Origin of the sequence: Mesorhizobium sp. Root102 (assembly GCF_001425625.1) — a bacterium.
In the GTDB taxonomy this organism is placed as follows: domain Bacteria; phylum Pseudomonadota; class Alphaproteobacteria; order Rhizobiales; family Rhizobiaceae; genus Mesorhizobium.
The window spans coordinates 1-109,819 of record NZ_LMCP01000047.1; the positions used below are offsets into that span (position 1 = coordinate 1).

Here is a 109,819-nt window from a genome sequence, read left to right on the forward strand (position 1 = left end):
AAGCCAGAACCTTGACCCTCAACACCGAACCGAAACATACATGAAAGGCGGGTCACTTCTCGGTGGAAATGCCGGGTCAGTTCTCAGTGAAAATCAACAGCTTGCAGCAGGCAGCCTGCAGGACGCGATACATAGCTACGTTCGCCACAGCTATCGCTTCGCCATCGATGATCCAGGACTGGGCTTTGTGCGGCCTGCCTCTTTGCAAGGGGACGACAAGCTTGCCAAGGCGCGCAAGCTGGCAGCCTTACGCGATTGGAGCGCGGCTGCAAGAATTTGGCGGACAATGAAGGCCTCTCTCCAGCTGACGTCGATCTCTGGGCGCAGGTCGTCGAATGTGGCGGGCGGCCCCTGAACTGGCCCGCGCGGTGGCAGCTCATGTCGAGGCTGGCGACTTCGCCCGCGCCGCCAGGTCCGCTATCACACTCGCAAAAATCCACGCCGAGCGTGGATCAGGTGCCGTCGCAGAGGGATGGCTGGAACGTGCCGCGTCGCTTCTTTCCCAGTCAAAAGACGATAGCACGCAGGCCTATCTGCTGTGGATGAGGTCACGCCTGGCATCTTCCGGCGGCCGGCCTGAGGAAGCGCTGCGACTGGCGTCAGCCGCTCACGCGATAGCCGAGAATTGCGACGATCCCGGCCTGCGGGCTCTGACTTTGACGTATAAGAGATTTTTCAATCTCGCCCTCGGCAAGATCGAGGAGGGCAGCGAGCAGCAAAATCATGCGGCGGCGATCGCCTTGTCGAGCCAGGTTGACCCGATCACCGGCAGCCTTGTTTATTGCAATATCCTCGGAGCTGCAGGACATATGCCGATTGGCCTCGTGCCCGCCAGTGGAGCGCTTTGAAAGTTGGTGCACCGTAGTTTTGCGCAGACCTCGGGTGCGTGTGACCTTCATCGCGCTGAAGTGATCGCGGCGCAGCAGGTATTGCCGGAAGCCCTGACTTGCATAAACGAAGCGCTACCCAAGCTCTCCGCGGAGGAATCCTGGTCGCTCGGCGAAGGCTTCCGTGTCCGCGGCGATATCTTCGCCATGATCGGCGACCTTACATCGGCGCGGGCCGACTACGATCAGGCTTATGCGCTCGGCTGGGATGCGGAGCCCGGCAATGCTGTGCTTCTATTCGAAACCGGCGATCTGGACGGGGCGCTTGCCGCACTCGACCGGGCTCTGCAGGGGACGTCGTGGTTCCATCGGCAGCGACGTGGAAACCTGTTGGTGAACGCGGCTTGCATTGCAGCACGTGGCGGGCGCTCTGACCAGGCGTCAATCTATCTCAAAGAAATCGATGCCCAGCTAGAACGCTGGCGGCAACCCGCAACGCAGGCATTGATAGCCGAAACCAAGGCGGCACTTTGCAGGCCAGGCGATCCAAACGGAAATCGGCTTCTGTTATTGGCGCGACAGCTATGGACCAGTGCAGGCGTCGATTATCACGCGGCAAGGGTTCGGCTGCAGATCGCCAGTGCCCTGTTGCGTTCGGGTGACGTCAGCGGTGCGAAAGTGGAGATCACCGCGGCCGAGAGATCGGCCCGCCATCTCGGATCACGGCGCCTGGAAGAGGAAGCCGCAACGCTTCGCAATGGCTTTTCGCGCGAATGCCAGTCGATTGTCGATGGCTCCGGGCAAGAACTCAATCTCTGAGCATGCCTGCCTTCTTTAACTGGACTGGCTGCCGATCAAGCATATCGGCGGCGGTGGCCAACGATCAGCCAGAGATCAGGTCCCGATAAGGACGATCAGCCCTCCCTGAAGGTAATTTTCCCAAGCCAAGCAGACACGCCTGGCAATAAGCAGCGCCGCGAAGGGCTGGTGCTAAATCGAAAGGGAAAGATCATGAACCTGTTTGTTATCCGCCGCCCCAGCGCTTGGGCATCACTGCAGGAACTCGAAGCCGCCGGCGCCAAATCGGCAAAGGTCGCCAAGGAACAGATGTCGGGTACGGTCAGCTGGATCCGCAGCTATGTCGTGCACGAACCCGATGGCCGCATCGGCACCTTCTGCATCTACGAGGCCAAAGACGGCGAGGCCATCCGCGATCACGCCAAGCGCGTTGGCATGCCCGGCGAGGAATTCTACCCGGTCGCCGACACGGTCATCATTCGCAATGATCCGATGACAGCGGCCGCCTGAGACCGCCAGTCGCTGCCTCGCGTGATCAAAGCGGGGCAGCGTCATCCAATCAGCAACCAATGAACAGACGGCGCTTGGAACGGCATGTCGCATTCCGGTGCCGCGATTCCTCACGAATGGAGAAAACCAATGTTTCACCACCTGAAGCGCGTGTCGATCGGGCTGAGAGCACGCAGGGCCGAGAAAGCTTTGCACCAACTGCCTGACCACATCCTGAAGGACATCGGCATTCGCCGCGGTGCGATCGCATATGCTGTTCGGGAACACTTCAAGGACCGTCTCGTCTGAGTGCCCAGACCAATTGGAAACCAGGGAAATGGAACTTCTGATAAACGTGGCGAACGTCATGTATGTGATCGCCTACTTCACGCTGGACATCTTGCGGCTGAGGATTCTCACCACAGCGGCTGCAATCTGCCTTGCCGTGTATTTCTATAGCCAGCCCGCGCCACTCATGAACGTCGTCGGCTGGAACGTTTTCTTTGTGATTCTGAATCTGATCCAGATCGGCCGCATTGTGAAGTCCCGCCGTAGCTGAATGTCGGTTCGCATGCAGCTTCAGCCTGCGCTAAGCGCTACAGGCGGGCTGCCACCAGACCATAAAAAAGCAACGTGATCATCTCTACCGGTACCGCGCTACTCTATGCCGGCATCGGCTTGAGTTGCGGATGCTGTCAAGTAGATGTCAGCCTTAGAGAAGGGCAAGATAATACACGGGGCCGACATCAGGCGCATTGCGGTCCGGCACCTTTTTGGGTCAAAAGGGGGCCGACTACCGACCGTCCGCTGCTGGGCTGCCCAAGATGAAAGCGGACACACGACATCGGATGCCATGGTTTGGATTAGACCCGACTCCTGCATAGGCACAGTTACGCCTCGCCTCGAAGACGTACTACATCCTTGGATGGGGGCAGCCCGAACTGCCGCGCGTATTCCCGGCTGAACTGGTTGGGGCTTTCGTAGCCGACACAGAAGGCCACAGATGTCGCGCTTCCCTCTCCTGCCATCAGAAGCGTGCGGGCATGAAGCAGGCGGACCTGCTTTTGGTATTGGATGGGGCTGAGCGCCGTGACCGCCTTGAAATGGCGGTGGAATGCCGAGACGCTCAGGGCCGCCATCTCGGCGAGCGCCTCGACCCTCAGGGGCTTTGCGAAATTCTGCCGGATCCATTGGATCGCGACGCCGATCCGTGAGAGCGCCGCGTCGGGCGCCGCGATGTCCCGTAGCATCCAGCCCAAGGGTCCCTGCAGCACACGACAGGATCTCCCGTTCGTAGGCAGGCGCGAGCACGGCGACCTCGTCCGGCCGGTTCATAAGCCGGAGCATCCGCACCCAGGCGTCGAGAAATTCCTCGCTAACGGGCGCAACCGAGAAGCCCGACCCGAAGAGCTTGCTGCACACTTGCACGGGCAGGTCGCTGATCAGCGCCGCGACAGTCGCAGGGTGGAGCGTTAGACTGACCGCGAGATACGGCTCCCCCGTGGCCGCCGGATGCACCGACCCCACGGCCGGTAGATCGACCGACATGACGAAATAAGTGGCGGGGTCGTAGGCGAAGGTCCGTTCGCCGACCGTCATTGTCTTCGAGCCGGTCAGGATCAGGTTGATCATCGGCTCATAGACGGCCGAAAGCCGGTGCTCGGGTATTTCACCCTGGACCATGGCGACGCGGGGAATTCCTGTTTCCGTCCGGCGATTTTCGGCCGACGAGGCCAGGCTGCGCAGTTCCTGAAGTTGCTCTTCCATGGGGTCGACCGTGACAGACCGGGAATGGCTTCGCAAGCGCGAAGCAGAAATAGGCAAGCTTCAGGGAGAAATGGGTGAGCGCGGGAGACGGAGCAGGCTTAGCTTCAGGTTACCGAATATAGAAGGAAAGACCCATGAAGATCGTCATCGTCACCGGAAGCAGCCGGGGCCTAGGAGCGAGCACCGCCGTCGAATGCGCCCGCAACGGCATGGGCGTGGTCGTAACCTACAACAGCAATCCCGAAAAAGCAGAGGAGGTCGTGAAGACGATCGTGCAGAGCAGCGGCAGGGCCGTGGCCCTGAAGCTCGACGTCGGAAACGTCAGTTCCTTCCCGGCATTTCGTGACGCCGTCGCCGCCCAACTGCAATCCGTCTGGGGCCGTGGCGATTTCGACTATCTCGTCAACAACGCCGGATACGGCCTCTTCAGTCCGATCGCCAAAGTGACGGAAGAACAGTTCGACGGGCTGTTCAACGTCCATCTCAAGGGACCTTTCTTCCTGACCCAGATCCTCCTGCCGATGATGGCGGACGGCGGCCAGGTCATCAACATCACCAGCGCCACCTCGCGCGTGGCGACGGCCGGCGTCGCACCCTATGCCTCGTTCAAGGGTGGGCTCGAAGTCCTGACCCGCTACATGGCCAAGGAGTTCGGCGAGCGGGGGATCAGGGCGAACTCGATCGCACCCGGTGCAATCCGCACCGAACTGGGTGGCGGCCTGAACGACGAGTTCGAGGCGATGCTCGCGGGCCAGACCGCGCTCGGCCGCGTCGGCGAACCCGAAGAGATCGGTGGCGTCGTCGCCAGCCTTTTGTCCGGTCAGAACCGCTGGATCAATGCCCAGAACATCGAGGTCGCGGGCGGCTACGTCATCTGACCAAAGGAGAGCAGCATGCTCGACCACGTTTTTATCTCCGTCAGCGACGTCGCCCGTTCGATCGCCTTCTACGAGGCAGCGCTTGCACCGCGCGGCATTACTCACGTGATTAATTACGACGGAAAGGATGGTCCACGCGGCCATCCGGACCTGAAGGGTTTTGGCGCGAACGGAAGGGTCTTCTTCTGGCTCCGCGATGGCGTCGTCGAAGGCCGTGCGGCTCATGTCGGCTTCGTCGCCAACGGCACAACTCAGGTCGATGCCGCCTTCGCTGCCGCCATGGCCGCAGGCGCTTCCGAGGTCCATCCGCCCGGAGCGCAGCTCCACTACGACCCACGCTACTACGCCGCGCAGGTTCTCGACCGACGGCTATAGCCTCGAATTCGTCTACAAGGAATGGCAGCACTGACATGACAAAACTGATGATCTATGGCGCGACCGGCTACACCGGCCGGATGGCGGCAGAGCATGCAACGGCGGCAGGTACGCCACTCGTGCTCGCCGGCCGCAGCGAAGCGGCCCTGTCGAAGTTCTCCGCTGATCTCGGCGTGGAATACCGCGTCTTCGGTCTCGAAGACGCGGCGACGATCGGCAGCGGCTTCGCCGGCATTTCGGTCCTCCTGAACTGCGCCGGGCCGTTCATGAGCACCGCCGACGCCCTGATGAAGACGTCGATCCGCAACGGCATCCACTATCTCGACACCGCGGCCGAACTCGACAGCTACCGGTTGGCGGAAGGACTCGACGACGAGGCGAAAGCCGCGGGCGTCATGCTCATGCCGGGCGGCGGTGGCAGCGTTGCTATGCTCGGCAGTCTCGCCGGACATGGCGCTGCGCGCGTCGCGAATCCTCGCAAGATCAGGATCGCGCTGTATGTCGCAGGCGGACTTTCCCGAGGATCGGCGATCAGCGCCATGGAGAACGTCACCGTCGAGACCCTGGCGCGCGTGGATGGCGAGCTGGTCACCGTAGCTGCCGACGGTATCCGGAAGTTCGACTTCGGCAAGGGGGCGGTCGACTGCTTCCCGGTGACGCTGCCCGATCTCATCACGATCTGGCGGTCGACGGGCGTTCCCGACGTCGAGACCTTCGTGCATTTGACCGGCGACGGACTCCCGCAGGGCGATCTCTCGCTGCTCCCGGACGGCCCGAGCGAAGACGAGCGTCTGGCGAACCGCTACCAGGCGGCCGTCGAAGTCACCGACGCGGATGGACACGTCGCCCATTCGCGTCTCGACACGGTCAACGGCTATACCTTCACCGCGATGGCTGCGGCCGAAGCTGGCCGCCGTGTGCTTGCAGGCGAAGTCCGCTTCGGCTTCCAAGCGCCCGCCGATCTGTTCGGAAGCGGCTTCGCCCAGACCATCGCCGACACCACGATCGTCGACATCTGAGGAATGCACGATGCAGAAGCTAGTCGAATCCTTCATCGCGACCGCAAACGCCTTCGACGTCGAGGGCGCGCTGTCCCTGTTCGCCGCCGACGCCGTCATCGATGACGTTTCGGTCGGCGACACCTTCGTCGGGCGCGATGGCGTCCGCAAATACCTCGAGCGCTTCTTCGTCGGCTACAGCACCAAAAGCAGGCTGTTGTCATTAGAGGAGCTGGACGACCTCCATTCGAACGTCCGGCTCGATTTCACAGGCGATTTCGGGCACGAGGTCGGCATCCTGAAGATTGCAATCAATTCGGACGGTCTGATCGAGCGCATTGACGCCGACTTGGAATAGCGGCTCCACCAGCAGTCCTATCGAACCAATATCACCGGCGCCGTGGGCGCCGATGCCGGGGACGGTTTGCATTCCGCGAGCCTCCGGCACGACAAGGAGCACGTTTTATGACCACCTCGCCATCTCTCACACAGGACGCCGCAGACAGGCTCGCGGTCGTCGAGGCCCTCTATCGCTTCGCCGCGGGCATCGACCTTCGCGACATGGAGCTTCTGGCTTCTTCGCTTGCGGAGAACGCGGTCTCCGACTTTCGGCCGGCTGCTGCCAAAGCCAGGTTCGAGTATCCGGTGATTGAAGGCCGGGATGTCATCGTCTCTGCCCTGACGACGTCGCTCAGCACGCTGGACACCACCCATTCCGTCAGCAATCCGCGCGTCGCCATCGATGGCGACACGGCACGCATGGACGTGCTCGTGGAAGCCCAGCACGTTCCCCGCAGCGATCCCTCGCGTCACTACCTCATGAAGAACCGCTACGACGTCGAGCTGGCGAGAACCGGCGACGTCTGGGTCATCACCCGCAACACGGTCGACAATGTCTGGCGGACGGGCGATCTGACTGTTCTCTCCGAGATCTAAACCTCCAATGAGGGCGACGGGAATGGAATGGCGGCAGGTTCTGTTTCCGCCGCCATTCTCCCGCGGATGACCGCTGTTGACGCGAACATGCCGCCTCCTCAGTCCGCTTCCATGTCCGCTTTAGGGACGCCGCTAGCGTAGACCCTATGACCGAGATTAGGCGCATTGCTGATAGGCGTATTGCTGACCGGCAGATTTGGGCCGGAGAACGAGCCCGCTGCGCGGGAGGGGCGCCTGCGGTTGAGGTAGAGATCAAGAACCGGTCGTCGCGCTCGCGTTGAGCGTCGTTCGGCTCGAGCAGAGCATGGCGGTGCGGCGTTTCTCACGGGAGACACAGCGCAACTATCTCCGCGATATCGAACGCCTGGCGACATTCCTCGGGCGTTCACCCGTCACTTCGACGGGTTCGATATCGTCCAGGCCAAGAACAAGGGACGAACCGGCGGCAAACGGCTTTTCGTGCCGATCACGCCGATGCTGTCCGAGATCCTGGATGCGGCCGACAGGCGCGGCGAGACCGTCTTGGTCAACGCCTATGGGGAGCCCTTCTCCGCAAAGTCCTTGACTGGAATGATGGCGCATTGGTGCAAGCTTGCCGGTCTTCCGAAGGGCCTGACCCTGCATGGCTTGAGGAAGTCGCCCGGTGTTTATCTGGCGGAGGCCGAGGCCTCCACCAGGCAGATGATGGACGTCCTCGGTCACGACGACATCGATCATGCGGAGCTCTATTCGCGGGAGGCATCGCAGGTACGGCTGGCGGTCCAGGGGATGGATCGAGTCGTGCGGCTGGTCACGCGCAAGCCGATGCTTGGCGAACCTGTTGGCGAACCTTGTGGCGAACCGCCTTCTAAAGCATTGATAAATAACGATAATGGTGGGCCCGGAGGGACTCGAACCCCCAACCAAGCGGTTATGAGCCGCCGGCTCTAACCATTGAGCTACAGGCCCCACGCGGGCTGGATTAATGTTTTTCCCGTCGCGGCACAAGGCTTTCCCGCCGGGCTTCCGCAGATCGCCCAAATCAACCCATAATCGCGCTCTACGCGACCTCTGCGACTTGATCGCAGACCAAGGAGATTTTCATGACGAGAAACCTTTTGCCCATCGCGCTCGCCGCTGCAATCGCTTTTCCGACGATGGCTGGAGCCACCGATTTGCCGACGCCGCCCCGCATCATCGTGTCAGGCGAAGGCGAAGCAACCGTGGCGCCTGATCTGGCGGTCCTGACGCTGAGCGTCATGCGCGAGGCCAAGACCGCGCGCGCCGCGCTCGACGCCAACAATGACGCCATGGCCGCCGTGATCGCGGCGATGAAGTCGGCTGGCATCAAGGACCGCGACCTGCAGACCGCCGGTATCCAGATCAACCCGCGCTACAACTACACCAACAAGCCGGACGGCAGCCAGGAAGCCGAACTCGTCGCCTATCAGGTGACCAACACGCTTTCGGTGCGGGTGCGCGACGTCGACAAGACCGGCGAGATCCTTGACAAGGCGGTGTCGCTCGGCGTCAACCAGGGCGGCGGCATCGCCTTCACCAATGATAACCCGGCGGCCACGGTCACGGAGGCGCGCAAGAAGGCGGTCGCCAACGCCATGGCCAAGGCCAAGACGCTGGCCGAGGCCGCAGGTGTCAGCCTCGGCCGGGTACTCGAGATCACTGATCAGAACATGGCGCCGACGCCAATGCCGATCAACGCCAAGGCCTTCGACGCCGCGGCGGGTGCCGCGGCTCCGGTGCAGGCCGGCGAGAATTCCTACAATTTGCAGGTCACCGTCACCTTCGAACTGAAGTAACCGGCACTGAACGATCCGTGGCTGAGCCTTGCTCAGCCACGGCAATCACCAGCCAATAGCGTGCATGAAAAACCCCGCGGGATTGCTCCGCGGGGTTTTTTCGAGCCACACCCTTCAAACGGAAAGGGGCTCGGCTAGTCCCGGCTGATCCTCGTAGAGGATCATGCCGCATCGACCTTTGCAGAGGGTCGTGTCTCCAGGCATGACCCTCGCAGAGGGTCATGCCTCTATGATTCCAGCCTCAGCGATAGATAACCGGGCAGCCGCGCTCGTTGGCGAACACCACCACGACACGGTCGCCATCCTGGCGGCCCATCACCTTCACCGTACGACGGCTGACGTCGACGATGCGGACACGGTGGAGACCCATGCGCTCGGCCTTGTCGAGGGCGCGGTCCGGCGAACAGCCACGGCGCCAGTCGCCGCGGCGTTCATCACGGCGATGGCGATAGCCGTCGTCGCCGGCATAGACGCCGAAGCGCGGGTCGTTGTTGTTGCCGAAGCCGAGATAGAGGCTGTCGGCGTGAGCGGGGATGGCCGTCAGCGTGCCGAGACCGACCAGGGCCGAAAGGGCTGCCGTCTTGATCGTATTGAACATCGTCTTCTCTCCTTTTTGCGGGCTTTCGCCCGTCCTCGTGAACCGATGGGGGGAGAATGCGCTTGCCAGTCTGAACTCTTTGCGAACCTGCTGTTCATCTCCGGTTCATGTGGCGAGAAAAGGGAAATTTCCGGCCATTCGCCATCGTCCACAGCCTGTGGTGAACGCCAAAACGCCTGACTGAGCCTGCGGTTCCCAATCCGGCGGGCTGAGGACCTGATGCGAGTCTCAGGGTTCTTCGTCCAGCATGTAGTCAAAATAGTCTTCCGGCTCGGCAAGATCGGTTTCGCTCGCCTTGACCCGGCCGCGCATCGAGATGCCAGCTTCATGCACGGTCTCGGCGCTGCCCGACACCAGCCGGTGCCACCAGTAGAGGTCGCGGCCCTCGGCCACCAGGCGGTAGGCGCAGGTGCTGGGCAGCCAGCTGATGGTGCGCACATTCTGCGGCGTCAGCCCGACGCAGTCGGGAACACGCGCCAGCCGGTTGGCGTAGTCCGAACAGCGGCAGGTCTCGGCGTCGAACATTCGGCAGCCGACGCTAGTCCAGTAGATCTCGCCGGTGTCCTCGTCCTCAAGCTTCGACAGGCAGCATTTGCCGCAGCCGTCGCAAAGCGATTCCCACTCGGCCGGGCTCATCGCCTCCAGCGTCTTGGTTTTCCAGAATGGCGTTTCCATTCCCGGCATGTGGCCCCAGCCGCCGGCAAGGTCAAGCGCGGCAACGGCCGAAATGCGGCTGTCATTAGGCGAATGACACGAAGTTGCCTTCAAAAGGCCGGTCAATCGCCCCGCGCGGCCTGTATTCACGCCAAACCGGAACCAATCGGCGCAAGATCGGTTTCGGCAAGGATGGGACCCCACAAGGAGAATTTTCGATGAAATGCCAACCACGGATTCTGGCCGGCACCGCCCTTGGCCTGCTGATGGCATCCGCGCCGTTGGGCGCGTACCCGCTTCAGGGAGGTGCCGCGTTCGGTCCTGCCCAGCGCACGTCAGCCCCATTCATTTTGGCGCAAGCTGCGTGCGCCGAAGGCGAATCGGCCGAGGCCTGTGCACAGAAGCAGCAGGCGGAACCCGAACAGAAGCCCGGGCGCAAGAAGGCCGATCCGCAACAGCAGGCAGCGCCCGCCCAGAGCGAGCAGCCCGTCGAGGAGCAGCAGCCACGCAGGAAGAAGCGCGATCAGCAGCAGCAGACCGAGCAGGCACCAGCCGAACAGGCGGCTCCAGCCGAGGAACAGCTGCCGCGCAGGAAGAAGCGCGATCAGCAGCAGCAGACCGAGCAGGCGCCGGCCGATCAGGCCGCTCCGGCCGCCCAGGAGCAGCAGCCGCGCAAGAAGAAGCGCGACCAGCAGCTGCAGACCGAGCAGGCGCCGGCCGAACAAGCAGCACCCGCCCAGGAGCAGCAGCCGCGCAAGAAGAAGCGCGACCAGCAGCAGCAGACCGACCAGGCACCGGCAGGCCAGGCAGAACCGGCCAACGACAATCAGCCCGCCGAGCAGGCTAAGCCGCGCAAGAAGAAGCAGGACCAGCAGGCCGAACCTGAGGTCGCCCCGACGCCGAAGGAAGCTCCCGCTGGAGAGGCGACGGCTCCCTCCGGCGAACAGCCTGCGGCCCAGGGCGAGCAGCCTCAGGACACGACGAAGAAGCGTGTCAGGAAACCTGTTGGCGAGCAGCCGGTGACGGGAGAGCAGCCGGCCACTGGAGAACAGCCGCCAACGGCCGAACAACCCGCCAATGGTCAGCAGCCGGCCGAAGGTGAAAATGCGGCCCAGGGCGAAGCTCCGGCCGACAAGAACGCAGCTCCTATCCTTGATAGCCAGAAGGATGTCCTGCGCAAGCGCAAGGGCAAGAACGGCCAGCAGGGAGGCGAGAATGCGAATGGCGAGCAGGCCAACCAACCCGCGCAGCAGAATGGCGAGCAGGCGCAAGCTCCAAAGCCGGCCCCGGTCGACCAGGGACCGCCGCCCACCGACGACAAGTCGGCCCAACAGGCAATCCAGCCTGAAAAGATCGCGCCGGTGACGGAGGAAAAGGGCACGCGCGTGGAGCGTGCGCCCGATGAGAACGTCCGCGACCGCCGGCGTCCGAAAGGCGTCGACGTCGTCAGGGAACTCGGCGATCGCGTCATCCTGCAGTTCAACAACCAGACATTCGTCCAGAGCAATGACGCCCCGCGCATGAAACGCGGCGCCAAGGACGTCTACTACGAGGATCTGCCGCAAGGCCGCACACGCGAGACGGTCGAGCGGGGCAATGGCGTCCAGATCGTCACCATCCGCAACCGTTACGGCGATGTCATCCGGCGTTCGCGCATCACGCCTGATGGCCGCGAATATGTGCTCAGCTATGTCGACGAGCGCACCTATCAGGACGAGGGCGACTGGCGCGATCCCGGCGACGACCTGCCGCCGATGCGGCTGACCATCCCGCGCCGGGAGTACATCCTTAATTCCGAGGATGTCGAAAGCCCCGATGACTACTACGACTTCCTCGAACAGCCGCCGGTGGAGAAGGTCCAACGCCTCTATTCGATCAACGAGGTCAAGCGTTCGGCCCGCGTGCGCGACATTGCACGGCGCGTCGATCTCGACACGCTCAACTTCGAATTCGGTTCGGCCTCGATCTCCGACACCGAGGTGCAGAAGCTCGAGGGCGTCGCCACCGCCATGGAGAGACTGTTGAAGAAGAACCCGGCCGAGACCTTCCTGATCGAAGGTCATACCGACGCCGTCGGCTCGCCGGAAGCCAACCTCGCTCTGTCCGATCGCCGCGCGGAAGCGGTGGCGGAAGCGCTGACCAACGCCTTCGGCATCCCGCCGGAGAACCTGACCACGCAGGGCTATGGCGAGGAGTATCTGAAGGTCAATACGACGGCGCCAAACCGCGAGAACCGGCGCGTTGGCATTCGCCGCATCACCTCCCTGGTGGCACCGGTGGCCAGCAACAATTAGGTCATGATTTCAAAACCATGACCTGGTTTGCGGAATCGCCACGAGAGGCATCCATCCCCGGCCCTGCCGGGGATGGATCGACGTGCCGGGTTTAATAAGAATTGTGCCGGTATGCAGCCGGGCTCATTGAATCGAAGGCGCACCTATCCCAGATTCAATGCCGGGCGTTCCCTGCCCCGTCCCGACTCCAGCGGGACGCATTGAGCCCCGCCGGACCCTCCTCCGGCGGGTTTTTTGCTCGGAGCAATTCCAGGAAACCGTGGCCTTCAGGCTCGGCGACACCGACACCATCCTGAAGATGCTCGGCATGATCGATGCAGCACTTGTCGCCTCGCTGGTGGTGATGGTCATTATCTCGGGATACGAGAACTTCGTCAGCCGCTTCGACGACCAGGACGGCGGCGTGCACTGGCTGGGCACCATCGATGTCGGTTCGCTGAAGGTCAAAGTCGCCTCGACCATCGTCGCCATCTCGTCCATCCACTGCTGCAGGTGTTCTTGAACTCGTCGTCTTACACCACCGACCAGTTGATGTGGCTGACCATCATCCACCTCGCGTTTGTCGTTTCGGCGCTCATGCTGCCTATATCGACCGGTTGATGGGCCTGAGCAAAGGCAAGAAGGACGAGGCGTAAGGCAACTCCCTTCTCCCGTCACTATATGGGGAGGTGAGAAGCGGTCCGCGCAGCGGGCTTTTCGAGCGACGAACGCCGGCAGGGCGTAATGTCCGTCAGTAGATGCTTTTGACCTTCGTGCCCGAATTGGCAAACACCTCGTCCGGGACAAAAAAATCGCCGGCCAAAGGCCCTGTCGCATCAGGCGCATAGACCGAGAAATCGCTGACGCCCTCGGCGCGCAGCACCTCCTCGTCGATGTAGAAATTGCCTGATGCCTCGCGCGCCGGCCGCATGAAAATGGCATGCGCTGCATCGGCCATGATGTCGGGCAAACGGCTCATCGCCGCCACCGTCGCGCCGCCGAGCAGATTGCGCACCGCCGCCGTGTCGATGGTCGAGATCGGCCATAGCGAATTGACCGCGATGCCGTCCTTGGCGAACTCGGCGCTCATGCCCAGCGTGCACATCGACATGCCGAACTTGGCCATCGTGTAGGCGACGTGGTTCTTGAACCATTTGGCCTTCATGTCGAGCGGCGGCGCCAGATTCAGGATGTGAGCATTTTGCGCCAACTTCAGGTGCGGAATGCACATTTTGGACACCAGGAAAGTGCCCCGCGCATTGATCTGATGCATCAGATCGTAGCGCTTCATGTCGGTCTCCAGCGTGCCGGTGAGCTGGATGGCGCTGGCATTGTTGACGCAGATGTCGATGCCACCGAATCTTTCGACCGTCTTTGCGACCGCCTCGGCAACCTGTGCCTCCTCACGGATGTCGCAAAGCACAGGCAGCGCCTTGCCGCCGGCCTGCTCGATCTCTTCAGCCGCCGTATAGATCGTGCCCGGCAACTTTGGATGCGGCTCGGCGGTCTTGGCCGCGATCGTCACATTGGCGCCGTCGCGTGCCGCACGCAGCGCGATCGCCAGCCCGATGCCGCGCGACCCGCCGGAGATGAACAGCGTCTTTCCCTTGAGCGACATTTCCTTGCGCCTCCGTTGCAACACAGCAGGCGCGAACCTTTGCGCGGCAGGCGACCACAGCGCAAGACCCGACACGCTGGACACCGAGTTACAGCGTAGGGTTTATGACTAGACCAGCACCAGCCCCTGCCGCATCGCAATGGCAATCGCGTCGGTCCGGTTGGTGGCACCGAGCTTGATCAGGATCGCTGCGACGTGGAACTTCGCCGTGTGCACGGAGATGTTGAGCCGCCGCGCGATCACCTTGTTGGGCGCACCCTCGGCCAGCAGCGCCAGCACTTCCGCCTCGCGCGGCGACAGCGAAGGCCGGACGGCATGTTCGTCGGAGGCTTCATCCTCGAAAGGCTCGCCATCGCCGGCATGGAAATGCTCATGGCGCCCGCTTCTGCCATCGCCCGATACGCGATAGCCGGCCGCAACCAGCCGCGCCGCCGCGGCGATCAACAAATCGTCCGCGACCGCTTGCATGACGGCCAACACCTCACCGGCGGGCCGCTCGCCATTGGCGCGTCCCGACAACAGCACCCGTGGAATGGCGGCCGGCACGGCATCACCGCTGCTGTCGTCGACGATGGCGACGTCGGCTCTGCCGGCCACGACCGGCAACAGGTCATCGCTGGCTGCAAGCGAGGTCGCCAGGCGCTCGGCGCGCCCCGCATCGCCAAGTGCAATCAGCACCACCAGCGGCCGCGAGGCGGCGCCGTCACGCATGATCCGGTCGCTGGTGAGCGTGTCCATCGACCCCCTCAGCTTAGCGGCTTTTCGCCGATGGTCAGCGCGACATCGCGCTGTTCGCCGCCGCGCACCACGCCGAGCGTCACCAAAGCGCCGGCGCTGTCGGGTCCGAGCCTGCGGATCAGGTCGCGCGGGCCCTGCACGGCCTCGCCGTTCCACGCCACGATGATGTCGCCGAGCGAGAGACCGGCGGCCTTGGCCGGACCATCATCATCGAGGCTCATCACCATCGCGCCGCGCGCGTCGCGGTCGCGCACCGGATGCAGGCCAGCGCCGAGATAGCCGCGCGCGACATGGCCTTTCTCACGCAGGGTCGCCACCGCCCGCTCGATCGTCTCGTAAGGCATGACCAGCGCCCTGTGGCGCGGTCCGAACAACAGCATGCCGATCAGCGCGCCCTTGGCATCGAGCACCGGACCGCCCTCGAAACGGCCGCCGGCGCCGACCGCAAGATTGATGCGCCGGTCGATGGTGCCGCCGCGCATCGAGCGCCAGGCCGGACCGACTTCGCCGACCGAACCTGAGACGGCCAAAGCGGAACCATCACTGTTGCCGATGGCAATGGCGAGATTGCCGGGCCGTACCGCATCGGCCTTGGCCAACGGCGCGGCGCTGACGGCCCCCGCCGGCTTCAGCAGGGCAACGCCTGTCGACGGATCGCGGCCGACCAGTTCGGCCTTCACCGTCTCGCCCGAGGCCAGCACCAGCTCGATCTCCTCGCCGGCCTCGACAGCCTCCTCGGCGGTGACGAAATAACCGTCACGCCAGTGGAAGGCGCTTGCCGTGCGGTGATGATGCGTGGCGAAACTCGCCGTTGCCGGCGCCGCCTCGGCGGCGAGATCGGCGATGGCTTGCGAAAACGCACTCAGATTGAAATCGCTCATATTGGTCTCCTGGGTTCATCCATGCCCCAGATATCGCTCGACAGCGCGCTTGGAGGTACTCGCCTGACGGCTAGTTGCCGGTTTGACTGGCCATCTGGTCAGGTCGCGGCGGTTCTGGCCGCTCCGCACATATAGTCACGATCAAGCCTGAACACACGGAGCCCGCTATGGCCCTCGCCGCCGCCAAATTCCACAGCGATGACACACTGGCCGACGACACGTTGCTCGATGCCTATTCGACGACGGTTGCCGACGCGGTCGACCGCATCGGTCCTGCCGTCTGCCGCATCGAGCGCGTCGGCGGTCAGGGCGGCCATGGCTCCGGCTTCGTCATCGCGCCGGACGGGCTGGTCGTCACCAATTTCCATGTCGTCGGCGACGCCAGGACAGTGCGCGTCTCGATGCCGGACGGGTCGTCCAGCGAAGGCCGCGTGCTGGGCCGCGACCCCGACACCGACATCGCGCTGGTGCGCGCCGATGGCAGCTTTGCCGATGTCGCACCGCTGGGCGATTCCAAGCGGCTGCGGCGCGGCCAGATCGCCATTGCCATCGGCAACCCCCTGGGCTTCGAATGGACCGTCACCTCCGGCGTCGTCTCGGCGCTGGGCCGCTCGATGCGCGCCTCTACCGGCCGGCTGATCGACGACGTCATCCAGACCGATGCGGCATTGAACCCCGGCAATTCCGGTGGACCGCTGGTGTCGTCGGCCGGCGAGGTCATCGGCGTCAACACCGCCATGATCCATGGCGCGCAAGGCATCGCCTTCGCGGTCGCCTCCAACACCGCCAATTTCGTCATTTCGGAGATCATCCGCTTCGGCCGCGTGCGCCGCGCTTTCATCGGCATCTCGGCCGACACCACCAATTTGCCGCGCCGGGCAGCACTCCTGTCGCAAGTGTCGACCAGCACGGCGGTGCGACTGCGCAGCGTCGAGAAGGATGGCCCGGCGGCCAAGGCGGGCCTCAAGGAGGGCGACATCATCGCCGCCATCGACGGGCGCCCGGTCACCGGCGTCGACGACCTCGTGCGCCTGCTCGATGCCGAACGCATCGGCCGCGAGACGCTGTGCACCGTGGTGCGCCGCACCGGCGTCAGCCAGGTGACGGTGACGCCGGTGGCAAGGGCCAGTTGAGGCTGGCGCTCAGGCTCCCGCCGCCCCCTCCGCATACTGCGCCAGAAACGCCTCGCTCGGCGGGATCGGCTTGATCACGTCGATCAGCACGCCGTTGGGGTCTTTGGTGATGAAATGGCGCTGGCCGAAGGGTTCGTCGCGTAGAGAGCGCAGGATCGGCAGGCCGGCGACGACGACCCGCTCATAGACCGCGTCCGGGTCGCGAACCTCAAAATTGATCAGCAGGCCCGCGGTGCGGCCCCGCCCCTCTTCCGGAATGGTCTCATGGTCGCCCTGGACGATGCCGAGATTGACTCTTCTGGTCTCCACCGATTGCAGATGGACGTACCAGTCGCTTTCGAACAGCGGCTGGAAGCGGAAATGCTTCACATAGAACGCCGCCGTGCCGGCGACGTCGCCGGTCATCAACACCGGATAATAGCTCGTGGTCTTCATCTTTCCTTCTCCCATCAACCAACATACAGTCTGCATGTAGATTGAATTAACATACAGGCTGCATGTATGCAAAAGGATTCCGCGCGCCGTTCCAACCGCGACCGCACCGAAGCGACGCGCGCCGACCTGATTGCCGCGGCGCGAAAGCTGTTCACCGAAAAATCCTATGCCGAGACCGGAACGCCGGAGATCGTTGCCGCGGCCGGCGTGACGCGCGGCGCGCTCTACCATCATTTTGCCGACAAGCAGGCGCTGTTCGCCGCCGTGGTCGAGCAGGAGGCGGCAGCGGTCGCCGAGGAGATCGAGCGCGCCTCGCCGCCATCGCTGTTTGCCCGCGACGCACTGATTGCCGGTTCGGACGCCTATCTCGCCGCCATGCGCGCGCCCGGCCGCACGCGGCTGTTGCTGCTCGACGGTCCGGCCGTGCTTGGCCGCGCCGCCATGGACGCGATCGACAACCGCCACGGCAACCGCTCGCTGCGCGAGGGTCTGGTCGCGGCAATGCGGGCGCAGACGATGACGAGGTTGCCGGCGGAGGCGCTGACCGTGCTGCTCGCCTCCGCCTTCGACCGCGCCGCCCTGGCCATCGAGGCCGGCGCCTCAGCGCAGGATTATCGCGCCGTGCTCATGGCGCTGATCGATGGGCTGTCTCCGGCTCATCCTCAGGCACCTCGCCCGGTTCGAACTCGTTGAAGCAGCCGAGCTGGCGCTTGAACTGGTCGATCAGCCAGGCAGCCGCCGGCTTCGGGCTGCGATCGTTGCGGTGCATGGCAAACAAGGGCGAACTCACCTCCCTGAAGGATTCGAGGTCGAGTTCCACCAGCCGGCCGCTCGCCAGATCGTCGGCAATCAGCCAGCGCGGCAGCCCGCCCCAGCCCAACCCCTCGCGCATCAGCGTATGCTTGGTGCGCAGGTCCGTCAGCCGCCAGGTGCGGTAGGCAAAGACGCCAAAGTCGCGCCCCTTGGTACGCTCCGACTGGTCGGTGACGACAAGCTGCGTGTGTTCGCGCGCATCCTCGATCGCCACCGGCTTCGGCAGCCGCGCCAGCGGGTGTGCGGGGGCGGCAGCCAGCACGATCGACATGAAGCCGATACGCACGAGATGCACGTCGACCTCGCCCAGCAGGCCGCCAATGCCGAGGTCTGCCTGCCCGCTGACGACATGATCGGGGATCAGTCCGAGCGAGCCGATGTGCAGGCGCAGCATCACGGTGGGAAACTGCGCCTCGAATGCCTTCAGCACCCGCACCAGCACCGGCGAGGGCAGCGCTGCATCAACCGACAGCGCCACTTCGGCCTCCAACCCCTGATGGTGGCCATCGACGCGCGAGCGGATACGCTGCAGCACGCCGACCATGCGGCGCGCATCCTCCAGCATCGCCCGGCCGATCTCCGTCAGTTGCGGCTCGCGCGTGCCCTCGCGCTCGAACAGTTTCAGCCCGAGCTGCGCCTCGAGATTGGCGATGCCGTAGCTGATGACGGATTGCGCCCGGTTGAGCTTGCGACCGGCTGCCGAGAAACTCCCGGCTTCGGCGACCGTCACAAAGATCTGAAGTTGGTCCAGCGTCGGGTTGGGCTGCATTGCAGTATCTATTTTGTTGATGGATCGTATAGAAAATATACCAGTTTATCGAATGGGTCGATAGCCCCATATGTGGCGGGACAATTCAATTCCACTGGAGAGACCCGCTATGTCCATTCTTCTCGTCACCTCGAGCCCGCGCGGTGCTGCCTCGCACTCGACCCGCATCGCTACCGAATTCGCCGAGAAGCTGCTTGCCGCTGACCCGTCAAACACGCTTGTCGTACGCGACCTCGTTACCAACCCGCTGCCGCATATCGACGCCGACTATTCGACTGGCATCTACACGCCGGCCGAAGCCCGCACCCCGCGCCAGGCTGAAGTCGTCGGCGTTTCCGATGTCGTCCTGGACGAGTTGTTCGTCGCCGACACGGTGATCCTCGCCACCGGCTTCATCAACTTCAACATCTCCTCGACGCTGAAGTCGTGGGTCGATCACATCGCCCGTTCCGGCAAGAGCTTTGCCTATGGCGAGAACGGCCCCAAGGGCCTCGTCACCGGCAAGAAGGTCTATATCGTGCTGGCTTCCGGCGGCATCTATTCGGAAGGCGCTGCCGTGCAGTTCGATCACGCCATTCCCTACCTGCGCGGCGTGCTCGGCTTCCTCGGCATGACCGATGTCGACGTCATCCGCATCGAAGGCGTCGGCATGGGCCCTGACGCGGTGACGGAAGCGCTCGCCAAGGCGACCGCCAAGGTCGATGCCGTGGTCGCGGCCAGCCGGGACGTCGCTGCGGCGGCGTAAAGCGCTGATCGTCATCCGCATCGAAAGGCAGGCGTTCGCGCCTGCCTTTTTCGTTCTAGCCGATGACATGCCTCAGCAGGCCAGCAGCGCCGACGCCGATCAGCACCGTCGGCAGCATGGAAAGCCGTGTCGCGGCGACAAGGGTGATGGCCAGCGCCAAAAGATCCGCCGGATTCCGCGACACGAAGGCCGGCGCGATGACCGAGATCAGCACGCATCCGGGCGCCGCCTCCATCACCGCCGTGGCACGCGCGCTGAGCGTGCGGTTGCGCAGCACGACGTAGCCGCCAATCCGCGTGAGATAGGTAACGCCAGCCATCAGCAAGATGGTGAGAAGGGTCGCTGCGTCTATCATGCATGACCCGCCATCAGCCAGGCCGCGACCAGCCCCGATACAGCACCGGCGGCGACATACCAGGCGCCCGGGACGAAGAGATAGACCATTGCCGCGACGACGAGGCTGACCAGCCAGGGCCGCGCCGCGGCCATGCTCGTCCACATACCGCGCATCAACACCAGGAAGACGGCCGGGAACGCCATGTCGAAACCATAGGTCTCGACATGGCCAAGCATGGGGCCGAGCAGGGCACCCAGCGTGGTGAAGGCCACCCAGGTGAGATACATCGCCAGTGCCGCACCCATATAGTAGCGCGGGCTGAAGGCCAGTGTGATGCCGGCGGCGGCGCGCTGTTTGGCATCGGCCAAGCCCAGCGCCCAGCTTTCGTCACACATAAAGAAAAGCGCCGGAAACACCTTGCGCCTCGGCAGATCGCGCAGGAACGGCGCCAGTGCCGCTCCCATCAGCAGATGACGGCTGTTGACCAGGAAGGTGATGGCGACGATGAGCACGATGTTCGGCGGCGACGTCCACAACTGGATCGCGGCGAATTCCGAGCCGCCGGCGAAGTTCAGCCCTGTCATCATGGACAATTCGACCGTGCTCATGCCCACCTGCGTGGCCTGGGCGCCGAGCACCAGCGCATAGGGGATGGTGCCGAACAGCACCGGCGCGCAGGACGCAACGCCACGGCGGAACTCGGATCCCGAGCCATCGCCCGCCGCCTCGACTGCTTGTGAAATGCTCATGCCTATCCATCGGCTGGCCTCGCGGCCGCCGCTTCCCTGCGTTTGAAATCAACTGATGTCGCCGGCAAAGATACCGATATCGGCTCGCAATTTGGTTGCAAAGATTGTTGTGTTTCACCAAATTTTAGCATTGAATGTCACAAATTGCCGAATAGATGGAATTCCAAGCCATGAAGCTGGATGAGATCGACAAGCGGATCCTGCGGGCGCTGCAACGCGACGGCCGCATGGCCAACAATGATCTGGCCAATGAAGTCGGGCTGTCGCCCTCGCCTTGCCTGCGGCGCGTGAAGCTGCTGGAGGAGGCTGGTGTCATCGACCGCTACGTCGCCGTGCTCAACCCGGCCAGCATCGGCAAGGGCCTGACCTTCTTCACCCGCATCTGGCTGAAGACGCAGGATGAGGACACGATCGAGCATTTCGCCACCGAAGTGGCCAAGCTGCCTCAGGTGATGGAGTGCTACCTGATGCTCGGCGATTGCGACGCCATGGTGCGCGTGGTCGCCGCCGGCATCGACGACTACCGTCGCTTCCAGTCGGAGCATCTCAGCCGCATCAAGGGCGTGCAGAACGTCAAGACCGACGTTCCCAGCCAGACGATCAAATACACCTCGGAACTGCCGATCTAACGGATGTCGCCCAAAAGTGCGAAGCGGTTTTGGGATAACGACATGCGTCCAAAAAAGGACCATGTCACCGAAAACGGCGCCATTTCAGACTGGATAAAAAATGCAACCGGATTGTAGGATCGGCCTCGGTGCCAGCGTCCTCCGGACGCAAGCAGCGCGCAGCGCTGCCCTCTGGCATGGGAGATTTGAATGAGCCTTTCCTATCGTTGGGTCATCGTCGCCGCTGGCGCGCTGATGTCCTGTGTCGCCATCGGAACGATGTTTTCGCTGGCGATCTTCCTCGAACCGATGGCGATCGACACAAACTGGTCGCGCGCCGGCATTTCCAGCGCCATGACGCTGAATTTCCTGGTAATGGGCCTTGGCGGCTTTACCTGGGGCGCCATTTCGGACCGTTTTGGCGCCCGCATCGTCGTCACGATCGGTGCTGTGCTGCTCGGGTTGGCGTTGGTGCTGGCCAGCCGCGCCGGTTCGCTGCTGAACTTCCAGATCACCTATGGCGTGCTGGTCGGCCTCGCCGCCAGCGCCTTCTTCGCGCCGATGATCGCGCTGACCACCGGCTGGTTCGACACCAACCGCAGCCTAGCCGTCTCGCTGGTCTCGGCCGGCATGGGCGTGGCGCCGATGACGATCTCGCCCTTCGCCCGGTGGCTGATCTCGGCCTATGACTGGCGCACCGCCATGTTCGACATCGGCATCACCGCATGGGTGCTGCTGTTGCCGGCTGTGCTGCTGGTGCGCCAGCCGCCAAAGCCCGCTACAGCGGATGCGGCCTCGGCGTCGGCCGCCGAAGGCACCGGCCTGACGGTCGGCCAGGCGCTGCGCTCACCGCAATTCATCGTGCTGGGACTGACGTTCTTTGCCTGCTGCGCGGCGCATTCCGGGCCGATCTTCCATATGGTCAGCTATGCCATGCTTTGCGGCGTCCCGCCCATGGCGGCGGTCTCGATCTACAGCGTCGAGGGCCTGGCTGGCCTCGGCGGCCGGCTTTTCTACGGCGTGCTGGCCGACAGGCTGGGCGTCAAGCCGGTGCTGATCGCGGGCCTGGCGATCCAGGCGATCGTCATTGCCGCCTATCTCTCGATCAGCCGGCTCGATCAGTTCTATATGCTCGCCGTCATCTTCGGCGCCACCTATGGCGGCGTCATGCCGCTCTATGCGGTGCTGGCGCGCGAATATTTCGGGCAACGCATCCTGGGCACCGTGTTCGGCGCCGCCACCATGCTGTCGAGCCTCGGCATGGCGCTGGGACCGCTGGCCGGCGGCATGGTGTTCGATGCCTACGCCAACTACCACTGGCTGTTCATCGGCTCGGCCCTCATCGGCCTCGGCGCGGTTGGCATCGCGATTGCGTTCCCGCCGCTACCGCGCCAGGAGTTGCAGGCGGCGTAGAGGGTAAACAGGGGTGGTGATTGAAGGAACGAAGGTCGGTTGATCCAAAGCCGACCTTCCACGATGCGAACGGCAGCAATGTCGGGGGCCTTTCAGGCCGGCTGCCAGCCCATTGAGGGACTGACGAACCCCTTTACTTCACAGTGATCGCCATACCGCTGAGATCGGCGTTGACTTGCAGGCCTACCTGCTTGCCTGTGAGTTCGAGCTGGGCGCCCTTGTCATTGGTCATGACGATCACCTGGGCCCCTTTGCCGAGCGCGCCGCCACCGCCCGCCGCCCCGTAGACCCCCGTGACATCCCGGGCGCGCCTGATGTGGCGCACGGTCCCGTGGAAATAGGTCTTGGAGACTCCGAAGGCGAGGCCGCCCGAGACGGCGCCGACCGAGATGGGATAGCTGCGACCGTGGAAGGTCAGCGTGCCTTCGCCGCCGGAGCCACCGATGAAGAATGCCGCCTTGTAGACGGCGAAGCGGATCGTGCCGCTGTCGGCATGCGCGGCGCTGGCGACACTGACGGCCCCGGCGGCGATGGCGGCAACCGCGAGTGAACGAAGTCCGGACGAAATCATCATGATGAGAACTCCTCAAGCTGGCCACTTGCCCAACGGCTGGGCTCGTCAGCGTGGTATCAAAGCTACAACTGAACAGTCTCGCCCGTCATTGGTTCCAGGCACTCGCCCCGGTCGTGCACCATACCCGATGTCCAACTAGGAAATGGACAGGATCTCAAGTTCGCGCTGCCCCAGCTGGACAAAGTCGCCAACGGTTTTGCCGGTCAGCGCGATGGCAACCGGCGAACCATGCGATATGGAAGCTTGAGACGGGTTGGCCTCATCCTCACCGACGATGCGGAAGGTCTGCGTGCGGCCATCATCACGCTTGAAGGTAACGCTGTGCCCGAAGGCGATCACTTCATTGGACGTGGGCACCGACATGAGCTGGGCCGTACGGACGCGCTCGGCATAATAGCGCATATCCCGAACCGGAACCGCTGACTGCCGTCTCCTCTCGTTGACATCTTCCAGCACGTTGGCGGCCTCGAGAGCCTGCTGAGCGCGAGCCAATTCCTCCTGCAGCATCTTGAGGCCCGCCTCCGTGACGAGGTTGATCCGATCGGAGATAGGGCGAGCCGGCAGGATGGTTTCCGATGCCGCCTCGGCGCTTTCCTCCTTGGCAAATGCTACGCTCAATTGGTCGAGACCCTCTGCTTGCGGCCCACTGCCCTCATTCGAGAAACTGGCGGCGCAAATGACCGCGGCGCAAGGACGACGGTCGTCGCCTCGGCCAGCACCACCCTACCCGAAAATCCGCTCGCCCTGCTCGTCGACCAGTTGGATGCCCTTCTTGATTGAGATGTCGACGGCGTCGTCAAGTCCGGCGAAGCGGTCAGCGCGGATGAATTTGTGTTCCTTCACCACGCCGTCGATCTCCTTGGAGACGACGCCGCAGGTCTGGTACTGGCCGTCGGTCTTGTAGGGCGTGGCGCTGATCAGGAACCCCTTGTGCTCGATCTGCTTGGCCGGCGCCGTGCTCTTCGGCTCACCCGCCTCGGCTCCGCCGCCACCACCACCGAAAAGGCGCTTCAGAAAAGACATCGGGCTTCCTCCAACAGCATTCATCCCGCACCATGTAACGTGGCGCGGGATGAATTTCACTATCGGTCCTTGGGCGGGCGGGCAAGAGCTACGCCGGCCGTGGCGGAAGAGCTTACTTGTGCGACAGCGCTTCCAGCGCCTCGGCGGCGGCTTCGAGGATGGCGATCGCCTCGGCCTGCTTGTCAGCCGGGGCATCGACGAAGTCGCCGAGAGCCGCTCGCAGCCGATGGCGGGCAGCGCGGAATTCGTCACGCGCTTCCGAACGATCCCCACGGCCGCCGCGACGAGCGCCCTCTTCGCGCTCGTCGTTCCAGCCGAACCAGTCGCGCGCCTTGGCCATCTTGCGGCCGAAGCGCTCGAGATGCTCGAGCACGCCGTCGATCATCTCGCGATTGTCGGCAAGATGCGCCTGGCCCGCCTCGGTGATCGAGAACACCTTCTTGTTGCCGTCCGCGGCGGAGGCGGCATAGCCGGCTTCTTCCAGGAAGGTCAGTGTCGGATAGACCACGCCCGGGCTCGGGCTGTAGATGCCGCTGGTGCGCTCTTCCAGCGCCTTGATGATGTCGTAGCCGTGACGCGGCGCCTCGGCCAGCAGCGACAGCGTGATCAGCTTGAGGTCACCGTCGGCCAGCATGCGCCCGGCGCGGAACATGTCTCCCGGGCCGCCGCGGCCACCACCACGACCACCATGGCCGAACGGGCCGGACCCGCCGCCGCGTCCACCGAATTTGCCGGCCATGTGCATGAACCTGCGCTCGCCGAAATGATTGTGCCCGAATTGATTGTGCATTGATTGCTCCTTGAGTTGTATCTTACGATATATCTTAATTAGCGGCGTCAAGCGGCTGAGTCAAGATATATCTTACGATGTATCTGAATGCGACGCCAGGGGATCGGCTACGATCCGGGCCTTGTCGCTACAGGCGATGGAGCTGGGTAAATTCGGCTACCAGCGACCCTTGCGCCGGTTCCAGGCATAGAGCAGGTCGGCGAAACGATCATAGGCAAAGCGTGTCAGCGGCAAGGCAACCGGATTGCCGAACAAAGTCGCAAGCCAGCCCTCGCCGGGCGTGACCTTCCACACGGCGATGGCAACGTCGGCGCCGACCAGCAGCCCGCCCGCCGCGTCGGTGGCGTGCAGCCGGCGGCGGATGTCGTCAAGCGACGCGCCATGTCCGGCAAGCGCTGCCGGTTCAAAATTGATGTCACGGAACTCGATCCGCCCAACCTTGACCGCTTCGATCAACCGCCGCTTCTGCCTGATAATGCCGGCATCGCAAACCGGGCAGCGCGCGTTGTACCAGACGGTCAGCATCTATCCGTGGCCATGCCGATGGTGCAGGTCGGGATAATGCGGATGCCGGTGGCGCATCGGCGCATGCCGGTGCCAGTGCGAATGCGGTTCGCTCACCGGCCCGTCATGCCGGTGCTGGTGATGCTCGTCATGCACATGGCTGTGCTCGTGCTCCAGTTCCTCGTGCTCGTGCTCGTGCTCATGGCGTTCCGACAGATGCAGCCACAGGCCGGCGCCCATCAGCAGCCCGGCGACCGCCAGCTTGAGCGTGACGGCGTCACCCAATATGGCGATTGCCAGCAACGCGCCGATAAAGGGGGCGAGCGAGTAATAGGCGCCTGTCCGTGCGGTGCCGAGATGACGCAACGCCACGATGAACATCACCAGGCTGACACCTATGCCGAAGAAGCCGACGGCCGCGATGACTGCCACGACCGGCGCCGAAGGGAACCAAGCCCCGCCGGCAAGCGCCAGCCCGACATTGACGACACCCGCGACCAGCCCCTTGAGCATGGCGATCACCACCGGGTCGGTGGCCGAGATCCTGCGCGTGAAATTGTTGTCGATCCCCCAGGCCACACAAGCCCCAGCCACCAGCAGGGCGCCACGGTTGAAGGCGATGCCCTCGCCTTGCCACGACAGAAGAACGGCGCCCGCCAGAATGGCGAAGGCGCCAAAAAGCAGACGCCGGTCGACATTCTCGCGATAGACGAGCCAGGCGATCGCCATCGTCGCCAGCCCTTCCAGATTGAGCAGCAGCGCCGAACTGGACGCCGTGTTGAGGGTCAAGCCGAACATCAGCAGCACCGGCGCGATAACGCCTCCCATGCCGATTGCCAGCGCCAGCCAGGGAAAATCCCCGGCGGTCAGTTGCGCTTCCCCGGCTGCAGCCTGCCTGCCCCGGAGCAGGCGGTACAGAGCGAGGCCGAGACCAGCACCGAGATAGAGCAGCCCGGCCAGCATGAAGGGATTGACGCCCTCGAGCAGCGTCTTGCTGAGCGGCGGCGTCGCCCCGAACAAGACGGCCGAGCCAAGCGCGAGCGGCACGCCGGGCCACAGATGTGAATGGGAATGCGGTTCGGACATGGCTACATCCTAGCGCACGTTACCCAAAAATGGCGACGCGCTTTACGCGCTGTTTCGTCACGGCTCTATCCGAGCGAGGCGATGATCTCGCGGTAGGCGAATTCGGGAAAGGCCTTCAGCGTCCGCGTCCTGATATTCCCGGCCGCCGCCAGCATCAGCGAGAAACGCGCCAGCACCGCGTCGTCGGGCGCTTCGACCACCGCCACCATGTCGTATTCGCCCATGGTCAGGTAGAACGCCTTGAACGATCCGCCCATGTCTCCCAGCTGCTTCCTGGCGGCGTCGAGCCGCTTCGGTGAATCGCGCACATTTCTGGCGCCCTGCTCCGTCCAGTTCATCAGCACGATGTAGCTTGTCATGGCACACCTCCCTCCGGGGCCACGGAGCACGGCGGCTTCGCCGGGGCGGGCATCCGGGTTGTCGCCCAGAAAATGCATCCGACGCGAAATTATCCTCCCACGGCGAATATCGTGCAAGGACTATCGCACCGGCCCCCGATCACCGGATGAAGGCGAGCTTGACCAAGCGCCACGCAGGCCGAGAAAAGCCGGTTCAAAAACCCGCCCGATTGCGGCAATCTCAGGCGCGGTCAATGTCCGTGACCGGATCCAGCCGCGGGAGAGCTTCATGCGCCAGACCAACGAGCTACCGCCAGGAAAGATCGAAAGTCCTGCCGCATGGACCGGCGAGGACATGGCGAAGCATCCCCGAAACTGGCTGGTCGAATTGGACCCGCGGGACGTCGCGGAGTTGGAACTGGCGGCAACCGACTTTCTCGCCCGGTCGCAGGATATCGGCAATTTGACCAAGGCTGATTTCCCCTTGCCCAAGCTTGCCGGCCATCTTGCCGCCCTTCGCGAAAAACTCATCGCAGGCATCGGCTTCGAGGTGCTTCGCGGTCTCCCGGTCGAGCGATACTCCGCGCAAATGGCGGCAACGATCTTCTGCGGGGTCGGCGCGCATCTGGGAAGCGCACGGTCCCAGAATGCCCAGGGTCATATCCTCGGCCATGTCCGCGATATAGGCGCCAACGCCAAGGACGCCACGACACGCATCTACCAGACGTCGGAGCGCCAGACATTTCACACCGACTCCGCCGATGTGGTCGGTCTGCTCTGCCTAAGGGATGCCATGCAAGGCGGCGAGTCCCTGCTTGTCAGCACGGTGACGATCTACAACGAGATGCGCAAAAGACGGCCCGATCTGGTCCGCCTGCTGTTTGATCCGATTGCCACCGACCGGCGCGGCGAGATACCCGAAGGAGAAAAGCCCTACTTCGAAATCCCGGTCCTCAACTGGCATGCGGGATTGCTGACCGGCATCTATCAGCGCCAGTACATCGACAGCGCGCAGCGCTTCCCGGATGCCATGCGGCTGAGCGCGGCGCATGTCGAAGCTCTGGATCTCTTCGACAGCCTTGCCAATGACCCGAAATTAAACCTGTCGATGCGGCTTCGGCCCGGCGACATGCAGTTCGTCTACAATCATTCGCTGCTGCACGACCGCATGGGCTTTCGCGATTGGCCGGATCCGGACAAGCGGCGCCATATGCTGCGCCTATGGCTGTCGGTCCCCGGCGACCGTCCGCTGCCTGAATGCTTCAGGCAACGTTATGGCTCGATCGAGATCGGCGACCGGGGCGGCATCATCGTCAAGGGCGCGAAGCTGAACGTGCCTTTGTAGAGCAATTCTATGAACCACTTGAAACGAAAAAGGGCGCCTCGATGGGCGCCCTTGATCTCTTTGCAATCGGTAAGTGTCAGCTATCCAGGAAGCTGCGCAGCTTGCGCGAGCGGCTCGGGTGCTTGAGCTTGCGCAGCGCCTTGGCTTCAATCTGGCGGATACGCTCGCGGGTGACCGAGAACTGCTGGCCGACCTCTTCCAGCGTATGGTCGGTGTTCATGCCGATGCCGAAGCGCATTCTGAGCACGCGCTCCTCGCGCGGCGTCAGCGAGGCCAGCACGCGCGTGGTGGTTTCGCGCAGATTGGCCTGAATCGCCGCGTCGATCGGCAGGATCGCCATCTTGTCCTCGATGAAATCGCCCAGATGCGAATCCTCCTCGTCGCCGACCGGCGTTTCGAGTGAGATCGGCTCCTTGGCGATCTTCAGCACCTTGCGCACTTTTTCGAGTGGCATGGCGAGCTTTTCGGCCAGTTCTTCCGGCGTCGGCTCGCGGCCGATCTCGTGCAGCATCTGGCGCGAGGTACGCACGATCTTGTTGATCGTCTCGATCATGTGCACCGGAATGCGGATGGTGCGCGCCTGGTCGGCGATCGAACGCGTGATCGCCTGCCGGATCCACCACGTCGCGTAGGTCGAGAACTTGTAGCCGCGGCGGTATTCGAATTTGTCGACCGCCTTCATCAGGCCGATATTGCCTTCCTGGATCAGGTCGAGGAACTGCAGGCCGCGATTGGTGTATTTCTTGGCGATGGAGATGACGAGGCGCAGATTGGCCTCGACCATTTCCTTCTTGGCGATCGCCGCTTCGCGCTCGCCCTTCTGCACCTGGTTGACGATCTTGCGGAATTCCAGGATCGAGATCGCCGTTTCGGTGGCGAGGTTCTGGATCTCGGCGCGCAGGTCGCGGATCGCGTCCTTCTCGTTCTTGGTGAATTCCTTCCAGCCGCGCGAGGTCAGATTGCCGATCGAGCGCGTCCAGTTCGGGTCAAGCTCCGAACCCTGATATTCCTTGAGGAACTCCTCGCGGCGCACGCCGTAGCTTTCGGCGAGCCTGAGCAGCTTGCCCTCGTTCTGCACCAGGCGCTTGTTGATGTCGTAGAGCTGCTCGACCAGCGCCTCGATGCGCGCCGTGTTGAGCGACAGCGACTTCACCGCCTTGATCAGTTGGTCCTTCAGCTCCTTCAGCCGGCGATCCTGGCTGGGCGACAGCGTGCCGGCCGCGGCCAGTCGGTTCTCGACCTGCTGGTCCTGCAGCTTGCGCAGCTTCTTGTAGGTGTCGGCGATGACGTCGAGCGTCTCCATCACCTGCGGACGGAGTTCCGCTTCCATCGCCGCCAGCGACAGGCTGGCTTCGTCCTCGTCTTCCTCATCGTCATCGACCAGCCCGCGCGTATCGGCGCCGACATTGGTGATGTCTTCTTCCTCGTCGCGCGAGCGGCGCGGCTTGTCCTCGACCTTGGCTTCCTCGATGCGCTCGACCACCGGCGCCTGCTTGGCCTCGGGGCCGGCATAAGTGGCTTCGAGATCGATGATCTCGCGCAGCAGGATCTTGGATTCGTTGAGCTCGTCGCGCCAGATGATGATGGCCTGGAAGGTCAGCGGGCTTTCGCACAGGCCGGCGATCATCGTCTCGCGGCCAGCCTCGATGCGCTTGGCGATGGCGATTTCGCCCTCGCGCGACAGAAGCTCGACCGAGCCCATCTCGCGCAGATACATGCGCACCGGATCGTCGGTGCGGTCGGTCGGTTCTTTCTTGGTGGTGGTTGCAGCAACGGCGGTACCGGTCTGCTCGGCCAGCTCGTTGGCATCTTCCTCGGCATCAGCCGCGGTGTCGGCGGCCTCGGGCTCCTCGCCCTGCTCGTCGTCCTCGACCACGTTGATGCCCATGTCGGACAGCATTGCCATCGTGTCTTCGATCTGCTCGGAGGTCACTTCCTCGGAGGGCAGCACCGAATTCAGCTCGTCCATGGTGACATAGCCGCGCTTCTTGGCGGCCTTGATCATCTTCTTGACAGCATCATCGGAAAGGTCGAGCAGAGGGCCATCGGTGGCGCCTTCGCGTTCGGTTTCGACCTCTTCCTTTTCCTTTGTCGCCATAGTCTTTATCTTCTCCTCGCGGCCGAACTTCGAAGCCGCGTAAGCTGTCGGACCAGTCAAATCGGATGCGCTCTTATGAAACGCGCTTCACCGGGCCAGTAACTGCATCAACTCGTCGTTAGGTGTATGTCGTTGCCCCAAAATCGGTTTCCCCTTTTGGGCGACATGCATTAAGTCCAGATTAACCCTGATATCTGTGGCAGGCACGCAGCCTGTCCAGTGACCACTACCTCACATCGGTTATTTCCCGCCGACGCGGGTTCGGGTTAACGTTTCGAATCGTCCTGATTCCGCCAATCTGCCAGAAGGTCAAGCGCCTCTCGCATGATTCGCATGAAAAAAGCGAATCAATTACCTGACTTAGCCCGCCACGCGCCATTTCGATGCGCAACAACGCTTCTCACTTTCACTCTCGTGCCTGAGCCCGTTCAGCCCCGATGGGTCGGAATAAGCCCTGTCTCTCTCTTGGTGGAAGCATGATCCTTTCCCACTTTCCGGGATCACGCGCTCATTTTCGGTAGGAGCATGATCTTGTCCGAGAACCGGTTCCCACTTTCCGGGATCACGCTCTAAGCTCGCCCAGCCCTGCCCGACGACACGCCGAATCCTTCGATCAGCGCTTCCGTCGCCTGTACATCCTGAAATTGCGCCTGAATTTCGATCAGGTGCCGGTAGTTTTCGTCTGTGGGATCGGTGGCGAGCGCCGCTTCCGCCTGTTTCAGTTCCTTATGTAAGGTGCGCGCGCTGCGCTGCAAGTGCAGCGCCTGGCTGAAAGCGTCGCGGGCATCTTCAAGGGCGGCAGTCTCGAGCGCCGGCCATTGCCGCATTCGCCGGATCAGGCCGACGGCCCGCTCCCAGATCTCGGCGCAGCCGGCGCGTTCGACCGTCGCGATAACGGCCTGACGGTCATTGGCCATGTCATGCGCCATCGCGTCGAGGATCGCCGCATGCAGCCGCCTCAGATCGGAGTTGGCGAGATCGAGAAACTCGATATGAGCGAAATTCTCGTCGATCAGCGCGGGATGATTAATCAACGCGACGATGATCGTCGCCTCGCGCACCGACATCCCCTCGCCGCCGCGTTTGACCAAAGCCGACTGGCCCAGGCTTTCAGTGATTGCGATGCGGCCGCCACCACTCTTAGCGAACTGTCCGCCGGGTGCGGCGGCCTTGCCCTGGCCGCGGTCGCCTGGCCGGCCGCCATCTTGACGCCCTTGGCGCGCACTGCGCTGCGAGCCGAAGAAGCTCAACACGCGCTCGCGCATCTCCTGTTGATAATGGTAGCGCAGGCTTTCGTCGCGGATGCGGCTGGTCAGCTCGCGCAGTGTCTTTTCGAGTTCGGCCCGCCGCTCCGGCGTGTCGAAGACCCCGCCCGCCGTCTCGCGCATCCACAAGAGGTCGACCAATGGCCGTGCGTCGGCCAGCACCGCCCGGAACGCGTCCGATCCTTCGGCCTTGACGAGGTCGTCGGGATCCTTGCCTTCCGGCAGCAGCGCAAAGCGCGCCGAGCGCCCGGCCTGCACCGACGGCAGCGCCATGTCGGCGGCGCGCCACGCCGCCTTCAGCCCGGCCTTGTCGCCGTCGAAACACAACATCGGCTCCGGCGCCATGCGCCACAACAGCTCGAGCTGGTTCTCGGTGAGCGCGGTGCCGAGTGGCGCCACGACATTCTCGAAGCCCGCCTGTGCCAGTGCGATCACGTCCATATAACCTTCGACGGCGATGACGGTGCCGCCCTTGGCGAGAGCCTTGCGGGCGCGGGCGAAATTATAGAGCACATTGCCCTTGTGGAAGAGCTCGGTGTCGGGCGAGTTCATGTATTTGGCCAGCGCATCCGGCTGCAGCGCGCGGCCGCCAAAGGCGATGATCTTGCCTCTGGAATCCGGAATCGGAAACATAATGCGGTCGCGGAACCAGTCATAGGAAACCGGGATGTCGTCGCCGTGGCGCACCAGTCCGCAGGCCTCGATATCGGCCTTCGGCACACCCCTGGCGGCGAGATGCTCCTTGAGCGCATTGCGGCTGTCGGGCGCGAAGCCGAGCCGGAACGATTGCTGCGTCGCCGGCGTCAGCCCGCGATCGCGCAGATAGGCGCGGGCTTTGGCGCCTTCCGGTCCTTGCAGCCGTTCCTGGAAGAAGCTGGTCGCCATCTCCATGACATCGGTCAGGCTGGCGCGTTCCTTTTCGCGCCGCTCCTCCTGCGCATCGCGAACCGGCATCGGCACGCCGGCCATGTCGGCGATCTTTTCGACCGCTTCGGGAAAGCTCATCCCGTCGAGTTCGGTGAGGAACTTGAAATGATCGCCCGAGACCGAACAGCCGAAACAATGGTAGCGACCCTTCTTGTCCTCGCAGTGGAAGGACGGGCTCTTCTCGCCATGGAACGGGCAACAGGCCCAATAGTCGCCGCGCGGCGCGTTGGTCTTCTTCCGGTCCCATGCGACGCGCTGGCCGACAACCGATGAAATCGGCACGCGGTCGCGGATCTCGTCGAGGAAGGCGGGTGGAAAGCGCATCGGGGAACTCGTTTCCCCACCATATAATCATGCCTGCGAAGTCCGACGACCCCTAATGCGGGCCATACCCGGTTTCCACAGGGCAAAAAGAAAGGCGGCCGTTGCGGGCCGCCTCCCCTTCAATGTCCGGCAAGGTGTCGGTTACTGCGCGGCAAGCGCGCCGAAGATGACGCCGGAGAGGACACCGACCAGCACATAGTCGTTGCCGACGCGGATCCATTCCTGGCCATGTCCGGGACGATGCAGGCCGTAGCGGCCATAGTCGCGGATCGGCCGGTGCTGCCTCCAGCCGGAATATTTCTGGCCGTTGCGCCAATGGCTGCGCTTCACGACGACCGTCTTCTTCACGACACGCTTCCTGACGTCGACATGCTTGCCGGGCTTCTGCCAGTCGACCTGACTGGTGTTCGACTGCGGAGCGACCGGTGCATTCAGCGGTGCGGACTGGCCGGTGAGCGACGTGGCGGCGAGCATCGAGAAAGCGAGGGCGGAAAGGACAATGCGTTTCATGAGACAGTCTCCTTGGTTGTCGATGCCCAAGCAGTACTGGCCCACCGATGAACCGAAACTGAACATCCGCATTACAATTGTGTAATGAATTCCGTCTTTTAATCGAAGGAGTTGAACATCGTCGCAAAGGTAGGAGCGAGCGGCGCGGCAATGCGATTTGCGCGTCCATCCATTTTCCGACACCGCCTGTCGCGCGGCAACGGCCCATCGAAATCGACAAAATTTTATTATCCGGCTAAAATATTCAAGCTAATATCGACCAACACCATGATCATGATTCGTAACCCCGCTTCTCATCCAGCTCGCCCCGCCAAACAGGGCGCGCGCCCTGTTTTCGTGCAGGCGGCGACATGAGCGGGTCCGTCGTCCTTCTGCATCTGGCCGGCGCCGTGGCGCTGATGCTGTTTGCCACCCGCATGGTGAAAACCGGCGTCGAGCGCGCCTATGGCGACGTGCTGCGCCACCGTTTGCGCGCCACCATGCGCAATCCGATCATGGCGGTGCTGGCCGGCACCGGCCTCGCCATCGCCCTGCAGAGCTCCACCGCCGTCACGCTGCTGGTCGGCTCCTTCGCCGGGTCCGGCATCGTCTCGGGCGCCGCCGGCCAGCTTGCCGTGCGCGGCGCCGAGATCGGCTCGGCGCTGGTGGTCAAGCTGCTGACCTTCGATCTCACCCTGCTGGTGCCGCTCTGCCTGATCACCGGCACGGTCATGTTCATGGCCACCGAGCGGCGCGACTGGCGCCAGTCCGGCCGCATCCTGGTCGGCGTCGGCCTTTTGATCCTGTCGCTGGAAATGATCGGCCAGGCATCGGAGCCGCTGCGCAACAGCCAGCTCATGCCGGTCATCATCAATTACTTTTCCACCGATTCCATCACCGCCTACCTGCTGGCGGCGCTGATCACCTGGCTGTTCCAGTCGAGCATCGCGGCGGTGCTCTTGATGGCGACGCTGGCCGGCCGTGGCCTGATCACGCCCGAACTCGGCGTCGTTCTCATCCTTGGTGTCAATCTCGGCTCATCGATCATCGCGCCGATGCTGACCCGCTCGTCAAGCCCCGAAGTGCGCGTCGTGCCGATCGGCAACCTCCTGATGCGCGGTCTTGGCTCGCTGGTCATGCTGATCCTGGTCATGATTTTCAGGCCCCACTTCGCCTTTCTCGGCTCGACGGCGGCGGATCAGATCGTCAATGCCCACATCCTGTTCAATGTGCTGATCCTGCTCGCCGGCCTGCCGCTGGCCGGCTTAGTCTATCGCGCCTCGGAGAAGATCGTCGCACTGGGCGCCAAGCCGGCGCTGGCCAGCACACTCGACGTCGTCGAACTGTCCGCGCTCAACGAGAGCGCGCTCGACGTGCCGAGCCAGGCGCTGGCCAACGCCACCCGCGAGGTGGTGCGGGTCTGCGAGACCGTCGAGATCATGCTCAAGCGCATCATCGAGCTCTACGAGAGCGCCGACGCCGACAAGATCAAGGCTCTGGCCGCACTCGACGACCGCGTCGACAGGAAGCATGCCGCGATCAAGCTCTATCTGGCCAAGCTTACCAGAAACCCGCTGACCGAGGACGAAGCGCTGCGCTGCCAGGAACTGATCGGCGCCTGTGTCAAGCTGGAGCAGGTCGGCGACATCATCGTGCGCAACATGCTGGTGCATGTGAAGAAGAAGTTCGAGCGCGGACTGGAATTCACCGACGAGGGCTGGAGTGAATTGTTCGCCTTCCACAGCTCGGTACTGGCCAATGCCCGGCTCGCCTTCAACGTGCTGGTGTCGCGCGATCCCGAGACTGCCCGCCAGCTGGTGCTGGAAAAGGACCAGTTGCGCGACCGCGAGAAGGAAACCAGTGCCAGCCATTTCGTGCGGCTGCGCGACGGCACGGCCAAGAGCGTCGAGACCAGCTCGATCCATCTCGACACCATCCGCGACCTGAAACAGATCAACTCGCTGCTGGCCTCGATGGCCTATCCGGTGCTGGAAGAGCGCGGCCTGCTCACCGGGTCGCGGCTGAAGGCGAGCTGATCACGACACCGTCAAGCACCGCCATCGTTTCGGCGGCAAAATACCTTTGCTCTGTTTCCCCCAGTCGGGATAAGGGTCCATTGGCCCAGCCTTTCGGAGGAAATCGATGGACACCCATTCGCGCAGTTTCGCCAAGGCGCTCTCCTGGCGTGTGACCGGCACCATCGACACGATAATCATTTCACTCGTCATAACTGGAAGCATCAAGCTCGCCGCGACCATCGGCCTGACCGAGGTCGTCACCAAATCGCTGCTCTATTATCTCCACGAACGGGCATGGCTCAAGATTCCCTACGGGCGCAAGACCACAGCTTAGCGGCCTCGGCGCAAGACCGAGCCAGCGCGCCTCACCCGACCGTCGCGCGAGCAGATGACGATCGAGAACCCGATCAAGAAAAGCAAAAGCGGCGCCAACAATTTCTGGATTGCCCGCAAAGCCCATCCGTGGTTTGAGGCGCTTTGCTCAGGATCGCTTCCCGCCATGTCGCTTCCGCTCATCGCCCTGTTCATCGCTGCCTTTGCCTTCGGCACCACCGAATTCGTCATCGCTGGCGTACTGCCACAAGTGGCGCAAGGTCTTGACGTTTCGGTTCCCTCCGCCGGTTATCTCGTCTCCGGCTACGCCTGCGGCATCGCCATCGGCGGTCCGCTGCTGGCGCTCGCCACCAAGTCGCTGTCGCGCAAGACCTTGCTGCTCGGTCTCGCCATCGCCTTCACCATTGGCCAGGCGGCCTGCGCGCTGGCGCCCGACTTCACCTCGATGCTTTTGTTGCGCATTGCCGTTGCGGTCGCGCACGGCGCCTATTTCGGCGTCGCCATGGTCGTCGCCGTCGGTCTTGTGCGCGAGGACCAGCGCGGCATGGCGGTTGCCGTCATCCTGTCCGGCCTCACCGTCTCCAACGTCATCGGCGTACCCGCCGGCACCGCGATCGGCAATATCTGGGGCTGGCGCGCGACCTTCTGGGTGATGTGCGCGCTCGGCGTGGCGGCAACGCTTGCCATGGCAGCCCTTTTGCCGCGCACGACCGGATCGTCGGCCAGGCCAGCCGGTTTCGCCCGCGAGGTTCGCGTGCTGGCCCGCCAGCAGGTCTGGACCTCGCTGATCCTGATGCTGATGCTGATGATCGGCCAGTTCGGCCTGTTCACCTATATCACGCCGACACTGCTTGAGGTCACCGGGCTCGACGAGAACCTGGTGCCGTGGGTGTTGCTGCTCAACGGCGTCGGCGCAACGCTCGGCGTCTTCCTCGGCGGTAAGCTCTCCGACTGGAAGCTGATGCCGTCACTGATCACCATGCTGGCGCTGCAGGCGGTGACGCTTGGCGTGATCTATGCCGTTAGCCCCTATCCCTTGCCTATGATTGCCGCGATCGTCATCTGGGGCGGTCTCAACTTCGCTATTGGAACACCGATCCAGACCCGCATCCTTGCCTGGACGGCGGACGCCTCGAACCTCGCTTCGTCGCTCATTCCGTCCGGCTTCAATGTCGGCATCGCGCTGGCCGCGTCGCTGGGCGCCGCCATGCTGAATAGCGGCTATGGCTACCGCAGCCTGCCGCTGCTCGGCGCCATCGCCATGCTTGTCGCCGTGGCGGTGGCGCTCGCCTCCTATGTCTGGGAGGGGCGCAGTAACGCCGCGCCGCCGCAGACGACCCCAGCGGAGTAGCTACGAAGCTGAGGCCCTCACCCGCGCCAGCGCAGCAGGCGCATGGCGTTGGCGGTGACCAGCACGGTGGCGCCGGTGTCTGCCAGGATCGCCGGCCACAGGCCGGTGATGCCGGCAATGGTGGTGACCAGGAACACCGCCTTCAGCCCGAGCGCCACGCTGATGTTCTGACCAATATTGGCCATCACCGCCCGCGACAGTTTTACCATGCGCGCGACATCCATGACGCGGCCGTGCAGGATCGCCGCGTCGGCGGTTTCCAGCGCCACATCGGTGCCGCCACCCATTGCGATGCCGATGTCGGCGGCGGCCAGCGCCGGCGCGTCGTTGATGCCGTCGCCGACCTTGGCGACCTTCAGCCCCTCGCGCTGCAATTCGCCGACGATGCGCTGCTTGTCCTGCGGCAACAGCTCCGCCCGCGCCTCGATGCCGAGCGACGCAGCGATGGCTTCTGCCGTGCGGCGGTTGTCGCCGGTCAGCATCACCGCGCGGATGCCCTCTGCCTTCAGCGCCGCGATCCCGGCAGCCGCATCCGGCCGCGGCTCGTCGCGCATGGCGATCAGCCCGGCCACCACGCCATCGGCAACAAGTACCGACACCGTCTTGCCTTGGCCGTTGAGGCTGTCGACGGCAAGGCGCTGCGCTTCGGTCATCACGGCGCGTTCGCCCGCCTCCTGGCCGGAGCCGAGGAAGACCGCAACGCCGCCGACGCTGCCCTCGACACCCTTGCCGGAAATCGCCTTGGCCGCCAGGGCCGGCGGCACCGGCGCTTTGTCGGCCTTGGCCCGGCCCAGGATCGCCATGGCCAACGGATGGCTGGAGCCCTGCTCCAGCGCTGCCGCCAGCGCCAGCACGCTGCGTTCATCCCTTCCATACGCCACAATGTCGGTGACGACAGGCTTGCCCGCCGTCAGCGTGCCGGTCTTGTCGAAGGCCACCGCCGTGATCCGGCGAAACCCTTCCAGCACGGCACCACCTTTCATCAACAGACCACGCCGCGCGCCGGTCGCCAGCCCTGCGGCGATCGCCGCAGGCGTCGAGATGACCAGGGCGCAGGGGCAGCCGATCAGCAGGATCGCCAGGCCCTTGTAGATCCATCCGTTCCAGTCGCCACCAATGAGCAGCGGCGGCAGCAGCGCCACCAGCGCGCCGACCGCCAGCACGGCCGGCGTGTAATAACGCGAGAAGCGATCGATAAAACGCTCTGTCGGCGCCTTGGCCTCCTGCGCCTCCTCCACCAGCCGCACGACGCGGGCGATGGTGTTGTCGGAAGCGGCCGCCGTCACCCGTATCTTGAGCACGCCGTCGGTGCTGATCGTGCCGGCGAAGACGGCTTCCGCGATCCCCTTGCGCTTCGGTGTGCTCTCGCCGGTCACCGGCGCCTCGTCGATGTCACCAGCCCCTTCAACGATCTCGCCATCGGCGGGGATGCGGTCGCCCGGCCGCACCACGATGACATCGCCGACCGCAAGGTCTTCGGCGGGAACCTCTGATGTGCCGCCTGCCCGCTCGACCAGTGCTGTCTTCGGCACCAGATCGGCAAGTCCCTGGATGCTCGCCCGCGCGCGGCCGGCGGCAACACCTTCCAGAAGTTCGCCGACCAGGAACAGCATCACCACGGCGGCGGCTTCTTCCGTGGCGCCGATCATCACAGCGCCTATCGCCGCGATGGTCATCAGCATCTCGATCGAAAACGGCGTGCCGGCCAATGCCGCCATCAGCGCGCGCCGCGCGATCGGCAGCAGACCGACCAGCAAAGCGGCCAGGAACACCCAGCGCTCGGCCACTGAGACCAGATGGCCGATGCCGTAGGCGGCAACAAGCGCCGCCGCGCAAGCCAATGTCAGCGCTGCCCGGCGGGAGCGCCACCACGCCTGCCCCGGCTCCGCATCGCCGTGGAGATGGGTGGAACCATTGATCTTGGTAGTCTGTTCGCCGGCATCGTGGCCCGCATGATTGTGGCGTTCGTGATTGTGACCTTCGTGGTCATGGTGGTCGTGATCGGCATGCGCCTTGTCCGACACCGGCGCGACGCGTCCCTCTGCCTTGACGATGCCGTAGCCGAGCCGTGCCACCTGCTGCAGCACCTTGCCATCGTTGAGCGAACCGCCATGGCTGACCGTCATGCTGGCGCCGGTCACCGAAACCGAGACATCGGCGACGCCGTCGAGCCGGCGCACCGCCGTATCGATCTTAGCCGCGCAGGAGGCGCAGTCCATGCCGCCGATCTTGAACCGTGTCTGCCTCAGGGGCACCGTCATCACATCACCTGTCCGTCTTGCCCACACTGCGTCGCCGCATGGGTCTTGAATGCTGATGTCAGGCACTGTAATTGCTCTAGTCACTAGAGCTTCAAGAGGAAAATTCATGTTTTCGATCGGTGATCTCTCCCGCCGCACCGGGGTCAAGGTGCCGACCATCCGCTACTACGAGCAGATGGGCCTGGTCGCCGCGCCCGAGCGTTCGGAAGGCAACCAGCGCCGTTACTCCAGGCAGGAGCTGGAGCGGCTGGCCTTCATCCGCCACGCCCGCGACCTCGGTTTCGCAGTCGAGGACATCCGCTCGCTGATCGAATTGAGCGGTCATCCCGAGCAGCTCTGCGGCCACGCCGACCGGATTGCCGAGGAACAACTGATTTCTGTGCGGGAGAAGATTGCCCAGCTGAAGCGGCTGGAAACGGAGCTGGAGCGCATCGCCACCTGCTGCGACGGCAAGACGGTCGGCGACTGCTACGTCATCCGCGCACTGTCGGATCATGCGCTATGTGCTGACGAGCACGGGTGAGAAGCCGCCCCCTACAGCTCTATCCGGAACCGCAAACTCTCCACCCCGCCATAGGCGGCATCCTCGAAGAAGCGTTCGACGAGCTTGCCGCCATTGGCCAGGATCACCCTGTGCGATGCCGGATTGCCCGGCTTGGCGGTGATCTCGACGTGGGCCAGGCCGACCGCCCTCGCCTCGTCCAGCATCAGCCGCAGCGCTTCCGTGGCGTAGCCGCGTCGCCGCTTCCATGGCACCACCGCATAGCCAATATGACCGAGCACATGCGGCGGCAGTTCCGCCGTGCCCTTCTGCCAGCGAAAGCCGATCGAGCCCGATGCCTCGCCGTCCCAGATCCAGCGGCGGAAGCCCGGCAGGCGCGGTACCTGCTTGCCGTCGGGCAAAGTGATCGGGCCGCCCTTGGCCTGGGGATCATCGAGGTCGGCGAGAAAAGCCACCGGATTCCTCTCGATTGCCGCAAGCTGCTCGCGCGTCGTTTCCAGCAGTCGCACATTGTCCGGCGACCAGCCGCGTTCGAGCGCCGCCTTGTAGGACGGCAAATGTTCGAGCGCGGGTTTGACGATTTCGATCATGGATGCACCGTGAAGACGCTACGCCGGTAAAATAGCATCCTTGCCCGGGAAGGCACGGTCCACCAAAGCGCGGCCTCTTACGACAAGGGCCGCGCTCCCATCGCTGGAAACGCGGCCCCGATCTTAGGTCCTTGGGAGGACTGGCACTCCGGCGCGGCCGCGCCGGAGTGCCCTTACGCGATCTCAGGCGATGTCGAAGCGGTCGGCGTTCATCACCTTGGTCCATGCCACAACGAAATCCCGAGCGAATTTCGCCTTGGCGTCCGCCGTTGCATAGGCTTCGGCCAGCGCCCGCAGCTGTGAGTGCGAACCGAAGATCAGATCGGCGCGGGTGCCGGTCCACTTGATTTCGCCTGTCTTGCGGTCGCGGCCTTCGAACACGTCTTTGGCCTCCGATGCCGCCTTCCACTCCGTGCCCATGTCGAGCAGGTTGACGAAGAAGTCGTTGCTCAGCGCTTCCGGCTGCTTGGTGAAGACGCCGTGCTTGGACTGCCCGGCATTGGCACCGAGAACGCGCAGACCGCCGACGAGAACCGTCATCTCCGGCGCGGTCAGCGTCAGCAGCTGCGCACGGTCGACCAGCGCCTCCTCGACGGTCAGCCGCTGCTTGCCGCTGACATAATTGCGGAAGCCGTCAACCGTCGGCTCCAGCGGCGCGAAGGAGTGGATGTCGGTCTGCTCCTGCGAAGCGTCCATACGGCCCGGCCAGAAGGGAACGTCCACGCTGTGGCCCGCGTCCTTGGCGGCCTTCTCGACGGCGGCACCGCCACCGAGAACGATCAGGTCGGCAAGCGAGACTTTCTTGCTGCCGGTCTGCGAGGCATTGAAGTCCTTCTGGATCGCTTCGAGCTTTTCGAGCACCTTGGCGAGTTCAGCCGGCTGGTTGACGGCCCAGTCTTTCTGCGGCGCGAGGCGAATGCGCGCGCCATTGGCGCCGCCGCGCTTGTCGGAACCACGGAAGGTCGAGGCCGACGCCCAGGCCACCGAGACCAGCTGCGACACCGACAGGCCGGACGCCAGTATCTTGGCCTTGAGCGCGGCAGCATCCTCTTCGTCGATCAAGACATGATCGACCGCCGGGATGACGTCCTGCCAGGGCAGTTCCTCCTTGGGAACCAACGGGCCAAGATAACGCACGAGCGGGCCCATGTCGCGATGGGTCAGCTTGTACCAGGCGCGGGCGAAGGCATCGGCGAACTGATCCGGATTCTCATGGAAGCGCTTCGAAATCGTTGCGTAGGAGGGATCGAAACGCAGGGCGAGATCGGTGGTCAGCATGGAGGGTGCGTGACGCTTGGCCGAGTCATGTGCGTCCGGCACAGTGCCGGCGCCCGCGCCACCCTTCGGCGTCCACTGATGCGCGCCGGCCGGGCTCTTGGTCAGCTCCCATTCGAAGCCAAACAGATTGTCGAAGAAGTTGTTGCTCCACTTGGTCGGCGTCGTCGTCCAGATCACCTCCAGGCCGCTGCCGATGGTGTCGCCGCCCTTGCCTGTGCCGAATTTGCTCGCCCAGCCAAGGCCCTGCTGCTCGATATCAGCGCCTTCCGGCTCGACGCCCACCAGGCTCGCATCGCCGGCGCCATGGGTCTTGCCGAAGGTGTGGCCGCCTGCGATGAGGGCTACGGTCTCCTCGTCGTTCATCGCCATGCGCGCGAAGGTGTCTCTGATATCGCGCGCCGAGGCCAGCGGATCCGGATTGCCGTTCGGCCCTTCCGGATTGACGTAGATCAGCCCCATCTGCACGGCGGCGAGCGGATTCTGCAGGTCGCGATCGCCGCTGTAGCGCTCGTCAGCCAGCCACTTGCCTTCGGGACCCCAGTAGATGTCCTGCTCCGGCTCCCAGACGTCGGCGCGCCCGCCGGCGAAACCGAAGGTCTTGAAGCCCATCGATTCCAGCGCGACGTTGCCGGTGAGGATCAAAAGGTCGGCCCACGAGATCTTGCGGCCGTATTTCTGCTTGATCGGCCACAGCAGCCGGCGCGCCTTGTCGAGGTTGACGTTGTCCGGCCAGCTGTTCAGCGGCGCGAAGCGCTGCTGACCGGCCCCGGCGCCGCCACGGCCGTCGGCGATGCGGTAGGTGCCGGCGCTGTGCCAGGCCATGCGGACGAACAGTGGCCCGTAATGGCCGAAGTCGGCAGGCCACCACTCCTGCGAATCCGTCATCAGCGCATGCAGATCCTTGATGACGGCATCGAGATCGAGGCTCTTGAATTCCTCGGCATAGTCGAACGCCTCGCCCATCGGATCGGACAGCGGCGACTGCTGGTGGAGAACCTGGACATTGAGCTGATTCGGCCACCAGTCGCGGTTGCCCCTGCCAACGGCGGTGTGCACGACCGGGCATTTACCCTTGCTGTTATCGTCTGTGTTGGCGTCCATGTTTTCTCCGATCGTGGCTGTGTTGAGCTTTGCCCTCAACGGCTGCGTGAACAAGGGCCTGTAATGCCCTTCGAGACGGCTCCGTGGCCGCCGCGACGGTCATGAGCCCGAATATGCGAAATGTCCTACTGCCCTGAGCCTGCCCTGGACAAGATTGTGTTGAAACAAAAACAACCCAGAACGCACGCCCACACCGATGATGCGGACTGTGGCGTCGGCTGCCTTTCATCTCCCTACCAGACTCTATAGCAAAGCCGCTCGATTAAATTAAGTTGGATTTACTGATCACAAAGATAAGGTGGGGTTATGGCAAATCTGACCCTGAAGCAGTTGCGCTATTTCGAGGCGCTGGCGCGGCACAACCATTTTGGACGCGCGGCGGATGCCTGTGCGATCTCCCAGCCCGCCATTTCGGTGCAGATCAAGGAATTGGAAGAGACGCTCGGCACCGAGCTGTTCGAAAGAGGCCCGCGCCAGGTCCGGCTGACCAATTTCGGCGAGGAATTTGCCCTGCGCGTGCGCGGCATCCTGCGCTCGGTGGACGAACTGACTGATCTCGCCCGCTCTTCGCGTGACAGACTGGTCGGCCGGCTGCGCATCGGCGTCATCCCGACGGTCGCGCCCTACCTTTTGCCAACCATCATCGGCAACCTCTCGCGCATGCATGACGGCCTCGATATCCACGTGCGCGAGACGCTGACGCAAAAGCTGATCCAGGAACTGGCGGACGGTCGGCTTGATGCGGCTATCGTCGCGCTGCCGGTGTCCGAACCGTCGTTGACGGAGGTCGTGCTGTTTGCCGAAAACTTCGTGCTGGTCCGGCCCGGCGAGGACGAGGGAAAGCCGGTGCCCAATCGCGAAATGCTGCGCGAAATGCGGCTGCTTCTCCTGGAAGAGGGCCATTGTTTCCGCGATCAGGCGCTGTCGTTCTGCAGCATGCATTCGGCACGGCCGCGTGAGTTGCTGGACGGCAGCTCGCTGTCGACCCTGGTGCAGATGGTCGGCGCCGGCATCGGTGTCACCTTGATTCCGGAAATGGCCGTGGCGGTGGAAACGCGCTCGGCGCCGGTCTCCGTCGCGCGCTTCAGAAGCCCCCAGCCCTCGCGCACGATCGGCATGGTCTGGCGCAACACCAGCCCGATCGCCAAACAGCTGTTGCGGATTTCCGAAGTCGTTCGTCAGTCGGCCGACGCGCTGCGCGCGCAACACAATCCGACATCGGTTGCGCACCTCCTGAATCTGACGGCTGCCGCCCAATGAAGGCTGCTTGACAGATCCGTCAGCTCGCTTCCTGGAACCGGATTTCGCCCTCGTTCAGGAAGCATGTCTTGTTGAACAGCGACAGATCCAGCGGGTTCGGCAACCGGACATCGCTGATGTCGGGAACCGGCTTCTTCGCCGGATCGTATGACCGATCGATCTGCGAGAGGAAGACGAGGATCAATCCCCTGTCGCCGGCAAACGCCTTCAGCGTGCGGCCTGCACCATCAGGTCCGGGTTTTCCCGCTTCTGATCGAGCAGTTGCGGATAATCGATCAACACCAGCGTGCCGCGCGACGGGTCGCTCAACGCACTGACGATGTAGTCGGCGCTGATGGCGTCGGAATTATCGAATGTGAACTGATCGTTGAACTGCACCGGATCCGCCCCGATGGCGCGAAACCGGTCCAGCACATCCCTTTGCGTGTACTCCAGCGTGAAAGACACGCCGCGATGGCCAGACTTCATGGCTTCGATTGCGAGTTCGAGGCTCATCAGCGTCTTGCCGTGGCCGGGCCGCGCACCCACCAGGACCAGATCGCCGGGCGCTAGTTGCGCAAACAATGTTCCGGCAGGCGCCACCTCGGCTGCCCTGGCTGCAAGCAGACTCCAGCTGCTGAAACCTTCCTCGGTTGCAACACGATCAAGCGCTTCGTGGGAGCGCAATCTTGCCCTTGCGAGACAACAGCCTGGCTTGACGCTTGAGACGGTGGATGGGCGCGGACAGCTTCATCGCAAAACCTCCTGGTGTGAGCCGTTTTCGCAATCCCTCCTTATGCCCTGACAAACCGCGCGGCGGTTTGGCAGCGGTGCTCGAACAGTCGGTTCGGTAATCGGATAGCCCAGCATGAATGATGCTTTCCCAGCGGAGGGAGGAGGCGTGGGCTGCGCCAGAATCAGATGATAGCTCAATCCGAAGGGATCGAAAATCGCGGACAGTCAAAGATGCGGAGACGTCCGCCGCACGCATGGAGCCAGCAGGTCGGCGTAGGTCCGTTTGCGCAGAAAGGGCGCGCAAACAAAGGGGGCGCTAAACAAGATGTGTTTCGCCTGATAATGCAAGGCCCTTTATGATCGATTCCCAGCGGCAACACCGCAAGCAAACGGCTTTGGCAGGAGAAGTGACCGGTGCGGTTGAGATTCATCCCTGTGGGTATCGTCCCGATCCTCAGCCTCCTCGTCGCCGTCATTGCCTTGACGGTGTCGGCTCGATCCTCTGCCGCACCATCAGGCGTTCCAGCCTGGCTGCAGGCCCATGTCGGCGACAGCGACGGTCAGATCTCACAAGTGGTGCTGGAACGGGCGCGCGCGCTTTACCTGAAGAAGGTGGCGCAAGGTGCCGTCAAGAACCCCTGCTACTTTGCCATGGATGCAACACGCCCCGGCGATCTGGGTAATGGCGTGCTCGGGCGCCGGTATTATGTCATCTGCGAAGCCAGCCAGTCGTTTCGCGCGATCTCGTCGGGTCATGGCGGCGGCCGCAACCTGAAAGGCACTGTCGATTTTTCGAATGGCAGGCGGTGCTCGAAGAACTTCGGCAACGCCATGGATTCGGAACTCACGGCCGGCGGAGCCTATATGACGCACGAGGCGAAAACGTCGTTCAAAGGCTTTTATAGCACCGGCGCCAAGCAGGATGCGGCTTTCCTGCGCACCTTCATACAGTTCGACGGCGAAGGCGAAGCCGCCAACGCCAGGCAGCGGGTGATCGGCGGTCACGCGGCGCAGGTGCTGCGCGCCCAGTGCATGCGCAAAAATCCGAACAGCTCATATGCCGATCATGACGGTCTGGTGCCGTTCGGCAAGCTGGTCGCCTATACTGGCGGCCGCAGCAATGGCTGCACCAGTTGGTCGCCGACGGATGCCCGGCAGATCATCTCGATGGTGAAGGACAATCCGACGACGCTCTACATCTATCCCGAATCAGGCGACATCGCCGCGGTGGCCGCCAACCCTTCGCAGTCGGGCGCCTATTGGAACGCATCCTGCCTGAAGGAAATCGGCAAGCCGAAATTCTGGCCGCGAAAGACCCTCGAGCCGATCATCGCTCAATACAGGAAGGATCACCCGGCACCGCCGCCGCAGCCGGTACCGATCTGCAAGGGGCCGTGAAGTCCGCTTCACTCTGCTGGATTGCGGACCTCAGTCCCCTACTGCAACAGGCTTTTGACGATGCCGCTCGCCTTGCCGAAATCCATCTGGCCGGCATATTTCTGCTTCAGCGCGCCGATCACCTTGCCCATGTCCTTCTGGCTGGCCGCTCCCGTCGCCGCAATCGCCTCGCGCGCCGCAGCCTGGATGGCGGCATCGTCCAACTGCGTCGGCAGGAAGGTGCGGATAATCTCCATCTCGCCGCGCTCCTGCGCGGCCAGTTCCGGCCGTTTGCCGTCGTCGAAGGCCTTGGCCGATTCCTCGCGCTGCTTCACCATCTTGGCCAGGATCTGCAGGATCTCCTCGTCGCTGGCCGGCTCCTTGGCCGAACCGCGATTGGCGATGTCGCGGTCGTGGATGGCGGCCTGGATCAGCCGCAATGTCGGCAGCCGGTGCTTGTCCTGCGCCTTCATCGCGCTCTTCAGGGATTCGGCGATTTTTCCGCGCATGGTGTATTCTCCTTCGATCGGCGCGGACAATAGCGCCGGGGAATGCGCAAGGCAAATCCCGAAGGCAGACGTCAAATAGCTGATATTGTTCGATGAAATAAATCCATGCCGCTCGGTGCCGGCATCATTGACCGCTTTGGCCCCTTCCCCTATGTACTGGGCCTTGCATGAACTGAGTTTTGACTGCGCGCAGGCTTGCGAAATCGCTGCCGTGCGCCGTTTGCTGCGCCAAGGTCCGCCGGGCCAATCGAAGGGCGTAGCCTTTTAGGAGTGCCGCCATGGCCACGATGACCGCCCCTTGGACCACCGAAAAGCCGACCGCGCTGTTGGTGCTGGCCGACGGCACCGTCATCGAAGGTCGCGGCCTCGGCGCCACCGGCTCCGCTGTCGCCGAAGTCTGCTTCAACACGGCGCTCACCGGCTACCAGGAGATCCTCACCGACCCGTCCTATGCCGGCCAGATCGTCACCTTCACCTTCCCGCATATCGGCAATATCGGCACCAATGACGAGGACATCGAGGACCTCAATCCGGCCGCCCGCGCCGGCGCCGTCGGCGCCGTGTTCAAGGCCGATGTCACGAACCCGTCCAACTACCGCGCCGGCACCGGCCTCGACCAATGGCTGAAGAAGCGTGGCATCGTCGCCCTGTCGGGCATCGACACCCGTGCACTGACCGCGCTGATCCGCGAAAAGGGCATGCCCAACGCCGTCATCGCGCATGCGCCCGATGGCGTGTTCGACCTCGACGATCTGAAGCGCCGCGCCGCCGCATGGTCGGGCCTGATCGGGCTCGACCTCGCCAAGGAGGTCACGTCGGGCCAGTCCTCGGTCTGGCGCGAGACGCCCTGGGTGTGGAACGAAGGCTTTGGCGAACAGACCGAGCCGACAATGCATGTCGTTGCCATCGACTACGGCGTCAAGCGCAACATATTGCGCCTGCTCGCCGGCCTTGGCGCCAAGGTCACCGTGGTGCCGGCCAAGACGGGCGCCGAGGAAATCCTCGCCATGCAGCCGGACGGCATCTTCCTCTCCAACGGCCCTGGCGACCCGGAAGCCACCGGCGACTATGCCGTGCCGGTCATCCAGGATCTGTTGAAGACCGACATCCCGGTGTTCGGGATCTGCCTCGGCCACCAGATGCTGGCGCTGGCGCTGGGCGGCAAGACCGCCAAGATGCATCAGGGCCATCACGGCGCCAACCATCCGGTCAAGGACCACACCACTGGCAAGGTCGAGATCGTCTCGATGAACCATGGCTTCGCCGTCGATGCCGACTCGCTGCCATCAGGCGTCGAGGAAACCCATGTCTCGCTGTTCGACGGTTCGAACTGCGGCATCGCGCTCACCGGCCGGCCGGTGTTCTCGGTCCAGCATCACCCCGAGGCTTCGCCCGGCCCACAGGATTCGCACTATCTGTTCCGCCGCTTCGTCAATTTGATCCGCGAAAAGCGCGGCGAGGAATTGCTGGCCGAGCGAGCTTAACTCGATCCGTTAGCGCTGCCCCTCATCTGCCTGCCGGCATCTTCTCCCCGTGCACGGGGAGAAGGGAGCTGTGGCGACCTCGGCCTTGTAGCCTCACGCCGGATGCGGCTGCCATGGCTCATATCCGTGCTCCATCTTCGGCGACGCCGGTGGTGACCTTCGTGCGCGCCACCGGCCTTGCTACTTTCGTGACGAAGACAATAACTGCCAGTGTCAGGAAACACGCACCGACCAGGTAGGGCGCGCCGCCGAAGGTCACCGGCGCGTTCGGCCCGGTGAACCACGAAAAGATCGCCGTATAGAGCAGCGGCGTGATGATCGAGGTGATAGAGAAGATCGAGGTCATCGCGCCCTGCAACTCACCCTGCGCCGAAGGCGGCACCTTGGCTGCGGCGAGGCTCCTCAATGGCGGGTCGGCCAGCGCTTCGAGACAGCCGACGACGATCACCGCATAGATCATCCAGCCCTGCGACGCGAAGGCGTAGCCGAAGGCGCTGAGCGCGGTGAAGGCAAGACCGATCACCGCCGTCTTCCATTCGCCAAGCCTGGGGATCACGCGCGGCAGCACCGTCGCCATGACGATCGCCCCGCACAGCCCGAAGGCCCCGAGCGAGAAGCCGATCTGCTGCTCGCTCCAGCCATAGCGATAGTTGGAGACGAACGACCACACCGCAGGATACATCATGTGCCCGAGCGTCATCAGGAAGAAGGCAAGCCCGATCCAGCCGATGCCATGGTACTGGCGCATCTGGAGAAGCGTGCCGACCGGGTTGGCGCGTTTCCACTCGAAGCGGCGGCGATGCTTGTCATCCAGCGTTTCCGGCAGGAAAAACAGCGCGATCAGGAAGTTCACGAAGGCGAGCCCGGCGGCGAAATAGAACGGCACGCGTGGTCCGAACGTGCCGAGCAGCCCGCCCAGAACCGGCCCGATGACGAAGCCGACGCCAAAGGCGATGCCGAGCAGGCCGAAATTCTTCGCCCTATTCTCATCGTTCGAGATGTCGGCGATGAAGGCGGATGTCGTCGAGTAGCTGGCGCCCGAAATGCCGGCCAGCACGCGCCCGATGAACAGCATCGGATAGGACCAGGCAACGGCACAGATCAGGTTGTCGATGGAAAACGTCAGCACCGAGGCGAGCAGGATCGGCCGCCGCCCGAACCGGTCGCTCAAGCCGCCCATGATGGGCGCGAAGACGAACTGCATCGCCGCGTAGACGAAGAACAGCCAGCCGCCTTCGATCGCCGCGCCGCTGATGCTCACCCCGGTCAATTCCCTGAGATAGGCCGGCAGCACCGGCATGATCATGCCGAAGCCGATGATATCGAGCAGCAGCGTGGTGAAGACGAGCGCGAGGCCCCGTCTGGCGGTTTTGGGGTCGATCATGATGGGTCAAGCTCCTCTGCTCGCCCTGGGGCGCAGGCGGACGCACCTTATAGGCGAGCCCGCAGCAAGGAACAATAAGGGAACAGTCCGGAGTTTTTCATCCTGACAGCCCCTGACGGCATTTGGCCGTCAGGTCAGTGCCCGGAAGCGGCTAATCAAATTGGCCCGCTCAGAGTGTTGCAATCCGAAAGCTTGCCGCTCTTGTAACCGCGCGCCAGCCAGGTCTGCCGCTGCTGCGAGGTGCCGTGATTGAAGCTTTCCGGAACGACATAGCCTTGTGTCTTCTTCTGCAGCGTGTCGTCGCCGATCTGCTTGGCGGCGTTCAGCGCGCTTTCCATGTCGCCCTGCTCCAATATGCCCTTCTGCGCGGTGTAATGCGCCCACACACCGGCGAAGCAGTCGGCCTGGAGCTCGATGCGCACCGACAGCTGGTTGGCATCGGCTTCGCTCATGCCTTGCCGCATCTGGTTGAACTTGGACATGATGCCGGTCAGGTTTTGCACGTGGTGCCCGACCTCATGCGCGACCACATAGGCTCGCGCGAATTCGCCCGAAGCGCCGAATTGCTGGTCGAGCTGCTGGAAGAAGGTCATGTCGAGATAGACCTTGTGGTCGCCAGGACAATAGAACGGTCCCGCCGCCGCGGAGGCAAAGCCGCAGGCCGAGCGGACCTGGCCGGAAAACAGCACCAGCTTGGGATCTTCATAGGTCAGCCCCTGCGATTTGAAGATGCCGGTCCAGGTGTCCTCGGTCTCGGCCAGCACGGTCGCGACGAACTGCTTCATCTCGTCATTGGCGGGCGTACCCGCGCCGCTGTCCTGGCCACCGCCGCTGTTGTCGGTGATCTGACCGCCGCCGCCCGGCAGCAGGCCACCGTCGCCGCCACCCAGGATCGTCGACGGATCGAAGCCGAAATACCATCCGGCCAGCACGACCAGGATGACGAGGAAGATGCTGCCGCCGCCACCGGCACGGCCGCCGATCGGGATGCGGAACTGACCAGGGCTGCCGCCGCCGATTCCGCCGCCGCTGTCGCTGCGGTCGTCCTCGATATTGTCACTCTGACGACGGCCCTTCCAGAGCATGGCAACTCCTCGTGCTGCGAACCTCCCCGTTGTTCCGGGGCTCAACCCAACAAACAATTATCCCAATGGTTGCACCAAGTCACAGCATTTTTCGACGGCCTTTTGGCCACAGGGTCGCCTTGCGGTCAGGATCGTTGCGGCGCGTAGCACGACGTCGTAATCGTCCCCATGGCCGAGACCATGGAAGACCGCTAATATCCAATGCTCTGGGTAGCGGGGGCGCTTTGCGGACGATCGGCCAATTCCTGCTGTTGCTGACGGCATTGACTAGTTTCGATATCGGGACCGCCCGTGCCGTCACGCTCGATTCCAGCGTTGCCGTCACCGACCCCGCCACCTTGCAGGCGCTGGAGCGCGGCGGCCTGTCGATCAGCCGTCTGCTCGGACCGGCGCTCGGCCTCACCCGCGAGGTCGACAATCGCGGCCTGTTTTCGGTGCCGGCACTGGCTACGGTGCGCGACACAGTCAAACAGCAGATCGCCGACGAACCGAAGACCAGCCCCGACCCCTATGTCGCTGCCATGGCGAAGTCGAAGGACACCAGCCAGAAGTTCAATCCGAAATACATCGATGACGACGGTTCGACGCTGGACCTGACCGGCGTCGTCAACCGCATGGATCGCGGCTATCTCGGCCACACCGAATGCGGCGAAATCCGGCTGATCTACCGGTTCCACTATTCCGTCGCGGAAAAGCCAGCCAAGGGAAAGGCCGCCCAGCGCATTTCCTCGCGCCTGCCGCTGACCATGAGCCTGGTGTTCAACGCCAAGCCCAGGCAGGCACAAGCCCGCGCCTCGAAGGATTTGCCTGCCGGCACCGAAGTGTCCTGCGCCGATGTCGCCCAGCGCTGGCTGGCGGCCGGAAAAAAAGACCTGCCACCCGACCAGCTTGCCGCCTGGCTGCGCTCCGAGGAAGGGCCGCTGTCAGGTGCCATGCTGAATTCGTCGCAGGTCATGCGGCTCGAGCTCAACATGCAGGTGCTCAGGCTGTCGGCCTCGACGCGGCGCGATTTCGGCGGCCATGCGGAGTACCTGCTGAAGATCTTCAAATGGGATCCGGCTATATCCAGCTTCTATGAAGCGAAGATGGAAAACCAGATCGACCGCGCTACTGTGCTGGCCGACAAGCAGTCCTTCGCCAAATGGCTGCTCACCGACCGCAACATCTACGACCTCGATCATGGCCGGCTGGTCATCGACGAAAAGTTCCTGGCCAGGAGCGCCGTCTCCGTTGCACCCGGCGGGCTGAGCCGGTCGCAGAACAACATCGCCTACGGACTGGTCGACGACGCCGACATCGACAAGGCGCTGAAGGATTATGTCGCCAAAGGCAACACGCTCGCCACCATCAAGTCGGTGGCCGGCTTCGACCTGCGGCTCAACGAGATGAGCTGCACCGGCTGCCACCAGACGCATGGCATTGCTGGGTTCCACTACACCGGCGCCGACCCGGCCAGCGAGCCCCGCCGCAACGCCGTCTTCGTGCCCGGTTCGGCCGTGTTCTTTGCCGACCTGCCGCGCCGCCGCGCCATCGTCGAGCAGTTCGCCGCCGGCGGCCATCCGGACTTTACGCGCGGCTTCGCCGCCCGTCCCGACGCGAAATATGCCGAGGCGCTGCAAGGCACCGACCTCTACAATGGCTGGGGCTCGATCTGCTATCGCGGCGAGGATCCAAGCTTCAGGGACTGGATCTGCGGCACGGGCCTGCGCTGCGCCGGCGTCCATGAAAGCGCCATCCATCCGGGCTTCGGCACCTGCGTCAGCGAGGCCGGCACGGCGGTCGGTGATCCCGTCGAGTTCGGCGAGATCAAAATGTCGACATGGGGCAACGACCAGTATTGCCGCCTGTCACCCGCCACCGCCAAGGCCTGCGCCATCGACCCGGCGCGGGACAAGAAGCCGCTGGTGAAGCTCGCCGGCTATGGCGCGGCGCGCCAGCGCTACGACAATCCGCAGCAGAAGACCGGCGGCTTTCCCGGCGGCATGCTGCGCAAGGCAAGCTGCGACAAGCTACCCGACGAGGCGACGTGCGGACGTCTGGCCAAGACCGGCTTCAACGACTGCATCGCGTCGGGCAAATACCACAAATTCTGCACCAGGGAGTTCACCAAGACCGGCGGCCTGCGCTCCTGCGACAAGGCGCATCCCTGCCGCGAGGACTACATTTGCACCGCCGGCTACGACGATCTGGCGCAAGCAAGGACCGGCAAGGGCACCTGCATTCCGCCCTATTTCATCTTCCAGTTTCGCGTCGACGGGCATCCCAGAAGCTGGGTGCAGGATGTCAGGGGGTGAGAGACCGGTTTGCCGCAGGAAAATTGAAAGGTCCAGTGGACCTTTCAAAGGGCTCGAACGCCCGGAGCCATAGCGGAGGGCCAAGCGATACTGCCGCAAGAAAGGCGCCGTCACCACGTCCCAACAGGCAGCCTTTGCCTACAGCCGCTGACGTCAGCCTGACAGACGTCTAATCTTTCTGCTTGGCGCCGGCGCTCTTGCCGTCGGAGCTCTTCGAACGCTCCTCGAAACGCGCCGCGCCTTTTTTCAGCGGATGGCCGGTCTCGGCCTCGGTCTTGCGCTCATCTCTCGCCGCCGCCTGTTTCAGTCCCTTGGCCGCCTGCTTGCCCTTTGCGGTCGGTGCCTGTTCAACGCCCATCGCTTCCTCCCTTGCCGCGCGACATCGCGCGGTGTCAGAAGTAACGTGCTTAGCGCGCGAGGGTTCCGGAGGCTGGGGAAATCCGACGGCAGTGCGGTTCAGTGCGCCGCCGTCATCGCCTTGCGGAAGGCTTCCAGCGTCTCGGCGCTGACATGATGCTCGATGCCCTCGGCATCGATGCGCGCCGTTTCGGCACTGACACCGAGCGAGCGCAAAAAAGCTTCCACCGTCTGGTGGCGGATCCGGCTTTCCTCCGCGACCTTGCGCCCAGTATCGGTCAGGAACACGCCGCGATAGGGCTTTCGCGACACCAGACCGTCGGCGCACAGCCGCGTCAGCATCTTAGCCACGGTAGGCTGGGCGACGCCGAGCCTCGCTGCGATGTCGACCTGGCGCGCCTCGTTGCCGTCCTCGATCAGGTCGGCGATCAGCTCGACATAATCCTCGACCAGCGCGCTGCGGCGCGCTTCGCGCGTCTGCCGGAACCCTTCCGAATGGACATCGGCGTCGGGCAGCGGCTCGCGCGGGACCGGTCTGTTCTTCAGCGCCAATGCGCGCTCCTCCCGAGGCTTTTGCTGTCCATGCATTCATAGCACGGGCTCTGATTCTTCAGGCCGTTTATTTGCATTACGCCGCAGGCGCAACCGGCGTCTCCGATTGCCGCCTGATAAAAAGCACGAACAATGAAATATAGCATATTGAATAATGTTGAGCCATGGCATAGCTTAAGGCAGCATCGCCCAGTCTCGCGGAAAGCTCTCCCCATGTCCGAAGCCGAAGCCACAGCCCCCCGTTCCTCTTGGCGGTTCGCCAGGCCGGATGAGGACGAACAGCCCAGCCTGCGCGAAGTCAATTCTTCCATCGCCGTGCCGAGTTCGGGCGTCTGGTTCCGTCGCCTGTTCGCCTTCATGGGACCCGGCTATATGATCTCGGTAGGCTATATGGATCCCGGCAACTGGGCGACCGACCTCGCCGGCGGCGCGCAGTTCGGCTACACGCTGCTGTTCATCATCATGCTCTCCAACCTGATGGCGATCCTGCTGCAGGCGCTGGCGGCACGGCTCGGCATCGCCACCGGCCGCGACCTTGCCCAGGCCTGCCGGGCCTATTACCCCCGCCCGGTCAATTTCGTGCTGTGGATCGCCTGCGAACTGGCCATCATCGCTTGCGACCTTGCCGAGGTCATCGGCACAGCGATCGCTCTGCAGCTTTTGTTCGGCATTCCGCTGATCGGCGGCGCGATGCTGACGGCGCTCGACGCCTTCCTTGTACTGCTCTTGATGAACAAGGGCTTCCGCTATCTCGAAGCCTTCGTCATCGCGCTTTTGATCATCATCTTCAGCTGCTTCGCCATCCAGATCTTCGTCGCCGCCCCGCCGGCGGGCTCGATCCTGCACGCCATGTTCGTGCCGTCGTCGGAAATCGTCACCAATCCGGCGATGCTCTATATCGCCATCGGCATCATCGGCGCCACCGTCATGCCGCACAATCTCTATCTGCACTCCTCGATCGTGCAGACTCGCGCCTATGAACGCACCGACAAGGGCAAGCGCGACGCCATCAAATGGGCAACGACGGACTCGACCATCGCCCTGATGCTGGCGTTGTTCGTCAACGCGTCGATCCTGATCGTGTCGGCGGTCGCCTTCCACAACACCGGCCACCAGGACGTCGCCGAGATCGATCAGGCCTTCGAGTTGCTGTCCCCGCTGCTCGGCCTCAGCATCGCCTCGATCCTGTTCGCCGTCGCGCTGCTGGCTTCCGGCCTGAACTCGACGGTGACGGCAACGCTTGCCGGCCAGATCGTGATGGAAGGTTTCCTGCGCCTGCGCATCCCCAATTGGGCGCGCCGGCTTCTGACCCGCGGCCTCGCCATCATCCCGGTGGTGGTCGTCACCGCGCTCTATGGCGAAAAGGGCACCGGCCAGTTGCTGGTGTTCAGCCAGGTCATCCTGTCGATGCAGTTGCCCTTCGCGGTCGTCCCGCTGGTGCAGTTCGTCTCCGACAAGAAGAAGATGGGCAACCTTGCCATTCCGCGCGGCGTCGCAGCCCTTGCCTGGGTGGTTGCCGCCATCATCCTAGTGCTCAACTTCAAGCTGCTTTACGATACCACGTTCGGGGTCGGCTGAGCTCCGCCTCGCCGGGAAAATCGGCTACCCTCCGTGCACCGGGTAGTGCCGCGACAAATCGGCAATCCGCGCTATGTTCTCCGGCATCATGACCCGGATCGAAGACATCAGGAAATTCTACGCGCGGCTGATGGCCGCCAATGCCGGTTCGCCCGACCCACGCCTGGAGGCGGTTTTCGCCGAGGTGCCGCGCGAAGCGTTTCTCGGCCCCGGACCGTGGATGATCATCGCCGGCAACGGCAAGGTCACGACGACGAGCGCCGATCCGGCCCACATCTATCAGACGGGCGAGAAGACTCAGGCCAGGCGGAAGCATTGCTTCTATGAAAGATCGCCTCCCCGCTCCATCTCGGCTTCGCCGAGCGACCTCCCCCACATTCGTGGATGCGAGGAACCCAGGTTCTGAGGAGCTTCAAGCCGCCTGCGGCCGCCGCGCCAGCCCGTCGCGGATATGCCGCGCGAATTCCTGCGCCGCCGGGCCGACGCCATGCCTTGGCAGATGCAGGTTGATGGCAAAATTCGGCAGCGGCGGCAGGCCGGACTCTGATGGCAATATGTCGAGATCGGCCGGCACCGTGGAGGCCAGCCATGCGGTGACGGCGAGGTCGGAACGCACCGTCGCCGTCGTCGCGTCGATGTTGCCGTTTTCGAAGACGGTGCGCCATTCCAGCCCATGCTCGCCGAGCGCCGCCAGCACTGCCGGCCGGAAAGCGCAGGTGTCGGCGACGATCGAGACCGGCAGCGGCCGCTTGGCGCGGGCAACTCCGCCCTTGGCGCCGACCCAGACCAGCCGGTCGATGGCAAGGCATTCGCCCGCCGACGGGCCGACGCGTTCCTCGATTACCGCAAGGTCGATGGTCCCGGCCGCAAGGGCGGCAGTCAGTTCCGGCGACGAGGCGCAGACCAGCGATATCTCGACCTGCGGATAGGTCTCGGCATAGGTCTTCAGTACCGGCGCCAGCAAGGTGCCGACAAGGTCGTAAGGCACGCCGAGCCTCACCTGGCCGGCCACCGGTGTCTCAGCCATTTCGGCCCAGATCTCGTCATTCAAGGCCAGCAGCCGCTTGCCCTTGCCAAACAGCTGTTCGCCGGCACGCGTCAACCGCAAGCGGCGCCGGTCACGCTCGAACAGGCTGGAACCGAGCGCCTCCTCCAGCCGCTTGACCTGCTGGCTGACCGCGCCCTGTGTCAGGTGCAGCGCATTGGCCGCCGCCGTCATGCTGGCCTTGTCGGCGACGGTGACGAAGGTGCGGATCAGCGCCATGTCGAGATTTCGGATCATGGCTAACATTATAGATGCTAATGCTGAGCATCGCAAACATTGCATTTACTGATGCTATTCCAAGTCTACCATGGAGCCTCGAAAAAGGACGTCCCATGCTAGAGCCCATCATCCCGCTCATCCTCTTCGCCGTCATTGCCACCACAACGCCCGGCATCGCTACGACCCTCTCGACCGCGTCCGGCGCGCAGTTCGGCTTTCGCCGCTCCGTGCCCTTGCTGGTCGGCAGCGCCGCCGGCCTCGCCACGGTGACGGGCGCCGCCGCGGCCGGGCTTGCCGGCCTGCTGCTTGCCATGCCCTCGCTGCAACTGGCGATGAAGGTCATCGGCTCGCTCTATCTCGTTTGGCTGGCGATCAAGATCGGCCGCAGCGGACCGCCCGATCTGGACGTGACCATGGCCAGGCCGAACAGCTTTCTCGGCGGCGCCGGCATTCAATGGATGAACCCGAAGGGCTGGGCGATGGGGTTGGGCGCCGCCGCCTCGTTCGCGGCATTGGCCAGCGGGCCGATGCAGCTCGCGCTGCTGCTCGGTGCCACCTTCGGTCTCGCTGCCGCCGCCTCGCTGTCGCTGTGGTGCGTGGCCGGTATGCTGCTTGCCCGGCTGCTCAAGACCGAGTGGCAATGGCGCGCGCTCAACATCGTGCTGGCACTGGTGCTGGCCGCCTCGATCATTCCGATGTGGCGGTCGGCGTAAAGTACCCAAGCCCTCAAAGTTAGCGCCACTACCCACCCGGACCTTCGGTCCGACCTCCCCACAAGGGGGAGGTAGGGAGTCCAGCTTTTTCGTCCCCCACAAGACCATTGTCGCATGGACGGACGAGGCACTTCCTCACCCTCCCCCTTGTGGGGAGGGTCGCTGCGGAGCAGCGGGGTGGGGGTCCTGGTTCGCAAAGCGAACCAGCCTTGCCAACCCTCAAGCCGCGTAGCGGGCTGCCGGCTTGTCGGCGTGCAGGCTGCCGTAGAAGGTCTGCCGGGCGCCAAGGAAAATGTCCAGCTTGGCGGCGTCGGCAAGTCCAGGCACGGTAACGGCTTCGCCCTTCGCCAGGCCGACAAGTGCTGCATCGACCAGATCGTCGGCCGTCATGACGATCTCTTGCGGAAGGGCGTCGATATCGCTGCCGGCAATTTCCCAGAAATCGGTCCGGGTTGCGCCGGGCAGCACCACCTGGGCCTTCACCTGCGTACCCGCGACCTCACGCTGCAGGGCCTCGGTGAAGTTGACGACATAGGCCTTGGTGCCGCTATAGATGCCGCCGAACGAGGTGTCGAAGGCGAGCACCGAGGCGATGTTGACGACGGCGCCGCGGTTGCGCGCCAAAAACCCCGGCAGCACGGCGCGGGTCAGGCGCGTCAAGGCGATGACATTGACCTTGATCATGCGCTCGGCTGCATCAGCGTCGGCCGTCGCCACCACCTGCGCACCACCAATGCCGGCATTGTTGACCAGCAGCGTCACGCTGTCGTCGGCTGATATCGCCTGCTCGACGCGGCGGACGTCATTGTCGTCGGCGAGATCGGCGCTGATCAAGCTGACCTTGCGGCCGTAGACATAACGCAGCTTCTCGGCCAGCTCTTCCAGCCGGTCGGCGCGCCGCGCCACCAGCACCAAATCGTAGCCCTGCCCCGCCAGCCGGTCCGCATAGACCGCGCCGATGCCCGCCGAAGCACCGGTGACGACCGCGGTGCCCCTGTTGCTCTGTCCACTCATTGTCCTGTTCCTTCTTCGATTGATTTGCTTCATTTCGACCTGGCCGCCGGCCCCGTGAGCAATCACCCTCGCCCTGCCGGCAAAGCCATCTGATTTCATTTAGTGGCATATGCCACTATCTTGAAATAGGCATATGCCACTATCTTGTCAATGACCGCAACGAGGATTATTTGAGAGGCAGCGGCCGGACATCATTCGCCGGCGCCAAGGACCCGTCATGTCAAAGGACACCCTGCCCGGCCTCACACTCTGCAACAACGCCATGCTGCGTCGCGCGGCGCGCAAGCTCGGCCAGTTCTATGATGATGTCATGGCGCCTTCGGGCCTGAAGGCCACGCAACAGGGCCTGCTCTACCAGATCCATATCGGCAACGAGCCGGCGATGGGCGCCATTGCCGCGTCGCTGATCATGGATCTGTCGGCGCTCGGCCATACGCTGAAGCCGCTTATCCGCGACGGCTATGTCGAGACCTTCGCCGACCCGGACGATCGCCGCATCAAGCGCGTGCGGTTGACGCCGCAAGGTCTGGTCAAGCTCGATGAGGCGATGAAGCTGTGGCACATTGCCCAGCAGCGTTTCGAGGACGTGGCCGGCAAGGAACAGGCGGAAAGGCTGCGCGCGGCACTGGATCACATCGCCGCGCTGGATTTCGATCTGCCGCCGGCCGCGCCCTGAGGCGTTGGGCCGGCGTTGCCAACAGTCTCTACTCAGCCGGCATGGCGACCGGCCGGGCGGCCCAGCGGCCGGCCAGCACGATGCCGAGCCCGATGATCGGGAAGGCCGCGGCGATCAGGCCAAGATCGGCCGGCGCGCCGTAACGCAGCACCGCACCGCCGACCACGGCGCCCAGCGCCACGCCGAGATAGAGCGCCGAACCGTTGAGCGACAGCACGATCGGGGCGGCGTCGGGCGCCAGCTTGATGATGCGGCTGGCCTGCGCCGGCGGGAACGCCCAGCCGACGATGCCCCACGGCACCATCATCGCCATCAGCGCCGGCCCGGCAATATGCGGCGGCAGGAAAGTCGGAATGACCGACAGCATCACCAGCATGACGGCGCTGAGTGCCAGCGACCAGCCGACGGTGCGGGTCGCGCCGAACCGGTCGGCCGCCTGGCCGCCTGCGATGTTGCCGATGACCGCGCCGACCCCGAAGGCGAGCAGCATGCCGGGCAGCGCGATCTGGCTGAGCCCGCCGCCCTCGATGGCGAGCGGCGCGACATAGGCAAAGACGGTGAAGGCACCGGTCAGCGCCAGCAATGTCGTTGCAAGGATCGGCATCACGCCGGGACGCATGGCGGCCGCCAGCCTGCGCTTCAGGGGCAGCTTGGTGCCGACGATGCCGCGCGGCAGCCGGTACCACAGGATGGCGCCGGCGAGCGCGCCGAGGCCGGCGATGGCGTAGAAGGTGCCACGCCAGCCGGCAAACGCCGCGACGAGGGCGCCGAGCGGCGCGCCGACGGCAACCGCCACCGTGGTGCCGCCGACGACGACGGCGATGGCACGCCCCCGGTGATGGTCATCGACCAGCGCCACCGCGGTTCCTTGCGCGGTTGCCGCGAACAGGCCCGACGACAGCGCCATGACGATGCGCGCGATCAGAAGAAGCTCGAAGGAGGAACTCAGGGCGGCGGCGATGTTGCCGAGCACGAAGAACACCAGCGTCCACAGGATGACGCGGCGCCGGTCCCATTCGCCGGTCAGCGTCGCCAGGATCGGCGTACCGACCGCGTAGGCGAGCGCGAAGGCGGTGATCAGCGTGCCGGCCAGCGGAATGGAAATGCCGGCGTCGGCGGCGATGTCGGGCAGAAGGCTGGAGATGACGAAGCCTTCGGTCGAGATCGTGAACGATCCGAGTGCAAGCCAGAAGAGGCGCTTGTCCATGGGGCGGTGTCCTTAGTTCAAAAGTTATTGAACAATTGGACATAACGAGGCATGATGTCAATGAAGCCAGGGGAAAATAGCAGAACCCTCCTGACAGCCCTGTGTCAGCACGGTCGGTCGGCACGGTCGAGAAGCGGAGAAACAGTGCGTACGGGCACAAAAGGACGGATGCGTTGAAATCGGCCCCGACTGTGCTTAGTTTCGAGCCATGACCTTGCCACACCCCAATACGGATCAGATCAGCCTACCGATCGTGCTCGGCGTGCTCGGCGACCCGACCCGGCTCGCCATCGTGCGCTATCTCGCGAGCAAGGAAGGCGTGCCGCTGAACTGCAGCCAGTTCCTCGATCTCGGCTCGAAGACCAATCTGAGCTACCACCTCGCCAAACTGCGCGAAGCCGGCGTCACCCGCGCCGAGGTGGTAGGTACCAACCGCATGATCACGCTGCGCCGCGCCGATCTCGACGCCCGCTTCCCCGGCCTGCTCGACAGCGTCATCGCCGCCGCCGGCGACGATCGGGCCCTGCCGGCGGTCGGCGGCCACGACATCGAAATCCGCGCCTGAGGATGTTCCTCGCTCCCACGAAACGGGGGACAGGAAACGCTGTCTCACCACCGGAGCTCCCCTTATGCGGATCGCCGTCCTCGCTGATATCCACGGCAACGTCCTGGCGCTCGACGCCGTGCTTGAGGATCTGCGCCAGCGCGGCGGTGCCGATCTGACCGTCAATCTCGGCGACAGCGTTTCCGGCCCGCTGTGGCCGCGCGAGACGTTTGCGCGGTTGGAGGCGCTCAACCTGCCGACGGTGCGCGGCAACCACGACCGCCGCGTCGCGGCCGATCCGGCCGACGAGACCATGTGGGCCTCCGATGTCTATGCGCAGGAGCGGCTGACCGAGGCACAGCGCCAGGTGCTTTTCGCCCAGCCGCTGACGCTGGAGATCGCGCCCGGAATCATCGCTTTCCACGCCCGCCCCGACCACGACGAGAAATATCTCGCCGATACGATCGTCAATGGCCAGCTGGTGCGCGCGCCGCTGGCGGCGATCCGGCGCCGGCTGAAGGCGCTGGACCTCGCCTGCCGCATCGCGCTGTGCGGCCACAGTCACCGCGCGGAACTGATCCGCATCCCCGACGGTCCCATCATCTTCAACCCCGGCAGCATCGGCTGCCCCGCCTATGACGATTCCACCCCGCCGGCGCATCTCTCCGAGCAGGGCTCGCCACATGCCCGCTATGGCATCGTCACCTTGGGCAGCGCGGGTCAGGCCGACCGCTTCGAGGCTATCGCCGTCGACTACGACCATGAGGCCGCGGCCAGACAGGCCGAGCAGGCGGGCCGGCCGGAATGGGCTCACGCGCTCAGGACCGGATTTATCTCAGGCTGAACGCTTTTGCGTTCATGCCTCAGGCTGAACGCTTTTGCGTTCATGCCTCAGGCTGAGCTTGGTGATGCCTCCCGACTGAACCCCCTTGCGTTCATGTCGAGGCTGAACGCTTTTGCGTTCATCCCGGCTGAACTGGCTCACAGTCTGGCGGGCTGGCACAGGCGAAACGGCGGTCGAATTTTCGGGCTTACATGGCGGCGCGTCGTCCCTTATAAAATCCGCCGGGCATGCGGCGGGCCGCGATCCGTCGCTGCGTGGTGTCTTGAGTATCAGCGCACGGCCAAACGATGAGGCGCACAGTTACGCTCCGAACAACCCTGCATGCGCTGATTGCCGCCCCGCTGCTGATGGCGGCATGGCCGGTCATTGTCACGGCCGAAGAGGCGCCGGATCTCGTCATCTCCATCGTCATCGGCCTGGCGCCGGACGATCTTCTCAAGGTCCGCACCGCCGCATCGCCGATAGCCAAGGTCGAAACGCGTCTGGCTGGAGGCGACAGCGTTACCAATCTCGGCTGCAATGACGTCAATGGCTACAAATGGTGCATGATCGAGACCACCGGCAAGGAAAAGCTGAGCGGATGGGCGCCAGCGCGCTACCTCATCCCTCTCAATCCGGCCCCCTATGTCGAAGGCGAGACAAGACGGGCCCATGCACCCGTGGTTGCCTCCACGGGGAGCGGCAATGAGGCCGACCAGGCATCGGCGAACAGCACGGTAGCCGCCGGCGCGGATGTCCGGGCCCAGGCGCCAGTCGCGCCGCCCGACCTGACGGCGCGGCTTGGCGGCGCCGGTCCGGTAGCCGAAAGCACGCCGAAATCCGGCGCCGAAATCGGCCGCGCCGCCATGCAGGATGCCTACCGCCTGGCACTGGCGGCGACCGACGCCGCGCCGGATCCCGCTTCTGCCCCGGGTGTCAGCGAAATTCCTTGCGCCCGCTATGTCGGCGAGCCGATGACGCGTTGCGAGATCAGCGTCGAGCGCAAGGGCAGTGACAACGTGGACGTCACGGTCACCTGGCCCGATGGCGGCACGCGCGTGATTTCCTTCCGCGGCGGCCAGCCGGCCAGCTCCGACGCGCCCAGCGACTTCCGCTTCACCCGCGAAGGCAGCCTGAACATGATCCGCGTCGGCATCTCCGAACGCTTCGAGATCACAGACGCCGTCGCATTCGGGGATTAGTTGTCGGGACCAAGGCAGTAGGGCTTGGGCAGTAGGGCTTGCCTATTGCCTACAGCCTAATCCCCAATCCCTACTGCCTAATCCCTCATTTTCGGGGTTACATCGGGCAAACTCTTCCCTATAAGGCCCTCCTAGCCTGATACCAGAATCGCGAACACAACCGGCCGGGTCTTCCCGTCCCGGTTTTTTGTGCAAGCCGCCCGCCAAACGGACCTATGACATGCCAAGACGCACTGACATCAAGTCGATCCTGATCATCGGGGCCGGCCCCATCGTCATCGGCCAGGCATGCGAGTTCGACTATTCCGGCACCCAGGCCTGCAAGGCGCTGAAGGAAGAGGGTTTCCGCGTCATCCTGGTCAATTCCAATCCGGCCACCATCATGACCGACCCGGAACTGGCCGACGCCACCTATATCGAGCCGATCACCCCGGAAGTCGTGGCCAAGATCATCGCCAAGGAACGGCCCGACGCACTGCTGCCGACCATGGGCGGCCAGACCGCGCTCAACACCGCTTTGTCGCTGCGCCGCATGGGCGTGCTCGAGCGCTACAATGTCGAGATGATCGGCGCCGACGCCACGGCCATCGACAAGGCCGAGGACCGCGCGCTGTTTCGCGAGGCGATGAAGAAGATCGGGTTGGAAACGCCGAAGTCGATGCTGGCCAACGCCACCGACGTCAAGAACACCGACCGCAAGACGCATGAGGCCGAGCGCGCCGCACTGAAAGCCGAGAAGCCGGCCGATCTCGACGCCGCCCTCGATGCGCTCGAAACCCGCTGGAACCTTGGCGAAGGCGACCGCAAGCAGCGCTACATCAGCCATGGCATGGCGATCGCCGCCCAGGCGCTCGACCATGTCGGCCTGCCGGCCATCATCCGCCCGTCCTTCACCATGGGCGGCACCGGCGGCGGCATCGCCTACAACCGCGCCGAATTCTACGAGATCGTCCAGTCCGGCCTCGACGCCTCGCCGACCACCGAAGTGCTGATCGAGGAGAGCGTGCTCGGCTGGAAAGAGTATGAGATGGAGGTCGTCCGGGACAAGGCGGACAATTGCATCATCGTCTGCTCGATCGAAAACATCGATCCGATGGGCGTGCACACCGGCGACTCGATCACTGTCGCCCCTGCCCTGACGCTCACCGACAAAGAATACCAGATGATGCGCAACGCCTCGATCGCGGTGCTGCGCGAGATCGGCGTCGAAACCGGCGGCTCCAACGTCCAGTTCGCCGTCAACCCGGCCGATGGCCGCCTCGTCGTCATCGAGATGAACCCGCGCGTCTCGCGCTCGTCGGCCCTGGCCTCCAAGGCGACCGGTTTCCCGATCGCCAAGATCGCCGCGAAACTCGCCGTCGGCTACACGCTGGACGAGCTGGAGAACGACATCACCGGCGGCGCCACGCCCGCCTCCTTCGAGCCGTCGATCGATTACGTCGTGACGAAGATCCCGCGCTTTGCCTTCGAGAAATTCCCCGGCGCCGAGCCGGTTCTGACGACCGCCATGAAGTCGGTCGGCGAGGTCATGGCCATCGGTCGCACCTTCCAGGAATCGCTGCAGAAAGCCCTGCGCGGACTGGAGACCGGCCTGACGGGTCTGGACGAGATCGAGATTCCCGGCCTCGGCTATGGTGCGGCGACCGCCAACCATGCAGACGACCGCAACGCGATCCGCGCCGCATTGGGCACCCCGACGCCCGACCGGCTGCGCATGGTGGCGCAGGCGATCCGCATGGGCACCTCGCTGGAAGACGTGCACGCCATGTGCAAGATCGACCCGTGGTTCCTCGAGCAGATCGCCGGTATCGTCGCCATGGAAGCCCGCATCCGCGAGCACGGCATCCCTGAGGATGCTGTCAATCTGCGCATGCTGAAGGCGATGGGCTTCTCCGATGCTCGCCTCGCGTCGCTGACGAAGACCGACGCTGAAGTGATTCAGAAGATTCGCGAAAAGCTCGACGTTCATCCAGTTTATAAGCGCATCGACACCTGTGCGGCCGAGTTCGCCTCGCCCACCGCCTACATGTACTCGACCTATGAAGTGCCGTTCGCAGGCAGCCTCGCCAACGAGGCGCAGGTCTCGTCGCGCAAGAAGGTCGTCATCCTCGGCGGCGGCCCCAACCGCATCGGCCAGGGCATCGAGTTCGACTATTGCTGCTGCCACGCCGCATTCGCGCTGCGCGACGCCGGCTATGAAGCGATCATGATCAACTGCAACCCGGAGACCGTGTCGACCGACTACGACACCTCCGACCGGCTCTATTTCGAGCCGCTGACGGCGGAGGACGTGCTGGAGATCCTGCGCGCCGAGCAAGTGGCGGGCGAACTGGTCGGCGTCATCGTCCAGTTCGGCGGCCAGACGCCGCTGAAGCTGGCCGATGCGCTGGAGAAGGCCGGCATCCCGATCCTCGGCACCTCGCCAGACATGATCGATCTGGCCGAAGACCGCGACCGCTTCCAGAAGCTGCTGCACAAGCTTGGCCTCACCCAACCGAAGAACGGCATCGCCTATTCGGTCGAGCAGGCCCGCCTCGTCGCCGGCGAGCTCGGTTTCCCCCTGGTGGTGCGTCCCTCCTATGTGCTGGGCGGCCGCGCCATGCAGATCATCCATGACGAGGGCATGCTGCAATCCTATCTGCTCGACACCGTGCCCGGCCTGGTGCCGGAGGACATCAAGCAGAAATACCCCAATGACAAGACCGGCCAGATCAACACGCTGCTGGGCAAGAACCCGCTGCTGTTCGACACCTATCTCAGTGGCGCCATCGAGGTCGATGTGGACTGTCTCTGCGACGGCAAGGCGACCTTCGTCTCAGGCATATTGGAGCACATCGAGGAGGCCGGCATCCATTCGGGCGACAGTGCCTGCTCGCTGCCGGTGCACTCGCTGCCCTCGGAGCTGGTCGACGAGCTGGAGCGCCAGACATCGGCGCTCGCCCGCGCGCTCAATGTCGGCGGCCTGATGAACGTGCAGTACGCGATCAAGGACGGCACCGTCTATGTGCTGGAGGTCAACCCGCGCGCGTCACGCACCGTGCCGTTCGTCGCCAAGACCATCGGGCGTCCGATTGCCAAGATCGCCGCCCGCATCATGGCCGGCGAAACGCTGGAAAATGCCTTCGCCCATTATGGCGCCATGCCCGATCCCCGCAATCCCGGCCACATCGCGGTCAAGGAAGCCGTGTTCCCCTTCGCCCGCTTCCCCGGCGTCGACATCTTGCTCGGGCCGGAAATGCGGTCCACCGGCGAGGTCATGGGCCTCGACCGCGACTTCGCGCTCGCCTTCGCCAAGAGCCAGTTGGGCGCCGGCGTCGACTTGCCACGCTCCGGCACGCTGTTCGTCTCGGTGCGCGACGAGGACAAGAAGGGCATCCTGCCGGCGGTCAAGCGCCTTGCCGGCCTCGGCTTCAAGGTGCTGGCAACCTCCGGCACGCAACGCTTCCTCGCCGAAAACGGCGTCGACGCGCAGAAGATCAACAAGGTGCTGGAAGGCCGCCCCCACATCGAGGACGCCATCCGCAACCGCCAGGTGCAGATCGTCTTCAACACCACGGACGGCCAGAAGGCGGTGTCGGACTCGAAGTCGCTGCGCCGCGCCACGCTGATGCAGAAGGTGCCGTATTACACGACGATGTCGGGTGCGGCCGCCGTGGCGGAGGCGATTGCAGCGTTGAAGGCGGGGAGTTTGGAGGTCAGGCCGCTGCAGGAGTATTTTGCGTAAGGAGGTTAGCTCCCTTCTCCCCGTTGAGAAGATGCCGGCAGGCAGATGAGGGGCAGCGCCGGCCTCCCAAATTGGACTGACCAGCTTAGCTCGCGACATCGGCGACAACTGCTTTCGTAGCCTTGGCCTTCGCTCGTTCCAGTTTGTTCATTGCCTTTCGCATTCTGGCGACCGCTTCCTTTGCCTTGTCGCCTTCGATCGTATCCCGCTTGATTACTTCGTTTTCAATCAACTGAGATAGGTTCTCGTTGCCGACTTTGATGTCGGGGAACAGTTTGCGGATTTCGCGACGCACCACCGAAATTACAACTTCGGACCGGATGACCGCAGAAACCGTAAACTTGTTGAACAGTTGAGCCTGCTGGTGAAAGGCGTCCATCGCATCGGTCGTCAGCCCCTCCTTAGCAAACAGGAAGAGGCACTGCAGATGATCCTCGTTCTTGGGATTCATGTCCGCAAAGACGATGCGGCAAACTTCTTCGTGGCTGATCTGGTTTGCCACATAGATACGGACCAGCCGCCATTCGACCGCATTGGTCAGGATCACCCAGTGAATGCCTTGATGAGCTCCGTAGTCGATAACCTGCCTCAGGTGATTATCGGCTAAACTGCTACCGGCTGATTTCACTTCGACAAGCAATCGCAACTTCCCTGCGATCTTGATCGCGAGATCACAGTACGTCGCTTTGATCTGATGCTCGGAGGTCAATTCATCATATTTGTCGTAGCCAAAAACCTCAGCCAAGATGTCCTTGATTAAGGTAACCGTGTCGGCCTCCGCCACATCGGATTTCTGCTGAGCCAGCGTGATCCGTTGATACTTCTTGAGATTCGACGTTACACGTTCGACGAATTTCTTCGGTAATTTACTCAATGACTCGCCCTCCCTATCCCCAATATGAATTGAGGACGAGTTTGCTTGAAAGACAAGTGAAAATTTATGTTAGAGATTGCGGCCCTTCGCAGGCTCAGGGCGTTCGAACTTCGAAAAGCCAAGCAATTGGCCTTCGTCCGCTGCGCGGATCATTTCTCACCCTCACGCCACAGCCACACACTCAATCTCGATATCAAACTCCATCGGCCAAGAAGCCACCGGCACGAAACTCCGCGCCGGCGGGTTCACGCTGAAGTACTTGGCGTAAACCCGGTTGATGGCGTTGTAGAAGCCGGAATTGACGGCGTAGATGCGCACCATCACCACGTTGTCCAGCGAGGTGCCGGCCGCTTCCAGGCAATGTTTCAGCGCCTTCAGCGATGCCTCGGTCTGCGTTTCGATGTCGCCGCGCACCATCTCGCCGGTCACCATGTCCACCGGCGGCGTCGCCGAGATGAACACGAAGCCGTTGGCCTTCACCGCTGTCGAGCAGGGCAGGCCGAGCGCCCGCACCTTGGCCGACATGACCGGCACTTCGATGACTTCCTTCTTCATGGCAAATCTCCCTTTGTTTTCAGGGAGCTTATCCCGGCACTGGCGGAACGCCAGCACCGACGCATGGTCCAGAGCTCACGCCGTCGCCACGCACTCGATCTCGATATCGAATTCCATCGGCCATGACGCCACCGGCACGAAGGTCCGCGCCGGCGGGTTGACGCTGAAGTACTTCCCATAAACCCGGTTGATGGCGTTGTAGAAGCCGGAGTTGACGGCGTAGATGCGCACCATCACTACGTTTTCCAGCGAGGTGCCGGCCGCTTCCAGGCAATGTTTCAGCGCCTTCAGCGACCTATCCAATCGCCCGCAGCACACGCAACTCCGCCGGACGTTTCTGTATCGCGGCCAGAGAGCCGAGCCCCAGCCAATCAGCCGCATTGGACGTGTATTTGCGCGGGCCATCGATCTGGATGTCACCGCTGGCAAGGGCGCCGGAGAGGCCCTGCGAGCCGATCCATATGCGCACCATGGTTTTCAGCGCGGCTTCGACCTGCACGTCGATCTCGAAGCCCGGATCGACATAGCAGAGGTCCACCTCGCCGCGCGCGAACACCAGCCAGTGCAGCCGCTTGCCTTCCGGTGCGTCGGGAAAATGGAAGCGCACGACGAAGCGATCGGGAAGGCTGGGCAGGCGGCGGACGTGGCGCCTGATGTCCCACATCAGGAAATCGGTATCGACATCGGCGAGCGACGGCTCGACATCGATCCATTCCTGCCCCCAGACCGCGATCGCGCGCACCACCTCGCCGAGCGCCTTGCCGGCTTCCGTCAGCCGGTAGGCGGCCGGCTTGCCGGGGCCTTCGCTGCCGCGCGAGACCAGCCCGAAGGCTTCGAACTCCCTCAGCCTCTGCGCCAGCAGCGTGCGCGACACCAGCGGCACGCCGCGCCGGATCTCGTTGAACCCGCTCGCACCTTCGAGCAATTGTCGCAGGATCAGCACGGTCCAGCGGGTGCACAGAATCTCCGCCGCCATCGAGAGCGGACAATACTGACCGTAGCCATTGCGTTCCTGCATTTTGCACCGGTCCGCTGCGTCGGAAAACAGACTGCCTGCCCTGTATAGGCCTGCGCGCGCGCCACGACCAGTCCAGCTTCTGGACTAGTCGGCCCTCCCATCCGGTGCAAGCATTGCCTCCGCGTCGCGACGGCATCCGTTGCGGCAATCCAGGGAGGGTTCGAACCATGGCGCAGGCCGACCCCAACATTCTGACTGATGTGGCCCAGCTTCGCGAGATCGTCGGTCCGGTGGGCGAGAAGGTGGCGAACAAGACGATCGACCATATCGACGCGATCTGCGCGACCTTCATCTCGATGTCGCCCTATCTCGTCCTGGCGACGCGGGGGCGCGACGGTTTGCTCGATCTCTCCCCCAAGGGAGATCCCGCCGGCTTTGTCGATGTGCTGAATCCCAGGACACTTGCCATTCCCGACCGTCTCGGCAATGGCCGTTTCGACAGCTACGAGAACCTGATCGCCGAGCCTTCGCTTGCCCTGATCTTCCTCATTCCGGGCCACACCGACACGCTTCGCGTTGCCGGAGAAGGCCGCATCAGCCGCGCCCCCGAACTGCTCGCCCGCTATCCGGTCAATGGAAAGGAACCGCGTTTCGTCCTCCTGGTCACGGTGCGGCAAGCCTTCCTGCATTGCGCCAAGAGCACGGTGCGGGCCGGCCTCTGGCGCCAGGAGACATGGCCGGACTCGTCATGCGTCCCGTCGCTGGCCCAGGCAATGGTGGCGCATGGCAAGCTGGCGCTTGGCGTTGCCGAGATGCAGGACATCATCGACAGGGATGGAAAGACGAGGCTCTATTGAGGCGCCCTCACGCCACCGCCACACACTCGATCTCGATATCGAACTCCATCGGCCAGGACGCCACTGGCACGAAGGTTCGCGACGGCGGATTGTCGGGGAAATGCCTGGCATAGACGCGGTTGATGGCGTTGTAGAAGCCGGAATTGACGGCGTAGATGCGCACCATGACCACATTGTCCAGCGAGGTGCCGGCCGCTTCCAGGCAGTGTTTCAGCGCCCTCAGCGACGCTTCGGTCTGCACCTCGATGTCGCCCTTGACCAGCCTGCCGGTCGCAATATCGAGCGGCGGCGTACCGGACACGAAGACCAGCCCCGCGGCCCTGGTCACCAGCGACAGCGGCACGCCGAGCGCCCGCACGGCAGCCGACAGCACCGGCACTTCGATAATTTCCTTCTTCATGGCACTCCTCCCTGGGTTCGCAGGGAGCTTATCCCGGCACCGGCGAAACACCAGCGGCGACGCATGGTCCAGGGCTCACCTCTGCCCCGGATAGGGCGTTCCATCCTTGTGCAGGAAGCGCCCGCCGGGGCTCGGGCTCATCATGTCGATGTCGGAGCAATTGATGACATCGTCGCGATTGCGCGAGCCGACCTCGAGGTAGAGCGCCGTCGTGGCGGAGCGGTTGATCAGGTGATGGCCGTTGCCGCTGTTCTTGGCAAACGTCGCGCAGTCGCCGGCCCTGAGCAGCGTCTCGCCACCGTCCTCGACCAGCGTCAGTTCGCCCTCCAGCAGATAGACGAACTCGTCCTCATGGCTGTGCCAGTGGCGCTGGCTGGACCAGCCGCCGGGCGGCAATGTCATCAGATTGACGCCGAAATCCGTGAGGCCGCCGGCATCGCCCAGACGACGGCGCGTACGGGTGGCGCAGGGTGCATCGAAGGGCGCGGGGTAGCCGGAACCCTTGCGGATGGGCACGGTGGCGAGGTCGATCTTGGGCATGGGATGCTCCTCGGATTGATGCCGGCAGTGTAATTCACGGCGGGCGCAGGCACAGAGCCACTAGCGGCACTTGGTTTGCCAGGCCGTTGGCGAAGCGGTGAGGCATCCACCGTGGCGCTCTACGGCGCCCCCCTCTGTCCTGCCGGACATCTCCCCCACAAGGAGGGAGATTGGCCGTCACCGCGGCTTTCGCCAATTTTCAACGTTGCAAGAAAAAGCCGGCGCCAAAGCTGCCAATCTCCCCACCTGTGGGGGAGATGTCCGGCAGGACAGAGGGGGGCGCCGTAGAGCGCTGATTTTCGAATGAGGGTGCTCCGGTTTTGGCGACGCCTAGAGGGCGGCTCCTCAACGACAACACCCCTCCCCATACTGCAGCTGCTCGTTCCAGTTCGGCCGGCCCTCTGGCGTGAAATCCATCAAGTTCCACAGGATCTCGCAGGTGCCGAGGCCGCGCGGATCCTGGCCGGGTTCCGTTGGTGCGAAATCCAGTTCCGACGACCAAAAATGGCGGATGCCGTCGGCGTCGCGATGAAACACGGACAGCAGCGGGATCTGCGCGCCGTCGGCATCCTCGGCATTGTAGTCGCGCTTGAAGCTGTTGCCGGCCGACGACACCAGCCGCATGTTGCGCCAGCCACGGTCGCGGCCGAGCGTGACCAGGTTTTCGAGCGCGGTCTTGGCCACCACCGCGAAGTTGAAGCCGGCTGCCTGGAGATGGCCGACCGCGCCGTCGAACTGGTCGAGCAGCGCCGTGCAGGACGGGCATGGCTGGTCCTGTCGCGCAAGCCTCGCCGTGCCGCCGCTCGCTGCCACCTCGCGCGCCTCCTGCGGATGACGGGGAAACATCATGTTATAGAGGATCAGCGAGTCCTTGCCCGGGGCAAACAACTCCGACAGTTTGACCTTGGCCGGCCTTCCATGGGCATCCAGCGCGTCGAACTCATAGTCCTGGCGGATCGGCCCGCCTGGCGGAAGCGCGCGCCGAGCCTCGGCGACCTCTTCCATGACGCGGCGCAGCTCGATTTCCTTGCGCAGCAGTTTTTCACGCGCGGTGCGGTATCTGGCGGATTCGTTGGGAAAGGTGATCATGGTCGGCTCCTTCAAGTCGCGGCGCCGGCGTCCCGGCGCGGTTGCTCTGCGACCCAAGGACGTTTGGCGACGATCGGTTCCGACATTTTTGTACGCCGCGTGGCGGCGAGGAGCATACCTCCCGAGAGCGCGGACAAACGCTACTCTGCCGCCGGCACCGGACAGTCCAGCACACCTTCCTCGCAATGCAGATAGCCCTGAAAATCCTTCAGCCTGAGGTTGGTGAGCCCCGCCTGACAATTGGCGACCACCATCGGACGGACGCTGCCGGCGGTTTCGGGCGGGCCGCCCTGGAAGGCGCATTCGGCGTCGCGGAAAGCGACCCAGGCGCGTTGCGCATCGACCAGCAGCTTCTTCGACCCCGCATTGTCCTTCAGCCGGCCTTCGATCTGCTTGTAGGCCTGGTTGAGCTTCTTGTCGGCTGCGTCGAAATCCTTGCTGGCGCATTCGTCCATGGTGGCCTGGTCCTGCGCATTGGCGCAGTCGTCGGCGGCTCTCGCGGGGCTCACAATGAGCGGAGCGGCAAGCATCAGGGTGGCAAGGCTGGAGAGCAGAAGCCGCATCGTGTTTTCCTCCGGTTCTGGCAAAGCCCCCACGCAGGCGAAGCTTAGCAACCGGATGAGTGCAGGCAAGATGCGGCCTGCCGCCTTGGTCGACAGTTCCTTTCCGAATACTCGGCGATGGAACCCGTCCGGCTTTTCCGGCATTCTCACCGCGGGTTAAAGCTTGCGCGCCTAGGGGACGAAATGCACGACGAAGAGATCGACCTGCGCTGCCCGCAAGTGGTGGCCGACAATGCCGCCAAGGGCCTCAGGCTGCGCGGAGAATTCGGCCGTGGCGGCACCGAGATCGGCGTGGCCCGCGCCACCGAACTGAAGAACCGCGAAAAGCTCGCCCCCTCCACCATCCGCCGCATGGTCAGCTACTTCGCCCGCCACGAGGTCGACAAGCGCGGCAGGAACTACGGCAATGAGAAAAACCCGTCGGCTGGCTACATCGCCTGGCTGCTGTGGGGCGGCGACGAGGGCCGCGCCTGGGCGCTGGAGCTTAAGAAGAAGATCGGCAACGCACCGGATATCTAGAAGATCGCGCAAGAAGGCGGGTTCCGAAACCCGCCCCGGAACCCGCCATGGAGGAGCTGACGCAAGCCGGTGCAGCCTCCCCCTGTGCCCAGCCAATCGACGATCCCGGATCGGCTGAAATGGTGTAGTGACGCAACGTTAGCATTGGCCGGCGGCCGTCTATGTGAAGCGGTTCACAATGCGCTGGAAAACCCGCCGGAACCAATCGAGATGGAGCGACCGAGCCCGGAGCAAAGAGTTTGATGGATGTCCCTCTGCAGCCGGCGACGGAAAATCCTCCCACGCGCCGGCAGCTTGTCAGACCCCACCCTCCATTGAATGCGAAGCAGCGCTTTGGGTTCCCAAATCACGCGGCTGTATTGCCGGCCCTAGAGACTGTTTCGAAATTCGCTCTGGCGAGTCATATGGTGGTGGTTTCGAGACCCGGAGCGCAGCGTACTTTTGGGTACGTGAGCACCGGAAGCGCAGAAAACGCCATCAGATGGCCGCCAGAGTAGAATTTCCAACAGTCTCTTAGCCTTCCCAGGCGACAGGCATCATGCCCAGCCGCTCGTAGAGCCGGACGGCGGCGGCGTTCTCGACCGTGTTGGTCTTGAGATCGACATGGTCGGCGCCGCGTTCGCGAAAAGTGGCGAAGACATGCCACATCAGCGCTTCGGCAATGCCCTTGCCGCGCACCTCGGGATGAACGGCAAGGTCCTTGACGAAGGCGCGGGTCCAGCACAGCGCCGCCGCCGCCAGCCGGCCCTTGGCGTCGATGACGAGGAAGCACAGTGCCGGGTCGAATTCGGGATCACCCGATATGCGCGGCCACCACTCATCGAACGGGCCATCGGCGCCGTCGTCGAACACTTCGGTCAACAGCGCATGCAAGGCCGACGCGTCGCCGGGCTCGAAGCTGCGCATGACAAAGCCCTCCGGCCAGTGCGGAGGAACCAGCGTCTCGTCGAGGATCTTGCGCAGCCGGACGTCGTTCAGAGCCGGCGGGCGCGGTTCAGGCATCGCGCTCAGGCGTCGGGCTGCAGGCGGCGGCGCTGGCGGTCGCGGCCAAGGCCGGTCGCTTCGAGCAGGCCCTTGCGCTTGGCGTCGTAGTAGTAGCCGGTCTGGTAGAGCCAGTCGGCGCGCTTGGCGTTGCCGCCGGCCACCAGCCAAGCGCCGCGCAGGTACTTCACCGCGTATTTCAGATTGGTCTCGGCGTCGAACAGGCCCTTGGCCGGTCCGTCATAGCCCATGCCGCGCGCCGTCGCGTGCTTGATCTGCATCAGCCCCCAATGGCCGTTGTTGTAGGCTTTCGGGTTGAAGGTGCTCTCGCGGTTGACGACGTGGCGCACCAGGTCCACCGGCACCTGGTAGAGAACGGCGTACTTCTCGATCAGCCGCTCGACATCGCCACGCACGCCCGTGGCGTGCTCTTCTTCCACAGATGCTGTCGGGAACTGCACCAGGGCCGCCGGATTCTGCGGCACGACATAGGCGACCTGCTGGACGCCAGGCATCCGGTCGCCCTTGGCGGTCGCTGGCATGACCAGCCCTGCGGTCGTATAGCTCTCGGCCGCCTTGACCGGCTCAGCCGCATCCGCCGGCGGGGGCGCCTGCCAGGCATTGGCGGTCATCACGGCGGGCACGGCTGGTGCCGCGGATGTCGATCCAGCAAAGGCGGCGGTCACTGCCGCCGGTTGCGCGGCGGGATCGAGCGGAAATTCGGCTGTCTGAACGGGGGCAATACCGGATGATTCCGGCAGCACCGAAACCGTCTCCGGCAGCGGCACGGTGAAGCCGGCGTCAGTGCCGGCGACGGTCGCGGTTTCGGTCAGAGCAGGCGCGGACTTCATCTGCGAGGTCGACGTGCAGCCGCTGATGCCGGCGGCGGCCAGGATCACGCCGATCGCGATAAGGTTGAATTTTGCTGGCAAGCCGCGCTCGGGTCCGATTTGTCGGGTTGTTAAGAAATCCCTTACACCAGCGATTCATGAGCGGCAATCGGGGCCATCAGGTGGTTTTCGGGTGGCAAGACCAGGGGTCTGATGCCATATTGTTCTGGATATGTACTGGGACGAATCCCGGTTTTCGCCACTTTGCGGAAAGGAACGCATCATGGACACGACAGCTTCGATCACGGCCGGCCACGCAGTGTTAGAAACAGTGATCGGCTTCATGGGCATTGCCTGGAGCGAAAAGGGCCTGATCCGGCTCTGCCTGCCCGAACGCAGCCGCGAAGCGGTGGAGCGGCGCCTGCTGCGCCATGGCGGCGTTTCCGCCTCCACGGCCCAGCCGCCATGGGTGGTCGAACTGATCGCAGCAATCAAGGCCTATGCGGCGGGCGAGGACGTCGATTTCTCCGCCGTGCCGGTCGATCTCGACGGCGTCGACGATTTCCGCCTCGCCATTTACGACGCGGCGCGAAAACTCTCCTTCGGCAAAACCACCACCTATGGCGAACTGGCCAAAACCGCCGGCCATGCCGGTCTCGCCCGCGAGACCGGGGCCGCCCTTGGCGCCAATCCGGTGCCGCTGGTCATCCCTTGCCATCGCATCCTTGCCGCCGGCGGCAAGATCGGCGGCTTCTCGGCGCCGGGCGGCTCGGTCACCAAGGAGAAGATGCTGGCCATGGAAGGCGTGCGTGTCGGCCCGCCGCCCCCGGCGCAGGTCTCCTTCGGGTTTTGATGCAGGCAGATGCCTAATTGTTATGGAAGAACCGTCGGCGGAAATGCCGCTCATTGTCCGGCCGCTTGCAGTTATAGACCGGACAGGACCTGGTGTCGGCGCTCGGCACATAGGCGCGCGTCCTCACCTCGCCCATGGTGCAGAACTGCTGGCTCTGCACATAGCGGTCATAGAGCGGCAATCCCGGCACCCGCGTCGACTGGTAGCGCAGGATGACGGCGCCCTGCCGGGCGATCGTTGCCTGAACCTTGCCGCAGCTCATGCGGGTCGGGTCGTAGCGCGAGATCGCCTGCGCTTCGGCGGCCACCAGCGTCAGGCAGGCGGCAAGCAGAATGGTTTTCATTGTGCTCTCCCCTGATCCGCCGCTCAAGAACAGCGTGATCTGTCGCAACGTTTTCAGCAGATTGGGGCAGCCGTTGGGCAGCGCCTCGATCACGGCTTTCTCACGCAGTCTTGTTTTTTATGCGAAACCGGCCTATATGCGTTCCATTGATATTTCGGCCGATCGATCCGGGCCTCGCGATCTTCGCGTTTGCTGACGTCTATCTCCAAAATCTCGATGCACACCGGCTGGACCTCGGTCCGGTCAAACTAAAGCAAATGTTGAAGGACTATCTAAAATGGCAACTGGAACGGTCAAGTGGTTCAACGCCACCAAGGGCTTCGGCTTCATTCAGCCTGACGCCGGCGGCGCGGACGTTTTCGTCCACATCTCCGCTGTCGAGCGTGCTGGACTGTCGACCCTGGTCGAAGGCCAGAAGATCAACTTCGAGATCGAGCAGGACCGCCGCACTGGCAAGTCGTCCGCTGGATCTCTGAGCAAGGCAGCCTGATTTTGCGAAGTGCGCGCCGGGCGAGAGCTCGGGGCGCGCGGCAAGTCACGGATGTACTGACAGTCGCGTGAGAAGCGCGCTGGAGCGGAAAGACCCGACACGCTGGATCAGCAGATAGCTGCCAGCCCGGACCGGACGCTCCGGATCAGGCTACCGAAATGGGAAGGCGGGATTTATCCCGCCTTTTTGTTTGTCTGGGATTGAGCGATTTCGCTTCGCAACGCCAACCATGTTATTTCCATTTCATGACTAAGCTCGAACAGAGCGAAAAATCTGTCGCAGCACTAAGCTCCGAAGAACTGAAGGCGTTTGCCAAATGGTTCAAGGCGTTTCAGGGAGATATCTGGGATGCGCAGATCGAGGCCGACGCCAAGGCCGGTAGATTGGATAAGCTTGCAGAGAAGGCTTTGGTTGAAGTTCGCGCGGGCCGGGCCCGTCCTCTCTGAATTGCGCAGTCAATACGTCAGCCAACCACCCCCGGCCGAAGGCCGCAAGCCCGACCGGGCGTCGCGCCTGTTGGCGCGCCCCGTCCGGAGCAGCCGCGAAGCGGCGACGGCGTGAGGACAAAACTAAGGCAGCCACTCGATCGGCACATGCCCCGGATCGGCCTCCACTCGTCCAAGCCAGGCGGCGACCGCCGGATAGGCGTCGAGCTGGAAGCCGCCCTGCTCTGCCGTATGCGTGTAGGCATAGAGCGCGATGTCAGCGACGCTGAGCGCGCCGCCGGCGAAGAAGGCGTTGTTTTCCAGATACTTGTTCATCACGCCGAGCGCCTTGTTGCCGCGCTCCAGCGTCACCGCCAACCGCTCAGGCGTTGCATCCGCGGCTCTTTCGGGAAAGGTCAGCAGCGCCTTGCGCACGGCGATGTAGGGTTCGTGGCTGTACTGTTCGAAGAACAGCCATTGATAGGCGAGCCCGCGCTCATATCTGTCGACCGGCAGAAAGCTCGTGCCTTCGGCGAGATAGAGCAGGATGGCATTGGATTCGGCCAGCCGCCGGCCATTATCGAGCTCGAGCAGCGGCACCATGGCGTTCGGGTTCTTGGCGACAAAGTCGGCTTTGCGCGTATCGCCGGTGTGCGAACTCACCTCGACATTGGTGAACGCAAGGCCAAGCTTGGCCATCAGCAGGCGCGGCTTGTAGCAATTGCCGCTGTCGATCATGCCGTAAAGTATCATGGCTGTTCCCCGGAGCGCTGCCTTGTACAGGCGATTATCGCAGCGGCGGCGCCCTCAACCAATGATTTGTTTTGGCGCGACCATCAGCGCCGCTGATGTGTGGCGTGTGCAACGTAGGCAGTTGGCGAAACCTGGTGGTACAGCGTCCCCCAATCGCCAAGGTTGCCTAGCCGAAAAGCGGCACAACCTTGTTGTCTCTACCCAACAAGGCATCGATCACGAGCGGCTTTTCCTCAAATACCGTGCCGGCCAAGGCCGGACGGGCGAGAAGAAAACCCTGCAGCAGGTCGACGCCGCCTTCGAGCGCGACGCGCAGATGGGTGGGCTGCTCGATGCCTTCGACCAGCACCTTGGCGCCACGGTCATGCAGGCTGTTAACCAGCGGGCGGAAGAATCGCTCGGCGGCAGCGTGGCGGCAGAACTCGGCGAACCAGGTGCCGTCGATCTTGACGATGTCGGGCCTGAGCAGGCTCACCCGCTCCTCGGTCGAGTGCCCGGTGCCGAAATCGTCGATGGCGATGCGGATGCCGTCGCGCCGCATTTCGCGCACCAGCCGGGCTAGAAGCGCGTCATCGGCCGCCTGTTCCGTGATTTCGCAGACCAGCATGGCCGGCACGAGGCCGAAATCGGCGAGATGCCTGGTCATCAGCCGGATCTCGGCCAGCGCTCGCCCGGGATGGTCGTTGATCAGCGGATTGTAGTTGAAGAACAGATCGAGCCCGTCGACACCGATGTTGCGAAAATTCCTGAGATGCAGCGCCCGGCACATGGTCTCGACAAACAGCCGGTCCGAGGCGGCAATGCTTTCGAAGAAAACCCGCGGTGCGCCGGGCCGGCCGGCACGGTGCGGCTCGATCAGCGCTTCGACCGCGACCGCGTGAAGGAACCGACCACGCGGCGCGAAAATCGGCTGATAGGCGCTGCGCAGCCGGAACTCGCCATAGATGCCGTATTCGATGCCGACTTCGTCGACCTGGATCGCATCGCCGACATTACGCCGCCGTTCAGGCCTCATGGCGCCACCCTGCGCCCGAACGCCTTCACCGGCCGCGCCGAATGCGGTGCCGGGGCGGGATCAGGCGTGTCGCCGACAGCGGCGGCGACAGATGCCTGCCTGGTCTTGTCGAAGACGCGAAAACTGGTCGGCGCCAGTTCAGGCCGCGCCAGCACGAAACCCTGCACCATCGACGCTCCCGATTTCTCGGCAAGCTCCAATTGCCAGCCCTCCTCGATGCCCTCGAACACCGTGCGGATGTCCTGCTCCTCGAAACTTTTCACCATGGTGGTCAAAAGCGCGAAGCCGGCACCGGATTCCATCAGCTGGGTGATCCAGAAGGCATCGAACTTGACGATATCCGGCTTCAGCTCCTTGATGCGGTTGATGTCGGAATCGTCGGCGCCATAATCGTCGACGGCGATGCGAAAGCCATTGGCCCTCAGTGCCGCGACGAAGCTGTGCAGGGTTTCCTGCGACGTCGACCGCTGCTCGGTCACCTCACAGACGACGCGGCGCGGATCGATGCCGGCCTCATGCAGCACCAGCCGCATTTCCCGCAAGGCGACATCGGCAACGGTGCGCTCGGTGAACACCGACGGGTCGAAATTGACGAAGATCGACGCCTCCTGCGGCAGGCAGGCGCCGGCGTTCAGAAGATGCAACGTCCTGGTCAGCGCCTCGATATGCAGGCGGTCGGCGGCCGGACAGGTCGAGAAGAAATTCATCGGCGATTGCGGCTCGCCGTCGCGGAACGGCCGGATCAGCCCTTCGAACGCGGCCACCGAGAGCTTGCCTTCGTTGAAGGCGAAGATCGGCTGGAAGGCGCTTTGCAGCGTGTAGATGCCCCAGACACCGGTGGAGGTGCCGTCGTCCTGACGGATGATGTGGGCAAGCCCGACGCTGCGCGACACGGTTCCTCGCTCCGCGATTGGATTGCAATCCTGCCACTCAAGCCTCTACCGTCTGTTAATGAATTTATTGTTGCCGATCACAGCTCCTTGAGACCTGGATCAGCCGACAATGCTTGCACTGCGCGAAATCATGCGACATGAGAAGCGCCGCGGCCGCTCCCGGCCCGCGCCGACCTAGTTTGGAGATATCTGGTCATGGCCTTTCTTGCCGACGCTCTTTCCCGCGTGAAGCCTTCCGCCACCATCGCGGTGACGCAGAAAGCGCGCGAGCTGAAAAATGCCGGCCGTGACATTATCGGCCTCGGCGCCGGGGAACCGGATTTCGACACGCCCGACAACATCAAGAATGCGGCAATCGAGGCGATCCGCCGTGGCGAAACCAAATATCCTCCGGTTTCGGGCATCGTGCCGCTGCGCGAGGCGATCGCGAAGAAATTCAAGCGCGAGAACAATCTTGACTACAAGCCCGAGCAGACCATCGTCGGCACTGGCGGCAAGCAGATCCTGTTCAACGCTTTCATGGCAACGCTGAACCCCGGCGACGAGGTCGTCATCCCCCGCCCCTATTGGGTCAGCTATCCCGAGATGGTGGCGATCTGCGGCGGCACGTCGGTGTTTGCCGACACCTCGATCGACAACGGCTTCAAGCTGACCGCTTCCGTGCTGGAAAAGGCGATCACGCCGAAGACCAAATGGCTGCTAATGAACTCGCCGTCGAACCCGTCGGGCGCCGCCTACACCGAGGCCGAACTGCGCGCTCTGGCCGACGTGCTGTTGAAGCATCCGCATGTCTGGACGCTGACTGACGACATGTACGAGCACCTGACCTATGGCGATTTCGTCTTCAAGACCATCGCCGAGGTCGAGCCGAAGCTCTACGAGCGCACGCTGACCATGAACGGCGTGTCGAAAGCCTATGCCATGACCGGCTGGCGCATCGGCTATGCCGCCGGTCCCGTCCAGTTGATCAAGGCGATGGACATGATCCAGGGCCAGCAGACATCAGGCGCCTGCACCATCGCGCAATGGGCTTCCGTCGAGGCGCTTAACGGCCCGCAGGACTTCATCGCCAGGAACAAGGCGATCTTTCAAGGGAGGCGCGACCTTGTCGTGTCGATGCTAAACCAGGCGCGCGGCATTACGTGTTCATCGCCGGAAGGCGCCTTCTATGTCTATCCCTCCTGCGCCCAGTTGATCGGCAAGAAGACCAAGGCCGGCAAGCTGATCGACACCGACGAAACCTTCTGCTCGGAGCTGCTCGAGGCCGAGGGTGTCGCGGTGGTGTTCGGCTCGGCTTTCGGCCTTGGCCCCAACTTCCGCATCTCCTACGCCACCTCGGAGACGCTGCTGGAGGAGGCCTGCACGCGCATCCAGCGCTTTACGGCATCGTTGACCTGATCAGGCGCACGGCCATCACAATCAGTGAAAACCCGGCTCGACGCCGGGTTTTTCCTATCGGCCCAGATAACATCAGTCGCCATACTGCTCACCGCTGACCGCTTCCAGCCAATCGGCATGGACGCCATCGATTGCCTCCTGCATGGCGATATGCGTCATCGCCGATTTCGGCGCCGCGCCATGCCAGTGTTTTTCACCGGGCGCGAACGAGATGACGTCGCCGGCCCTGATCTGCTGGACCGGTTGCCCCCATGTCTGAGCAAGCCCGGCGCCCGCGGTAACATAGAGCGTCTGGCCGAGCGGGTGCGTGTGCCAGTGGGTGCGCGCGCCCGGCTCGAAGCTGACCAGTGTGGCTCGCAACCGCGCCGGAGCCTCTTTCTCGATGATGGGCGTCTGCAGCACGCGGCCGGTGAAGTATTTTTCCGGTGCTACGATGGTCGGCACGCTGCCGCAGGCAATGATCTTCATGGTCGATGGTCCCAGAAACGGAAGCGGATAGGGCGACAAACTGCCCGTCCCAGTTTCGGCTGATATCGGCCAACGTGCAACAGCCCCCAAGCCGCTAAGCCAGCATCTGGCTATCGCATGGCGACGAGACGGCGGATTTCTATTTTTCTTGCCCTGCCGGCAAACAAGTGGGACGATGGATTTGGGCAGGTGGCACTTGAAAAGAACCCCGCCCGCGACGGTCGAACAGGCCGGCCGCCGCTCAGGACCGATTGACCACGCCTGAACCATGCATGCAGTCGGTCCTACGGGAAACGCCTGAGTGGAGGTCAGTCATGGGTACTCGCGCCGGAGGACGACGCACGGGACCGAAATGCATTGCCATAGTCGGTCCCTTTGCAAGCGGTAAGACGACACTTCTCGAAGCCATATTGGCCCGTACGGGCTCAATTCCCCGACAAAATCCCGTTTCATCAGGCAACACAGTTTCGGATCATTCGCCCGAGGCGCGCGCCCACGGCATGAGCGTCGAGGCGACAATCGCCACCACCGAATTCATGGGCGAGCAGATCACCTTCGTCGACTGTCCCGGCTCCATCGAATTTTCCTTCGAGGCCGAGCCGGTGCTGGCCGCCTGCGACCTCGCGGTCGTCGTAGCCGAGGCCGACGAAAAGAAGATCCCTGCCCTGCAGTTGATCATGCGCAAGCTCGACGATCTCGCCGTGCCGCGCATCCTGTTCCTCAACAAGGTCGACAAGGCAATCGCTGGTGTGCGCGACACGCTGAAGATGCTGCAGCCGGCCAGCGCCGTGCCGTTGCTGTTGCGCCAGATTCCGCTGCGCAAGGATGGCGTCGTCATCGGCTCGATCGATCTGGCGCTGGAGCGTGCCTACATCTATCGCGAATATGCCGAAAGCGAGGTGGCTCAGATACCCGACGACGACAAGGCGCGCGAGCTGGAGGCGCGCTTCTCCATGCTGGAAACGCTGGCCGACCATGACGACCAGCTGATGGAACAGCTGCTCGAGGAGATCGAGCCACCCAAGGACGCGATCTTCGACGATCTCGCCGCCGATCTGCGCGACGGCGCGGTGACGCCGGTGCTGATCGGCACCGCCGAGAAAGGCAACGGCGTGCTGCGCCTCCTGAAGGCGATCCGCCACGACGCGCCAGACATCGAGGCAACCCGCAAGCGGCTCGGCGCACCCGACGGCGCGGCGACCGTGGTCCAGGTGATGAAGACCATCCACACGCCGCATGGCGGCAAGCTATCGGTGTCGCGCGTCCTCTCCGGTCAGGTCGTCGACGGCTCCGAACTTTGGCTCCCCGGCGGCGACACGGCCAAGGTCTCCGGCATCTACAGGATGCTCGGCAAGGACCAGTCCAAGCTCACCATCGCCAAGGCCGGCGACACGGTGGCGCTGGGCAAGCTGGATGAGGTCAAGACCGGCCAAACGCTGAGCTCGGCCAAGGGCGGGGCCAAACAGCTGTTCCAGTTCGAGCCACCGCAACCGGTCTTCGCCTTCGCGCTGCGCCCCAAGGAGCGCAAGGACGAAGTGAAGATGTCGGCCGCCATCCAGCGGTTGGCCGAGGAAGATCCCTCGCTCAGCCTGCGCCACAACCAGGACTCGGCCGAAACCGTACTGTCGGGCCATGGCGAGATGCATCTGCGTGTCGTGCGCGAGCGGCTGGAAGGCAAGAACCAGATACCGGTCGAAGGCCATGCGCCGGCGGTGCCCTATCGCGAGACGATCCGCAAACCGGCGCAGCAGCGCGGCCGTCACAAGAAACAGTCCGGCGGCCATGGCCAGTTCGGCGACGTGGTGATCGAGATCAAGCCGCTGCCGCGCGGCTCCGGCTTCCAGTTCACCGACACCATCACTGGTGGCGTCGTGCCGAAGACCTATATCCAGTCGGTCGAAACCGGCGTGCGCGATTATCTGAAGTCCGGGCCGCTCGGCTTTCCCGTCGTCGATGTCGCCGTCAACCTGTCCGACGGCTCCTACCATGCGGTCGATTCCTCCGACATGGCCTTCCAGATGGCGGCCAGGCTGGCGATGAAGGAAGGCATGGCCGCTTGCTCGCCGGTGCTTTTGGAGCCGGTGATGAAGGTCGAGATCGTCACGCCGTCCGACGCCACCTCGAAGATCATCGCGCTCATCCCGCAGCGGCGCGGCCAGATCCTCGGCTATGACGCGCGGCCTGACTGGCCGGGCTGGGATGTCGTCGAGGCAACCATGCCGCAAGCCGAGATCGGCGACCTCATCATCGAGTTGCGCTCGGCGACCGCGGGCGTCGCCAGCTACCGTGCCGTCTTCGACCACATGGCCGAACTCACCGGCCGTCTGGCCGACGAGGCGATGAACCGCGACGGCAAGGCTGCCTGACCCATAGCACCGTCACTTGCCCCTCGAACCTCGATTCGAGGGGCAAAAAGAAAACGACGCCCGGCGGGGGCCGGGCGTCGTTTTGTTTGCGGACCGTTTCCTTGGGAGGTAAAACGGCAGGTCCGCCGCATTTGATGCCGCCGAACTTCGGCGGAAGAAGCGGTTCGGACGCGGTAGCCGCCTGAGCCCGGGCCGTACGAGTGATGCCCCCATCTCCCGTTCGAACCACACCGCGTCCTATGGTGTACATAGCAGGTCGCGGGCGTCCGCGATATGTTACCAGAGGTTACATGTCACTGTTACGTGGCAATTGTGATGGAATTTTTGGCCGACCCAGCAGGGTACAGGCAACAAAAAAGCCGGATCAACGAAGATCCGGCTGAGTTTGATTGGAAGTGCCTGTTAAGGCTAACCTCCAGAGGGGAACACTCGAGGGCGCTAATGGGAGGAGAACGCGCCCAGGAGATGAACTATATATGTGCTCATCATGCCCAAGAAACAAGCATCTATTTTGCAACACACGCATGCAAAAAGACGCAGGCTGTGGTCTAACCCATTCCAGGAGCCAGTAGGACCAGCAGAATCGCCAAAATGGAGCGCTGGCCGGGCGATTGTCACTAGAGAATCGCAAATCGCCGCCGGTTTTTGCCCCAAATTGCCAAAACCGCGTCATGACGTGGAAGCGGGCAGCAGGCGTTCATTTCTAAGGCAATCTGGGGGGAAGCAGCCAATGCGGACATTTTCGGCGATCGCGGGCAGTGCGGCCTTCTTCATTGGGGCACCCTGCGTGGTCGCCGGGCTGGTGCCCTGGCTGTTGACCGACCGCTGGGGCTTGCCGTGGTCAAGCCTGCCGGGCTTTGTCCGCGTTGGCGGGCTCCTGATCGTCGCCGCGATCGCTGTGCTGCTGCATGCCTTCGGCCGCTTTGCGCTTGAGGGCCTCGGCACGCCCGCCCCGGTCGCCCCGACCGAGCGGCTGGTGATCGGCGGTATCTACCGCCATGTCCGCAATCCGATGTATGTCGCCGTGCTGTCGATCATCCTCGGCCAGGCGCTGCTGTTCTCGAGCTGGACGCTGGTCGCCTATGCCGTCATCGGCGCGATTGCCATGGGCTCCTTCGTGCAGTTCTACGAAGAGCCGACATTGGCCCACCGCTACGGCGCCGAATACGAGACCTACCGCCGCAACGTGCCCGGCTGGCTGCCTCGCCTGACGCCCTGGCGGGGCTGATTCAGGTCGAAGCAGCGCCACATGGGGCATGCTGAGATTCAGGTCAGGCCGAGCCGAGAGCGGGGGATTCCGAGAACCGGAACGGAGCGGACATTTGGGTCCGTGGGTACCGGAAGCGCAGAAAGCCCTCGTTCGCAGGTCGGCATCACCTGAATATCGATATGCCCCTCAGAAGGACCAGCTTCGGGCCTTGGCAATGATGAAATCGCGGAACACGTGCAGCTTGGCCTGGTTCTTCATCGCGTCGGGATAGGCGAAATAGGTGTCGAAGGACGGCACCTCGGTTTCCGGCAGCAATTGCACCAGATCGGAGTCCTTGCTGATCACATAGTCGGGCAGCATGGCGATGCCGGCGCCGCCCTGCACCGCGCGCTTGATCGACAAGATGTCGTTGATCTGCAGCGTCGGCACCCTTTGTCCGCCCTCGAAATCGCCGACCGTTTCCAGCCAGTTCAGCTCCGACAGATGCGACGGTACCGGCACGCCGAAGGTGACTATGCGATGGCTCTTCAGCTCGGCGACCGAAGCCGGCTTGCCATGCTTGGCGACATAGGATGGAGCCGCGTAGAGGTGGAAATGCACGGTGAACAGGCGGCGCTGGATCAGGTCCGGTTGCTGCGGCTGGCGCAGCCGGATGGCGCAATCGGCCTGGCGCATGGTGAGGTCGAGTTCCTCGTTGGCGAGGATCAGCTGCAGGCTGATTTCGGGATAGAGCTCGATGAATTCCTGCACCCGCTCGGTCAACCAGCCGGCGCCCAGGCCGACCGTCGTCGTCACCCGGAGCACGCCGGAGGGGCGGTCCTTGGTCTCGGTCAAACGTGACTTGATGGTCTCGAGCTTCATCAGCACGTCATGCGCCGTGCGAAACAGCATTTCGCCCTGCTCGGTCAGCACCAGCCCGCGGGCGTGGCGGTTGAACAGCGGCACGCCGACATCATGTTCAAGCGCGCTAACCTGTCGCGAGATCGCCGATTGCGACAGATGCAATGTCTCGGCCGCGTGGGTAAACGACCCCGCCTCCGCCGCAGCGTGAAACACGCGTAGCTTGTCCCAGTCCAACGCCATGATACCCCTCGTTCCGTTTTGGCGTCTGAATGAAAAATCAGGCTTTTACACGGCGTTTCTAAGCCGCTCTCTGAACTCTCTACTCGGCCGCTTCGCGGTGCACTTCGATGCCGGCCAGATACTTCTCCGCCTCGAGTGCGGCCATGCAGCCGAGCCCCGCCGCCGTCACCGCCTGGCGATAGATGTCGTCGGTCACATCGCCGGCTGCGAACACGCCGGGCACGTCGGTGCGGGTCGAATCCGGCGCCGTCCACAGATAGCCGTTCGGCTTCTGCTTCAGCTTGCCGGCGAACAGTTCGACCGCCGGCGCATGGCCGATCGCGACGAACACGCCGTCGATCTTCAGATGCGTTTCCTCGCCGGTTACCGCGTTGCGCAGCTTCAGCCCTTCGACCGAGGGCGGCAGCGGCGTCTTGCCGGGTCGGCCGGTGATCTCGTCGACGATCGTGTCCCAGATGACGCGGACGTTGTCCTTCTTCAGCAGCCGCTCGCGCAGGATGCGCTCGGCGCGGAAATCGTTGCGCCGATGGATGACCGTCACGCTCTTGGCGAGGTTCGACAGATAGAGCGCCTCTTCCACCGCCGAATTGCCGCCGCCGATCACCGCGACATCCTTGCCGCGGTAGAAGAAGCCGTCGCAGGTGGCGCAGGCCGAGACGCCAAAGCCCATGAAGGTCTGTTCGGTCGGAATGCCCAGCCATTTCGCTTGCGCGCCGGTGGCGATGATCAGTGCGTCGGCGGTATAGGTGGTGCCCGAATCGCCCTTGGCGCGGAACGGCCGCACGTTGAGATCGACCTCGGTGATGATGTCGTTGATGATGTCGGTGCCGACATGCTCGGCCTGCTTCAGCATCTGCTCCATCAGCCACGGACCCTGGATCGGGTCGGCGAAGCCGGGATAGTTCTCGACATCGGTGGTGATCATCAGCTGACCGCCCTGCTGCAGGCCGGCGACCAGCATCGGCTTCAGCATGGCGCGAGCGGCGTAGACCGCCGCCGTATAGCCGGCCGGGCCGGAACCGATGATGAGAACGGGCGCGTGCTTGGTGGTCATCTAAAGCCTCTGCGGAGGGCTGCCGGCAATTGCGGCATGGAAAACTCGATCATTGTCGCGCGTAATGTAAGTGTTGCCCACGACGCCAGCAAGGCAAGTTGGCGTTCGTCCCCGGAAAGCTTTGTCGCACCCTGTTGCCGCTTGATCCTGCGAAATATTCCGGGCGAGGGATGGAATGGACAGCGAAGTCGTTTAATTACAAAATCACGCAAGATTCTTGCGCGTGGCCCCTGACTTCTCGAGAGCCCTCATGCCGCTCAAGGCCGACCTCGACGCTATCGACTGGAAGATTCTGCGCGAACTGCAGGGCGACGGCCGCATGACCAATGTCGAACTGTCGAACCGCGTCGGCATTTCGGCGCCGCCATGCCTGCGCCGCGTCAAGCGGCTGGAGGAAGCCGGCATCATCCGCGGCTACCGCGCTTTGCTCAATGCACCGGCGCTCGGCCTCGATGTCGTCGCCTTCTGCCTGATCGGCCTGCATCACCAGGCCGACGCCGAGCTGCGCACCTTTGCCGAACGCACCCGCGGCTGGCCGATCGTGCGCGACGCCTGGATGGTGTCGGGCGAATCCGATTTCCTGCTGCATTGCGTGGCGAGCGACCTCGGCGCCTTCCAGACCTTCGTCATCGAGGAGCTGACCTCGACCCCGAATGTCGACACGGTGCGCACCGCGCTCACCATCCGCCGGGTCAAGGATGAAGGGCTGGTCTCGTTCGCACAGCCTTTAGCCGGTTGAACGTCAGCGCCGCGTCGGACCTGGCGGACGCGGGTTGCGGACTTCGCCATATCAGGGCCGCTTTGGCATTCGATAGGCTGTCGTGTAGAAGCCGGATCGTTGTGCCGTGACCCGTCGTGTTGGTTTCCTAAAGCAATTCCGAAAAAAGTGTGTAACGGTTTTCCTGGGAAAAGCGCATAGCGCTTTCCCTTGGGGATTGCGCAAAAACAGATGGGGCGAAGCAGCGCAATTCCGAGAACAGTGTGCCTTGGGGTGGGACCATGACTCGATTTGCTAGCCCGGTTTCGGCGCTGGTCATCTGCATGAACGAAGCCGACATGATCGGCCAGTGCCTGGAAAGCGTCGACTTCTGCGCCGAGATCATCGTCGTCGATTCAGGCTCGACGGACAGCACCCTGGACGTCGTCCAGGAGTTCATCGCCAAGGGCTACCCGATAAGGCTGTTTCACAACGACTGGCCGGGTTTTCCCCGTCAGCGGCAATTCGCCCTCGATCAGGCCACGCAGCCATGGTGCCTTTCAATTGAAGCCGATGAGGCCATCGACGATCTGCTCAGGCAGTCGATCATGGACGTGACGCAGTCTCGCAATGTCGGCTTCGACGGATGGTACATAAGGCGCCGCGACAAACTGAAAGGCTATGGCTATGCGCACCGCTGGGTGCTGCACAACAGGCTGCTGCGCCTTTTCCGCCGGGACAAGGCCACCATGGACCTCAACTTGCGGGTCCATGAATCGTTCGAGGTGCCGGGCGAAACCGGCACGATTGAAAACGGCGTGCTGCTGCACCGTCGCGAAATGACCATCGCGGAGGACCTGGCCAGGGCCAACACCTACTCCAGCCTCAAGGTTGCCACCCTGGTCGAGAGGGGCAAGAAGCCTGGCCTGGTAAAACTGGTGCTGTCGCCGCTCGGCAACTTCCTGAAATTCTACCTGGCCAAGCGCTACTTCCTGTGTGGCCGGCACGGCTTCGTCTATTCGATGATGGTGATGGTGTATTCGTTCGCCACCGAGGCCAAGCTTTATGAAGCCTCGCGAGACATCGATCCGGTGTGAGCCGTCACTGCTCGCCCGACACGGCGCCAAGTGCCGCTATTGCTGCGAGCAGACCTTCGAAATCCTCGCGCTCGCGCCAGGGCCTGACCGTGAAGCCCGATTGAACAGCCGCTTGCCCGTCGACCAGCCAGCCCAGCGAGAGGCCGGCACGCTGTCCCGCCTCCATGTCGGCCTTCTTGTCACCAACGATCAGCGAACGCTGCAGATCGAGCCCGAGGCGCTTGGCCGCCTCCAGCAGCATACCCGGATTGGGCTTGCGCATCGGATGATCGGCAACCGCAAGCGCGCCGGAGCCCGCTTCGTGATAGGCGCAGGCGACGACCATATCCACGAACGCATTGTCGGCGCGCAACAGGTCGAGCACGCGGCCGTTGACCGCGGCGAAATCGCCCCAGCCGCAATAGCCGCGCGCGATGCCCGACTGGTTGGTGACGATGATGACGGGAAGGCCGGCGCGGTTGGCGGCAGTGATCGCCGCGGCGATATCCGCGCACAGCACCATTTCGGCTGGATCGTCGGGATAACCGGTATCGACGTTGATAGTGCCGTCGCGGTCGAGGAACAGCGCCGGCGCGCCGGGGGGAAACACCGTCGAGCCTATTCGTTCGACCCATAGGCCGGGCTCCGCCAGCGGATAGGGACCGGACGTCGTGGAATCAGCCATTGCTGAGACGCGCTTCGACCACCTCGCACAGATAATGATAGAGGCACAGATGCCCCTGCTGGATGATCGGCGTTGAGGTCGACGGCACATTGAGCAGGACGTCGGACAGCGGCTTCAGCTTGCCGCCGGTGTCGCCGGTCAGGCTGATCACCGTCATGTCCATCATCCGCGCCTGTTCGGCGGCGGCGAGAATGCTCGGCGAATTGCCGCTGGTCGAGATTGCCAGAAGCACGCCGCCGGCCGCGCCATGCGCCTCGACCTGGCGCGAAAACACCGTATCGAAGCCATAATCATTGCCCCAGGCGGTCAGCACGGCGGCGTTAGCCGGCAGCGCGATGACGTTGTAGGCCTTGCGCTCCTTGAGGAAGCGGCCGACCAGTTCGCCGGCAATATGGATGGCGTCGCTGGCCGAGCCGCCATTGCCAGCGATCAGCAAGGCTTTCCCCGACGAAAGCGCCGTCACGACAGCGCTCGCCGCTAGCTCCATCTCGCTGGTGAGGTCGCGCTCGACCATGGCTGATATGGCAGCCGCCGAGCGGACCAGGTAATCGTTCAAGTCGGACATGAAACCCTCAGTTTGTGGTGCCGCCAGCGCGCAATTTGCCAATGGTGTTGGTGGTGCTCTTGCCGGCGACGAGATCGACCAGCACGACGCGCCCGCCGGCCTTCTGCACCACATCGGCGCCGACCACGGTGTCGACCGTGTAGTCGGCCCCCTTGACCAGTATGTCGGGCAGCAGAGCTTCGATCAGCGCCAGCGGCGTGTCCTCTTCGAACACCACGACCGCATCGACCGAGGCGAGCGCCGCGAGCACGCAGGCGCGGTCGTGCTGGTCGTTGACCGGACGGCCAACGCCCTTGAGGCGCCGCACAGAGGCATCGCTGTTGAGGCCGAGCACCAGCCGGTCGCACTGGCTGCGCGCCGCGTGCAAGAGGCTGACATGGCCGGCATGCAGGATGTCGAAACAGCCATTGGTGAAGCCGACGCTCAAGCCTTCTTCCTTCCACGCCGCGACCATGCGTGCGGCCGATGTGGCATCGAGGATGGCATCCTTGTGGGCGGTCGGTCCGTGTGAGCGGAACAGTGCGCCGGTGAGTTCCTCGACTGTCAGCCGCGCGGTGCCGCGCTTGCCCACCACGACGCCGCCGGCGGCATTGGCGATCGAGGCCGCCATGACGGTATCAGCGCCTACGGCCAGTGCCAGCGCGAAGCTGGCGATGACCGTGTCGCCGGCGCCCGAAACGTCGAACACTTCGCGCGCCTGGGTGGCGATGTGGCGTGCCTCGGTCGGGCCGACCACGCTCATGCCCTTTTCGCTGCGCGTCGCGACGACGAAGTCGAAGCCGTGTGCAGAAATCAACTGGCGCGCCGCAGCCACGATCTCGTCATCGGCGAACACCGGGTGGCCTACGGCCTCGCCGAGTTCCTTGCGGTTGGGGGTGATGGCGGTCGCCCTGGCATAGCGCGCATAGTCGCGGCCCTTCGGGTCGACCAGAACCGGTTTTCCCGCCTCGCGGCAGATGGCGATCAGATCAGCAGCGACGCCGTCGAGCAGGATGCCCTTGCCGTAATCGGACAGGATGACGATGTCGGCGCGTGGCAGTGCATCGCGGAAATGCCGGATCAGGCCGGCGCGCTCCGCGGCACCCAGCGGCTTGATTTCCTCCTCGTCGAAGCGCAGCACCTGCTGGTTGAGCGCGCTGAAGCGGCTCTTCGACGAGGTCATGCGGCCGCGATCCTGTGTCAGGCCAGCCGTGTCGACGCCAAGCTCGCCGAGCATCCGCACCAGGCTGTCGCCCGCTACATCGGTGCCGATGACCGAGACGGGAACGGCGGTGGCCCCGAGTGAAACGATGTTGGCCACGACATTGCCGGCGCCGCCCATCGTCGAGGTCTCGCCGCGCCCGTGCAGCACCGGGATCGGCGCTTCCGGCGAGATCCGCTCGATGACGCCGTTGATGAAACGGTCGAGGATGAAGTCGCCGACCACCAGCACGGTGGCCTGGCCGAACCGCGCAATGGCGCGATGCAGGGGTACGGGGGAAGGCGGATTGTGCTTGATCATGTCATTGGCAACGCATGGAAAAGGCCGATTTCAATCTTGCTGGTCATCATCGTCAGACAGGCCGGATCGTTCATGGCCCAGATCGTTCATGGCGAAAGCCGATATACCGCAAATCCATGCAGTGCAACGGCAGGGCATGACCGCGAAGGCCGGCCGGTCAGCTCTTCTGCAAGGCGACATGGACCCCGAGCCCAACCAGCACCGCGCCGCCGGCCCGCTGCATCAGCCGCTGTGCGCGGCTCGAACGCCGCAAGCGGCCGATCACGGCACCCGCCAGGAACACGCAGACGACATCGGCCGAGGAGAACATCAGATTGACTGTTGTGCCCAGCACGACGAACTGCAGCCAGACCGGAAACGCCGCCGAGGCATCGATGAACTGCGGCAGGAACGCCATGAAGAAGATCGCCGTCTTCGGGTTGAGCACCTCGACGGTGATGCTCTCGAAAAAGGCGCGTCGCGCCGATTTCCGCTCGATCGCTGGCAGAGCCGCATCGCCGTCCACGCGCTTGCGGAACAGCGAGACGCCGAGCCAGATCAGATAGAGCGCGCCCACAAGCTTGACCGCCATGTAGAGCGTCGGCACGGCGTGAAACAGCACCGACAGGCCGGCGGCGGCGGCGAAAACATGCACATAGCCGCCCAGATGAATGCCCAGTGCCGCCGTCAGGCCGGACCAGCGGCCGCGCGCCATCGTCTGCGCGGCGGCGTAAAGCATCGCCGGGCCGGGAATGTAGGCGAAGATCGCCGTGGTGGCGAAAAACGCCAGCAGCAGTTCGGTCGACGGCATTTCTTTTCTTTGTCCCTCACGATCATGCCGGGCGGCACGAACCGACTGAAGCGGAAGCTTTGCGGCGCCACTGTGACATCCGCTCCGTTGCCTGCTTTATCGACAGCCCACCCTGCCTCCCTTATAAGGGCCGGAATCGGCAAGTGAAACGCGTATCAGGGCCAACAACATGATCATCGTCACGGGCGGCGCCGGCATGGTCGGCTCCAATATCGTCGCCGCGCTGAATGCCGAAGGCCATGACGATATCCTCGTCGTCGACGACCTCACAGACGGCCACAAGATCGCCAATCTCGCCGACTTGCAGGTCGCCGACTATCTCGACAAGGACGATTTCCTGCCTCGCATGGAGGCCGGCTCGCTCGGCCGCATCGAGGCCGTCTTCCACCAGGGCGCCTGCTCGACCACCACCGAGTGGAACGGCAAGTTCATGATGGAGGTGAATTACGGCTTCTCCAAGCGGCTGCTGCATGCAAGCCAGGCGCTGCGCGTGCCCTTCCTCTACGCCTCCTCGGCTTCCGTCTATGGCGGCGGCTCGGAGTTTCGCGAGGACCCGGCGCTCGAGCGGCCGCTCAACGTCTATGCCTATTCGAAGAAACTGTTCGACGACTATGTCAGGCGCATCGTCTTCGACACCGACCATTCGCAGGTCGCGGGCCTGCGCTACTTCAACGTCTATGGCCCGCGCGAAGCGCACAAGGGCGCCATGGCCTCGGTCGCCTTCCATCTGTTCAACCAGGTCGATCGGGGCGAAAACCCGAAACTGTTCGGCGCCTATGGCGGGTTCGGACCTGGCGAACAGAGCCGCGACTTCATCCATGTCGGCGATGTCGCCGACGTCAATCTGTGGCTGTGGAAACGGGGCTCAAGCGGCATCTTCAATTGCGGCACCGGCCGCGCCCAGCCCTTCCGCGCCATCGCAGAAACGGTGATCGACACGCTAGGCAAGGGCGAGATCGAGTTCATCGAATTCCCCGACCACCTCAAGGGCAGCTACCAGAGCTTTACGCAAGCTGATATGTCCCGTTTGCGCGCGGCCGGTTACAATGGCCAATTCCGGACAGTGGAAACCGGTGTCAGAGACTATGTCGAATGGCTGAAAGCCCAACGATCCTCGTGATCGGCCCACGCTGGGTGGGCGACATGGTGATGGCGCAGTGCCTGTTCTCGGCGCTGAAGGAGTTGCATCCCAACGCAGCCATCGATGTGCTGGCGCCGGCCTGGGCCGCCCCGCTGGTCAAGCGCATGCCCGAAATCCGCCAGCAGATCGACTTTCCGCTCAAACCCGGCGCGCTCGAATTCACCCATCGCCGCCGCTTCGGCCGCCTGCTGCGCGGCCGCTACGACATGGCCTACATCCTGCCGGGCAGTTGGAAGTCGGCATTGATCCCGTTCTTTGCCCGCATTCCGCGCCGTGTCGGCAATCTGCGCGAGATGCGCTATGGCCTGTTGACCTATATCGTGCCGCTGCCCGACAGCGTCAAACGACGCACCGCGCAGGCCTATTTCGGCCTCGCCCAGGGCGGCAGCTTCCGGGCGCCCCGGCTGAGCGTGGACACGAAGAACCAGGTCGCCCTGCTCGACCGCTTCGGGCTGGCGCCCCAGAAATTCGTGGCACTTATGCCTGGCGCCGAATTCGGCCCGGCCAAGCGCTGGCCGAGCGAAAGCTATGCCGGGCTTGCCCGCTATCTCATGGACAAAGGCTTGAAGGTCGCACTGTTCGGCTCAAAGAACGACCGCGACGTGACGGCGGAGATCGCAGCCCTTGCCCCTGGCGTTGTCGACCTCGCCGGGCAGACGCGGCTGGAGGACGCCATCGACCTGATATCAGCCGCGAGGCTGGCGGTGTCCAATGACAGCGGGCTGATGCATGTCGCGGCGGGAGTCGGCACACCAATCGTTGCCGTCTATGGCTCGACCTCGCCCGAGAACACGCCGCCGCTGGCCGAGCATCGGGAACTGGTCTGGCTTGGCCTGTCGTGCTCGCCCTGCCATCAGAAGGTCTGCCCGCTCGGCCACCTCAACTGCCTGAAGACGCTTGAAGTCGGCCAGGTCGCGGCGGCAGCGGGCCGGCTGCTGGAAATTCCGGCCGCGGCATGAAGGTGCTGATCGTCAAGACATCGTCGATGGGCGATGTCATCCACACCTTTCCCGCCGTCGAGGACGCCCGCCGCCAGCGGCCGGACATAACCTTCGACTGGTGCGTCGAAGAGGCATTCGCGGGCATCGTCGCGCTGCACCCGGCGATCTACAGCATCCACACTGTGGCGATCCGGCGCTGGCGCAAGGCGCTGCTCGACGGCGGCACATGGCGCGAGGCGGCCGCCTTGCGCCGCACCTTGCGCGATTGCCGCTACGACCTTGTCATCGACGCGCAAGGCCTGCTGAAATCGGCCCTGGTGGCAAGACAGGCAGGCGCCCCCATTGCCGGCTTCGACCGCTCCAGCGCGCGCGAGCCCTCGGCGACGCTGTTCTACGACGTCACCTATGCCGTGCCCCGCGACCTGCACGCCATCGAGCGGACGCGGCGGCTGTTCGGCCTGGCGCTCGGCTATCAGCCCGACCTTTCGACGCTGGACTCCGGCATCGTGCCGCCTGCCGGCACTCTGGCCGGCATTTCCGGGAAAATCGCCTTCCTGCTGCACGGCACCAGCCGCGAAGACAAGAAATGGCCCGTCCATGACTGGATCGAAACCGCCCGCCTCATTGTGGATCGCGGCATGGCGCCGGTCACCACATGGTCGAACGAGCGGGAGAAGGCCGTGGCTGAAGCGATCGCGAAAGCCGTTCCTTCAACGATCGTGGTGCCGAAATCACCACTGGCCGAAGTTGCCGCATATATCGGCCGCTCGACGCTGGTCATCGGCGCCGACACCGGGCTGACCCACCTCGCCAGCGCCTTCGGTCTGCCGACGGTCGCGGTGTTCCTAGCGACCGAGCCAGGGTTGACCGGCCCGCGCGGCCCCTATGCGTCGACGCTTTTAGCCGTGCCTAGGGAGTATGTGACGCCGGCGAAGGTGGTGGCGGAAGCCGAAAAGCTATTGGCACTTAAGTTACAAGCGCCGGCATAGAACCTCTCCCGCTATCTTGCGAGATCACGCGCATTGGCTCGACTGGCCCGGCCGGTTAGACATCAATACTCAGTCGGCGTTGCTTTCGGGCACAGTCGACCATCAGTGCTTCGGGCTCGTTGGAAAGTCTTGGCTGCGTGGAACATCCCAAAAGTCTTTCGTATGGCGCAAAAAGGCGATATCAAGAAGCTGGACCCGCGGACTATTCGAGAGGCTATACCCAGCTGGAATAACTGGCCGGCCGAGTGGATCGCGCATGCGATTTGAGGGGAACGGAAAGCATATGGGAATTGTGACGCTGGATCATTTCGCCGGATGCGTGGGCAGTGCGTTCGACATTGACCTGGGCGAGAGTTCGATGGCGCTGACGCTGTCGGAGGCTCGCCCGCTGCCGGAAAGCGGCTTTCCCGGAGTACGGCGATCGCCCTTTTCCCTGATGTTTAGAAGCGGCTCGCCGGTCGTGCTGCCGCAAAAACTCTATAAGTTGAAGAATGCGAGCCTCGGCAGCCTGGAAATATTCCTTGTCCCCGTCGCCAGGGACAAGGCAGGGATCGTTTATCAGGCGATCTTCAATTGAGGACTGCGGCCTGTTGGATACGCCACGAGAACGGTCAGGCAGTCGACCACTGCATCCGAAGATGGGTGTCGCTGCTTTCGACTTCATGAAAATGAAGACGGCGATAAAGAGCCTGGGCGCGGATGTTGTGCCGCTCAACATGCAGGACCACGCCTGACACCGCGCAGGCTTGCGCCTGCCATTGAATGGCCTTCAGCATGGCAAGCCCTCTGCCGCGATTGCGCCATTCAGGTAGGAAACCGATATCGATGATATGCCAGCATGCGGCGTCACAGTCGATATAGAGGCGCCCGATCGGCTCGCCACGATGCTCGAGGATCAGGAAGTCGGCCCGCGGAAATCTCACTATGTAGTGACGATGCTGAAGGTTGAACTGCTGGTCGATAAAGGCATGCTTGAGTTCGGGCGGCCACGGCACCGGCGCCATTTCTTCCATGCGCAATGACCAGTAGAGCCGACGCAGAAAAGGAATGTCCTCAAGCGCGGCCTTGCGAGACGCGCCATGCGACAACTTCAATGGAGAGTTCTTGCCGGATGGAAATTCCGGCAATCGCTCTGTTTCGATCGACGCCATTACCCGAAGGACGGAAAGACACCCTGAAGAGAAATGCTGTAGTTCAGCGCCAGATATGGCTGCCGATTCTCGTGAGGCTGGTTGCCGCCGGCAAAGCCTATCATGCCGGGCGCAAATTGCGCGTTCGGTTGACCTGTGCTGGCGAAGGGGGTGCTTTGTCCCGGCGGAACAAGTGAATTGCCAGGGCTAGGCGAGGATGCGAGCTTGCCCGTATCCGTTTGATTGTAGAGTGTGAATTGATGATTGTGCGACGGCATCTCGGCCGTAGTCAGGGTCACGCCGTTTTCGCCGAACACCTCGCCAATAACGCGCGGCGTCAGCCCCGCGCCATTGCCCTGATTGCAGCCGGCCCGGTTGGTAAAATTGGGCAGTTGGAAGCCGGTCGTGCCGTTGCCCCCGTAGTTGACGCCAAGCAGCGCGAAAAGTGCGGTATTCTGCTGGATCGGGAGCGTCGCACCGTTACAGAATGCCCAATTGCGTGGGGGAAAGCTGAAGCCGAAAAGCTGTATCTCACCGATAAAGGGCTCACTCATTGGAATGTCCTTGCAATCTGGATGGCAGACCGGTTTCGTGAAACATGCTGAGTTCGTGGCTCAACTCTGCGACGGGAAAATTCCCGACCAGGCAATGCAAAACTGTACTGTCAGCGTGGGCATTGTGTTGTCATGGGGCGTGTTCCCGCCAACAGGCTGGGTCGAGGGTATGGCGGTGATGAAGCCGTTCGCACCACTGACGTCGGTTGCATACATGGTGTCGCCGACAAGTGCGCCAAGTTCGACTGTCGCACCGACCGATCTGGCATTGGCTGCCACTGTGGTCGCAACCATCGGATGATTGTGTTGCGGCATCTGCGTGGGGAGGAGTGTCACGGTTTCGGTCCCGCTTAGCTCGCCGATGACGTGCGACGACAGGCCGGGTCCAGTGCCCCAGTGCATAGGCACCCGCCCCGAAAGATTTGGCATCGCGAAGGTCGATTGCCCGTCGCCACCGTAAGTGGTGCCAATGAGCGTGTACAATACCTCATATTGGGCGATGGATTGCAGCGACCCGTCGCAAGCAAACCAGCCGTACGGCACACGCGAGAAACCGAACATGCGGATTTCTCCGACATAGGGAGTGCTCATCGATAGACCTCCGTACAGTGATTTTGTTGATGGTTCGCCGATTGAACTCAGTTGCGTGACGGAAATATACCGACAAGGGCTATGTTATAGTTGATGACTTGGTAGGGCTGCATGTTTGCATGCGGCTGATTGCCGCCAACGGTCGTGACGGTCGGGCTGGCCAATGGCACCTGAGCACCGTTCGCCAGCGCGTAGATGGCGTTTGCATTGGTGCCGTACAGCGTATTGGCGGGATTTCGTTGTGCGCCGTTGGCTGTGGTCCCCTGACCGACGTGGCTATGGTTCGGCAATTGCTGAGAGAGCAAGCTGACGTTCTCGATGCCGCCAGTCTCTCCCCAATTGTAAGGCGAGGGCTGCCAGGCGGGATCCGCCGACGGTCCAAAGCCAACCGGGGTGCTGCCTTGCACGTTCGGCAAGGCGAATGTCACTTGGCCGTCACCGCCGTAGGTCGTACCGAGCAGCGAGAACAAGGCCTGATTCTGAACAATTGGCAAGATCTGGCCGTTGCTCAAGGCGAAGCCTTTCGGCGCAAAGCCGAATCCGGTGAGCATGATCTGCCCGAGGAAAAATTCGGCCATATTAATTCCCCCTAATATTAACGACGCGCCATATGATGCAACATCGCTCATAAACCATGTGTTTTGCAAGTCTGTTGCTCGCACAAAAGATAGACACGAACAAATCCGTATGTTTTACTTGGATACGGAATCCCGCCAAAGTAGAGCGGTCTGGGATTATGCGACGGCTCATCATATCGGGTCTTTTTTCAGGCCGTATTGATGCGGCTAGATAATTTTGCCGCATGGGGGCATGCATTGAATCGGAATTTGAAGTATCGGGCTGGGCTTTCCCATGCGCCTTCCGACAGGTTTCTGTTGTGGATATGGGTGCTTGTGCTTATTGGCCTGGGGGTACTGTTGCCATCACGGGCCGAGGCCCAGACGTCAGATACATGCCCCACTCCCATTCCGATAACCGTACCGTCTGGCGGGAGCTACGTCCTTGACGCGAGTTCATGCAGCCATGGCTTCGGACTAAATCCGCAAGACCAGGTGGTGCAGCCGCAGCATGGCAATGTCACGCTCAATCCGTTCACCGCGCAAGTTACCTACGCCAACAATGGCGACTCCAGCACCACGGACACCTTCACTTTCGAAGATGACAACGGCGGCACTGTCACCGTCAATGTGACGATCACCCCATCGGCTTCGCCGATCACCGTAGCCCCCGGAATCTTGCCGGACCCCGTTGCGGGTGCTGCCTATAGTCAGACCATCACTTCCTCCGGCGGTGTTGCGCCCTACACCTATTCAGTGGGCGGTGGTTCCTTGCCGCCAGGGTTGAGCCTTTCGTCAACCGGCACCATCTCCGGCACACCGACAGGCTCGGGCGCCTACAGCTTTACAGTGCATGTATCGGATTCGACCACGCCGACTGCGCTGACCACCGACAAGGGCTATAGCGTTACCGTTGCCGGCCCCAATCTGGTCCTTTCGCCGACCACGCCGGTCGGCGGCGCCGTGGGTATTGCGTACACTCAGCAGTTCAGCACAAGCGGGGGAACCTCGCCCTACACATACAGTCTCGAAACGGGCAGTCTGCCACCTGGATTGACGCTGTCCTCCAGTGGCCTGCTCTCCGGCACGCCGACAACCCAAGGCAGTTATACGTTCGAGATCAAAACCCAGGACAGCACAACAATCGTGACAGGCGGCGACTGGTGGATTGTTCAGAGTGTAACCGTCGTCATCGCTGCGGCCCCGACCGTCGTCGTTGCCCCAGCCAGCCTTCCTGGTGGCGCGACTGTCGGTTCCGCCTACAGCACGACCATCACCGCCAGCGGCGCAGTATCCCCCTATACTTTTACCATCAGCGCGGGTGCGCTTCCCGCCGGGATGACGCTGTCGACGGCGGGTGTGCTTTCCGGCACGCCGACCGCCGGCGGAACGTTCAATTTCACGGTCGAGGCCACCGACAGTAGCGCGACGCCCCAAAGCGGCACCCTCACCTATGCCCTGACGGTTGCCGCGCCGACCATCACTTTACCTGCGACGGCACTTGGAAACGGTACCGTGGGCACGGCTTATTCGGACGCGCTCAATGCCGCGACCGGCGGCACCGCGCCCTACACGTATGCACTCACTGCCGGAGCCCTTCCGCCGGGCGTATCGCTGTCCGCCGCGGGTGCGTTGTCGGGAACGCCGACCGCGGAGGGAACTTACAACTTCTCTGTCACCGCGACCGACAGCAGCACGGGGACCGGCCCCTATTCGAGTGCACCCCGCGCCTACAGCATAACCGTCCTCGACATTCCGCCGGTCGCCAACGCGGTGTCGGCCACGGTCGCCTACAACAGCAGCGCCAATTCGATCACGCTCAACATCACAGCCGGCACGCCGACATCGGTCGCGGTCGCCACTCCGGCTGCCCACGGCACGGCAGTAGCCAGCGGCACATCGATAACCTACACACCCACTGCCGGCTTTGCCGGTCCAGACTCGTTCACCTACACAGCAACGAATACGGCCGGAACGTCCGCACCGGCGACCGTCACCATCACGGTCAGCAATCCGACGATCGTGGTCGCGGCATCCGGGGCTTTGACCGCGCAAGTCGGCGTTGCCTACACACAGACCTTCACCGCATCCGGTGGTGCGGCGCCATACACGCTGTCGGTGAGCGGCTTGCCGGCAGGCCTATCCCAGACAGGGACAACAGCCAACAGCGTGACTGTTTCCGGAACGCCGAGTGCGGCGGGCAGCTTCATCCTCAGTGTCACAGGATCCGACAGCAGCACCGGAAATGGCCCCTTCGCGATTTCACAGCCCTTCACGCTCGCCGTCGCTGCGCCAACGCTTGTCGTAGCGCCGGCGCCGGGATCTATTCCCGCCCCCTATGGTGCGCCGTTCAGCCAGCAGTTCTCTGCGTCGGGCGGCACAGGTCCGTACAGCTTCAGCATCACCGCCGGCGCCCTTCCCCCAGGCATCTCGTTCAATTCGGCTGGGCTGCTCTCCGGAACGGCCACGGCACCCGGCACCTACAACTTCACGCTCCAGGCACAAGACAGCAGCACCGGCACCGGAGCGCCTTTTACAGTCGCGGCGTCCTACGCATTGGTGGTCGGGCCGCCCACCGTCGTTGTCAGCCCTGCGACGCTGGCTAATGCCACGGCTGCTTCGCCCTACTCTGCCGCGGTCACAGCATCCGGAGGTGTCGCGCCCTATACGTTCTCGTTGACCTCCGGTGCGCTGCCGGTGGGTATGTCGTTCAATTCGGCGGGTACTTTCTCGGGCACGCCTACCCAATCCGGAACTTTTTCGCTCACGGTCCAGGCAAGCGATGCTAACGGCCAGACAGGGACCCATGTCTATAGCTTGACGGTCGACGTGCCGGCCCTGACCATATCGCCCACCAGCATCCCAGGCGGCACGGCCGGAATTGCCTACAGCCAGCCGCTCACGGCGAGCGGCGGCAACGGCCCCTATACCTATGCGCTCACCGCGGGCGGACTGCCGGCAGGCGTAACCATCGCGGGCGGCGCAATCGCTGGAACGCCGACTGTTGCCGGCACCTTCAACTTCACTGTGACGGCGACCGACAGCACGGCGGGCACGGCGGCCAGTGGGTCCCAGGCCTATACGCTGGTGGTTGCAGCGCCGACCATAGCGCTGGCACCAGCCAGCCTCCCTGCCGGTCAATATGACGTTGCTTACAGCCAGACACTCACAGCCAGCGGGGGCACCAGCCCTTACAGTTTTGCGGTGACGACAGGCGCGCTGCCGACCGGGATAACACTTTCTTCGACGGGAACGCTTTCGGGCACACCGAAGGTTGTCGGCTCGTTCAACATCACCGTCACGGCGACAGACAATCTTGGTTTCACCGGCACGGCAAACTATACGCTTGTGATCGGCAACAACCCGCCGGTTGCCAACCCGGAGACTGCCGAAACCCTTGAAGGGCAGTCCGTGACCATCCACGTCACGGACAACGATACCGGGACCATCACCTCTGTTGCGGTCGCCACCGCGCCAGCGCACGGCACCGCGACGGTCAGCGGCACCGACATCGTCTACACGCCGGCAGCGTCCTTCAACGGGTCGGATACGCTGCAGTACACGGCGACCGGACCAGGTGGAACCTCGGCGCCCGCCGCCGTCACGATCAACGTCAGGCCTGTGCCCGTCCCTGTCGCGCAGCACGTCACGACAGTGTCGGGCAAGGCAGTGGTGGTCGACCTGACCAAGGACGCTGTTGGCGGGCCGTTTACCACTGCAAGCCTTGTTTTGGTGCCTCCCCCTTCATCGGGAACGACGGTGCTGAACGGGTTCCAACTCACCTTCACCCCGACAGCGACATACCAGGGCACGGCCACGGTGACCTTCACCTTGAGCAATGCTTATGCAACGTCGGCGGTGACGGCGATCACCATCGAGGTCGTGGAGCGCCCCGATCCGACGCTCGACAGCGAGGTCATGGGCATCCTCAACGCCGAGACCGCCGCGACACGTCGTTTTGCCACTTCGCAGATCGGCAATTTCCAGCAGCGTCTGGAAGGTCTTCATGACAGCGGCGATGGTCAGGAACCGGTCGACAGTCTGGCCTTTGTCCAAGGCATAGTGCTCTCGTTCGACAGCACCTGCGGTGACCAGGAGCGGGCGGCAAAGGGAGAATCTTGTGGGCGCAGTCAGGCGTCTGACCCCAACTGGCCCTTCAAATCGTCTCTCGACGACACCGCTACATCGGGCACGCCCGGAAGCTTCGGCTCCGGCAGCTTCGGCCACAGCAAGGTGACCGTATGGACCGGCGGTTCGATCAATATCGGCGAGCGTGACGGCGAAGATGGCTACAAGTTCGAGACCACCGGCCTCAGCGCCGGTATCGACTATCGCCTCAGCCGTGCTTTTGCGATCGGTCTTGGCATGGGTTACGGCCGCGATGTCAGCGACATCGGTGACAACGGCAGCCGCAGCAAGGGTGAGGCCTACACGGCGGGCCTCTATGCCAGCTATCATCCCGGCCAGGACTACTTCATCGACGGTCTGGTCGGATATCAGTGGCTTTCATTCGATTCGCAGCGCTATCTGACATCCGGTGGCGGCTTTGCCACCGGCGAACGGGACGGTGGCCAGTGGTTCGCCTCGGTTTCAGCCGGCAAGAAGTTCGAGATCGAACAGTGGCAGATTTCGCCTTATGCCCGTCTCGACGTGGCACGTGCGACCCTGGACGAATTCACCGAAAATGGCGATCCGTCATCGGCCCTGCACTATGGCGAGCAGGACATCAGCACCACCACGGGCAATCTCGGCATGACGCTCAACTACAAGGTCCCGGTCAGCTTCGGGGTGGTTTCGCCGCAATTGAGGCTGGAGTACCAGCACGACTTCCAGGGCGACAGCGCGATCACGATGAACTATGCGGACATGTTCGGCGGACCTTTCTATCACACCACCATCGATGGGATGGGAAAGGACCGCTTCATGCTCGGCCTCGGTGTCAATGTGCAGACGGTCCAGGACTTTGCCGTGCGGCTGGAATATCGCGGCCTGTTCGGCAGCGATGGCAACACCGACAATGGTTTCCTGGTCAATCTGGGCAAGAAGTTCTGACCCCAGGCTGGTATGGGACAGAGTGGTTCGGCGTTTCTGTGAGACGATGAACCGTGCTGCAACGGCAGCAGAGCAATTCCAGGAAAGTGTGCAACGGTTTTCTCGGGAAAAGCGCTTTGCGCTTTCCCCTGGGAATTATCTCAAACTAAGGAGTTAGAGCGGTTCGCCGTTTCCGTAAAACGGTGACCTTGTCTAAATGAACTGCACCTGGACGATCTCATACCCCCTGGCACCGCCAGGCGCATTGACCTCGATGGCGTCGCCGACTTCCTTGCCGATGAGCGCGCGGGCGATCGGCGAGGAGATCGAGATGCGGCCGGACTTCACGTCCGCTTCCTGGTCGCCGACGATCCGGTAGGTCTTCTTTTCCTCAGTGTCCTCGTCGACCAGCACCACGGTGGCGCCGAACTTGATCTTGTCGCCGCTAAGTTTGCTGACGTCGATCACCTCGGCGCGCGCGATATAATCTTCAAGCTCGTTGACGCGACCCTCATTGAGGCTCTGCGCCTCTTTGGCGGCATGATATTCGGCATTTTCGGACAGGTCGCCATGCGAGCGCGCCTCGGAGATGGCCTCGATGATGCGCGGCCGCTCTTCCTGCTGGCGCCAGCGCAGCTCTTCCTTCAATGACGCGAACCCCTCGCCTGTCATCGGGACCTTGTTCATGATGCCTGACCTTTCCTGCTGCCACCCCCGCGTTTCGGGGAAAGCCTTGTCGATGGGTACAAAAAGAAAACGGTCCGGCAGCCTCGGGCTAACGGAACCGTTTCACCGCAATTTCCCTGAATATAGCAATCTTCGCGGGTTTTTCACGTCCAAAAATCGGTTTTGCAAAAATCATCCCCGCTTTCATCAGTCGGGAGCGGCTAATAAGTCCGAGGCGTAACAAAAAAGCGGCCGCGATCGCTCGCGGCCGCTTCGAACAGCCCTGGGGGCCTTTCAACTTCTCATGAAATGGTCGATCTGCTCGGACAGCATGCCGTATTCACGCGAACCCTTGCCGGTCCGCTTCTCAATCTCCATCAACTGCTGCTGGGCGCCGGCCAGATCGCCAATCTGCAGATGCGCTTCGCCGAGATATTCGCGCACCAGCGTGTAATTGGGGTCGATACGCAGCGCTTCCTCGTAGTAGCCGAGGCCGACGGTGACGCGGCCGGAATGGCGGTGCGAATAGCCGAGATAGTTGAGGATGCGCGGATCCTGCTTGTTGGCGGCCAGGCTGAGCACGGCAATCGCCTCGTCATAACGCCCGGCCATCGCCAGCGCATGGCCTGCATCATAGATGCTGTCGTCGTCGAGCATGCCTTCCTGGGGCGCGACGCACTTTTTCTTCTTCTTGTCCCAGACTTCGCCCTTCTTGCACTGGGTGACGGTCTGATCGCTGCCACCGCTACTGCCGGCGGCGAACGTCGGAACGGCGAAGAACTGGAGAGCGACCAGCGCGGTTGCAGCCTGGATCAGCATTCTTTTATGCATCGAAGCCTCCTTGAGGGGTGAGAATGCAACACTAACGCCAGACGGTTCGCGTTTCATCCCGGAAAAATGCGAGCGGGAGAACATCAGGTGACGGACGCCGCAAATTCGCTATCATCCGGCAAACGACCTGACGGAGACGGCCCGTGCAGCGGTGGCTTGAAAAGGACTGGGACCTTTCGATCGGCCCCGACACCGTGCGTCTGTTCATCCTCAAGGCCAAGGCGCTGAGTGCCGCCGTCAATGAAGACTATGCCGATGGCGCCGAGCACGAGGTCGAGCTCGACGGCGAGTCCCATGTCAACCATCACCATGACGGCCTTGCCGAGGAAAGCTCCGAGAACCTTACCGAAGAAGAGCTGCGCGAGCTGATCAACGACCTCAATGTCGATGAAGCAGCCGAACTGATCGCGCTGGCCTGGGTCGGTCGCGGCGACTACGACGCCACCGAATGGGCGGACGCGCTTGCCGCGGCGCGCGAACGCGCCAACAAACGCACCGCAAAATACCTGCTTGGCATGCCGCTGCTCGCCGACTGGCTGGAGGAAGGGCTGGAAGCGATCGGCGCGTAACGACGCGGTTACCGTTCGTGATGCGACGCAGGCAACCTCCCTGCCTCGGCGCCGTTGAGGGCCATGGGGTCGATTGTCTTTTCCCGAACATGCAGGATCGCATTGCTCATGGCCGTCACGGCTTTGCTGGTGATGCCGGCCGAGGCCAGACATCGCCATCGGCATCACAAGCCGCTGACGCCGCGGGTGGAGCAGCCGCTGACGCCGCGGGTCGACCAGCCCCTGAAACCGCGGGGCGGGCAGCGCCTGAAACCGCGGCGCCACCGGCAGGTCACGCCGAACCGGACACAGCAGAAAACGCAGGCTCCGCTGCCCTCGCCTGCCGATGTTCCGGTGCCCGGGCCCGGTATTCCGGTGCCCGGACCCCCTATTCCGGTGCCCGAGCCACGCCCGGCGGAGGCTCCGAAGGCCGACGCTGCAAAGACCGAGGAAAAGACGGAAGGTCCGAAGACCGCCGGAGCGCCCGACCGGTTCAATGAAGAAAAATCCCATCCAAAAAGTCAGGTGCGCCCTGAACCCTCTGCCCCGGAGCCGCCAACCGTCGCGCCAACGCCGACACAAAAGCCTGACATCGCGGAGCCCGAGGCTCAAGCGCCGGCAGTCGCCCCACAGCCGCTGCAAAAGCCGGCGGACGCAGGCGACAAGAAGATGCTGCCCGACCCGCGCTCGGCCGATCTGCCCGACGGCAAGATGCCCGCTGAGGAAGTCGCTTGCCGCGAGCGGCTGAAGGCGCTCGGCGTCGAATTCGAGGAGCACAAGGCGGAAAGCAATCCCGAAATCGGCTGCTCGATCCCTTACCCGATCGTGATCAAGACAATCGGCAAGTCGATCGCCATCGCGCCGGGCACCGAACTCAATTGCCCGATGGCCGAGGTGGCCGCGCGTTTTGCGGCAGATGTCATCCAGCCGGCCGCGAAAGCCGATTTCGGCGCCGATTTGAAATCGATCAGCCAGGCATCGGCCTTTGTCTGCCGGCCACGCAATGGCACACGAAAACTGTCGGAACATGCCTTCGGCAACGCCCTCGATATCGCCGGCTTCACGCTGTCGGACGGCAAGAAGATCGAGATCGGCCCGGCGCCGCCCGAGCAGGACGCCAAATTCCTCAACGCCGTGCGCAAGGCCGCGTGCGGACCCTTCAAGACCGTGCTCGGCCCTGGGGCCGATGCCGATCATTCCTTGCATTTCCATCTCGATCTCGAACCGCGCCGGCACGGGGGGACGTTCTGCCAGTAAGCATGGCTGGTCAGACCGCGTGCCGCAATTCGGCCGCAGGCATGAACGCGGGCGCTGCGTTTTCCTTTACCCTTGATCGTTAAAATGCCGGAGATCTGGGAACAGGGATTCCGCTCATGGCCGGAACATTTCGCGCCGCGCTTGCCGCAGTGCGGCAATCGAGACGCATGCGCTCGGCAGTCGGCGGGCTGGCCGCCGGCCTTGCCCTCGTGGCGCTTTCCGCCTGCAACACCGGCAGTGTGCTGTCGCTTGAACCGGCCGTCGACGTCGGATCCCAGACTGCCGCCGTGCCGCAATATGCCGGCATGCAGAAGCTTGTCCCCTCCAATCCCTATATGACGCAGGCCGCTTATCCGCGCATGGACGAGCCAATGTCGCCGGTCGAGCAGATGCCGGCCAGCGAAACCGACTGCCGCCAGCAATTGAAGCGCCTCGATGTTGCCTTCACCGACCTGGCGCCGATCCATGAAGGCCAGTGCGGCATCGATTATCCGGTCAAGGTCTCGGCCATCGGCAACATCCAGATGAAACCCGCCGCGACGCTGACCTGCGACATGGCCGCCACCTTTGCCGGTTGGACGAAGAATGAACTCGTACCCTCCGCCCGCTGGCGCTATTTCTCCGGCGTCAAGACCATCCACCAGGGCTCCAGCTATTCCTGCCGCAGGATTGCCGGCGAAGGTGTATTGTCCGAGCATGGCAAGGGCAATGCAGTCGACGTCATGAGCATCGAGCTCAACAATGGCGACGACATCGATGTGCGCAAGCCCGGCCTGTTCGCCTTCCGCACCCGCGGCTTCCTCAACAATGTGCGCGCCGACGGCTGCCAGTATTTCACCACCGTGCTCGGCCCCGGCTACAATTACGACCACCGCAACCATTTCCATTTCGACATCAAGAACCGCAGGAACGGTTATCGCGCCTGCCGCTAGAGCATGATCTCGAAAAGTGGATGCTGGCTTCAGAAACGATCAGGCAGGATCGGCGCCACCGGTGGAAGCGATGATTTGCCGTGCCACCAGATCCTGGATATGCCACAGATTCCGGTCGCGAATGCCGCTTTCCTCCAGTTTGCCGACAGTCCGGAACAGGTATTGCGCCGACGAACCCCAATGCCCAGCAGCCCGTGCCAGCGCGTCCGCAACCTGTTCCAGCGGCACCCTTCCAGCATAAGCCCTACCGTCTGGAGCAGCAACGAAGGCCAGGGCGCACAGTGGACCCTCCTTGGTCTTGACCTTGATCCAGCACGGCACGTTAGTTGGCGGATTCGCATCGACCTCGCGGCGCATCAACTGGCCGAGTTGCCCGAAATGGTCTTCGGCTGGCAGTCGATAAACGATGCCATTGCAGCTGCCGCCACGGTCGAGAGCCATCATCAGGGCCGGCAAATCGCGCGTTCCACGCCAGCGCGTCAGCTTCAGGCAGAATGAGCGGTGCCAACCTGGCGCCGTGGCCGGGCGCTGCTCGACATGGACGAATTCGGGATTCCAGATAAGCGAGCCGTAAGCGAAAACCCACAGCGTTTCGGGTCAGTATTCGGCAAGCACCTTTTCGACCAGATCATCGAACTCCGCGTCGGTATGCTCGCTGGTTCCAGGCTCTGGACCGGGATCCGGCTCGATACGATCGACCCTGGCGACAAGCTCGGCGGTCAACGCCATCGATCTGTGGCCTGCCGGCTTCCGTTTCATTCCTGCCCCCGCGCAAAAACGATGGCTGACGATAGACCGCCAGCGCGTGCTTGGCCATTGATTTCCAAGATACGTCAGGCAACAGATACCGCTGGGATCGAGCCTCCTTCATGAGCCAACGAAGCCTTCGACGACGCGTTGCGATCTGGGTGGCGGCCTTGCTGGCCGCCTATCTGGCGCTCGCCTATTTCGCGGCACCTGAATTCTGGACATTCCGCGATCGCGGCTTTCGCAAGCAGAGCTTCGAGATGGTGACGCACACGCCGCAAGGCATTCCGGGCGACCCCATCAATGTCGGTCTTGTCGGCACGCAGAAGGAGGTGGTCCATGCCTTCGCCGTCGCCGGCTGGGACACCGCCGACGCGGTGACCTTGAAGACCGCGATCGAAATTGGTGAAAGCGTGCTGTTCGACCACCCCTACCCCGATGCGCCGGTCAGCAGGCTGCTGTTCGACGGCCACGCCCAGGATCTCGCCTTCGAAAAGCCGGAGGGCTTCAGCGCCGATCGCCGGCATCATGTCCGCTTCTGGCAGACCGGTGCGACCGGCGATGACGGCCGGCCACTGTGGCTGGGCTCGGCCAGCTTCGACCGCGGCGTTGGCCTAAGCCACGACACCGGCGCCGTCACCCACCATATCGGCCCCGACATCGACGCCGAGCGCGACTTTCTGATGCGCGATCTGGCGACCGCCGGTGTGTTGATCTCGACCAGCAATATTGCCGGCGTCGGCGCCACCAGCACCGGACGCAATGGTGGCGGCGATCCATACTTCACCGATGGCGAGGCGATTGTCGGTATACTGAAACAGTAGGTCGCGCGAACCTTGCGAGCCGAGACAGTCCGGCGGTTTCAAAAGGGAGGTTCTGATGTTCGAAGCGGAAAGTGTGGTGAACAGCGACTGCAGGGCCTGGTTCGACCCGAAGCCTGAAGAGCGTCGCCGCCTGTTGTTCGCCTCATTCGAACCGGACGGCACGTACATCGATCCGACGGTGCAAATCTCCGGAGCCGAGGCTCTGCTCCATCATATCGATCAGGTCGTGAAAGCCCGTCCCGGCCTCTGGCTCGACCGGACGACCTTGTCGATATCCATCATGATTTCCTGCGTTTTGGCTGGGTAGCGAGAGGCGACAACGGATTTCGAGGCGCCGACAGCATGGACATGTGCCGCGTTTCCAAACGGGGGAAGCTGTCACTGGTCGTTGGCTTTTTCGGACCCTTCGCAGCAATGCCAAATCCCTGACGGTTCCCTTACCGCCGCGGATTCCCTGACCGAAGTGCCGGTCATTTCTCAAAAAACACGCCGGACTATTTTCGAAGACCGCGCGGCAATGCTATTGACCGCTCATGCTATATGTCGAAATCGCTATCGTGGTCGTCCTCATCTGCGTGAACGGCCTTTTGTCGATGTCCGAGCTCGCCATCGTCTCGTCGCGCCCGGCCCGGCTGAAAGCGATGATCGACCGCGGTATCAATG

Annotated in this window: 114 protein-coding genes, 1 tRNA gene and 6 pseudogenes (1 of these 121 cut by a window edge); 59 read left to right on the forward strand and 62 right to left on the reverse strand. The window is 63.3% G+C overall.

The window, feature by feature from the left end; all coding sequences use genetic code 11:
• The 6 genes from ASD12_RS29690 to ASD12_RS29710 form a co-directional block, all read left to right on the forward strand.
• The coding region (locus ASD12_RS29690) for a hypothetical protein (protein WP_210173869.1) at positions 1–355 on the forward strand (355 nt) is incomplete at its 5' end.
• A complete protein-coding gene (locus ASD12_RS29695) occupies positions 336–848 on the forward strand; it encodes a hypothetical protein (protein ID WP_056595255.1) in 513 nt (170 codons plus the stop codon). The genes ASD12_RS29690 and ASD12_RS29695, both read left to right, overlap by 20 nt.
• A 3-nt stretch (positions 849–851) precedes the next feature.
• Positions 852–1,646, forward strand: a complete 795-nt coding sequence (locus ASD12_RS29700; RefSeq protein ID WP_156398679.1) for a hypothetical protein — start codon at positions 852–854, stop codon at positions 1,644–1,646.
• 192 nt (positions 1,647–1,838) lie between these two features.
• A complete protein-coding gene (locus ASD12_RS29705) occupies positions 1,839–2,135 on the forward strand; it encodes a nickel-binding protein (RefSeq protein ID WP_056595260.1) in 297 nt (98 codons plus the stop codon).
• A gap of 129 nt (positions 2,136–2,264) precedes the next feature.
• On the forward strand, positions 2,265–2,423 hold the full coding sequence (locus ASD12_RS33780) for a DUF1127 domain-containing protein (protein ID WP_162252304.1): 159 nt from the start codon (positions 2,265–2,267) through the stop codon (positions 2,421–2,423).
• Positions 2,424–2,451: 28 nt separating this feature from the next.
• Entirely contained in the window at positions 2,452–2,673 is a 222-nt protein-coding gene (locus tag ASD12_RS29710) for a hypothetical protein (RefSeq protein WP_056595262.1), read from the forward strand.
• Between the two features lie 331 nt (positions 2,674–3,004).
• On the opposite strand, the pseudogene ASD12_RS29715 reads toward ASD12_RS29710, so the two are convergent.
• A pseudogene (locus ASD12_RS29715) lies at positions 3,005–3,881 on the reverse strand (AraC family transcriptional regulator).
• 134 nt (positions 3,882–4,015) lie between these two features.
• Between ASD12_RS29715 and ASD12_RS29720 the strand changes: the two are divergent.
• From ASD12_RS29720 to ASD12_RS33795, 6 genes and pseudogenes are all read left to right on the forward strand, one after another.
• Positions 4,016–4,759, forward strand: a complete 744-nt coding sequence (locus ASD12_RS29720; RefSeq protein ID WP_056595264.1) for an SDR family oxidoreductase — start codon at positions 4,016–4,018, stop codon at positions 4,757–4,759.
• Between the two features lie 15 nt (positions 4,760–4,774).
• Positions 4,775–5,134, forward strand: a complete 360-nt coding sequence (locus ASD12_RS29725) for a VOC family protein (protein ID WP_244483021.1) — start codon at positions 4,775–4,777, stop codon at positions 5,132–5,134.
• Between the two features lie 47 nt (positions 5,135–5,181).
• Positions 5,182–6,153, forward strand: a complete 972-nt coding sequence (locus tag ASD12_RS29730; RefSeq protein ID WP_244483023.1) for a saccharopine dehydrogenase NADP-binding domain-containing protein — start codon at positions 5,182–5,184, stop codon at positions 6,151–6,153.
• Between the two features lie 10 nt (positions 6,154–6,163).
• Positions 6,164–6,490 carry a nuclear transport factor 2 family protein gene (locus ASD12_RS29735; RefSeq protein ID WP_056595268.1) on the forward strand — a complete coding sequence of 109 codons (327 nt, stop codon included), beginning with the start codon at positions 6,164–6,166 and terminating at the stop codon, positions 6,488–6,490.
• A gap of 107 nt (positions 6,491–6,597) precedes the next feature.
• Positions 6,598–7,068: a nuclear transport factor 2 family protein gene (locus ASD12_RS29740; RefSeq protein ID WP_056595271.1), complete on the forward strand. Its 471-nt coding sequence runs from the start codon at positions 6,598–6,600 to the stop codon at positions 7,066–7,068.
• Positions 7,069–7,512: 444 nt separating this feature from the next.
• Positions 7,513–7,857, forward strand: a pseudogene (locus ASD12_RS33795) (tyrosine-type recombinase/integrase); the annotation flags it as partial.
• Between the two features lie 83 nt (positions 7,858–7,940).
• Here ASD12_RS33795 and ASD12_RS29745 read toward each other — a convergent pair.
• Positions 7,941–8,016: transfer RNA gene (locus tag ASD12_RS29745), tRNA-Ile, on the reverse strand.
• Between the two features lie 134 nt (positions 8,017–8,150).
• Between ASD12_RS29745 and ASD12_RS29750 the strand changes: the two genes are divergently transcribed.
• Entirely contained in the window at positions 8,151–8,864 is a 714-nt protein-coding gene (locus tag ASD12_RS29750) for an SIMPL domain-containing protein (RefSeq protein ID WP_056595273.1), read from the forward strand.
• A 241-nt stretch (positions 8,865–9,105) separates the two neighbouring features.
• On the opposite strand, the gene ASD12_RS29755 is transcribed toward ASD12_RS29750, so the two are convergent.
• Both ASD12_RS29755 and ASD12_RS29760 read right to left on the reverse strand, forming a co-directional pair.
• The gene (locus ASD12_RS29755) at positions 9,106–9,462 is read right to left on the reverse strand and encodes a hypothetical protein (protein ID WP_056595275.1); all 357 of its coding nucleotides are present in this window, start codon (positions 9,460–9,462) and stop codon (positions 9,106–9,108) included.
• 228 nt (positions 9,463–9,690) lie between these two features.
• Positions 9,691–10,137, reverse strand: a complete 447-nt coding sequence (locus ASD12_RS29760) for a YcgN family cysteine cluster protein (RefSeq protein ID WP_056595953.1) — start codon at positions 10,135–10,137, stop codon at positions 9,691–9,693.
• A 197-nt stretch (positions 10,138–10,334) separates the two neighbouring features.
• On the opposite strand from ASD12_RS29760, the gene ASD12_RS29765 reads away from it, so the two are divergent.
• Together ASD12_RS29765 and ASD12_RS33800 are read left to right on the forward strand one after the other, a co-directional pair.
• Positions 10,335–12,410 carry an OmpA family protein gene (locus tag ASD12_RS29765; protein WP_056595277.1) on the forward strand — a complete coding sequence of 692 codons (2,076 nt, stop codon included), beginning with the start codon at positions 10,335–10,337 and terminating at the stop codon, positions 12,408–12,410.
• A 277-nt stretch (positions 12,411–12,687) separates the two neighbouring features.
• Positions 12,688–13,045 (forward strand): annotated as a pseudogene (locus ASD12_RS33800) (YqhA family protein); the annotation flags it as partial.
• 95 nt (positions 13,046–13,140) lie between these two features.
• On the opposite strand, the gene ASD12_RS29775 reads toward ASD12_RS33800, so the two are convergent.
• The 3 genes from ASD12_RS29775 to ASD12_RS29785 form a co-directional block, all read right to left on the reverse strand.
• The gene (locus ASD12_RS29775; protein ID WP_056595283.1) at positions 13,141–14,007 is read right to left on the reverse strand and encodes an NAD(P)-dependent oxidoreductase; all 867 of its coding nucleotides are present in this window, start codon (positions 14,005–14,007) and stop codon (positions 13,141–13,143) included.
• Positions 14,008–14,115: 108 nt separating this feature from the next.
• Complete coding sequence (locus tag ASD12_RS29780; protein ID WP_056595284.1) at positions 14,116–14,745, reverse strand: helix-turn-helix transcriptional regulator; 630 nt, start codon at positions 14,743–14,745, stop codon at positions 14,116–14,118.
• A gap of 8 nt (positions 14,746–14,753) precedes the next feature.
• On the reverse strand, positions 14,754–15,626 hold the full coding sequence (locus tag ASD12_RS29785; protein ID WP_056595286.1) for a S1C family serine protease: 873 nt from the start codon (positions 15,624–15,626) through the stop codon (positions 14,754–14,756).
• Between the two features lie 167 nt (positions 15,627–15,793).
• On the opposite strand from ASD12_RS29785, the gene ASD12_RS29790 reads away from it, so the two are divergent.
• Positions 15,794–16,759 carry a trypsin-like peptidase domain-containing protein gene (locus tag ASD12_RS29790; RefSeq protein WP_056595288.1) on the forward strand — a complete coding sequence of 322 codons (966 nt, stop codon included), beginning with the start codon at positions 15,794–15,796 and terminating at the stop codon, positions 16,757–16,759.
• A gap of 9 nt (positions 16,760–16,768) precedes the next feature.
• Here the strand turns inward: ASD12_RS29790 and ASD12_RS29795 are convergent, their stop codons facing one another.
• Complete coding sequence (locus ASD12_RS29795; protein WP_056595290.1) at positions 16,769–17,194, reverse strand: VOC family protein; 426 nt, start codon at positions 17,192–17,194, stop codon at positions 16,769–16,771.
• Positions 17,195–17,260: 66 nt separating this feature from the next.
• On the opposite strand from ASD12_RS29795, the gene ASD12_RS29800 reads away from it, so the two are divergent.
• Complete coding sequence (locus ASD12_RS29800) at positions 17,261–17,887, forward strand: TetR/AcrR family transcriptional regulator (RefSeq protein ID WP_056595292.1); 627 nt, start codon at positions 17,261–17,263, stop codon at positions 17,885–17,887.
• Here ASD12_RS29800 and ASD12_RS29805 read toward each other — a convergent pair.
• Positions 17,820–18,776 (reverse strand): LysR family transcriptional regulator, encoded by a 957-nt coding sequence (locus ASD12_RS29805; RefSeq protein WP_056595294.1) that lies wholly within the window; start codon positions 18,774–18,776, stop codon positions 17,820–17,822. The genes ASD12_RS29800 and ASD12_RS29805 overlap by 68 nt on opposite strands.
• A 109-nt stretch (positions 18,777–18,885) precedes the next feature.
• Here ASD12_RS29805 and ASD12_RS29810 point away from each other — a divergent pair, with 109 nt between their 5' ends.
• Positions 18,886–19,521, forward strand: coding sequence for an FMN-dependent NADH-azoreductase (locus ASD12_RS29810; protein WP_056595302.1), 636 nt, complete (start codon positions 18,886–18,888; stop codon positions 19,519–19,521).
• Positions 19,522–19,576: 55 nt separating this feature from the next.
• Here ASD12_RS29810 and ASD12_RS29815 read toward each other — a convergent pair whose 3' ends face one another.
• Together ASD12_RS29815 and ASD12_RS29820 are read right to left on the reverse strand one after the other, a co-directional pair.
• The gene (locus tag ASD12_RS29815; RefSeq protein ID WP_056595304.1) at positions 19,577–19,876 is read right to left on the reverse strand and encodes an AzlD family protein; all 300 of its coding nucleotides are present in this window, start codon (positions 19,874–19,876) and stop codon (positions 19,577–19,579) included.
• Positions 19,873–20,607 carry an AzlC family ABC transporter permease gene (locus ASD12_RS29820; protein WP_056595306.1) on the reverse strand — a complete coding sequence of 245 codons (735 nt, stop codon included), beginning with the start codon at positions 20,605–20,607 and terminating at the stop codon, positions 19,873–19,875. Before ASD12_RS29820 ends, ASD12_RS29815 begins: the two co-directional genes overlap by 4 nt.
• A gap of 170 nt (positions 20,608–20,777) precedes the next feature.
• On the opposite strand from ASD12_RS29820, the gene ASD12_RS29825 reads away from it, so the two are divergent.
• Positions 20,778–21,236, forward strand: coding sequence for an Lrp/AsnC family transcriptional regulator (locus ASD12_RS29825; RefSeq protein WP_013530158.1), 459 nt, complete (start codon positions 20,778–20,780; stop codon positions 21,234–21,236).
• A 189-nt stretch (positions 21,237–21,425) separates the two neighbouring features.
• Complete coding sequence (locus tag ASD12_RS29830) at positions 21,426–22,628, forward strand: MFS transporter (RefSeq protein ID WP_056595308.1); 1,203 nt, start codon at positions 21,426–21,428, stop codon at positions 22,626–22,628.
• A 133-nt stretch (positions 22,629–22,761) separates the two neighbouring features.
• On the opposite strand, the gene ASD12_RS29835 is transcribed toward ASD12_RS29830, so the two are convergent.
• The 7 genes from ASD12_RS29835 to ASD12_RS29865 all read right to left on the reverse strand — a co-directional run bounded on the left by ASD12_RS29835 (position 22,762) and on the right by ASD12_RS29865 (position 26,964).
• A complete protein-coding gene (locus ASD12_RS29835) occupies positions 22,762–23,202 on the reverse strand; it encodes a hypothetical protein (protein WP_056595310.1) in 441 nt (146 codons plus the stop codon).
• A 135-nt stretch (positions 23,203–23,337) separates the two neighbouring features.
• On the reverse strand, positions 23,338–23,820 hold the full coding sequence (greA, locus tag ASD12_RS29840) for a transcription elongation factor GreA (RefSeq protein WP_056595311.1): 483 nt from the start codon (positions 23,818–23,820) through the stop codon (positions 23,338–23,340).
• Between the two features lie 105 nt (positions 23,821–23,925).
• A complete protein-coding gene (locus ASD12_RS29845) occupies positions 23,926–24,225 on the reverse strand; it encodes an HlyU family transcriptional regulator (protein WP_056595313.1) in 300 nt (99 codons plus the stop codon).
• 112 nt (positions 24,226–24,337) lie between these two features.
• Complete coding sequence (locus tag ASD12_RS29850) at positions 24,338–25,015, reverse strand: PadR family transcriptional regulator (RefSeq protein WP_056595315.1); 678 nt, start codon at positions 25,013–25,015, stop codon at positions 24,338–24,340.
• Between the two features lie 156 nt (positions 25,016–25,171).
• The gene (locus tag ASD12_RS29855) at positions 25,172–25,540 is read right to left on the reverse strand and encodes a DCC1-like thiol-disulfide oxidoreductase family protein (protein WP_056595317.1); all 369 of its coding nucleotides are present in this window, start codon (positions 25,538–25,540) and stop codon (positions 25,172–25,174) included.
• The gene (locus ASD12_RS29860; RefSeq protein WP_056595318.1) at positions 25,541–26,605 is read right to left on the reverse strand and encodes a DMT family transporter; all 1,065 of its coding nucleotides are present in this window, start codon (positions 26,603–26,605) and stop codon (positions 25,541–25,543) included.
• Between the two features lie 65 nt (positions 26,606–26,670).
• Complete coding sequence (locus ASD12_RS29865; RefSeq protein ID WP_056595319.1) at positions 26,671–26,964, reverse strand: GYD domain-containing protein; 294 nt, start codon at positions 26,962–26,964, stop codon at positions 26,671–26,673.
• A 268-nt stretch (positions 26,965–27,232) separates the two neighbouring features.
• Here ASD12_RS29865 and ASD12_RS29870 point away from each other — a divergent pair, with 268 nt between their 5' ends.
• Positions 27,233–28,288 (forward strand): TauD/TfdA family dioxygenase, encoded by a 1,056-nt coding sequence (locus ASD12_RS29870; protein WP_056595320.1) that lies wholly within the window; start codon positions 27,233–27,235, stop codon positions 28,286–28,288.
• A gap of 76 nt (positions 28,289–28,364) precedes the next feature.
• Here the strand turns inward: ASD12_RS29870 and rpoD are convergent, their stop codons facing one another.
• The 3 genes from rpoD to ASD12_RS29885 form a co-directional block, all read right to left on the reverse strand.
• Positions 28,365–30,386: an RNA polymerase sigma factor RpoD gene (gene rpoD, locus ASD12_RS29875; RefSeq protein ID WP_056595322.1), complete on the reverse strand. Its 2,022-nt coding sequence runs from the start codon at positions 30,384–30,386 to the stop codon at positions 28,365–28,367.
• A 569-nt stretch (positions 30,387–30,955) separates the two neighbouring features.
• Positions 30,956–32,902 (reverse strand): DNA primase, encoded by a 1,947-nt coding sequence (gene dnaG / locus ASD12_RS29880; protein WP_056595324.1) that lies wholly within the window; start codon positions 32,900–32,902, stop codon positions 30,956–30,958.
• Between the two features lie 141 nt (positions 32,903–33,043).
• On the reverse strand, positions 33,044–33,412 hold the full coding sequence (locus tag ASD12_RS29885) for an RcnB family protein (RefSeq protein ID WP_056595326.1): 369 nt from the start codon (positions 33,410–33,412) through the stop codon (positions 33,044–33,046).
• Between the two features lie 111 nt (positions 33,413–33,523).
• Between ASD12_RS29885 and ASD12_RS35090 the strand changes: the two genes are divergently transcribed.
• The 4 genes from ASD12_RS35090 (at position 33,524) to ASD12_RS29900 (ending at position 37,093) form a co-directional block, all read left to right on the forward strand.
• The gene (locus ASD12_RS35090) at positions 33,524–33,766 is read left to right on the forward strand and encodes a hypothetical protein (protein ID WP_156398680.1); all 243 of its coding nucleotides are present in this window, start codon (positions 33,524–33,526) and stop codon (positions 33,764–33,766) included.
• Entirely contained in the window at positions 33,763–35,427 is a 1,665-nt protein-coding gene (locus tag ASD12_RS29890) for a Na/Pi cotransporter family protein (RefSeq protein WP_056595328.1), read from the forward strand. The genes ASD12_RS35090 and ASD12_RS29890 overlap by 4 nt, the downstream gene beginning before the upstream one ends.
• A gap of 106 nt (positions 35,428–35,533) precedes the next feature.
• Complete coding sequence (locus ASD12_RS29895; RefSeq protein ID WP_056595331.1) at positions 35,534–35,743, forward strand: DUF2061 domain-containing protein; 210 nt, start codon at positions 35,534–35,536, stop codon at positions 35,741–35,743.
• A gap of 165 nt (positions 35,744–35,908) precedes the next feature.
• Positions 35,909–37,093, forward strand: coding sequence for an MFS transporter (locus ASD12_RS29900; protein WP_056595956.1), 1,185 nt, complete (start codon positions 35,909–35,911; stop codon positions 37,091–37,093).
• A 17-nt stretch (positions 37,094–37,110) separates the two neighbouring features.
• Here the strand turns inward: ASD12_RS29900 and ASD12_RS29905 are convergent, their stop codons facing one another.
• Positions 37,111–39,354: a heavy metal translocating P-type ATPase gene (locus ASD12_RS29905; protein ID WP_056595333.1), complete on the reverse strand. Its 2,244-nt coding sequence runs from the start codon at positions 39,352–39,354 to the stop codon at positions 37,111–37,113.
• A 106-nt stretch (positions 39,355–39,460) separates the two neighbouring features.
• Between ASD12_RS29905 and ASD12_RS29910 the strand changes: the two genes are divergently transcribed.
• Positions 39,461–39,877, forward strand: a complete 417-nt coding sequence (locus ASD12_RS29910) for a helix-turn-helix domain-containing protein (RefSeq protein WP_056595335.1) — start codon at positions 39,461–39,463, stop codon at positions 39,875–39,877.
• Between the two features lie 11 nt (positions 39,878–39,888).
• On the opposite strand, the gene ASD12_RS29915 is transcribed toward ASD12_RS29910, so the two are convergent.
• Both ASD12_RS29915 and katG read right to left on the reverse strand, forming a co-directional pair.
• On the reverse strand, positions 39,889–40,446 hold the full coding sequence (locus ASD12_RS29915) for a GNAT family N-acetyltransferase (protein ID WP_056595336.1): 558 nt from the start codon (positions 40,444–40,446) through the stop codon (positions 39,889–39,891).
• Positions 40,447–40,629: 183 nt separating this feature from the next.
• The gene (gene katG, locus ASD12_RS29920) at positions 40,630–42,825 is read right to left on the reverse strand and encodes a catalase/peroxidase HPI (RefSeq protein ID WP_082525754.1); all 2,196 of its coding nucleotides are present in this window, start codon (positions 42,823–42,825) and stop codon (positions 40,630–40,632) included.
• 306 nt (positions 42,826–43,131) lie between these two features.
• Here katG and ASD12_RS29925 point away from each other — a divergent pair, with 306 nt between their 5' ends.
• Entirely contained in the window at positions 43,132–44,085 is a 954-nt protein-coding gene (locus tag ASD12_RS29925; protein WP_056595338.1) for a hydrogen peroxide-inducible genes activator, read from the forward strand.
• 19 nt (positions 44,086–44,104) lie between these two features.
• Here ASD12_RS29925 and ASD12_RS29930 read toward each other — a convergent pair.
• A pseudogene (locus ASD12_RS29930) lies at positions 44,105–44,818 on the reverse strand (DNA helicase).
• 395 nt (positions 44,819–45,213) lie between these two features.
• On the opposite strand from ASD12_RS29930, the gene ASD12_RS29935 reads away from it, so the two are divergent.
• Positions 45,214–46,197 (forward strand): hypothetical protein, encoded by a 984-nt coding sequence (locus ASD12_RS29935; RefSeq protein ID WP_056595340.1) that lies wholly within the window; start codon positions 45,214–45,216, stop codon positions 46,195–46,197.
• A gap of 38 nt (positions 46,198–46,235) precedes the next feature.
• Here ASD12_RS29935 and ASD12_RS29940 read toward each other — a convergent pair whose 3' ends face one another.
• Entirely contained in the window at positions 46,236–46,685 is a 450-nt protein-coding gene (locus ASD12_RS29940) for a GatB/YqeY domain-containing protein (protein WP_056595342.1), read from the reverse strand.
• A 278-nt stretch (positions 46,686–46,963) separates the two neighbouring features.
• Between ASD12_RS29940 and carA the strand changes: the two genes are divergently transcribed.
• Positions 46,964–48,169, forward strand: coding sequence for a glutamine-hydrolyzing carbamoyl-phosphate synthase small subunit (gene carA / locus ASD12_RS29945; RefSeq protein ID WP_056595345.1), 1,206 nt, complete (start codon positions 46,964–46,966; stop codon positions 48,167–48,169).
• Between the two features lie 118 nt (positions 48,170–48,287).
• Here carA and ASD12_RS29950 read toward each other — a convergent pair whose 3' ends face one another.
• The gene (locus ASD12_RS29950; protein WP_056595347.1) at positions 48,288–49,553 is read right to left on the reverse strand and encodes a TCR/Tet family MFS transporter; all 1,266 of its coding nucleotides are present in this window, start codon (positions 49,551–49,553) and stop codon (positions 48,288–48,290) included.
• A gap of 155 nt (positions 49,554–49,708) precedes the next feature.
• The gene (locus tag ASD12_RS29955; RefSeq protein ID WP_056595349.1) at positions 49,709–50,638 is read right to left on the reverse strand and encodes a neutral zinc metallopeptidase; all 930 of its coding nucleotides are present in this window, start codon (positions 50,636–50,638) and stop codon (positions 49,709–49,711) included.
• A 224-nt stretch (positions 50,639–50,862) separates the two neighbouring features.
• Between ASD12_RS29955 and ASD12_RS29960 the strand changes: the two genes are divergently transcribed.
• Positions 50,863–52,932, forward strand: a complete 2,070-nt coding sequence (locus tag ASD12_RS29960) for a hypothetical protein (RefSeq protein WP_056595351.1) — start codon at positions 50,863–50,865, stop codon at positions 52,930–52,932.
• A 169-nt stretch (positions 52,933–53,101) separates the two neighbouring features.
• Here ASD12_RS29960 and ASD12_RS29965 read toward each other — a convergent pair whose 3' ends face one another.
• Complete coding sequence (locus tag ASD12_RS29965) at positions 53,102–53,290, reverse strand: hypothetical protein (protein WP_056595353.1); 189 nt, start codon at positions 53,288–53,290, stop codon at positions 53,102–53,104.
• A 98-nt stretch (positions 53,291–53,388) separates the two neighbouring features.
• Positions 53,389–53,841: a manganese-binding transcriptional regulator MntR gene (mntR, locus tag ASD12_RS29970; RefSeq protein ID WP_056595355.1), complete on the reverse strand. Its 453-nt coding sequence runs from the start codon at positions 53,839–53,841 to the stop codon at positions 53,389–53,391.
• A gap of 213 nt (positions 53,842–54,054) precedes the next feature.
• Between mntR and ASD12_RS29975 the strand changes: the two genes are divergently transcribed.
• Both ASD12_RS29975 and ASD12_RS33805 read left to right on the forward strand, forming a co-directional pair.
• Complete coding sequence (locus ASD12_RS29975) at positions 54,055–55,419, forward strand: Nramp family divalent metal transporter (RefSeq protein WP_056595357.1); 1,365 nt, start codon at positions 54,055–54,057, stop codon at positions 55,417–55,419.
• Positions 55,420–55,507: 88 nt separating this feature from the next.
• Positions 55,508–55,702 (forward strand): annotated as a pseudogene (locus ASD12_RS33805) (SAM-dependent methyltransferase); the annotation flags it as partial.
• A 129-nt stretch (positions 55,703–55,831) separates the two neighbouring features.
• On the opposite strand, the gene ASD12_RS29985 reads toward ASD12_RS33805, so the two are convergent.
• Positions 55,832–56,701 carry a LysR substrate-binding domain-containing protein gene (locus ASD12_RS29985; RefSeq protein ID WP_082525756.1) on the reverse strand — a complete coding sequence of 290 codons (870 nt, stop codon included), beginning with the start codon at positions 56,699–56,701 and terminating at the stop codon, positions 55,832–55,834.
• A 95-nt stretch (positions 56,702–56,796) separates the two neighbouring features.
• Here ASD12_RS29985 and ASD12_RS29990 point away from each other — a divergent pair, with 95 nt between their 5' ends.
• Positions 56,797–57,396, forward strand: a complete 600-nt coding sequence (locus ASD12_RS29990) for a LysE family translocator (RefSeq protein WP_056595362.1) — start codon at positions 56,797–56,799, stop codon at positions 57,394–57,396.
• Between the two features lie 219 nt (positions 57,397–57,615).
• Here the strand turns inward: ASD12_RS29990 and ASD12_RS29995 are convergent, their stop codons facing one another.
• A complete protein-coding gene (locus ASD12_RS29995; protein WP_056595364.1) occupies positions 57,616–58,410 on the reverse strand; it encodes an SDR family oxidoreductase in 795 nt (264 codons plus the stop codon).
• 217 nt (positions 58,411–58,627) lie between these two features.
• On the opposite strand from ASD12_RS29995, the gene ASD12_RS30000 reads away from it, so the two are divergent.
• Positions 58,628–59,086, forward strand: a complete 459-nt coding sequence (locus tag ASD12_RS30000; RefSeq protein ID WP_056595366.1) for a MarR family winged helix-turn-helix transcriptional regulator — start codon at positions 58,628–58,630, stop codon at positions 59,084–59,086.
• A 28-nt stretch (positions 59,087–59,114) separates the two neighbouring features.
• On the opposite strand, the gene ASD12_RS30005 is transcribed toward ASD12_RS30000, so the two are convergent.
• Positions 59,115–60,293, reverse strand: coding sequence for an MFS transporter (locus ASD12_RS30005; protein WP_056595368.1), 1,179 nt, complete (start codon positions 60,291–60,293; stop codon positions 59,115–59,117).
• Between the two features lie 208 nt (positions 60,294–60,501).
• On the opposite strand from ASD12_RS30005, the gene ASD12_RS30010 reads away from it, so the two are divergent.
• The 4 genes from ASD12_RS30010 (at position 60,502) to carB (ending at position 66,586) form a co-directional block, all read left to right on the forward strand.
• The gene (locus tag ASD12_RS30010; RefSeq protein ID WP_056595370.1) at positions 60,502–60,858 is read left to right on the forward strand and encodes a helix-turn-helix transcriptional regulator; all 357 of its coding nucleotides are present in this window, start codon (positions 60,502–60,504) and stop codon (positions 60,856–60,858) included.
• Between the two features lie 64 nt (positions 60,859–60,922).
• On the forward strand, positions 60,923–61,681 hold the full coding sequence (locus ASD12_RS30015; RefSeq protein WP_056595372.1) for a metallophosphoesterase family protein: 759 nt from the start codon (positions 60,923–60,925) through the stop codon (positions 61,679–61,681).
• Positions 61,682–61,968: 287 nt separating this feature from the next.
• Positions 61,969–62,862 carry an SH3 domain-containing protein gene (locus ASD12_RS30020; RefSeq protein WP_056595374.1) on the forward strand — a complete coding sequence of 298 codons (894 nt, stop codon included), beginning with the start codon at positions 61,969–61,971 and terminating at the stop codon, positions 62,860–62,862.
• Between the two features lie 220 nt (positions 62,863–63,082).
• On the forward strand, positions 63,083–66,586 hold the full coding sequence (gene carB / locus ASD12_RS30025) for a carbamoyl-phosphate synthase large subunit (protein WP_056595965.1): 3,504 nt from the start codon (positions 63,083–63,085) through the stop codon (positions 66,584–66,586).
• An 85-nt stretch (positions 66,587–66,671) separates the two neighbouring features.
• Here carB and ASD12_RS30030 read toward each other — a convergent pair whose 3' ends face one another.
• The 4 genes and pseudogenes from ASD12_RS30030 to ASD12_RS30045 form a co-directional block, all read right to left on the reverse strand.
• Positions 66,672–67,460: a type I restriction enzyme HsdR N-terminal domain-containing protein gene (locus ASD12_RS30030; protein ID WP_056595376.1), complete on the reverse strand. Its 789-nt coding sequence runs from the start codon at positions 67,458–67,460 to the stop codon at positions 66,672–66,674.
• A gap of 162 nt (positions 67,461–67,622) precedes the next feature.
• The gene (locus ASD12_RS30035) at positions 67,623–68,015 is read right to left on the reverse strand and encodes a RidA family protein (protein ID WP_056595378.1); all 393 of its coding nucleotides are present in this window, start codon (positions 68,013–68,015) and stop codon (positions 67,623–67,625) included.
• Between the two features lie 75 nt (positions 68,016–68,090).
• Positions 68,091–68,309, reverse strand: a pseudogene (locus tag ASD12_RS30040) (RidA family protein); the annotation flags it as partial.
• Between the two features lies 1 nt (position 68,310).
• Positions 68,311–69,033, reverse strand: coding sequence for a helix-turn-helix domain-containing protein (locus ASD12_RS30045; protein WP_056595380.1), 723 nt, complete (start codon positions 69,031–69,033; stop codon positions 68,311–68,313).
• A 167-nt stretch (positions 69,034–69,200) separates the two neighbouring features.
• Between ASD12_RS30045 and ASD12_RS30050 the strand changes: the two genes are divergently transcribed.
• Positions 69,201–69,830, forward strand: coding sequence for an MSMEG_1061 family FMN-dependent PPOX-type flavoprotein (locus ASD12_RS30050; protein WP_056595382.1), 630 nt, complete (start codon positions 69,201–69,203; stop codon positions 69,828–69,830).
• Between the two features lie 7 nt (positions 69,831–69,837).
• Here the strand turns inward: ASD12_RS30050 and ASD12_RS30055 are convergent, their stop codons facing one another.
• The 4 genes from ASD12_RS30055 to ASD12_RS30070 form a co-directional block, all read right to left on the reverse strand.
• Complete coding sequence (locus ASD12_RS30055) at positions 69,838–70,230, reverse strand: RidA family protein (protein WP_056595384.1); 393 nt, start codon at positions 70,228–70,230, stop codon at positions 69,838–69,840.
• Between the two features lie 75 nt (positions 70,231–70,305).
• The gene (locus ASD12_RS30060) at positions 70,306–70,770 is read right to left on the reverse strand and encodes a cupin domain-containing protein (protein WP_056595386.1); all 465 of its coding nucleotides are present in this window, start codon (positions 70,768–70,770) and stop codon (positions 70,306–70,308) included.
• Positions 70,771–71,115: 345 nt separating this feature from the next.
• A complete protein-coding gene (locus tag ASD12_RS30065; RefSeq protein ID WP_056595388.1) occupies positions 71,116–71,859 on the reverse strand; it encodes a DUF899 family protein in 744 nt (247 codons plus the stop codon).
• Positions 71,860–71,999: 140 nt separating this feature from the next.
• Complete coding sequence (locus tag ASD12_RS30070) at positions 72,000–72,422, reverse strand: lysozyme inhibitor LprI family protein (RefSeq protein ID WP_056595391.1); 423 nt, start codon at positions 72,420–72,422, stop codon at positions 72,000–72,002.
• Between the two features lie 183 nt (positions 72,423–72,605).
• Here ASD12_RS30070 and ASD12_RS30075 point away from each other — a divergent pair, with 183 nt between their 5' ends.
• Positions 72,606–72,941, forward strand: coding sequence for a hypothetical protein (locus ASD12_RS30075; protein ID WP_056595393.1), 336 nt, complete (start codon positions 72,606–72,608; stop codon positions 72,939–72,941).
• A gap of 513 nt (positions 72,942–73,454) precedes the next feature.
• Here ASD12_RS30075 and ASD12_RS30080 read toward each other — a convergent pair.
• A complete protein-coding gene (locus ASD12_RS30080; protein WP_056595395.1) occupies positions 73,455–73,943 on the reverse strand; it encodes a GNAT family N-acetyltransferase in 489 nt (162 codons plus the stop codon).
• A 5-nt stretch (positions 73,944–73,948) separates the two neighbouring features.
• Positions 73,949–74,854, reverse strand: a complete 906-nt coding sequence (locus ASD12_RS30085) for a lytic transglycosylase domain-containing protein (protein ID WP_056595397.1) — start codon at positions 74,852–74,854, stop codon at positions 73,949–73,951.
• Between the two features lie 181 nt (positions 74,855–75,035).
• Between ASD12_RS30085 and ASD12_RS30090 the strand changes: the two genes are divergently transcribed.
• Entirely contained in the window at positions 75,036–75,605 is a 570-nt protein-coding gene (locus ASD12_RS30090; RefSeq protein WP_056595399.1) for a methylated-DNA--[protein]-cysteine S-methyltransferase, read from the forward strand.
• Between the two features lie 13 nt (positions 75,606–75,618).
• Here the strand turns inward: ASD12_RS30090 and ASD12_RS30095 are convergent, their stop codons facing one another.
• Positions 75,619–75,948, reverse strand: a complete 330-nt coding sequence (locus ASD12_RS30095; protein ID WP_056595968.1) for a hypothetical protein — start codon at positions 75,946–75,948, stop codon at positions 75,619–75,621.
• A 277-nt stretch (positions 75,949–76,225) separates the two neighbouring features.
• Here ASD12_RS30095 and ASD12_RS30100 point away from each other — a divergent pair, with 277 nt between their 5' ends.
• Together ASD12_RS30100 and ASD12_RS30105 are read left to right on the forward strand one after the other, a co-directional pair.
• A complete protein-coding gene (locus ASD12_RS30100; RefSeq protein ID WP_010910991.1) occupies positions 76,226–76,438 on the forward strand; it encodes a cold-shock protein in 213 nt (70 codons plus the stop codon).
• A 245-nt stretch (positions 76,439–76,683) separates the two neighbouring features.
• Entirely contained in the window at positions 76,684–76,884 is a 201-nt protein-coding gene (locus tag ASD12_RS30105) for a hypothetical protein (protein WP_056595971.1), read from the forward strand.
• A 123-nt stretch (positions 76,885–77,007) separates the two neighbouring features.
• Here ASD12_RS30105 and ASD12_RS30110 read toward each other — a convergent pair whose 3' ends face one another.
• The 3 genes from ASD12_RS30110 to ASD12_RS30120 form a co-directional block, all read right to left on the reverse strand.
• Positions 77,008–77,616, reverse strand: coding sequence for a glutathione S-transferase family protein (locus ASD12_RS30110; protein WP_056595401.1), 609 nt, complete (start codon positions 77,614–77,616; stop codon positions 77,008–77,010).
• A 166-nt stretch (positions 77,617–77,782) separates the two neighbouring features.
• On the reverse strand, positions 77,783–78,631 hold the full coding sequence (locus ASD12_RS30115; protein WP_056595403.1) for an EAL domain-containing protein: 849 nt from the start codon (positions 78,629–78,631) through the stop codon (positions 77,783–77,785).
• Positions 78,628–79,524, reverse strand: coding sequence for an EAL domain-containing protein (locus ASD12_RS30120; RefSeq protein ID WP_056595407.1), 897 nt, complete (start codon positions 79,522–79,524; stop codon positions 78,628–78,630). Before ASD12_RS30120 ends, ASD12_RS30115 begins: the two co-directional genes overlap by 4 nt.
• Positions 79,525–79,719: 195 nt before the next feature.
• On the opposite strand from ASD12_RS30120, the gene ASD12_RS30125 reads away from it, so the two are divergent.
• Positions 79,720–80,922, forward strand: a complete 1,203-nt coding sequence (locus ASD12_RS30125) for a pyridoxal phosphate-dependent aminotransferase (RefSeq protein WP_056595412.1) — start codon at positions 79,720–79,722, stop codon at positions 80,920–80,922.
• A gap of 72 nt (positions 80,923–80,994) precedes the next feature.
• Here ASD12_RS30125 and ASD12_RS30130 read toward each other — a convergent pair whose 3' ends face one another.
• Positions 80,995–81,390: a cupin domain-containing protein gene (locus tag ASD12_RS30130; protein ID WP_056595973.1), complete on the reverse strand. Its 396-nt coding sequence runs from the start codon at positions 81,388–81,390 to the stop codon at positions 80,995–80,997.
• A 314-nt stretch (positions 81,391–81,704) separates the two neighbouring features.
• On the opposite strand from ASD12_RS30130, the gene ASD12_RS30135 reads away from it, so the two are divergent.
• Positions 81,705–83,756, forward strand: a complete 2,052-nt coding sequence (locus ASD12_RS30135; RefSeq protein WP_056595415.1) for an elongation factor G — start codon at positions 81,705–81,707, stop codon at positions 83,754–83,756.
• Between the two features lie 730 nt (positions 83,757–84,486).
• Positions 84,487–84,984, forward strand: coding sequence for an isoprenylcysteine carboxylmethyltransferase family protein (locus tag ASD12_RS30140; RefSeq protein ID WP_056595419.1), 498 nt, complete (start codon positions 84,487–84,489; stop codon positions 84,982–84,984).
• A 168-nt stretch (positions 84,985–85,152) separates the two neighbouring features.
• Here ASD12_RS30140 and ASD12_RS30145 read toward each other — a convergent pair whose 3' ends face one another.
• Positions 85,153–86,049 (reverse strand): LysR family transcriptional regulator, encoded by an 897-nt coding sequence (locus ASD12_RS30145; protein WP_056595422.1) that lies wholly within the window; start codon positions 86,047–86,049, stop codon positions 85,153–85,155.
• 79 nt (positions 86,050–86,128) lie between these two features.
• Entirely contained in the window at positions 86,129–87,103 is a 975-nt protein-coding gene (gene trxB / locus ASD12_RS30150; protein WP_056595425.1) for a thioredoxin-disulfide reductase, read from the reverse strand.
• 250 nt (positions 87,104–87,353) lie between these two features.
• Here trxB and ASD12_RS30155 point away from each other — a divergent pair, with 250 nt between their 5' ends.
• Both ASD12_RS30155 and ASD12_RS30160 read left to right on the forward strand, forming a co-directional pair.
• Positions 87,354–87,842, forward strand: a complete 489-nt coding sequence (locus tag ASD12_RS30155; protein ID WP_056595428.1) for an Lrp/AsnC family transcriptional regulator — start codon at positions 87,354–87,356, stop codon at positions 87,840–87,842.
• Positions 87,843–88,102: 260 nt separating this feature from the next.
• Positions 88,103–88,897: a glycosyltransferase family 2 protein gene (locus ASD12_RS30160; RefSeq protein WP_056595431.1), complete on the forward strand. Its 795-nt coding sequence runs from the start codon at positions 88,103–88,105 to the stop codon at positions 88,895–88,897.
• Positions 88,898–88,901: 4 nt separating this feature from the next.
• Here the strand turns inward: ASD12_RS30160 and ASD12_RS30165 are convergent, their stop codons facing one another.
• From ASD12_RS30165 to ASD12_RS30180, 4 genes are all read right to left on the reverse strand, one after another.
• A complete protein-coding gene (locus ASD12_RS30165; protein WP_056595433.1) occupies positions 88,902–89,561 on the reverse strand; it encodes an HAD-IIIA family hydrolase in 660 nt (219 codons plus the stop codon).
• On the reverse strand, positions 89,554–90,126 hold the full coding sequence (locus ASD12_RS30170) for an SIS domain-containing protein (protein WP_056595436.1): 573 nt from the start codon (positions 90,124–90,126) through the stop codon (positions 89,554–89,556). The genes ASD12_RS30165 and ASD12_RS30170 overlap by 8 nt, the downstream gene beginning before the upstream one ends.
• A gap of 7 nt (positions 90,127–90,133) precedes the next feature.
• Positions 90,134–91,627: a D-glycero-beta-D-manno-heptose-7-phosphate kinase gene (gene rfaE1 / locus ASD12_RS30175; protein ID WP_056595439.1), complete on the reverse strand. Its 1,494-nt coding sequence runs from the start codon at positions 91,625–91,627 to the stop codon at positions 90,134–90,136.
• A gap of 157 nt (positions 91,628–91,784) precedes the next feature.
• Positions 91,785–92,417, reverse strand: coding sequence for a LysE family translocator (locus ASD12_RS30180; protein WP_056595442.1), 633 nt, complete (start codon positions 92,415–92,417; stop codon positions 91,785–91,787).
• 169 nt (positions 92,418–92,586) lie between these two features.
• Between ASD12_RS30180 and rfaD the strand changes: the two genes are divergently transcribed.
• From rfaD to ASD12_RS30200, 4 genes are all read left to right on the forward strand, one after another.
• On the forward strand, positions 92,587–93,537 hold the full coding sequence (rfaD, locus tag ASD12_RS30185) for an ADP-glyceromanno-heptose 6-epimerase (RefSeq protein WP_056595445.1): 951 nt from the start codon (positions 92,587–92,589) through the stop codon (positions 93,535–93,537).
• A complete protein-coding gene (gene waaF / locus ASD12_RS30190; RefSeq protein WP_056595450.1) occupies positions 93,510–94,517 on the forward strand; it encodes a lipopolysaccharide heptosyltransferase II in 1,008 nt (335 codons plus the stop codon). Before rfaD ends, waaF begins: the two co-directional genes overlap by 28 nt.
• Complete coding sequence (gene waaC, locus ASD12_RS30195) at positions 94,514–95,488, forward strand: lipopolysaccharide heptosyltransferase I (protein ID WP_056595453.1); 975 nt, start codon at positions 94,514–94,516, stop codon at positions 95,486–95,488. Before waaF ends, waaC begins: the two co-directional genes overlap by 4 nt.
• A 283-nt stretch (positions 95,489–95,771) precedes the next feature.
• On the forward strand, positions 95,772–96,065 hold the full coding sequence (locus ASD12_RS30200; protein ID WP_056595456.1) for a hypothetical protein: 294 nt from the start codon (positions 95,772–95,774) through the stop codon (positions 96,063–96,065).
• A gap of 34 nt (positions 96,066–96,099) precedes the next feature.
• Here ASD12_RS30200 and ASD12_RS30205 read toward each other — a convergent pair whose 3' ends face one another.
• From ASD12_RS30205 to ASD12_RS30220, 4 genes are read right to left on the reverse strand one after another with little or no spacing between them, the layout of a single operon-like run.
• Complete coding sequence (locus tag ASD12_RS30205; RefSeq protein ID WP_082525759.1) at positions 96,100–96,639, reverse strand: N-acetyltransferase; 540 nt, start codon at positions 96,637–96,639, stop codon at positions 96,100–96,102.
• Positions 96,639–97,172 (reverse strand): tail fiber protein, encoded by a 534-nt coding sequence (locus ASD12_RS30210; protein ID WP_056595461.1) that lies wholly within the window; start codon positions 97,170–97,172, stop codon positions 96,639–96,641. Before ASD12_RS30210 ends, ASD12_RS30205 begins: the two co-directional genes overlap by 1 nt.
• Before the next feature lie 60 nt (positions 97,173–97,232).
• Entirely contained in the window at positions 97,233–97,763 is a 531-nt protein-coding gene (locus ASD12_RS30215; RefSeq protein ID WP_056595464.1) for a tail fiber protein, read from the reverse strand.
• A 47-nt stretch (positions 97,764–97,810) separates the two neighbouring features.
• The gene (locus ASD12_RS30220) at positions 97,811–98,341 is read right to left on the reverse strand and encodes a tail fiber protein (RefSeq protein ID WP_056595467.1); all 531 of its coding nucleotides are present in this window, start codon (positions 98,339–98,341) and stop codon (positions 97,811–97,813) included.
• Positions 98,342–98,818: 477 nt separating this feature from the next.
• Here ASD12_RS30220 and ASD12_RS30225 point away from each other — a divergent pair, with 477 nt between their 5' ends.
• Positions 98,819–103,372, forward strand: a complete 4,554-nt coding sequence (locus tag ASD12_RS30225) for a putative Ig domain-containing protein (RefSeq protein WP_162252305.1) — start codon at positions 98,819–98,821, stop codon at positions 103,370–103,372.
• A 192-nt stretch (positions 103,373–103,564) separates the two neighbouring features.
• Here the strand turns inward: ASD12_RS30225 and greA (ASD12_RS30230) are convergent, their stop codons facing one another.
• Together greA (ASD12_RS30230) and ASD12_RS30235 are read right to left on the reverse strand one after the other, a co-directional pair.
• Positions 103,565–104,038, reverse strand: a complete 474-nt coding sequence (gene greA / locus ASD12_RS30230) for a transcription elongation factor GreA (protein ID WP_013530066.1) — start codon at positions 104,036–104,038, stop codon at positions 103,565–103,567.
• A gap of 273 nt (positions 104,039–104,311) precedes the next feature.
• On the reverse strand, positions 104,312–104,848 hold the full coding sequence (locus ASD12_RS30235; protein WP_056595476.1) for a tetratricopeptide repeat protein: 537 nt from the start codon (positions 104,846–104,848) through the stop codon (positions 104,312–104,314).
• A gap of 143 nt (positions 104,849–104,991) precedes the next feature.
• Here ASD12_RS30235 and ASD12_RS30240 point away from each other — a divergent pair, with 143 nt between their 5' ends.
• The 3 genes from ASD12_RS30240 (at position 104,992) to ASD12_RS30250 (ending at position 107,585) form a co-directional block, all read left to right on the forward strand.
• On the forward strand, positions 104,992–105,417 hold the full coding sequence (locus ASD12_RS30240) for a DUF3775 domain-containing protein (protein ID WP_056595479.1): 426 nt from the start codon (positions 104,992–104,994) through the stop codon (positions 105,415–105,417).
• Between the two features lie 186 nt (positions 105,418–105,603).
• Positions 105,604–106,653, forward strand: coding sequence for an extensin family protein (locus ASD12_RS30245; RefSeq protein WP_056595976.1), 1,050 nt, complete (start codon positions 105,604–105,606; stop codon positions 106,651–106,653).
• A gap of 116 nt (positions 106,654–106,769) precedes the next feature.
• Positions 106,770–107,585, forward strand: coding sequence for an extensin family protein (locus ASD12_RS30250; RefSeq protein WP_056595482.1), 816 nt, complete (start codon positions 106,770–106,772; stop codon positions 107,583–107,585).
• Positions 107,586–107,624: 39 nt separating this feature from the next.
• Here the strand turns inward: ASD12_RS30250 and ASD12_RS30255 are convergent, their stop codons facing one another.
• On the reverse strand, positions 107,625–108,173 hold the full coding sequence (locus ASD12_RS30255; protein ID WP_348271740.1) for a gamma-glutamylcyclotransferase: 549 nt from the start codon (positions 108,171–108,173) through the stop codon (positions 107,625–107,627).
• A gap of 9 nt (positions 108,174–108,182) precedes the next feature.
• On the reverse strand, positions 108,183–108,344 hold the full coding sequence (locus tag ASD12_RS35915; RefSeq protein WP_348271739.1) for a hypothetical protein: 162 nt from the start codon (positions 108,342–108,344) through the stop codon (positions 108,183–108,185).
• Positions 108,345–108,454: 110 nt separating this feature from the next.
• Here ASD12_RS35915 and ASD12_RS30260 point away from each other — a divergent pair, with 110 nt between their 5' ends.
• From ASD12_RS30260 to ASD12_RS30270, 3 genes are all read left to right on the forward strand, one after another.
• Entirely contained in the window at positions 108,455–109,156 is a 702-nt protein-coding gene (locus tag ASD12_RS30260; protein WP_056595485.1) for an LssY C-terminal domain-containing protein, read from the forward strand.
• A gap of 55 nt (positions 109,157–109,211) precedes the next feature.
• Complete coding sequence (locus ASD12_RS30265) at positions 109,212–109,463, forward strand: hypothetical protein (protein WP_056595488.1); 252 nt, start codon at positions 109,212–109,214, stop codon at positions 109,461–109,463.
• 226 nt (positions 109,464–109,689) lie between these two features.
• On the forward strand, positions 109,690–109,819 hold the beginning of the coding sequence (locus ASD12_RS30270; protein WP_056595491.1) for a hemolysin family protein. 1,181 nt of this gene lie beyond the right edge of the window; 130 of the gene's 1,311 nt are visible here — the first part of the coding sequence; its start codon is at positions 109,690–109,692; the stop codon falls past the right edge of the window.

Excerpts from the sequence above, each read along its gene's own strand:
- ASD12_RS30140 (WP_056595419.1), top strand. The coding sequence starts at position 84,487 with ATGCGGACATTTTCGGCGATCGCGGGCAGTGCGGCCTTCTTCATTGGG.
- ASD12_RS30035 (WP_056595378.1), bottom strand. The coding sequence starts at position 68,015 with ATGAAGAAGGAAGTCATCGAAGTGCCGGTCATGTCGGCCAAGGTGCGG.
- ASD12_RS29910 (WP_056595335.1), top strand. The coding sequence starts at position 39,461 with ATGTTTTCGATCGGTGATCTCTCCCGCCGCACCGGGGTCAAGGTGCCG.
- carB (WP_056595965.1), top strand. The coding sequence starts at position 63,083 with ATGCCAAGACGCACTGACATCAAGTCGATCCTGATCATCGGGGCCGGC.
- ASD12_RS29740 (WP_056595271.1), top strand. The coding sequence starts at position 6,598 with ATGACCACCTCGCCATCTCTCACACAGGACGCCGCAGACAGGCTCGCG.
- ASD12_RS30005 (WP_056595368.1), bottom strand. The coding sequence starts at position 60,293 with ATGGACAAGCGCCTCTTCTGGCTTGCACTCGGATCGTTCACGATCTCG.
- ASD12_RS29950 (WP_056595347.1), bottom strand. The coding sequence starts at position 49,553 with ATGATCGACCCCAAAACCGCCAGACGGGGCCTCGCGCTCGTCTTCACC.
- ASD12_RS29885 (WP_056595326.1), bottom strand. The coding sequence starts at position 33,412 with ATGAAACGCATTGTCCTTTCCGCCCTCGCTTTCTCGATGCTCGCCGCC.
- ASD12_RS30130 (WP_056595973.1), bottom strand. The coding sequence starts at position 81,390 with ATGAAGATCATTGCCTGCGGCAGCGTGCCGACCATCGTAGCACCGGAA.
- ASD12_RS29835 (WP_056595310.1), bottom strand. The coding sequence starts at position 23,202 with ATGATGATTTCGTCCGGACTTCGTTCACTCGCGGTTGCCGCCATCGCC.
- ASD12_RS29735 (WP_056595268.1), top strand. The coding sequence starts at position 6,164 with ATGCAGAAGCTAGTCGAATCCTTCATCGCGACCGCAAACGCCTTCGAC.
- ASD12_RS30135 (WP_056595415.1), top strand. The coding sequence starts at position 81,705 with ATGGGTACTCGCGCCGGAGGACGACGCACGGGACCGAAATGCATTGCC.
- katG (WP_082525754.1), bottom strand. The coding sequence starts at position 42,825 with ATGGACGCCAACACAGACGATAACAGCAAGGGTAAATGCCCGGTCGTG.
- ASD12_RS29995 (WP_056595364.1), bottom strand. The coding sequence starts at position 58,410 with ATGAGTGGACAGAGCAACAGGGGCACCGCGGTCGTCACCGGTGCTTCG.
- ASD12_RS29710 (WP_056595262.1), top strand. The coding sequence starts at position 2,452 with ATGGAACTTCTGATAAACGTGGCGAACGTCATGTATGTGATCGCCTAC.
- ASD12_RS29695 (WP_056595255.1), top strand. The coding sequence starts at position 336 with ATGTGGCGGGCGGCCCCTGAACTGGCCCGCGCGGTGGCAGCTCATGTC.
- ASD12_RS30160 (WP_056595431.1), top strand. The coding sequence starts at position 88,103 with ATGACTCGATTTGCTAGCCCGGTTTCGGCGCTGGTCATCTGCATGAAC.
- ASD12_RS29870 (WP_056595320.1), top strand. The coding sequence starts at position 27,233 with ATGCGCCAGACCAACGAGCTACCGCCAGGAAAGATCGAAAGTCCTGCC.
- ASD12_RS29780 (WP_056595284.1), bottom strand. The coding sequence starts at position 14,745 with ATGGACACGCTCACCAGCGACCGGATCATGCGTGACGGCGCCGCCTCG.
- ASD12_RS29830 (WP_056595308.1), top strand. The coding sequence starts at position 21,426 with ATGAGCCTTTCCTATCGTTGGGTCATCGTCGCCGCTGGCGCGCTGATG.
- ASD12_RS29915 (WP_056595336.1), bottom strand. The coding sequence starts at position 40,446 with ATGATCGAAATCGTCAAACCCGCGCTCGAACATTTGCCGTCCTACAAG.
- ASD12_RS30205 (WP_082525759.1), bottom strand. The coding sequence starts at position 96,639 with ATGGCGTCGATCGAAACAGAGCGATTGCCGGAATTTCCATCCGGCAAG.
- ASD12_RS29865 (WP_056595319.1), bottom strand. The coding sequence starts at position 26,964 with ATGACAAGCTACATCGTGCTGATGAACTGGACGGAGCAGGGCGCCAGA.
- ASD12_RS30235 (WP_056595476.1), bottom strand. The coding sequence starts at position 104,848 with ATGCATAAAAGAATGCTGATCCAGGCTGCAACCGCGCTGGTCGCTCTC.
- ASD12_RS30215 (WP_056595464.1), bottom strand. The coding sequence starts at position 97,763 with ATGAGCACTCCCTATGTCGGAGAAATCCGCATGTTCGGTTTCTCGCGT.
- ASD12_RS29725 (WP_244483021.1), top strand. The coding sequence starts at position 4,775 with ATGCTCGACCACGTTTTTATCTCCGTCAGCGACGTCGCCCGTTCGATC.
- ASD12_RS29990 (WP_056595362.1), top strand. The coding sequence starts at position 56,797 with ATGCTAGAGCCCATCATCCCGCTCATCCTCTTCGCCGTCATTGCCACC.
- ASD12_RS29760 (WP_056595953.1), bottom strand. The coding sequence starts at position 10,137 with ATGGAAACGCCATTCTGGAAAACCAAGACGCTGGAGGCGATGAGCCCG.
- ASD12_RS29975 (WP_056595357.1), top strand. The coding sequence starts at position 54,055 with ATGTCCGAAGCCGAAGCCACAGCCCCCCGTTCCTCTTGGCGGTTCGCC.
- ASD12_RS29730 (WP_244483023.1), top strand. The coding sequence starts at position 5,182 with ATGATCTATGGCGCGACCGGCTACACCGGCCGGATGGCGGCAGAGCAT.
- ASD12_RS30065 (WP_056595388.1), bottom strand. The coding sequence starts at position 71,859 with ATGATCACCTTTCCCAACGAATCCGCCAGATACCGCACCGCGCGTGAA.
- ASD12_RS30010 (WP_056595370.1), top strand. The coding sequence starts at position 60,502 with ATGACCTTGCCACACCCCAATACGGATCAGATCAGCCTACCGATCGTG.
- ASD12_RS29775 (WP_056595283.1), bottom strand. The coding sequence starts at position 14,007 with ATGTCGCTCAAGGGAAAGACGCTGTTCATCTCCGGCGGGTCGCGCGGC.
- ASD12_RS30155 (WP_056595428.1), top strand. The coding sequence starts at position 87,354 with ATGCCGCTCAAGGCCGACCTCGACGCTATCGACTGGAAGATTCTGCGC.
- ASD12_RS30200 (WP_056595456.1), top strand. The coding sequence starts at position 95,772 with ATGGGAATTGTGACGCTGGATCATTTCGCCGGATGCGTGGGCAGTGCG.
- ASD12_RS29825 (WP_013530158.1), top strand. The coding sequence starts at position 20,778 with ATGAAGCTGGATGAGATCGACAAGCGGATCCTGCGGGCGCTGCAACGC.
- ASD12_RS29925 (WP_056595338.1), top strand. The coding sequence starts at position 43,132 with ATGGCAAATCTGACCCTGAAGCAGTTGCGCTATTTCGAGGCGCTGGCG.
- ASD12_RS29755 (WP_056595275.1), bottom strand. The coding sequence starts at position 9,462 with ATGTTCAATACGATCAAGACGGCAGCCCTTTCGGCCCTGGTCGGTCTC.
- ASD12_RS29955 (WP_056595349.1), bottom strand. The coding sequence starts at position 50,638 with ATGCTCTGGAAGGGCCGTCGTCAGAGTGACAATATCGAGGACGACCGC.
- rfaE1 (WP_056595439.1), bottom strand. The coding sequence starts at position 91,627 with ATGATCAAGCACAATCCGCCTTCCCCCGTACCCCTGCATCGCGCCATT.
- ASD12_RS35915 (WP_348271739.1), bottom strand. The coding sequence starts at position 108,344 with ATGAAACGGAAGCCGGCAGGCCACAGATCGATGGCGTTGACCGCCGAG.
- ASD12_RS29855 (WP_056595317.1), bottom strand. The coding sequence starts at position 25,540 with ATGCTGACCGTCTGGTACAACGCGCGCTGCCCGGTTTGCGATGCCGGC.
- ASD12_RS29785 (WP_056595286.1), bottom strand. The coding sequence starts at position 15,626 with ATGAGCGATTTCAATCTGAGTGCGTTTTCGCAAGCCATCGCCGATCTC.
- ASD12_RS29890 (WP_056595328.1), top strand. The coding sequence starts at position 33,763 with ATGAGCGGGTCCGTCGTCCTTCTGCATCTGGCCGGCGCCGTGGCGCTG.
- ASD12_RS29705 (WP_056595260.1), top strand. The coding sequence starts at position 1,839 with ATGAACCTGTTTGTTATCCGCCGCCCCAGCGCTTGGGCATCACTGCAG.
- ASD12_RS30260 (WP_056595485.1), top strand. The coding sequence starts at position 108,455 with ATGAGCCAACGAAGCCTTCGACGACGCGTTGCGATCTGGGTGGCGGCC.
- ASD12_RS30045 (WP_056595380.1), bottom strand. The coding sequence starts at position 69,033 with ATGCAGGAACGCAATGGCTACGGTCAGTATTGTCCGCTCTCGATGGCG.
- ASD12_RS30220 (WP_056595467.1), bottom strand. The coding sequence starts at position 98,341 with ATGGCCGAATTTTTCCTCGGGCAGATCATGCTCACCGGATTCGGCTTT.
- ASD12_RS30055 (WP_056595384.1), bottom strand. The coding sequence starts at position 70,230 with ATGAAGAAGGAAATTATCGAAGTGCCGGTGCTGTCGGCTGCCGTGCGG.
- ASD12_RS29985 (WP_082525756.1), bottom strand. The coding sequence starts at position 56,701 with ATGATCCGAAATCTCGACATGGCGCTGATCCGCACCTTCGTCACCGTC.
- ASD12_RS30170 (WP_056595436.1), bottom strand. The coding sequence starts at position 90,126 with ATGTCCGACTTGAACGATTACCTGGTCCGCTCGGCGGCTGCCATATCA.
- ASD12_RS29900 (WP_056595956.1), top strand. The coding sequence starts at position 35,909 with ATGTCGCTTCCGCTCATCGCCCTGTTCATCGCTGCCTTTGCCTTCGGC.
- ASD12_RS29940 (WP_056595342.1), bottom strand. The coding sequence starts at position 46,685 with ATGCGCGGAAAAATCGCCGAATCCCTGAAGAGCGCGATGAAGGCGCAG.
- ASD12_RS29790 (WP_056595288.1), top strand. The coding sequence starts at position 15,794 with ATGGCCCTCGCCGCCGCCAAATTCCACAGCGATGACACACTGGCCGAC.
- ASD12_RS29860 (WP_056595318.1), bottom strand. The coding sequence starts at position 26,605 with ATGTCCGAACCGCATTCCCATTCACATCTGTGGCCCGGCGTGCCGCTC.
- ASD12_RS29815 (WP_056595304.1), bottom strand. The coding sequence starts at position 19,876 with ATGATAGACGCAGCGACCCTTCTCACCATCTTGCTGATGGCTGGCGTT.
- ASD12_RS29795 (WP_056595290.1), bottom strand. The coding sequence starts at position 17,194 with ATGAAGACCACGAGCTATTATCCGGTGTTGATGACCGGCGACGTCGCC.
- ASD12_RS29845 (WP_056595313.1), bottom strand. The coding sequence starts at position 24,225 with ATGTCTTTTCTGAAGCGCCTTTTCGGTGGTGGTGGCGGCGGAGCCGAG.
- ASD12_RS30115 (WP_056595403.1), bottom strand. The coding sequence starts at position 78,631 with ATGAGGCCTGAACGGCGGCGTAATGTCGGCGATGCGATCCAGGTCGAC.
- carA (WP_056595345.1), top strand. The coding sequence starts at position 46,964 with ATGGCCACGATGACCGCCCCTTGGACCACCGAAAAGCCGACCGCGCTG.
- ASD12_RS30105 (WP_056595971.1), top strand. The coding sequence starts at position 76,684 with ATGACTAAGCTCGAACAGAGCGAAAAATCTGTCGCAGCACTAAGCTCC.
- ASD12_RS33780 (WP_162252304.1), top strand. The coding sequence starts at position 2,265 with ATGTTTCACCACCTGAAGCGCGTGTCGATCGGGCTGAGAGCACGCAGG.
- ASD12_RS30100 (WP_010910991.1), top strand. The coding sequence starts at position 76,226 with ATGGCAACTGGAACGGTCAAGTGGTTCAACGCCACCAAGGGCTTCGGC.
- ASD12_RS30090 (WP_056595399.1), top strand. The coding sequence starts at position 75,036 with ATGGACACGACAGCTTCGATCACGGCCGGCCACGCAGTGTTAGAAACA.
- ASD12_RS29905 (WP_056595333.1), bottom strand. The coding sequence starts at position 39,354 with ATGACGGTGCCCCTGAGGCAGACACGGTTCAAGATCGGCGGCATGGAC.
- ASD12_RS30210 (WP_056595461.1), bottom strand. The coding sequence starts at position 97,172 with ATGAGTGAGCCCTTTATCGGTGAGATACAGCTTTTCGGCTTCAGCTTT.
- dnaG (WP_056595324.1), bottom strand. The coding sequence starts at position 32,902 with ATGCGCTTTCCACCCGCCTTCCTCGACGAGATCCGCGACCGCGTGCCG.
- ASD12_RS30000 (WP_056595366.1), top strand. The coding sequence starts at position 58,628 with ATGTCAAAGGACACCCTGCCCGGCCTCACACTCTGCAACAACGCCATG.
- ASD12_RS30060 (WP_056595386.1), bottom strand. The coding sequence starts at position 70,770 with ATGCCCAAGATCGACCTCGCCACCGTGCCCATCCGCAAGGGTTCCGGC.
- greA (WP_013530066.1), bottom strand. The coding sequence starts at position 104,038 with ATGAACAAGGTCCCGATGACAGGCGAGGGGTTCGCGTCATTGAAGGAA.
- ASD12_RS30180 (WP_056595442.1), bottom strand. The coding sequence starts at position 92,417 with ATGCCGTCGACCGAACTGCTGCTGGCGTTTTTCGCCACCACGGCGATC.
- ASD12_RS29820 (WP_056595306.1), bottom strand. The coding sequence starts at position 20,607 with ATGAGCATTTCACAAGCAGTCGAGGCGGCGGGCGATGGCTCGGGATCC.
- ASD12_RS30145 (WP_056595422.1), bottom strand. The coding sequence starts at position 86,049 with ATGGCGTTGGACTGGGACAAGCTACGCGTGTTTCACGCTGCGGCGGAG.
- rpoD (WP_056595322.1), bottom strand. The coding sequence starts at position 30,386 with ATGGCGACAAAGGAAAAGGAAGAGGTCGAAACCGAACGCGAAGGCGCC.
- ASD12_RS29800 (WP_056595292.1), top strand. The coding sequence starts at position 17,261 with ATGCAAAAGGATTCCGCGCGCCGTTCCAACCGCGACCGCACCGAAGCG.
- ASD12_RS29965 (WP_056595353.1), bottom strand. The coding sequence starts at position 53,290 with ATGGGCGTTGAACAGGCACCGACCGCAAAGGGCAAGCAGGCGGCCAAG.
- ASD12_RS29805 (WP_056595294.1), bottom strand. The coding sequence starts at position 18,776 with ATGCAGCCCAACCCGACGCTGGACCAACTTCAGATCTTTGTGACGGTC.
- ASD12_RS29895 (WP_056595331.1), top strand. The coding sequence starts at position 35,534 with ATGGACACCCATTCGCGCAGTTTCGCCAAGGCGCTCTCCTGGCGTGTG.
- ASD12_RS30020 (WP_056595374.1), top strand. The coding sequence starts at position 61,969 with ATGAGGCGCACAGTTACGCTCCGAACAACCCTGCATGCGCTGATTGCC.
- trxB (WP_056595425.1), bottom strand. The coding sequence starts at position 87,103 with ATGACCACCAAGCACGCGCCCGTTCTCATCATCGGTTCCGGCCCGGCC.
- rfaD (WP_056595445.1), top strand. The coding sequence starts at position 92,587 with ATGATCATCGTCACGGGCGGCGCCGGCATGGTCGGCTCCAATATCGTC.
- ASD12_RS30265 (WP_056595488.1), top strand. The coding sequence starts at position 109,212 with ATGTTCGAAGCGGAAAGTGTGGTGAACAGCGACTGCAGGGCCTGGTTC.
- waaF (WP_056595450.1), top strand. The coding sequence starts at position 93,510 with ATGGCTGAAAGCCCAACGATCCTCGTGATCGGCCCACGCTGGGTGGGC.
- ASD12_RS30080 (WP_056595395.1), bottom strand. The coding sequence starts at position 73,943 with ATGCCTGAACCGCGCCCGCCGGCTCTGAACGACGTCCGGCTGCGCAAG.
- ASD12_RS30250 (WP_056595482.1), top strand. The coding sequence starts at position 106,770 with ATGGCCGGAACATTTCGCGCCGCGCTTGCCGCAGTGCGGCAATCGAGA.
- ASD12_RS29810 (WP_056595302.1), top strand. The coding sequence starts at position 18,886 with ATGTCCATTCTTCTCGTCACCTCGAGCCCGCGCGGTGCTGCCTCGCAC.
- ASD12_RS29720 (WP_056595264.1), top strand. The coding sequence starts at position 4,016 with ATGAAGATCGTCATCGTCACCGGAAGCAGCCGGGGCCTAGGAGCGAGC.
- waaC (WP_056595453.1), top strand. The coding sequence starts at position 94,514 with ATGAAGGTGCTGATCGTCAAGACATCGTCGATGGGCGATGTCATCCAC.
- ASD12_RS30165 (WP_056595433.1), bottom strand. The coding sequence starts at position 89,561 with ATGGCTGATTCCACGACGTCCGGTCCCTATCCGCTGGCGGAGCCCGGC.
- ASD12_RS30015 (WP_056595372.1), top strand. The coding sequence starts at position 60,923 with ATGCGGATCGCCGTCCTCGCTGATATCCACGGCAACGTCCTGGCGCTC.
- ASD12_RS29765 (WP_056595277.1), top strand. The coding sequence starts at position 10,335 with ATGAAATGCCAACCACGGATTCTGGCCGGCACCGCCCTTGGCCTGCTG.
- ASD12_RS30075 (WP_056595393.1), top strand. The coding sequence starts at position 72,606 with ATGCACGACGAAGAGATCGACCTGCGCTGCCCGCAAGTGGTGGCCGAC.
- ASD12_RS30050 (WP_056595382.1), top strand. The coding sequence starts at position 69,201 with ATGGCGCAGGCCGACCCCAACATTCTGACTGATGTGGCCCAGCTTCGC.
- ASD12_RS29750 (WP_056595273.1), top strand. The coding sequence starts at position 8,151 with ATGACGAGAAACCTTTTGCCCATCGCGCTCGCCGCTGCAATCGCTTTT.
- ASD12_RS29850 (WP_056595315.1), bottom strand. The coding sequence starts at position 25,015 with ATGCACAATCAATTCGGGCACAATCATTTCGGCGAGCGCAGGTTCATG.
- ASD12_RS30110 (WP_056595401.1), bottom strand. The coding sequence starts at position 77,616 with ATGATACTTTACGGCATGATCGACAGCGGCAATTGCTACAAGCCGCGC.
- ASD12_RS30095 (WP_056595968.1), bottom strand. The coding sequence starts at position 75,948 with ATGAAAACCATTCTGCTTGCCGCCTGCCTGACGCTGGTGGCCGCCGAA.
- ASD12_RS30125 (WP_056595412.1), top strand. The coding sequence starts at position 79,720 with ATGGCCTTTCTTGCCGACGCTCTTTCCCGCGTGAAGCCTTCCGCCACC.
- ASD12_RS30070 (WP_056595391.1), bottom strand. The coding sequence starts at position 72,422 with ATGCGGCTTCTGCTCTCCAGCCTTGCCACCCTGATGCTTGCCGCTCCG.